Origin of the sequence: Pseudomonas sp. Irchel 3A7, assembly GCF_900187565.1 — a bacterium.
Taxonomy (GTDB): Bacteria; Pseudomonadota; Gammaproteobacteria; order Pseudomonadales; family Pseudomonadaceae; genus Aquipseudomonas.
Genome location: NZ_FYED01000004.1, coordinates 1 through 113,250, shown reverse-complemented (window position 1 = coordinate 113,250; position 113,250 = coordinate 1). Strand labels below are relative to the sequence as shown.

At 59.1% G+C, this 113,250-nt stretch carries 108 protein-coding genes, 9 tRNA genes and 4 pseudogenes (1 of these 121 only partly in view); 35 read left to right on the top strand and 86 right to left on the bottom strand.

Features of this window, described 5'->3' with window-relative positions:
- From CKW21_RS07725 to CKW21_RS07710, 4 genes are all read left to right on the top strand, one after another.
- A protein-coding gene (locus CKW21_RS07725; protein WP_095193385.1) for an ABC transporter permease crosses the window boundary here: on the top strand, positions 1-602 show its 3' portion. It extends 97 nt beyond the left edge of the window; the window shows 602 of its 699 coding nt (coding positions 98-699); its start codon lies off the left edge, out of view; its stop codon occupies positions 600-602.
- Between the two features lie 8 nt (positions 603-610).
- Entirely contained in the window at positions 611-1,723 is a 1,113-nt protein-coding gene (locus tag CKW21_RS07720; protein WP_095193384.1) for a succinylglutamate desuccinylase/aspartoacylase family protein, read from the top strand.
- Between the two features lie 18 nt (positions 1,724-1,741).
- Positions 1,742-2,506 (top strand): ABC transporter ATP-binding protein, encoded by a 765-nt coding sequence (locus CKW21_RS07715; RefSeq protein ID WP_095193383.1) that lies wholly within the window; start codon positions 1,742-1,744, stop codon positions 2,504-2,506.
- A 139-nt stretch (positions 2,507-2,645) separates the two neighbouring features.
- Complete coding sequence (locus CKW21_RS07710) at positions 2,646-3,554, top strand: MurR/RpiR family transcriptional regulator (RefSeq protein WP_095193382.1); 909 nt, start codon at positions 2,646-2,648, stop codon at positions 3,552-3,554.
- Between the two features lie 33 nt (positions 3,555-3,587).
- Here the strand turns inward: CKW21_RS07710 and CKW21_RS07705 are convergent, their stop codons facing one another.
- Positions 3,588-4,244 (bottom strand): trypsin-like peptidase domain-containing protein, encoded by a 657-nt coding sequence (locus CKW21_RS07705; RefSeq protein WP_095193381.1) that lies wholly within the window; start codon positions 4,242-4,244, stop codon positions 3,588-3,590.
- A gap of 438 nt (positions 4,245-4,682) precedes the next feature.
- Between CKW21_RS07705 and CKW21_RS07700 the strand changes: the two genes are divergently transcribed.
- Positions 4,683-5,429 carry a metallophosphoesterase gene (locus tag CKW21_RS07700; protein WP_095193380.1) on the top strand — a complete coding sequence of 249 codons (747 nt, stop codon included), beginning with the start codon at positions 4,683-4,685 and terminating at the stop codon, positions 5,427-5,429.
- A 98-nt stretch (positions 5,430-5,527) separates the two neighbouring features.
- Here CKW21_RS07700 and CKW21_RS07695 read toward each other — a convergent pair whose 3' ends face one another.
- The 11 genes from CKW21_RS07695 to iolC all read right to left on the bottom strand — a co-directional run bounded on the left by CKW21_RS07695 (position 5,528) and on the right by iolC (position 19,958).
- Positions 5,528-6,550 (bottom strand): ABC transporter permease, encoded by a 1,023-nt coding sequence (locus tag CKW21_RS07695; RefSeq protein WP_007956055.1) that lies wholly within the window; start codon positions 6,548-6,550, stop codon positions 5,528-5,530.
- Positions 6,551-6,721: 171 nt separating this feature from the next.
- On the bottom strand, positions 6,722-8,287 hold the full coding sequence (locus tag CKW21_RS07690; protein ID WP_095193692.1) for a sugar ABC transporter ATP-binding protein: 1,566 nt from the start codon (positions 8,285-8,287) through the stop codon (positions 6,722-6,724).
- A 69-nt stretch (positions 8,288-8,356) separates the two neighbouring features.
- A complete protein-coding gene (locus CKW21_RS07685) occupies positions 8,357-9,283 on the bottom strand; it encodes a sugar ABC transporter substrate-binding protein (RefSeq protein ID WP_095193379.1) in 927 nt (308 codons plus the stop codon).
- Between the two features lie 138 nt (positions 9,284-9,421).
- Complete coding sequence (locus CKW21_RS07680; RefSeq protein ID WP_095193378.1) at positions 9,422-10,492, bottom strand: Gfo/Idh/MocA family protein; 1,071 nt, start codon at positions 10,490-10,492, stop codon at positions 9,422-9,424.
- Positions 10,493-10,647: 155 nt separating this feature from the next.
- Positions 10,648-11,673, bottom strand: a complete 1,026-nt coding sequence (locus CKW21_RS07675) for a Gfo/Idh/MocA family protein (RefSeq protein WP_095193377.1) — start codon at positions 11,671-11,673, stop codon at positions 10,648-10,650.
- Between the two features lie 32 nt (positions 11,674-11,705).
- Entirely contained in the window at positions 11,706-13,637 is a 1,932-nt protein-coding gene (iolD, locus tag CKW21_RS07670) for a 3D-(3,5/4)-trihydroxycyclohexane-1,2-dione acylhydrolase (decyclizing) (RefSeq protein ID WP_095193376.1), read from the bottom strand.
- 131 nt (positions 13,638-13,768) lie between these two features.
- A complete protein-coding gene (locus CKW21_RS07665; RefSeq protein ID WP_095193375.1) occupies positions 13,769-14,590 on the bottom strand; it encodes a TIM barrel protein in 822 nt (273 codons plus the stop codon).
- A gap of 25 nt (positions 14,591-14,615) precedes the next feature.
- On the bottom strand, positions 14,616-16,118 hold the full coding sequence (locus CKW21_RS07660) for a CoA-acylating methylmalonate-semialdehyde dehydrogenase (RefSeq protein WP_095193374.1): 1,503 nt from the start codon (positions 16,116-16,118) through the stop codon (positions 14,616-14,618).
- A gap of 44 nt (positions 16,119-16,162) precedes the next feature.
- Positions 16,163-16,972, bottom strand: coding sequence for a 5-deoxy-glucuronate isomerase (iolB, locus tag CKW21_RS07655; RefSeq protein WP_095193373.1), 810 nt, complete (start codon positions 16,970-16,972; stop codon positions 16,163-16,165).
- A complete protein-coding gene (iolE, locus tag CKW21_RS07650) occupies positions 16,969-17,862 on the bottom strand; it encodes a myo-inosose-2 dehydratase (RefSeq protein ID WP_095193372.1) in 894 nt (297 codons plus the stop codon). The genes iolB and iolE overlap by 4 nt, the downstream gene beginning before the upstream one ends.
- Before the next feature lie 158 nt (positions 17,863-18,020).
- Positions 18,021-19,958, bottom strand: a complete 1,938-nt coding sequence (gene iolC / locus CKW21_RS07645; RefSeq protein ID WP_095193371.1) for a 5-dehydro-2-deoxygluconokinase — start codon at positions 19,956-19,958, stop codon at positions 18,021-18,023.
- Between the two features lie 310 nt (positions 19,959-20,268).
- On the opposite strand from iolC, the gene CKW21_RS07640 reads away from it, so the two are divergent.
- Positions 20,269-21,189, top strand: coding sequence for a MurR/RpiR family transcriptional regulator (locus tag CKW21_RS07640; RefSeq protein WP_095193370.1), 921 nt, complete (start codon positions 20,269-20,271; stop codon positions 21,187-21,189).
- A 150-nt stretch (positions 21,190-21,339) separates the two neighbouring features.
- A complete protein-coding gene (locus CKW21_RS07635; protein ID WP_095193369.1) occupies positions 21,340-22,455 on the top strand; it encodes a Gfo/Idh/MocA family protein in 1,116 nt (371 codons plus the stop codon).
- A 73-nt stretch (positions 22,456-22,528) separates the two neighbouring features.
- On the opposite strand, the gene CKW21_RS07630 is transcribed toward CKW21_RS07635, so the two are convergent.
- Complete coding sequence (locus CKW21_RS07630) at positions 22,529-22,726, bottom strand: hypothetical protein (protein ID WP_095193368.1); 198 nt, start codon at positions 22,724-22,726, stop codon at positions 22,529-22,531.
- A gap of 392 nt (positions 22,727-23,118) precedes the next feature.
- Here CKW21_RS07630 and CKW21_RS31470 point away from each other — a divergent pair, with 392 nt between their 5' ends.
- Both CKW21_RS31470 and CKW21_RS31465 read left to right on the top strand, forming a co-directional pair.
- A complete protein-coding gene (locus tag CKW21_RS31470) occupies positions 23,119-23,292 on the top strand; it encodes a hypothetical protein (protein WP_170948645.1) in 174 nt (57 codons plus the stop codon).
- 151 nt (positions 23,293-23,443) lie between these two features.
- The gene (locus tag CKW21_RS31465; protein WP_170948644.1) at positions 23,444-23,614 is read left to right on the top strand and encodes a hypothetical protein; all 171 of its coding nucleotides are present in this window, start codon (positions 23,444-23,446) and stop codon (positions 23,612-23,614) included.
- Here CKW21_RS31465 and CKW21_RS31460 read toward each other — a convergent pair.
- The 4 genes from CKW21_RS31460 to CKW21_RS07610 all read right to left on the bottom strand — a co-directional run bounded on the left by CKW21_RS31460 (position 23,580) and on the right by CKW21_RS07610 (position 25,304).
- The gene (locus CKW21_RS31460; RefSeq protein ID WP_170948641.1) at positions 23,580-23,729 is read right to left on the bottom strand and encodes a hypothetical protein; all 150 of its coding nucleotides are present in this window, start codon (positions 23,727-23,729) and stop codon (positions 23,580-23,582) included. The genes CKW21_RS31465 and CKW21_RS31460 overlap by 35 nt on opposite strands.
- Before the next feature lie 117 nt (positions 23,730-23,846).
- Positions 23,847-24,467 carry a hypothetical protein gene (locus CKW21_RS07625; RefSeq protein ID WP_095193367.1) on the bottom strand — a complete coding sequence of 207 codons (621 nt, stop codon included), beginning with the start codon at positions 24,465-24,467 and terminating at the stop codon, positions 23,847-23,849.
- Between the two features lie 307 nt (positions 24,468-24,774).
- Positions 24,775-24,969 carry a hypothetical protein gene (locus tag CKW21_RS07615; RefSeq protein ID WP_095193365.1) on the bottom strand — a complete coding sequence of 65 codons (195 nt, stop codon included), beginning with the start codon at positions 24,967-24,969 and terminating at the stop codon, positions 24,775-24,777.
- Between the two features lie 98 nt (positions 24,970-25,067).
- Positions 25,068-25,304: a hypothetical protein gene (locus CKW21_RS07610; RefSeq protein ID WP_095193364.1), complete on the bottom strand. Its 237-nt coding sequence runs from the start codon at positions 25,302-25,304 to the stop codon at positions 25,068-25,070.
- Between the two features lie 194 nt (positions 25,305-25,498).
- Here CKW21_RS07610 and CKW21_RS07605 point away from each other — a divergent pair, with 194 nt between their 5' ends.
- A complete protein-coding gene (locus CKW21_RS07605; protein WP_095193363.1) occupies positions 25,499-26,020 on the top strand; it encodes a DUF3016 domain-containing protein in 522 nt (173 codons plus the stop codon).
- Positions 26,021-26,524: 504 nt separating this feature from the next.
- Here CKW21_RS07605 and CKW21_RS30495 read toward each other — a convergent pair.
- A pseudogene (locus tag CKW21_RS30495) lies at positions 26,525-26,718 on the bottom strand (DUF2514 family protein); the annotation flags it as partial.
- Positions 26,719-27,189: 471 nt separating this feature from the next.
- Positions 27,190-27,345, bottom strand: coding sequence for a hypothetical protein (locus CKW21_RS31455; protein ID WP_170948643.1), 156 nt, complete (start codon positions 27,343-27,345; stop codon positions 27,190-27,192).
- 203 nt (positions 27,346-27,548) lie between these two features.
- Between CKW21_RS31455 and CKW21_RS07595 the strand changes: the two genes are divergently transcribed.
- A complete protein-coding gene (locus CKW21_RS07595; RefSeq protein ID WP_095193361.1) occupies positions 27,549-28,043 on the top strand; it encodes a hypothetical protein in 495 nt (164 codons plus the stop codon).
- A 2-nt stretch (positions 28,044-28,045) separates the two neighbouring features.
- On the opposite strand, the pseudogene CKW21_RS07590 reads toward CKW21_RS07595, so the two are convergent.
- The 10 genes and pseudogenes from CKW21_RS07590 to thrS all read right to left on the bottom strand — a co-directional run.
- Positions 28,046-28,637, bottom strand: a pseudogene (locus CKW21_RS07590) (phage head morphogenesis protein); the annotation flags it as partial.
- Between the two features lie 130 nt (positions 28,638-28,767).
- Positions 28,768-28,844 (bottom strand) — tRNA-Pro (locus CKW21_RS07585).
- Positions 28,845-28,933: 89 nt separating this feature from the next.
- Positions 28,934-29,290 carry a MerR family transcriptional regulator gene (locus CKW21_RS07580; RefSeq protein ID WP_003179985.1) on the bottom strand — a complete coding sequence of 119 codons (357 nt, stop codon included), beginning with the start codon at positions 29,288-29,290 and terminating at the stop codon, positions 28,934-28,936.
- Positions 29,271-29,573, bottom strand: coding sequence for an integration host factor subunit alpha (ihfA, locus tag CKW21_RS07575; RefSeq protein ID WP_002553164.1), 303 nt, complete (start codon positions 29,571-29,573; stop codon positions 29,271-29,273). The genes CKW21_RS07580 and ihfA overlap by 20 nt, the downstream gene beginning before the upstream one ends.
- A gap of 3 nt (positions 29,574-29,576) precedes the next feature.
- Positions 29,577-31,958: a phenylalanine--tRNA ligase subunit beta gene (gene pheT / locus CKW21_RS07570; RefSeq protein WP_095193360.1), complete on the bottom strand. Its 2,382-nt coding sequence runs from the start codon at positions 31,956-31,958 to the stop codon at positions 29,577-29,579.
- 26 nt (positions 31,959-31,984) lie between these two features.
- Positions 31,985-33,001: a phenylalanine--tRNA ligase subunit alpha gene (gene pheS, locus CKW21_RS07565; protein ID WP_007940232.1), complete on the bottom strand. Its 1,017-nt coding sequence runs from the start codon at positions 32,999-33,001 to the stop codon at positions 31,985-31,987.
- 109 nt (positions 33,002-33,110) lie between these two features.
- Positions 33,111-33,467: a 50S ribosomal protein L20 gene (gene rplT / locus CKW21_RS07560; protein WP_007905879.1), complete on the bottom strand. Its 357-nt coding sequence runs from the start codon at positions 33,465-33,467 to the stop codon at positions 33,111-33,113.
- A gap of 28 nt (positions 33,468-33,495) precedes the next feature.
- Positions 33,496-33,690: a 50S ribosomal protein L35 gene (rpmI, locus tag CKW21_RS07555; protein WP_002553160.1), complete on the bottom strand. Its 195-nt coding sequence runs from the start codon at positions 33,688-33,690 to the stop codon at positions 33,496-33,498.
- Positions 33,691-33,750: 60 nt separating this feature from the next.
- Positions 33,751-34,302 (bottom strand): translation initiation factor IF-3, encoded by a 552-nt coding sequence (infC, locus tag CKW21_RS07550; protein WP_169843736.1) that lies wholly within the window; start codon positions 34,300-34,302, stop codon positions 33,751-33,753.
- Positions 34,302-36,224 (bottom strand): threonine--tRNA ligase, encoded by a 1,923-nt coding sequence (gene thrS / locus CKW21_RS07545; protein WP_095193359.1) that lies wholly within the window; start codon positions 36,222-36,224, stop codon positions 34,302-34,304. The genes infC and thrS overlap by 1 nt, the downstream gene beginning before the upstream one ends.
- A 374-nt stretch (positions 36,225-36,598) precedes the next feature.
- Here thrS and CKW21_RS07540 point away from each other — a divergent pair, with 374 nt between their 5' ends.
- The gene (locus tag CKW21_RS07540; protein WP_095193358.1) at positions 36,599-36,901 is read left to right on the top strand and encodes a hypothetical protein; all 303 of its coding nucleotides are present in this window, start codon (positions 36,599-36,601) and stop codon (positions 36,899-36,901) included.
- Between the two features lie 292 nt (positions 36,902-37,193).
- The gene (locus CKW21_RS07535; RefSeq protein WP_003179963.1) at positions 37,194-37,406 is read left to right on the top strand and encodes a cold-shock protein; all 213 of its coding nucleotides are present in this window, start codon (positions 37,194-37,196) and stop codon (positions 37,404-37,406) included.
- A 71-nt stretch (positions 37,407-37,477) separates the two neighbouring features.
- Here CKW21_RS07535 and CKW21_RS07530 read toward each other — a convergent pair whose 3' ends face one another.
- Positions 37,478-37,798, bottom strand: coding sequence for an I78 family peptidase inhibitor (locus CKW21_RS07530; RefSeq protein ID WP_095193357.1), 321 nt, complete (start codon positions 37,796-37,798; stop codon positions 37,478-37,480).
- A 168-nt stretch (positions 37,799-37,966) separates the two neighbouring features.
- Positions 37,967-38,272, bottom strand: coding sequence for a hypothetical protein (locus tag CKW21_RS07525; RefSeq protein WP_095193356.1), 306 nt, complete (start codon positions 38,270-38,272; stop codon positions 37,967-37,969).
- A 132-nt stretch (positions 38,273-38,404) separates the two neighbouring features.
- Between CKW21_RS07525 and CKW21_RS07520 the strand changes: the two genes are divergently transcribed.
- Complete coding sequence (locus CKW21_RS07520; RefSeq protein WP_095193355.1) at positions 38,405-38,617, top strand: hypothetical protein; 213 nt, start codon at positions 38,405-38,407, stop codon at positions 38,615-38,617.
- A gap of 33 nt (positions 38,618-38,650) precedes the next feature.
- Here CKW21_RS07520 and CKW21_RS07515 read toward each other — a convergent pair whose 3' ends face one another.
- From CKW21_RS07515 to CKW21_RS07480, 8 genes are all read right to left on the bottom strand, one after another.
- Positions 38,651-39,679 carry a nucleoside hydrolase gene (locus CKW21_RS07515; RefSeq protein ID WP_095193354.1) on the bottom strand — a complete coding sequence of 343 codons (1,029 nt, stop codon included), beginning with the start codon at positions 39,677-39,679 and terminating at the stop codon, positions 38,651-38,653.
- 37 nt (positions 39,680-39,716) lie between these two features.
- On the bottom strand, positions 39,717-40,121 hold the full coding sequence (gene rbsD / locus CKW21_RS07510; protein WP_095193353.1) for a D-ribose pyranase: 405 nt from the start codon (positions 40,119-40,121) through the stop codon (positions 39,717-39,719).
- Entirely contained in the window at positions 40,118-41,035 is a 918-nt protein-coding gene (gene rbsK / locus CKW21_RS07505; protein WP_095193352.1) for a ribokinase, read from the bottom strand. Before rbsK ends, rbsD begins: the two co-directional genes overlap by 4 nt.
- Before the next feature lie 42 nt (positions 41,036-41,077).
- A complete protein-coding gene (locus tag CKW21_RS07500) occupies positions 41,078-42,097 on the bottom strand; it encodes a LacI family DNA-binding transcriptional regulator (protein WP_095193351.1) in 1,020 nt (339 codons plus the stop codon).
- 3 nt (positions 42,098-42,100) lie between these two features.
- Positions 42,101-43,078, bottom strand: a complete 978-nt coding sequence (locus CKW21_RS07495) for an ABC transporter permease (protein ID WP_095193350.1) — start codon at positions 43,076-43,078, stop codon at positions 42,101-42,103.
- A complete protein-coding gene (locus CKW21_RS07490; protein ID WP_095193349.1) occupies positions 43,075-44,628 on the bottom strand; it encodes a sugar ABC transporter ATP-binding protein in 1,554 nt (517 codons plus the stop codon). The genes CKW21_RS07495 and CKW21_RS07490 overlap by 4 nt, the downstream gene beginning before the upstream one ends.
- 55 nt (positions 44,629-44,683) lie before the next feature.
- On the bottom strand, positions 44,684-45,637 hold the full coding sequence (locus CKW21_RS07485) for a sugar ABC transporter substrate-binding protein (RefSeq protein WP_095193348.1): 954 nt from the start codon (positions 45,635-45,637) through the stop codon (positions 44,684-44,686).
- 198 nt (positions 45,638-45,835) lie between these two features.
- Positions 45,836-46,276: a hypothetical protein gene (locus tag CKW21_RS07480; protein ID WP_095193347.1), complete on the bottom strand. Its 441-nt coding sequence runs from the start codon at positions 46,274-46,276 to the stop codon at positions 45,836-45,838.
- Positions 46,277-46,594: 318 nt separating this feature from the next.
- On the opposite strand from CKW21_RS07480, the gene CKW21_RS07475 reads away from it, so the two are divergent.
- The 3 genes from CKW21_RS07475 (at position 46,595) to CKW21_RS07465 (ending at position 48,831) form a co-directional block, all read left to right on the top strand.
- Positions 46,595-47,683 carry an asparaginase gene (locus tag CKW21_RS07475; protein ID WP_095193346.1) on the top strand — a complete coding sequence of 363 codons (1,089 nt, stop codon included), beginning with the start codon at positions 46,595-46,597 and terminating at the stop codon, positions 47,681-47,683.
- 184 nt (positions 47,684-47,867) lie between these two features.
- On the top strand, positions 47,868-48,137 hold the full coding sequence (locus tag CKW21_RS07470) for a DUF1654 domain-containing protein (protein ID WP_170948642.1): 270 nt from the start codon (positions 47,868-47,870) through the stop codon (positions 48,135-48,137).
- Between the two features lie 4 nt (positions 48,138-48,141).
- Positions 48,142-48,831 carry an endonuclease gene (locus CKW21_RS07465; RefSeq protein WP_095193344.1) on the top strand — a complete coding sequence of 230 codons (690 nt, stop codon included), beginning with the start codon at positions 48,142-48,144 and terminating at the stop codon, positions 48,829-48,831.
- Between the two features lie 124 nt (positions 48,832-48,955).
- Here the strand turns inward: CKW21_RS07465 and CKW21_RS07460 are convergent, their stop codons facing one another.
- The gene (locus CKW21_RS07460) at positions 48,956-49,321 is read right to left on the bottom strand and encodes an SPOR domain-containing protein (protein WP_095193343.1); all 366 of its coding nucleotides are present in this window, start codon (positions 49,319-49,321) and stop codon (positions 48,956-48,958) included.
- A gap of 250 nt (positions 49,322-49,571) precedes the next feature.
- On the opposite strand from CKW21_RS07460, the gene csrA reads away from it, so the two are divergent.
- On the top strand, positions 49,572-49,766 hold the full coding sequence (csrA, locus tag CKW21_RS07455) for a carbon storage regulator CsrA (RefSeq protein ID WP_007938114.1): 195 nt from the start codon (positions 49,572-49,574) through the stop codon (positions 49,764-49,766).
- A gap of 85 nt (positions 49,767-49,851) precedes the next feature.
- On the opposite strand, the gene CKW21_RS07450 is transcribed toward csrA, so the two are convergent.
- Positions 49,852-50,307 (bottom strand): DUF2214 family protein, encoded by a 456-nt coding sequence (locus CKW21_RS07450; protein ID WP_095193342.1) that lies wholly within the window; start codon positions 50,305-50,307, stop codon positions 49,852-49,854.
- 197 nt (positions 50,308-50,504) lie between these two features.
- On the opposite strand from CKW21_RS07450, the gene CKW21_RS07445 reads away from it, so the two are divergent.
- Positions 50,505-51,257 carry a carbonic anhydrase gene (locus CKW21_RS07445; protein WP_095193341.1) on the top strand — a complete coding sequence of 251 codons (753 nt, stop codon included), beginning with the start codon at positions 50,505-50,507 and terminating at the stop codon, positions 51,255-51,257.
- Positions 51,258-51,319: 62 nt separating this feature from the next.
- Here the strand turns inward: CKW21_RS07445 and CKW21_RS07440 are convergent, their stop codons facing one another.
- Together CKW21_RS07440 and CKW21_RS30490 are read right to left on the bottom strand one after the other, a co-directional pair.
- On the bottom strand, positions 51,320-51,514 hold the full coding sequence (locus CKW21_RS07440; protein ID WP_095193340.1) for a hypothetical protein: 195 nt from the start codon (positions 51,512-51,514) through the stop codon (positions 51,320-51,322).
- A gap of 309 nt (positions 51,515-51,823) precedes the next feature.
- The gene (locus tag CKW21_RS30490; RefSeq protein WP_141232915.1) at positions 51,824-52,126 is read right to left on the bottom strand and encodes a hypothetical protein; all 303 of its coding nucleotides are present in this window, start codon (positions 52,124-52,126) and stop codon (positions 51,824-51,826) included.
- A 259-nt stretch (positions 52,127-52,385) separates the two neighbouring features.
- Here CKW21_RS30490 and CKW21_RS07430 point away from each other — a divergent pair, with 259 nt between their 5' ends.
- Entirely contained in the window at positions 52,386-52,718 is a 333-nt protein-coding gene (locus CKW21_RS07430; protein WP_095193338.1) for a hypothetical protein, read from the top strand.
- A 221-nt stretch (positions 52,719-52,939) separates the two neighbouring features.
- Here CKW21_RS07430 and CKW21_RS31725 read toward each other — a convergent pair whose 3' ends face one another.
- Positions 52,940-53,173: a cell wall hydrolase gene (locus tag CKW21_RS31725; protein WP_256590147.1), complete on the bottom strand. Its 234-nt coding sequence runs from the start codon at positions 53,171-53,173 to the stop codon at positions 52,940-52,942.
- A 180-nt stretch (positions 53,174-53,353) separates the two neighbouring features.
- Between CKW21_RS31725 and CKW21_RS07420 the strand changes: the two genes are divergently transcribed.
- A complete protein-coding gene (locus CKW21_RS07420) occupies positions 53,354-55,327 on the top strand; it encodes an acyltransferase family protein (protein ID WP_095193337.1) in 1,974 nt (657 codons plus the stop codon).
- Positions 55,328-55,966: 639 nt separating this feature from the next.
- Here the strand turns inward: CKW21_RS07420 and CKW21_RS07415 are convergent.
- Together CKW21_RS07415 and CKW21_RS07410 are read right to left on the bottom strand one after the other, a co-directional pair.
- A pseudogene (locus CKW21_RS07415) lies at positions 55,967-56,131 on the bottom strand (lysis protein); the annotation flags it as partial.
- Positions 56,132-56,193: 62 nt separating this feature from the next.
- Entirely contained in the window at positions 56,194-56,904 is a 711-nt protein-coding gene (locus CKW21_RS07410; protein ID WP_095193336.1) for a hypothetical protein, read from the bottom strand.
- Between the two features lie 410 nt (positions 56,905-57,314).
- Here CKW21_RS07410 and CKW21_RS07405 point away from each other — a divergent pair, with 410 nt between their 5' ends.
- Entirely contained in the window at positions 57,315-57,914 is a 600-nt protein-coding gene (locus tag CKW21_RS07405) for a hypothetical protein (protein WP_095193335.1), read from the top strand.
- Here CKW21_RS07405 and CKW21_RS07400 read toward each other — a convergent pair.
- A complete protein-coding gene (locus CKW21_RS07400) occupies positions 57,911-59,002 on the bottom strand; it encodes a minor capsid protein (RefSeq protein WP_095193334.1) in 1,092 nt (363 codons plus the stop codon). The genes CKW21_RS07405 and CKW21_RS07400 overlap by 4 nt on opposite strands.
- A gap of 92 nt (positions 59,003-59,094) precedes the next feature.
- On the opposite strand from CKW21_RS07400, the pseudogene CKW21_RS07395 reads away from it, so the two are divergent.
- Both CKW21_RS07395 and CKW21_RS07390 read left to right on the top strand, forming a co-directional pair.
- Positions 59,095-59,733: pseudogene (locus CKW21_RS07395) on the top strand (DNA cytosine methyltransferase); the annotation flags it as partial.
- 193 nt (positions 59,734-59,926) lie between these two features.
- Entirely contained in the window at positions 59,927-60,577 is a 651-nt protein-coding gene (locus tag CKW21_RS07390; RefSeq protein WP_095193333.1) for a DUF4406 domain-containing protein, read from the top strand.
- On the opposite strand, the gene CKW21_RS30485 is transcribed toward CKW21_RS07390, so the two are convergent.
- A complete protein-coding gene (locus tag CKW21_RS30485) occupies positions 60,566-61,330 on the bottom strand; it encodes a hypothetical protein (protein ID WP_141232913.1) in 765 nt (254 codons plus the stop codon). The genes CKW21_RS07390 and CKW21_RS30485 overlap by 12 nt on opposite strands.
- A gap of 232 nt (positions 61,331-61,562) precedes the next feature.
- Between CKW21_RS30485 and CKW21_RS07385 the strand changes: the two genes are divergently transcribed.
- From CKW21_RS07385 to CKW21_RS07375, 3 genes are read left to right on the top strand one after another with little or no spacing between them, the layout of a single operon-like run.
- Entirely contained in the window at positions 61,563-62,417 is an 855-nt protein-coding gene (locus CKW21_RS07385; protein WP_095193332.1) for a DNA adenine methylase, read from the top strand.
- A gap of 45 nt (positions 62,418-62,462) precedes the next feature.
- On the top strand, positions 62,463-62,696 hold the full coding sequence (locus CKW21_RS07380; protein WP_095193331.1) for a hypothetical protein: 234 nt from the start codon (positions 62,463-62,465) through the stop codon (positions 62,694-62,696).
- Complete coding sequence (locus CKW21_RS07375) at positions 62,696-63,835, top strand: tyrosine-type recombinase/integrase (protein WP_095193330.1); 1,140 nt, start codon at positions 62,696-62,698, stop codon at positions 63,833-63,835. Before CKW21_RS07380 ends, CKW21_RS07375 begins: the two co-directional genes overlap by 1 nt.
- A gap of 8 nt (positions 63,836-63,843) precedes the next feature.
- Here CKW21_RS07375 and CKW21_RS07370 read toward each other — a convergent pair whose 3' ends face one another.
- Together CKW21_RS07370 and CKW21_RS07365 are read right to left on the bottom strand one after the other, a co-directional pair.
- Positions 63,844-64,233: a Rap1a/Tai family immunity protein gene (locus CKW21_RS07370; protein ID WP_095193329.1), complete on the bottom strand. Its 390-nt coding sequence runs from the start codon at positions 64,231-64,233 to the stop codon at positions 63,844-63,846.
- A gap of 190 nt (positions 64,234-64,423) precedes the next feature.
- Positions 64,424-64,500: transfer RNA gene (locus CKW21_RS07365), tRNA-Val, on the bottom strand.
- Between the two features lie 183 nt (positions 64,501-64,683).
- On the opposite strand from CKW21_RS07365, the gene CKW21_RS07360 reads away from it, so the two are divergent.
- The gene (locus CKW21_RS07360; protein ID WP_095193328.1) at positions 64,684-65,967 is read left to right on the top strand and encodes an FAD-binding oxidoreductase; all 1,284 of its coding nucleotides are present in this window, start codon (positions 64,684-64,686) and stop codon (positions 65,965-65,967) included.
- A gap of 119 nt (positions 65,968-66,086) precedes the next feature.
- On the opposite strand, the gene CKW21_RS07355 is transcribed toward CKW21_RS07360, so the two are convergent.
- The 5 genes from CKW21_RS07355 to CKW21_RS07335 form a co-directional block, all read right to left on the bottom strand.
- Positions 66,087-67,058, bottom strand: coding sequence for an XdhC family protein (locus tag CKW21_RS07355; protein ID WP_095193327.1), 972 nt, complete (start codon positions 67,056-67,058; stop codon positions 66,087-66,089).
- Between the two features lies 1 nt (position 67,059).
- A complete protein-coding gene (locus tag CKW21_RS07350) occupies positions 67,060-68,295 on the bottom strand; it encodes a cytochrome c (protein WP_095193326.1) in 1,236 nt (411 codons plus the stop codon).
- A 2-nt stretch (positions 68,296-68,297) separates the two neighbouring features.
- Positions 68,298-68,837, bottom strand: coding sequence for a (2Fe-2S)-binding protein (locus CKW21_RS07345; protein ID WP_095193325.1), 540 nt, complete (start codon positions 68,835-68,837; stop codon positions 68,298-68,300).
- Positions 68,830-71,661, bottom strand: a complete 2,832-nt coding sequence (locus CKW21_RS07340) for a xanthine dehydrogenase family protein molybdopterin-binding subunit (RefSeq protein ID WP_095193324.1) — start codon at positions 71,659-71,661, stop codon at positions 68,830-68,832. The genes CKW21_RS07345 and CKW21_RS07340 overlap by 8 nt, the downstream gene beginning before the upstream one ends.
- Positions 71,662-71,845: 184 nt before the next feature.
- Complete coding sequence (locus CKW21_RS07335) at positions 71,846-72,787, bottom strand: LysR family transcriptional regulator (RefSeq protein ID WP_095193323.1); 942 nt, start codon at positions 72,785-72,787, stop codon at positions 71,846-71,848.
- Positions 72,788-72,911: 124 nt separating this feature from the next.
- On the opposite strand from CKW21_RS07335, the gene CKW21_RS07330 reads away from it, so the two are divergent.
- Genes CKW21_RS07330 through aldA form a run of 4 tightly spaced genes read left to right on the top strand, consistent with a single transcriptional unit; the run spans position 72,912 to position 77,677 of the window.
- Positions 72,912-74,207 carry an MFS transporter gene (locus CKW21_RS07330; RefSeq protein ID WP_095193322.1) on the top strand — a complete coding sequence of 432 codons (1,296 nt, stop codon included), beginning with the start codon at positions 72,912-72,914 and terminating at the stop codon, positions 74,205-74,207.
- A gap of 17 nt (positions 74,208-74,224) precedes the next feature.
- Positions 74,225-75,409, top strand: a complete 1,185-nt coding sequence (rhmD, locus tag CKW21_RS07325; protein ID WP_095193321.1) for an L-rhamnonate dehydratase — start codon at positions 74,225-74,227, stop codon at positions 75,407-75,409.
- A 14-nt stretch (positions 75,410-75,423) separates the two neighbouring features.
- Entirely contained in the window at positions 75,424-76,224 is an 801-nt protein-coding gene (locus CKW21_RS07320) for an aldolase/citrate lyase family protein (RefSeq protein ID WP_095193320.1), read from the top strand.
- Positions 76,225-76,243: 19 nt separating this feature from the next.
- On the top strand, positions 76,244-77,677 hold the full coding sequence (gene aldA / locus CKW21_RS07315; protein WP_095193319.1) for an aldehyde dehydrogenase: 1,434 nt from the start codon (positions 76,244-76,246) through the stop codon (positions 77,675-77,677).
- Positions 77,678-77,793: 116 nt separating this feature from the next.
- On the opposite strand, the gene CKW21_RS07310 is transcribed toward aldA, so the two are convergent.
- The 22 genes from CKW21_RS07310 to leuC form a co-directional block, all read right to left on the bottom strand.
- Positions 77,794-80,217, bottom strand: a complete 2,424-nt coding sequence (locus CKW21_RS07310; protein ID WP_095193318.1) for a TonB-dependent receptor — start codon at positions 80,215-80,217, stop codon at positions 77,794-77,796.
- Positions 80,218-80,283: 66 nt separating this feature from the next.
- Positions 80,284-81,228: a FecR domain-containing protein gene (locus tag CKW21_RS07305; protein WP_095193317.1), complete on the bottom strand. Its 945-nt coding sequence runs from the start codon at positions 81,226-81,228 to the stop codon at positions 80,284-80,286.
- On the bottom strand, positions 81,225-81,734 hold the full coding sequence (locus CKW21_RS07300) for a sigma-70 family RNA polymerase sigma factor (RefSeq protein ID WP_095193316.1): 510 nt from the start codon (positions 81,732-81,734) through the stop codon (positions 81,225-81,227). The genes CKW21_RS07305 and CKW21_RS07300 overlap by 4 nt, the downstream gene beginning before the upstream one ends.
- Before the next feature lie 249 nt (positions 81,735-81,983).
- Positions 81,984-82,060, bottom strand: a tRNA-Asp gene (locus CKW21_RS07295).
- Between the two features lie 108 nt (positions 82,061-82,168).
- Positions 82,169-82,245, bottom strand: a tRNA-Asp gene (locus CKW21_RS07290).
- A 53-nt stretch (positions 82,246-82,298) separates the two neighbouring features.
- Positions 82,299-82,374, bottom strand: a tRNA-Val gene (locus CKW21_RS07285).
- 210 nt (positions 82,375-82,584) lie between these two features.
- On the bottom strand, positions 82,585-83,358 hold the full coding sequence (locus tag CKW21_RS07280) for an SDR family oxidoreductase (RefSeq protein ID WP_095193315.1): 774 nt from the start codon (positions 83,356-83,358) through the stop codon (positions 82,585-82,587).
- Complete coding sequence (locus CKW21_RS07275) at positions 83,355-84,566, bottom strand: O-succinylhomoserine sulfhydrylase (RefSeq protein ID WP_095193314.1); 1,212 nt, start codon at positions 84,564-84,566, stop codon at positions 83,355-83,357. Before CKW21_RS07275 ends, CKW21_RS07280 begins: the two co-directional genes overlap by 4 nt.
- Before the next feature lie 73 nt (positions 84,567-84,639).
- Positions 84,640-86,145, bottom strand: a complete 1,506-nt coding sequence (gene purF / locus CKW21_RS07270) for an amidophosphoribosyltransferase (RefSeq protein ID WP_095193313.1) — start codon at positions 86,143-86,145, stop codon at positions 84,640-84,642.
- 41 nt (positions 86,146-86,186) lie between these two features.
- Positions 86,187-86,747, bottom strand: a complete 561-nt coding sequence (locus CKW21_RS07265; RefSeq protein ID WP_095193312.1) for a CvpA family protein — start codon at positions 86,745-86,747, stop codon at positions 86,187-86,189.
- Between the two features lie 98 nt (positions 86,748-86,845).
- Positions 86,846-87,535, bottom strand: a complete 690-nt coding sequence (locus tag CKW21_RS07260; RefSeq protein WP_095193311.1) for an SPOR domain-containing protein — start codon at positions 87,533-87,535, stop codon at positions 86,846-86,848.
- Positions 87,519-88,826, bottom strand: a complete 1,308-nt coding sequence (folC, locus tag CKW21_RS07255) for a bifunctional tetrahydrofolate synthase/dihydrofolate synthase (RefSeq protein ID WP_095193310.1) — start codon at positions 88,824-88,826, stop codon at positions 87,519-87,521. Before folC ends, CKW21_RS07260 begins: the two co-directional genes overlap by 17 nt.
- Entirely contained in the window at positions 88,823-89,743 is a 921-nt protein-coding gene (gene accD, locus CKW21_RS07250; RefSeq protein ID WP_095193309.1) for an acetyl-CoA carboxylase, carboxyltransferase subunit beta, read from the bottom strand. The genes folC and accD overlap by 4 nt, the downstream gene beginning before the upstream one ends.
- A 192-nt stretch (positions 89,744-89,935) precedes the next feature.
- Positions 89,936-90,553: a phosphoribosylanthranilate isomerase gene (locus tag CKW21_RS07245; protein WP_095193308.1), complete on the bottom strand. Its 618-nt coding sequence runs from the start codon at positions 90,551-90,553 to the stop codon at positions 89,936-89,938.
- A 63-nt stretch (positions 90,554-90,616) separates the two neighbouring features.
- On the bottom strand, positions 90,617-91,441 hold the full coding sequence (gene truA, locus CKW21_RS07240) for a tRNA pseudouridine(38-40) synthase TruA (RefSeq protein ID WP_095193691.1): 825 nt from the start codon (positions 91,439-91,441) through the stop codon (positions 90,617-90,619).
- Positions 91,442-91,749: 308 nt separating this feature from the next.
- Positions 91,750-94,653 carry a FimV/HubP family polar landmark protein gene (locus CKW21_RS07235; RefSeq protein WP_095193307.1) on the bottom strand — a complete coding sequence of 968 codons (2,904 nt, stop codon included), beginning with the start codon at positions 94,651-94,653 and terminating at the stop codon, positions 91,750-91,752.
- Between the two features lie 207 nt (positions 94,654-94,860).
- Positions 94,861-95,871, bottom strand: coding sequence for an aspartate-semialdehyde dehydrogenase (locus CKW21_RS07230; RefSeq protein WP_095193306.1), 1,011 nt, complete (start codon positions 95,869-95,871; stop codon positions 94,861-94,863).
- A gap of 259 nt (positions 95,872-96,130) precedes the next feature.
- Entirely contained in the window at positions 96,131-97,243 is a 1,113-nt protein-coding gene (gene asd, locus CKW21_RS07225; RefSeq protein ID WP_046026895.1) for an aspartate-semialdehyde dehydrogenase, read from the bottom strand.
- Positions 97,244-97,311: 68 nt separating this feature from the next.
- On the bottom strand, positions 97,312-98,394 hold the full coding sequence (leuB, locus tag CKW21_RS07220) for a 3-isopropylmalate dehydrogenase (RefSeq protein ID WP_095193305.1): 1,083 nt from the start codon (positions 98,392-98,394) through the stop codon (positions 97,312-97,314).
- Positions 98,395-98,446: 52 nt separating this feature from the next.
- Positions 98,447-99,214, bottom strand: coding sequence for a class I SAM-dependent methyltransferase (locus tag CKW21_RS07215; protein WP_095193304.1), 768 nt, complete (start codon positions 99,212-99,214; stop codon positions 98,447-98,449).
- Positions 99,215-99,352: 138 nt separating this feature from the next.
- Positions 99,353-99,997, bottom strand: a complete 645-nt coding sequence (gene leuD, locus CKW21_RS07210; protein WP_095193303.1) for a 3-isopropylmalate dehydratase small subunit — start codon at positions 99,995-99,997, stop codon at positions 99,353-99,355.
- Between the two features lie 11 nt (positions 99,998-100,008).
- Entirely contained in the window at positions 100,009-101,427 is a 1,419-nt protein-coding gene (gene leuC / locus CKW21_RS07205) for a 3-isopropylmalate dehydratase large subunit (RefSeq protein ID WP_095193302.1), read from the bottom strand.
- A 148-nt stretch (positions 101,428-101,575) separates the two neighbouring features.
- On the opposite strand from leuC, the gene CKW21_RS07200 reads away from it, so the two are divergent.
- The 3 genes from CKW21_RS07200 (at position 101,576) to CKW21_RS07190 (ending at position 108,546) form a co-directional block, all read left to right on the top strand.
- Positions 101,576-102,466 carry a LysR family transcriptional regulator gene (locus CKW21_RS07200; protein WP_095193301.1) on the top strand — a complete coding sequence of 297 codons (891 nt, stop codon included), beginning with the start codon at positions 101,576-101,578 and terminating at the stop codon, positions 102,464-102,466.
- 66 nt (positions 102,467-102,532) lie between these two features.
- The gene (locus CKW21_RS07195; protein WP_095193300.1) at positions 102,533-105,811 is read left to right on the top strand and encodes a PAS domain S-box protein; all 3,279 of its coding nucleotides are present in this window, start codon (positions 102,533-102,535) and stop codon (positions 105,809-105,811) included.
- Positions 105,812-106,269: 458 nt separating this feature from the next.
- On the top strand, positions 106,270-108,546 hold the full coding sequence (locus CKW21_RS07190) for a nitric-oxide reductase large subunit (RefSeq protein WP_095193299.1): 2,277 nt from the start codon (positions 106,270-106,272) through the stop codon (positions 108,544-108,546).
- 50 nt (positions 108,547-108,596) lie between these two features.
- On the opposite strand, the gene CKW21_RS07185 is transcribed toward CKW21_RS07190, so the two are convergent.
- The 9 genes from CKW21_RS07185 to CKW21_RS07145 all read right to left on the bottom strand — a co-directional run bounded on the left by CKW21_RS07185 (position 108,597) and on the right by CKW21_RS07145 (position 112,948).
- On the bottom strand, positions 108,597-109,043 hold the full coding sequence (locus CKW21_RS07185; RefSeq protein ID WP_095193298.1) for an Hsp20 family protein: 447 nt from the start codon (positions 109,041-109,043) through the stop codon (positions 108,597-108,599).
- Between the two features lie 131 nt (positions 109,044-109,174).
- Positions 109,175-110,134, bottom strand: a complete 960-nt coding sequence (locus CKW21_RS07180; protein WP_095193297.1) for a tRNA-dihydrouridine synthase — start codon at positions 110,132-110,134, stop codon at positions 109,175-109,177.
- Positions 110,135-110,349: 215 nt separating this feature from the next.
- On the bottom strand, positions 110,350-110,799 hold the full coding sequence (locus tag CKW21_RS07175) for a thioesterase family protein (protein ID WP_095193296.1): 450 nt from the start codon (positions 110,797-110,799) through the stop codon (positions 110,350-110,352).
- Positions 110,800-110,847: 48 nt separating this feature from the next.
- Entirely contained in the window at positions 110,848-111,681 is an 834-nt protein-coding gene (locus tag CKW21_RS07170) for an alpha/beta fold hydrolase (protein WP_095193295.1), read from the bottom strand.
- Between the two features lie 28 nt (positions 111,682-111,709).
- Positions 111,710-112,249 (bottom strand): TetR/AcrR family transcriptional regulator, encoded by a 540-nt coding sequence (locus CKW21_RS07165; protein ID WP_095193294.1) that lies wholly within the window; start codon positions 112,247-112,249, stop codon positions 111,710-111,712.
- 183 nt (positions 112,250-112,432) lie between these two features.
- A tRNA-Glu gene (locus CKW21_RS07160) sits at positions 112,433-112,508 on the bottom strand.
- A gap of 80 nt (positions 112,509-112,588) precedes the next feature.
- Positions 112,589-112,664 (bottom strand) — tRNA-Ala (locus tag CKW21_RS07155).
- Positions 112,665-112,717: 53 nt separating this feature from the next.
- Positions 112,718-112,793: transfer RNA gene (locus tag CKW21_RS07150), tRNA-Glu, on the bottom strand.
- Positions 112,794-112,872: 79 nt separating this feature from the next.
- Positions 112,873-112,948: transfer RNA gene (locus tag CKW21_RS07145), tRNA-Ala, on the bottom strand.
- Between the last annotated feature and the right edge of the window lie 302 nt (positions 112,949-113,250).

The window sequence follows — 113,250 nt, the reverse complement described above, 5'->3', positions numbered from 1 at the left end:
GCCTGGTGCTGGCGATTCCGCTGGCGCTGATGCGGGTATCGCGATCACCGTTGATCAACTTTCCGGCCTGGCTCTACACCTACGTGATTCGCGGCACGCCGATGCTGGTGCAACTGTTCCTGATCTATTACGGGTTGGCGCAGTTCGAAGCGGTACGCCAAAGCGCGCTCTGGCCTTACCTGTCCAGTGCCACCTTTTGTGCCTGCCTTGCCTTCGCGATCAATACCAGTGCCTATAGCGCGGAACTCCTGGCCGGCAGTTTGAAGTCCACGTCACACGGCGAGATCGAAGCCGCCAAAGCCATGGGCATGTCGCGCGTTACCTTGTACCGCCGCATTCTCCTGCCGTCCGCCTTGCGTCGGGCGCTGCCGCAGTACAGCAACGAAGTACTGATGATGCTGCAAACCACCAGCCTGGCGTCGATCGTCACGCTGGTGGATATCACCGGCGCCGCGCGAACGGTCAGTTCGCGGTTTTATCTGCCGTTCGAAGCGTTCATCACTGCCGGCCTCATCTACCTGGCCCTGACCTTCATCCTGGTTCGCCTGTTCAAGCTGGCCGAGCGCCGCTGGCTGGCCTATCTGGCACCGCGCAAGCACTAAGGAGTTTTATGGAACACATTCAATACCGCTTGCCGTGGAGTGCCTCGGGCACGGAGCGATCGCTCGCGCTGCTTCGTTTTGGCAGCGGCCCGCGCAAGGCCTACATCCAGGCCTCGCTGCACGCCGACGAGCTACCGGGGATGCGCGTCGCCGTCGAACTCAAGCGCCGCCTGCGAGCGCTGGAAGAACAAGGTCGCCTGACCGGCGTGATCGAGTTGGTGCCGATGGCCAATCCGATCGGCATCGCACAGATGTTCCAGGCCACCCATCAAGGGCGTTTTGAGTTTTCCAGCGGGAAGAATTTCAATCGCGACTTCCCGGAGCTCGCCGAAGCCGTGGTACCGATGCTGGAAGGTCGACTGGGAGACGATAGCAACAGCAACATCGCGCTGATCCGTCGCGCCATGAGCGATGCCCTCACCAACATGTCACCACCGACATCGGAACTCGATGGCCTGCGGCGCCTGTTGATGCAACATGCCTGTGATGCCGACGTGGTGCTGGACCTGCACTGCGACTTCGAGTCGATCATGCTGCTGTATGCGATGCCGCAAAACTGGCCACGCTTGCACTCATTGGCCGCCCGCCTGGGCGCTGGCGTTGCCCTGCTGGCCGAGGCGGCGGGAGGTAACGCCTTCGACGAAGCCTGCGCCATTCCCTGGCTGCAACTGGCCGAGCGATTTCCCGAAGCCAATATTCCGCTGGCGTGCGTCGCGACCACCCTCGAACTGCGCGGCATGGCCGACACCGAACGCGAGCAATGCGTCGAGAGCGCGCAGGCCATTCTCGGCTATCTCGCCGAGCAAGGCCTGATCAGTGGTGACTGGCCTGACGCCCCGCCGAGCCTTTGTGAAGCGACCCCCTTCGCCGGTGCGCAATACGCCTATGCGCCGCACCCGGGGGTGGTGAGCTATTTGCAACCGTTGGGCGCCCACGTCAGGGTCGGCGATCCGCTGTTCGAAGTCATCGACCCGCTGACTGACCTGCACAGCGTGGTGCGCGCCAGCACTGACGGCATCCTGTATGCCCGCGAACGACTGCGTTTTGCCCAGCCTGGTTTGTGGCTGGCCAAAGTGGCCGGCCGTACCCCCATCCGCCAAGGCCGCTTGCTCAGCGACTGATTCCAGAGAGTTGAACCCATGTACAAGCTTGAAATTCAGGACCTTCACAAAAGCTACGGCAGCCACGAAGTGCTCAGGGGCGTGTCCCTGGAGGCCAAAGCCGGCGACGTCATCAGCATCATCGGTTCCAGCGGTTCCGGCAAAAGCACCTTCCTGCGTTGCATCAACCTGCTGGAGCAACCCAACGCCGGCAACATCGTGCTCAATGGCGAACAGCTCAAACTGGTGACCAACAAACTCGGCGGGCTCAAGGCGGCCGAACCCAAGCAACTGCAACGCATGCGTTCGCGACTGTCGATGGTGTTTCAGCACTTCAACCTCTGGTCGCACATGAGTGCCCTTGAAAACGTCATGGAAGCGCCGGTGCATGTGCTGGGTGTGAACAAGAAACAAGCGCGGGAAAAAGCCGAGTACTACCTGAACAAAGTCGGCGTGGCGCACCGCATGGACGCCTGGCCGGCTCACATGTCCGGCGGTGAGCAACAGCGTGTGGCCATTGCCCGCGCGCTGGCCATGGAACCTGAAGTGATGTTATTCGACGAACCGACTTCGGCACTCGACCCCGAGCTGGTCGGCGAAGTGCTCAAAGTCATGCAGGACCTGGCACTCGAAGGCCGCACCATGGTGGTCGTGACCCACGAAATGGGTTTTGCACGGGAAGTATCGAATCAGTTGGTGTTCCTGCATAAAGGCCAGGTCGAGGAACGTGGCGATCCGCGCGAAGTGCTGGTCAAACCGCAATCCGAGCGCCTCCAGCAGTTTCTGTCCGGCAGCTTGAAATAATCAACCCGCCCCGCTCTCCGCAAGAGACGGCTTCGGATACACTCCAGCCTGCGCAGCACCCTGTGGGAGCGCCGCCCGCACGCTCCCACAGGTTATGCGCCAGCCCCAGCCCCAACCCTCAGGAAGTGTTGAACCGGATATGCCGACTCCTTCGAAAAACACCACGGTCTATGCCGCTCCAGTGATGCGCAAACTCGCGGAAATCGTTCCCGACTTACCGCCGTCACTGCGCAAGGTGGCGGATTTTATCCTGCGTCATCCGCTCAGGGCCGCGACGCTGACGATCGAAGAAATGGCTCATGAAACATCCACCTCGCCAGCAGCAGTCAATCGTTTGGCCAAGGCGCTGAACCTGGGTGGCTACACCGGCATGAAAGCCGAGCTGGTCGCGACGTTGCAGCAGATGGTGTCGCCGGTCGACAAACTGCGAAACGAACTGGCCCATCGTCCTGGCGGCGCCTTTGGCCTGCATGAGCAAATCCAGAGCGCCACCAGCAACCTCGCCACGGCCGCCACCAACAACCACGCAGACACCTTTGAAGCGTTCGTCACCCGTCTGATCAACGCTCGCAAGATTTACATCCTGGGCTTTGGCAACAGCGTCTACTTCGCCGGGCTTGCCGCCTCGACACTGATGCCGTTCTGTGCGGACGCCACCGCCATCAGCATGGAGGGCGGCAACGAAAACGCCGCTTACCGTCTGGCCGCCATCACCGATCAAGACGTGTTGCTGGCAATCTCCCTGCCGCGCTATTCCCTCGACACCCTGCAACTCGCGCGTTTTGCAAACGAGCGCGGCGCCTCGGTGCTGGCAATCACCGACTCACCCGCCTCGCCGCTGACCAGTATTGCCGAACACGTGTTGTTTGCCCCCGCCGATCATCCGGTAATGACCAGTTCCAACATCGCCGTGCTCGCCTTGATCGAAGGATTAGTGGCGGGTGTGATGGCTCGTAATAAAGAAGCCGTCAAGCTGGCGACCGAACTGACCGAAAGCGTGATGTCTTACTTGCATATCCCCTCCAGCGGTAAATCGCCGAAAAAGTGATGATTCCAAGGCCAATTGGGTGCCAACGGAAAATCACTTCGCAACATACTGCGTGCCGCGCTGATCGTTAAGCTTTGCCTGCAACATCCCCCACTCGCGTTGAATGATCGAGTAAGGGATAAAGATACTGATCCTCTCAGCGTCCTTTACCCCGGCGTTATTGCTCACATCATTCAATGTGGTTGAGTGGAAACCAATATTGATGCCGACAACACTGCCGTCATTGGCAATGACCGGCCCACCGGACATCCCCTTGACCAGCGGGGCGTCATGGATGCCGTAGAGATCACCGCTGTTCTCGTCGGCGTTGACGAACGGCGTTTGATACACCTTGCCTTTCCCGGTAGTGGTCACCAGGTAAGGACTCACCCCCACTGCCGTGATGCTCTCGCCCACACGCGGAGCGCGCCATGAGGGGTAGCGGCCGTTGGCTTTATGCTTGATGAAGACAAGGTCGCAGTTAGTGCTGCAACTGTACTTCACGTTGGCGATGAACGGCGTGTGACGGGTGGTGACGGCGTAGTCATCGTTCCATTGCACGGCCGAGGCCATGTACACATACGGCAGAGGAAAGCCTGAAAAGACTAAAAAGTATGAATCATTGGCAGGCCCCGAAAAGTCGGGCTTTACAATGCCATTGCATCCTGCAGTTACAGCTCCTATTAAAAAGAAGGCCATGATCTTGATCATGATGTATTACCGACTTAATAGGGAGAATGTGACTGTTTTTTGTTGTCAGTATTTTGTCTTTTGTCGGGTTGCAGTACTCCTCGCCTCTTGCTCTAGTTGGACGCTTTGATACTTATGGCTGAAGTTACAGCAATGCGTATGAATAAATCGCACTAAGACCAATCGCTTTTCGATCAACTTTTATAGTGTAAATATTTGGCGCCAGAAATATGTTGAAAGCGAGACTAATTACCAAGAATAACTATGATTGCCTGTATTAAAGAGGGCAACTGTAGTTTGTATATTTGCGCGAAAGAAGACCACAGCGGTCTCATCGGCCAGCAGCGGGCAAGGCCAAGCTATGCCAGAATTCAAGGGAACGCTTGGCCATGGGCCGCTGATGCCAAGGCCATCATTGCCAACGCGATAACCTGGCCGCCTGCTGCATCGGAGTGTCCAATGTCCGAAACTACCGAGGTGTCGCGCGTGAAGCACTTCGCCGCCAATACGGTGGGCCGGGATCTCGCGGTCGGCGACATTCACGGTCACTTCACCCGGCTGCAAGCGGCGCTGGAGGCGGCCGAATTCAATCCTGCCGTCGACCGCCTGTTCAGCGTCGGCGATCTGGTTGACCGCGGGCCTGAATCGCTGGATGTCGATGAATGGCTGCTGCGCAAGCCCTGGTTCCATGCGGTGCGTGGCAACCATGAGCAGATGGCTGTTGATTCACACGCCGCCGGCCCCATCAGCTATGAATGCAGCCTGCACTTGCTCAATGGTGGCGCGTGGTTCTACGGGCTGTCGAGCATCGAGCAAGGCAGCTACGCCAGCCTCTTTCAGGACTTGCCTCTGGTGATCGAAGTCGAGACCGCACAGGGCCTGATCGGCATCGTGCACGCCGACGTTCCGCGCGCAAGCTGGGGAGAAATGATTACAGGGCTTTCTGGATCAGTGAGAGAGGTCGACCACATTGCCGCCATCCTTCAGTGGTCGCGCAAGCGCTTGACTGACGAAAACCACGCCGGTGTTGACGGCGTGCGGGCCGTGATCGTGGGCCATACGCCACTCAGGCAGCCGGTCATACTCGGGAATGTCTACCACATAGATACGGCGGGCTGGAAGAATGGTTACTTCACGTTGCTGGATCTGGCCACACTGGAATGTTTTCCGCCAATCAACCCTGCGCTCGATTACGGGTGGGAGTGAACGTCTTCTAACCTGACGCACGTCCAGGGTGCACGCTTACACAAGGAAGCCAGGCTACGCAGTGCCTGGTCCCCTTGTGCAATATCTTGCAGTCAATGTCAGCGCTTGAGTTTGCGCTTGTTGCGGTACTGGTCGATGACCACCGCGACCACGATGATCAAGCCCTTGATAATGTCCTGGATGTAGGCATCGACCCCGACGAAAGTGAACCCGCTGGCCATCACCCCGAGGATCAGTGCACCGATGACCGTGCCGGTGATGCGCCCTACTCCGCCTGCCAGGCTGGTACCGCCGATGACCGCCGCGGCAATCGCATCCAGTTCATAGGACATGCCCATCCCGGCCTGCCCGGTGGCGGCACGGGCCGAAGCGACCACGCCCGCCAGTCCCGCCAGCAACCCGGCGATGCTGTAGACGATGACCAGATGGCGCTTGACGTTAATACCCGACGTACGCGCCGCCTGCATGTTGCCGCCGATGGCGTAGGTGTATTTACCGTACTTGGTGTAGCGCAGCGCGATATGGAAGATCACCGCCACCACCAGAAAAATGATCACCGGCATCGCGCCGTGACCGATGGCCGTGTAGGAATCCGACAGCATGCTCACCGGCTGGCCTTCGGTGTAGTAACGCGCCAGGCCACGGGCCGAGACCATCATGCCCAAGGTGGCAATGAAAGGTGGAATCCCGGTGATGGCAATGATGCTGCCGTTGATTGCCCCCGCCAGCAGCCCGACACCGAGCCCGGCAATCACTGGAATCCACACCGGCAAGTCGGTCAGCGACGGGAATACCGCCCGAGCGAAATCCGAGGTCTGCGCCAGGCTGGCAGCGATCATCGCCGATAAGGCCAGCACCGAGCCCGACGACAGGTCGATGCCGGTGGTGATGATCACCTGGGTCACGCCGATCGCCAGCAGGCCGATGATCGACACTTGCAGGATCATCAATACCAGCCGTTGGGAGTTCATCAAAAAACTCTGGTCGCGCACGATCCAGCCGAACAGTTCGAACACCAGGCCGATGCCAATCAGCACCAGGAAGATGCTCAGCTCGGTCGGAAAGCGCCGGCGACTCTTGACCGGTGCCGTTGCCGGTTTGTTTTCCAGTATCGCGTTCATAACCATTCACCCTTCATATGAATTTCGTGTGGCCAGGCCGCTTGCCTGTGGCGAGGGAGCTTGCTCCCGTTGGGCTGCGCAGCAGTCCCACTCTTCCAGGGCCGCTTCGCTGCCCAGCGGGAGCAAGCTCCCTCGCCACACAATCCCCTTTCACCTGTGCTCGCCCTTGACTTAATGAACCGCGGACATGCCCGAGGCCAATTGCATCACGCGCTCCTGAGTTGCCTCGAAGCGGTCGAGGGTGCCCATCAGGTCGCCCTCGTGCATGACCATCACCCGGTCGCTCATGCCGAGCACTTCCGGCAGCTCCGAGGAAATCATGATCACCGCCATGCCTTCGCTGGCGAGGCAGGCGATGAGCCGGTAAATCTCGGCCTTGGCGCCGACATCGATACCGCGGGTCGGCTCGTCGAGAATCAGGATTCGTGGGTTGGTCATCAACCAGCGCGCCAGCAAGGCTTTCTGCTGGTTACCACCGGAAAGCGTGTCGATGCATTGCTCCAGCGACGGTGTTTTCACCCGCAGCTTTTTGCACATGTCTTCACACAGTGCGCGCAGGGCTTTCTGTTGAATGAAGCCGTTACCGACGTAATGGGGCAGTACTGCCATTTCCATGTTTTCCAGCACTGACAGGCATGGGAACAGGCCACTGAGCTTGCGATCTTCAGTCAACAGCGCGAAGCCCTTCTCGATCGCCATGTGCGGATCACTGATGCGCACCACCTCGCCGTCGAGCCGGATCTCGCCACCGTCGCTTGGCGTGATGCCGAAAATCGCCTCGGCGACATTGGTCCGCCCCGACCCCATCAAACCGGCGATGCCCAGGATCTCTCCGGCATGCAGGTCGAAGGAGACGTCCTTGAAAATACCGTCCAGCTTGAGGTCACGCACCGACAGCAGCAGATCGCCGATCGGCTTCTCACGCACCGGGAACAACTGGCTCAGCTCGCGCCCCACCATCATCGAGATCAGGCTGTCGCCGTCCATGCTGTCGGCCCGTTGCAGACCGATGTAGGCGCCATCGCGGAACACTGCCACTTCGTCGGCGATGCTGAACACTTCGTTCATTTTGTGCGTGATGTAGATGATGCCTTTGCCCTGGCTTTTCAGGTCGGCAATGATCGAGAACAGATGGGCGACTTCCTTCTCGGTGATGGCCGAGGTCGGTTCGTCCATGATCAGGATGTCGGAGTCGTAGGACACCGCCTTGGCGATCTCGACCATCTGCCGTTCGGCGATGCTCAGGTTGCCTACCAGCTCCTCCGGGTCGAGATTGATCCGCAGGCGCTCCAGCAGTTTCGCTGTGCAGCGGTGCATTTCGCGGTGGTCGATCATGTGGAAACCGTTGAGCTGCTCACGGCCGATCCAGATGTTTTCGGCGATGCTCATGTGCGGCATCAGGTTGAGTTCCTGGTGGATCATCGCGATCCCGGCCTGGAGCGCCGCCAGGGGTGTTTCGAAGACCACCGGCTTACCCCGCAGGCGCAACTCGCCGGCATCCGGCTGGTAGATGCCGGCGATGATTTTCATCAAGGTGGATTTGCCTGCGCCGTTTTCACCCATCAGCGCCAGCACGGAACCGGGACGCACCCGCAGTTGTACGTCGGACAAGGCCACCACACCGGGAAAACCCTTGCTGACGTTGATGATCTCCAGCAGGTACGGCTCATCGACAGGCGTTGCAGTTGGCTGGACACCCACCAACGGGGTGCTCGAAGCAGTCGCTGAAGCGAACATGATCAGGTACTCCATCAGCAAGGTCGCGTCGCAACCTTGCGTGTTTATTGTTGTTATCGAACGGATGGACTATTTGAACTGGTCAACGTTTTGCGGCGTGATCAGGCGAAACGGCACCCAGACAGCCGATTCGACCGGCTCGTTTTTCGCCATTTTCACGGCGGTATCGATGGAGCCGTCGGCCTGACCCTTGGCGTCCTGGAACACGGAAGCGGCCAGCGAACCTTTCTTCACTGCATTCAAACCATCTGGCGTACCGTCGACACCCGCAATCAACACGCTGCCTTTTTCGACGCCCGCCTGTTGAAGCGCCATCGCGGCACCAATGGCCATCTCATCGTTGTTGGAGACGATCGCGTCGAACTTGCGGCCCTGGGTCAGCCAGTCGTTGACCAGGGTCATGCCTTTATCCCGCAGCCAGATACCGCTCTGCTCTTGCTCGATCTTGATGTTCGGGTATTTGGCCAGCACCTCTTTGACGCCCTTGGTGCGGTTGGTGGTGGAGTTGTTCGCCAGGTCACCCAGCAAAATCACGATATCGCCCTTGCCGCCCATCTTGTCGGCCAGGTACTGCATTTGCATTTCACCGGCCTCCAGGTCGTTGGAAGCGACAGTCACCACGCCTTTGGGCAGGTTCAGGTCATCGGGACGGCGATTGACGTAGACCAGCGGAATGCCGGCCTTCACCGCGGCTTCAGTGATTTTTTTGGTAGCGGCTGTATCCACCGGATTGACCACGATGGCATCGACTTTCTGGCTGATGAAGCTTTCGACCTGGCTCAGTTGCTTGACCACGTCGCTGCGGGCGTCTTCGAATTGCAGCTGGACGCCGTCGGGGTAAGACTTGGCTTTCTTGTCCATGGATTCACGCAGGTAGGTCAGCCAGGTGTCATCGAACTGGGACATGCTGACACCGATCTTCACATCGGCCAGCGCGGCGCCGCTGGCGAACATCAGGGACAAAGCGAGAGAGGCGAAACGGATCTTGGTCTTCATGAAAAGTCTTTCTCCACATTTTTGTTGGTTTTATGGATGAGGCGTGACGATTTCAGTAAGCGGACAAGCAGGAAAAGTGTTGAAACGTTGTGCGAAGCAGTTCGCTGGAAATGACTTTATTGGAAAATATTTTCTATATCAACCGATTTTAGAATTTTTTTCTGATTTCATTCCATGGCTCTCGAATGGGCCCAATGCCACTACTTGATGACGCTCAAAACTGAGCCGCGCAGCGTCTAGTACGTGGGTAGTCGCCAGTGCATCACGGGCCTCGACCGGCAGTGGGCCACCGCTCTGTAACGAGGTTTTCAGCTGTAAATAGAACTGGTTCCAGCAGCCCCGCTCGGACGGCACCCGCTCGCGTACCTCACCCTGCTCGAACCAGCCCCAGCGACGGTGCTCCTCGACGCCCCAGCGCTCGCCCTCGGATTTGGGGGTGAGCCCGGCGAGGGCCGACGCCTCCTGCCCGTCCAGACCATCGATGCTGTAGCAGCCCTGGGTGCCGGTCACGCGAAAACGCGGGCCGGGGGTGTTTTGCAGGCAACTGCCCCCCAAGTGTGAAATCACGCCGTTGGCATGGGTCAGGGACATGAAAAAGCCGTTGTCGAAGGTCTGGCCTTTTTCGGCGTAATCCAGTTCGGCATACACCCGGGTGACGGGGCCGAACAGGAGTAGGGCCTGATCCACCAGGTGGCTGCCCAGATCGCGCAGGAAACCGCCGCCGCTGCCGTTGTTCACTGACTGCGGCGAATAGCGCTCGATCCGCGATTCGAAACGGGTGACCTGACCCAACGCACCGGACTCAATGAGTTTGCGCACGGTGAGAAAATCCGAATCCCAGCGCCGGTTCTGGTAGACGCTCAATTGCACGCCCTGACGTTCGGCCATGGTGATCAGGGTTTGCGCCTGTTGCGTATCGGCGGCGAACGGCTTGTCGCTGACCACCGCCACGCCGTGTTCGATGGCGTCGAGCACCAGTGCCGGGCGACCTTTGAGCGGCGTGGACACCACCAGCACATCGACACCGGCTTCGACCAGTTGGCCAATGCTGTCGAAGGCCGGTACACCGGGATGCTCCGCGGCCAACAGTTGCCGGCGCTCGGCGGAGCGGGTAACCACGCCCACGAAGGTCGCCGCCGGCAAACTGCTGATCAGCGGAGCATGAAAAAACCGGCCACCATGGCCGTAACCGACAAGTCCGATACGCATGACTCAACTCCTTCTTTTTGTTATGTGAGCCGCCTACTGGATACACGCGGTCCTTGTGGGAGCGAGCCTGCTCGCGAAGGCGGCGCAACCGTCAATATTGATGTTGTCTGACACACCGCTTTCGCGAGCAGGCTCTCTCCCACAGGGAATCGGGGTCAGCCGTAGAAATGGGGGCGCTCTGGGAGTGCGACTTTGACGATCTGGCCGCTGTTCTGCGCTTCGATGCACGCATCTGCGGCGACGGCAGCGGCAAAACCGTCCCACGCCGATGGCCCGCCCACCTGACCGCCCCGTACGCCATCGATGAACGCCTGCAACTCGACGTCATAGGCCGCAATGAACCGGTCCTTCCAGTCCATCAGAATCGCATTGGAGAGCTTCGCTCCACTGCGCAACTGAACCTGCGACGGCTCCGGCAGTTTGGCGATGCCCGTCTCCCCCACCACTTCGCACTGGATGTCGTAGCCATACTGGCAGTTGACGAACACTTCCACATCGATGCGCGTGCCCTTGGCGGTTTCCAGCAGCACGATCTGTGGATCTTTCAAATGCGCGAGAGCCTTGCTGGTCTTGCGCGGGAATACCACTTGCACCGAAACGTAATCGTCATCGAGCAACCATCGCAGCACGTCCAGTTCGTGGATCAGCGTGTCGGTGATCGCCATGTCGGTCTTGTAGTTTTCACCCACGGTCGGGTTGCGATGGGCGCAATGCAGCATCAGCGGCTCGCCGATCTGGCCGCTGTCGATCACCGCTTTCAATGCCCGATAACCTTCATCGTACGGACGCATGAAACCGACCTGTACCAACCGCTTGCCGTGGGCCACTTCGGCCTTGACGATCTTGCGGCAGCCTTCGGCGGTGACCGCCAGCGGTTTCTCGCAGAACACCGGTTTGCCCGCCGCAATCGCCGCCAGTACAAACTCTTCGTGGCTCGGCCCCCAGGAAGTGACGAGGATCGCCTCGACTTCCGGCGCCTTGATCAGCGCGTGGCCGTCGGGATAGACCTCGGCGGTCAGTTTCAGATCGGCTACGACCTTGGCCGCTTGCTGCAAATTGATGTCGGTGACCGCGACGACCTGGCTGTTGAGCAAGGTCTGGCTGCAACGACGGATGTGGTCCTGGCCGATGGCCCCGGTGCCGATGACGCCTAAGCGCAACGAATGGGTAAGCGATGACATGAAAGGACTCCTTGTTGTTCGATTCAGGGCAATCAGTACTGACGGGCCTTGGCCAGTCGTTCGTTCAGGGTCTTGGCCACCGCATCGGTCCGCGCGCTGGTGGAGACTTGCGCCACGCCGACCCGCCACCAGGACAGGTATTTGTGAATCATGGTCTTGGGCAGGACCTTGATGTCGATCAGCGTCGACACTGTCTGCAAACGCGCATCGGCCAACGCGGCCCGCAGCGCTTCAACCGTGTTCACCTTGTAGGTCTTGCAGCCGTAAGCCGCCGCGCTCATGGCAAAATCCACCGGCACAAAGCCGCCATCGAGCTTGCCGGTTTCAGGATTGCGGAAGCGGAACTCGGTGCCGAAGCTGTCCATGCCATGTTCCATTTGCAGATTGTTGATGCAGCCGAAGGTCATGTTATCCAGCAGCACCACGTTGATCTTGCGACGTTCCTGGATCGAGGTTGCCAGTTCCGAGTGCAGCATCATGTAGGAGCCGTCGCCCACCAGCGCGTAGACCTCGCGCTCAGGTTCGGCGAGCTTCACGCCCAATGCGGCGTTCACCTCATACCCCATGCACGAATAACCGTACTCGACGTGATAGGTGTTCACGCCCTTGCTGCGCCAGCTGCGCTGCAGGTCGCCAGGCAAGCTGCCGGCAGCGGCGACGATCACGGCATCATCGGCCAGGGTCTCGTTAAGCACACCGAGCACCCGGCTCTGGGTCAGGCAGGAACCGGTCAGCTCGATGAATTCGCGCAGCACCGCCGGGTCCAGGTGGTCGTTGATTTCCGGGACGAAGTCCTGGGTCTGGTACTCGACCTGATAGATGCGGTCGACTTCCTCGTCCAATTGCGCCTTGGCTTCACCAGGTTGATCGCCCCAGCTGGAGCGGTAATCACCCAGTGCTTCGGCCAGCGCCAGCAAACCGGTTTTGGCATCTGCCAGCAGTTGCACGCCGTCGAGTTTCAGGGCGTCGCACGGACTGATATTGAGGTTGAGAAATTGCACGTCCGGGTGTTTGAACAAGGATTTCGACGCGGTGGTGAAATCGCTGTAGCGGGTGCCTACGCCAATGATCAAATCCGCGTCCCTGGCCAACAGGTTCGCCGCCAGGCAACCGGTTTCGCCGATCCCGCCGACGTTCAACGGATGGCCGGACACCACCGCGCTCTTGCCAGCCTGGGTTTCGGCGAAAGGAATATCGAAACGTTCGGCAAAGGCCTGCAACGCCGCGTTGGCACCCGAGTATTTGACTCCACCGCCACAGATGATCAGCGGTTTGCGCTTGCCTTTGAACAGTGCCACGGCATCGCCGAGCATCGCTTCAGAGGCCGGACGGCGCTCGAGGCGGTGCACGCGTTTTTGCAGGAAGTAATCAGGATAGTCATACGCCTCGGCCTGCACGTCTTGCGGCAAGGCCAGGGTGACGGCACCGGTTTCGGCGGGGTCGGTGAGCACGCGCATGGCGTGGATCGCCGCTGTCATCAACTGCTCGGGACGGTTGATGCGATCCCAGTATTTGCTCACCGCCTTGAACGCATCATTGGTGCTGATGCTCAGGTCATGGAACTGTTCGATCTGTTGCAACACCGGGTCTGGTTGACGGCAGGCGTAAACGTCACCGGGCAACAACAGCAAGGGAATACGGTTGGCGGTGGCCGTTGCGGCAGCGGTCAGCATGTTCGCCGCGCCTGGCCCCACGGATGAGGTACAGGCGTAGATCTTGCACCGCAGGTGTTGCTTGGCGAAACCGATGGCGGCGTGAGCCATGCCTTGTTCGTTGCGGCCCTGATGGACGATCAGGTCGCCGCTGTCCTGCTCCAGGGCTTGCCCCAGACCCAGCACATTACCGTGGCCGAAAATGGTAAAGATCCCGGCGACGAATTTGCTCTGGACGCCATCGACCTCGATGTACTGGTTATCGAGGAATTTCACCAGGGCCTGGGCCATGGTCAGTCTTGTTGTGGTCATAACCGATCCTTCAATACACGAAGAAACCTTGTGGGAGCGAGCCTGCTCGCGAAGACGGCGGTACATCCAGCATTGATGTCGCCTGACACACCGCTTCGCGAGCAGGCTCGCTCCCACAGGGGGGATTTCCCTTAACCTTGGGATTTCTGCAGGTGATCCATGCTGGCGCCGATTGCCGATTGGATATCCACCAGCCCATGGACGCTGTCGGCAAAGGGCTCGAACGACAGGTAGCCGCTGTAGCCGCTGCTGATCAAGGTGTCGATTTGCGCCGCGTTGCCGAGAATGTCGCCCTCGCCCACCAGCACCCGATGCCCGTCGCGGATGGTCGCCAGCGGCGCCTCGGCATCTTCGACACCGGAGATGTGCACCAGCCCGGTCAGCTCGGGAAAGAATTCATGTTCGCTGGCCAGGTGATGATGAAAGGTGTCATGCACCAGGCGGAAGACATCCAGCCCGCCGATCGCCTTGATCGCATCAACCGCCGTGCGTTTGCGCCGTAGCGAGCATTCCTCGAAGCCCAGCGGCTCGATGAAACCGAGGATGCCGTGATCGCGCAGGATCGGCGCCAGTTCACTCAGCGCCGTGCGCAGGCCTGACGCGCGCTCGGCCTCGCTGCGCGGGTCGGCACGGTCGTTCAGCGGGCACATCACCAAACCCCGGGCGCCACAGTCTCGGGCATAAGCGGCAAGCTTGCGGGCTTGTGTGCGGCGCTCGTCATTCCAGACATCGAACGGATACAACGCGTTGATCGACAATACGGTGATGCCCCGGGCCGCGCACAACTCACGGACGAGCCCAGGCGCGGTGCCATCCTCGATCTCGACGCCTTTGAGGTCGTTGCGGATCTCGATGGCGTCGGCCTTGAGGGTCACCGCCAATTCGATGAACGCAGACAGGGACAAACGTGGGGCGACCATACGGTTCAGGGCGAAACGCAGGGGTTTGCTCATTATTGTTGTTCTCCGCACAGGTGAATTATTTGGCCGTCGGCATGCTGAATTCAGGACCCTTGGCAATGCTGTCGGGCCAGCGCTGCATCACGCTTTTGTAGCGACTGTAGAAACGGATGCCTTCTTCGCCGTAGGCATGGTGGTCGCCGAACAGCGAGCGCTTCCAGCCGCCGAATGAATGCCAGGCCATGGGTACGGGAATGGGCACGTTGATGCCGACCATGCCGACCTTGATGCTGCGGGCAAACGAGCGTGCGATGCCGCCATCGCTGGTGAAGCAGGACACGCCGTTGCCGAATTCATGGGCGTTGATCAGCGCCACGGCGCTGGCGAAGTCCGGCACGCGCACGATGCCCAGCACCGGCCCGAAAATCTCTTGTTGGTAGATGCTCATGTCGGTCGTGACGTTGTCGAACAGCGTCGCGCCAACAAAGAAGCCGTTCTCGGCTCCCGGCACCTTGAAGTGACGTCCGTCAACGATCAGTTGCGCGCCCTGGGCCACACCCTGATCGATGAAGCCCTCAACCTTGGCCTTGTGTTCGGCAGTGACCAGTGGCCCCATGTCGGTGTCACCCTGCATGCCGTTGCCAACCTTCAGTTGATCGATGCGTGGCAGCAGTTTGGCAATCAGTTGATCGCCGACATCACCGACGGCCACGGCAATCGAAATCGCCATGCAGCGCTCACCGGCCGAACCATATGCAGCGCCGATCAGGGCATCCGCCGCTTGATCCAGATCCGCATCGGGCATGACGATCATGTGGTTCTTCGCCCCGCCCAGCGCCTGTACACGTTTGCCGCGCGAGGTCGCTTGTTGATGGATGTACTCGGCAATCGGCGTCGAGCCGACAAAGGAAATCGCCTCGATGTCCGGGTGTTGCAACAAAGCGTCGACCGCCACCTTGTCGCCCTGGACCACGTTGAACACACCGTCCGGCAACCCGGCTTCGGTGAGCAGGCGGGCCATCAGCAAACTGGCGGAGGGATCACGCTCGGAGGGTTTGAGGATGAAGCAGTTACCGGTCACCAGCGCCAGCGGGATCATCCACAGCGGTACCATCACCGGGAAATTGAACGGCGTGACCCCGGCGCAAACACCCAGTGGCTGACGCAGGTTCCAGTTGTCGATGCCACCGCCGATGTTGTCGCTGAACTCGGTCTTCAGCAAGTTCGGCGCACCGCAGGCGTACTCGACGATTTCGATGCCGCGGGTGACTTCGCCTTTGGCGTCCGAAAAGACCTTGCCGTGTTCGCGGCTGATGATTTGCGCCAGTTCGTCGTGATGGCGATCGAGCAATTCCTTAAACTTGAACATCACCCGCGAACGCCGCAGGGACGATTGTTCGGACCAGGCCGGGAAGGCCTTCAGGGCTGAGGCGACGGCGGCGTCCACGGTCTTCTGGCTGGCCAGCCCGACCCGCGCCTGAACGCTGCCGGTGGCCGGGTTGAAGACATGGCTGAACCGTTCGCTACCGCTGTCCTGCACCTGACCGTCGATGTAATGGCCTACAACCTGGGCATCGCTCATTGTGCGTATTCTCCGTGCAGAGCTTGAAATTCAGACGTTGGAATTCAGAGATCCAGCAGCCAGCTGTGCTGCGGATCGTTATGGAATTGCCAGACGCGCTTCGGGCCGGCCATTACGTTCAGGTAGTACGACTCGTAACCGTATGGCACGCTGACCGGGTGATAGCCCTTGGGCACGACCACCAGGTCGCTGTTTTCCACGGCCATGGCCTGATCGATACTGCGATCGTCGGTGTAGACCCGTTGGAACACGAAGCCCTGGGGCGGGCTGATCTGGTGGTAATAGGTTTCTTCGAGAAAGCTCTGGTGCGGCAGGTCGTCGGTGTCGTGTTTGTGCGGAGGGTAGCTCGATGAATGCCCCGAGGGCGTGCGCACTTCCACCACCAGCAACGAATGGGCGGGTTCGGTGTCCGGCAAAATGTCGCAGACGTAACGGGTGTTGGCGCCCTTGCCGCGCACGCTGCGTTTCATGGTTTCAGGTTTGATCAGGCGTGGGCCGTGGTTGGCGGTGGCCGAACCGGGTGCGGCACATAGAGCGATTTGCACATCGCTCAACGCATCGACTTGCGCCTGGCTCCCGGGTGGCAAGTACGCGGCGAACGGGGATTTGTCTTCGAACACCGATTGGCGATCGCCGATGTTGTCCCAGTCGAACGCACCCTGCCCCGGCGCTTCACCCTTGATGCTGACCCGGCCGCTGAGCAGCACCAGGCACAGTTCTTTGTCGCCCGATGCGACTGGCAAGGTTTCACCCAGGCTCAACCGATAGGCAGCGAAGCCAACGTATTGCAGCTCACCTTCGCCCAACTCGACCATGGTTCGGCCACGGGCATTGCTTTTGACCAGCAGGCTCATCGCGCAGTCCTCTCGTCGAGCAGCGCGCGCAAGGTGTCGAAGCCTTTTTTCGCGTAGACATAACTTGGCGCCACCGCCGGGTCCTGCTCGGCCTCGACCACCAGCCAGCCGTGGTAATCGGCCGCCAGCAGCACGTCCAACAGTTCGGCGAAATCGATGTCGCCGTCGCCCGGCACGGTGAAGGTGCCGTTGATGATGCAGTCCGGGAAACTCCAGAGGTTGTTGCGCGCCAGCTGCACTACCGGTTTGCGCACGTCCTTGAAATGCACATGGCAAATGCGCGAGATGTGTTTGCGCAGTACCTGCAAGGGTTCACCGCCCCCCATGTAGCAATGGCCTGAATCGAACAGCAGGCCGACCTCGCTGCCGGTCAACGTCATCAGGGTGTCGATGTCCGACGGGGATTCGACGTAGGCGCCCATATGGTGGTGATACGCCAGACGTACCCCCTGTGACAGGGTGAAGCGTGCCAGCTCGGTCAGTTTGTCAGCGTATGCCTGCCACGCCTGTTCGGTGTGAAAACGCGGGCGTTCGACCAGAGGAATGCGTTGGCCTTGAATCGAGTCTGCGACTTCACCGTAAACCAGTACCTTGGCGCCGTTCTTCGCCAGCAACTCGACATGACTGCCGATGGCGTCGATTTCCTCGGAAACGGAGCGGCGGGCCAGGCGACTGGAATACCAGCCGGACACCAGCGCCAGGTCATACGGACGCAGCACATCGCCAACGCCTTCGGCGTCCTTGGGAAACTTGCCGTTGAGTTCGAAGCCTTCGTAGCCGATGTCCTTGCCTTCGCTCAAGGCGGTGCTCAGCGGCGTCTCGCCACCGAGGGACGGCAGGTCGTCGTTGCTCCAGGAGATCGGGTTGATGCCAATTCGGATAGCGGGCATGGCTGCACCTTTTATTGTTTTACACACATCAGTAAGAACGACGTAGGACCCTGTGGGAGCGGGCTTGCCCGCGATAGCGATCTAGCAGTCACATTGATGCTGAATGTACCGCCGTCATCGCGGGCAAGCCCGCTCCCACAGGGTTTCGCGGTGTAACATCAGGCGCGGGCACTGCGCCAGGCATCGATCAGCTCGACAAAGGTGCCCTGTACCTGACGGATCAGCGCCTCATCGTCGATTTCACCGGCCATCCACGCGCGGCTCGGCTCCTGAAAAATCGTCCGGCCAACGGCAAAACCGCGGCAGGTCCGGCTCTGACTGGCTTGCTGAAACCCTTCGGCCAACGCCGTCGCCGGCGCGTTCAAGCCCAGCAACACCACGCCACGGCAGTACGGATCGCGCTCCTGGATCAGTTCGTCGAGTTGCTTCCACTCCTCGGCGCTTTGCGCTTCGATCTTCCACCACGCCGGGTAGATGCCCAGGTTGTAGAGGCGTTTGAGCGCGCGATACAACACGTCGGGGTGCGTCGAGGGGTGATCCTTGGGCGGGATGATTTCCAGCAGCAGTTCATGACCGCTAACTTGCGATGCCTGATACAAACCCTTGATCTGCGCTTCCTGTTCCAGGCGCAGCATGGGCTCGTCGTCCGGGTGGAATTGCACCAGGCATTTGATGATTTGCTCTTGCGGCCAGGCGATCAGGTTGCTGCCGATCGAACGCCCGTGTTCGAAAGCCAGCGGCCGGGAGCCTTGTACTTCGACCGGCCGCGCCACCCACCAGCCACGACCGGTGGCAGCGTTGAGCGAGTCCTGGCCGAAACGCTGGTCCGCCAGCAGCCCGACATCGGCCTCGATGCCCTGCTTGCGCAAATCGATTTCGACCCGCTCCACGGCCTTGATGAAGAGTTGTTTGAGTTCGCCGATAGCGTTGAGGTCGCGTCCGCCCTTCTGGGCCAATTCCACCAGTTGCCCGCGATGGTCGAAGGCAAAGATGAACAGTTGCTTCCACTCTTTGCGCGGCACGCTGACCTGATGCAGGCGCTGCAGCGAGGCATCCTGATCCGGCCGGGTAATCGGCACCGGACTGTTGAACAGGTAATCGAGTTCGGCGCGGGTCGGCATGGCCGGTGCGCAGGCATGGCGCGAGACCACCAGGCCGCCGCAGGCATTGGCCAACCGGCAGCAATGCTCGTCGCTGGCGTCCTCCAGCCAACCGCTGAGAAAGCCCGACATGAAGGCATCGCCCGCGCCCAGTACGTTGAGCACCTCCACGCGCACGCCGGGATAAATCGCGCCGTCTTCGAGGCGGGCCGGGATATCCCCGTGAATCACCGTGCAACCCTGCGGGCCGAGCTTGACCACCAGGGTTGCCGCGCTCAGCCGCCGGACATTGCGCAACGCCGTGAGCAAATCCACCGCGCCGCCGGCAATCAGAAACTCTTCTTCGGTGCCCACGATCAGGTCGAAACGCGGCAGGATTTTCTGCACGTGCTGACTGACGTTCTGGTCGGCGACGAAACGGGTTTCGCCGTCTGCCTTGCCGGCAAGCCCCCACAGAACCGGGCGGTAGTCGATGTCCAGAACCCGTTTGACGTTATGTTTTTCGGCGTAGTCCAGCGCCTGGATGCTCGCCTTGTAGACGCCGTCGGTGGAGAAATGCGTGCCGGTGATCAGCAAGGCCTTGCTGGAGGCGATAAAGGTTTCGCTGATGTCTTCGGCCCGTAGCGCCATGTCGGCGCAATTCTCACGGTAGAACACCAGTGGAAAGGTTTCGCGATCCTTGAGACCGAGCAACACCATCGCGGTCAGGCGCTCCGGATCAACCTTGATACCGCTGATGTCACAGCCTTCGCGGGCCAGGGATTCGACCAGGAAACGCCCCATATGGTCATCCCCTACCCGGCTCAGCATCGCTGACTTGAGCCCCAGTCGAGCGGTGCCGAATGCAATGTTGGCGGACGATCCACCGAGGTACTTGGCGAAGCTGCTCACATCCTCCAGCCGCGCCCCGACTTGCTGCGCATAAAGGTCGACGCCAAGGCGTCCCAGGCAGATGAGATCCAATTGACGCCCACTGGCAAAACGAGTCTGGCCCATGCTGGCTCCTGTTATTTTTATCAGCCTGTGTCCAGGACGATGACCGCGCCGAACACTCTTGGTGGGATGCAGACTAAAACGACCGGGACCGAACAATCAATAATTTTTCCAAATATTTTTACATGGAATATTTTTTCCAATAAACTTTGGTACAGGCGTTCCAGACGCGGTGCATCGTTTCAGCAAGCTTCATACCACAGCAAGCTCAAGATTTTGTCCGGGCCTACCCTGTAGACTGCGCACAGCCAACCTATTGTCAGGGGACGAGGTGAACAATCGTCCCTATAAGAACAAGCCAGAAGGATTCCCTATGTCCCGCACCGATCAGCCGGCCACGACCGAAAGCACGCCCGAGAGCGATCTTGTCAGCCCCCCGATCAACGCCGAGCGTTTGTTGCAGCTGATCACCCAGGAATACGAAAGTCTGCCGCGCCAGCTCAAACGCATTGCCAGCTACATGAGCCAGCAAAGCGACCGGATCATGGTCGACCGCATCAGCGACATCGCCCGCGAGTGCGAAGTGCACCCGTCGGCCATCGTGCGGTTTTCCCAGCGTTTCGGCTTCAGCGGCTTCAGCGAAATGCAGGCGCTGTTCCGCGAGGCGTATACCCACAAAACCACGCCGGTGCAGAACTACCAGCAGCGCATTCGCAGCATGATCGCCAACAAGTCGCAGAAAGCCAGTGGCGGCGACCTGGCGCGCGAGTGCATCAACGCGACCCTGTCAGGCATCGAGCGCCTGGGGCTGGAACTCGATGACCAGACCTTCGACAAGGCAGTGGACCTGGTGGTCAATGCCGACAACATCTACGTGGTCGGCGTGCGCCGTTCGTTCGCCGTGGCTGATTACCTGGTCTACAACCTGCAACACACCAATAAACGCATCCACCTGGTCTCGGGCCTTGGCGGCAGCTACCGCGAACAGATGCGCAGCGTGCGCGCCAATGACCTGGTGATCGCCATCAGCTTCACCCCCTACGGCAAGGAAACCCAGCACTGCCTGCGCATCGCCCAACACCATCAGGCGAAAACCCTGATCATCACCGACAGCAACCTCTCTCCCCTGGCCAAGCGCGCCAATGCTGTGCTGCTGGTCAATGAAGGCAGCTCGTTCGCCTTCCGCTCACTGAGCGCGACGCTGTGCCTGTGCCAGGCACTGTTTATCGCCGTGGCCTATCGACTGGAATTGAAGGTCGACGAGATTCACGAGCAGGTCGGGTTCGAAGACTGAGCGAGAACTGGCGCCATGGCTCCGCGCATTGCCAAGGATTTTTGAGTAGCGGTTCAACGCATATTGTAAATTTTTATTCTAGAAATTGATGGTAGAGAATTTTTATTCTATAAATTGGATCTCTGAAAACAAAAATTCAAGGATCCTGTCATGCGCGAACTCGGTATCGGACTTATCGGCACGGGCTTCATGGGGCGTGCCCACGCCCTGGCTTTTCGTAACGTCAGCGCGGCATTCGAACTGCCCTTCACGCTTCGCCTCGCCGCCCTGGCCGATGCCGATCCCGTTCGTGCGCAAGCCTGCGCCACTGCCTGGGGCTTCGAGCAAGCCCATGGCGACTGGCAACAATTGATCGACGACCCCAGGGTCAACCTGATCGCCATCACCACACCCAACCACCTGCACTACCCGATGGCCATGGCCGCTATCGCCGCGGGCAAACCGGTGTACTGCGAAAAACCACTGGCGGTGAACCTGGAACAGGCCAATGCCATGCACCTGGCGGCCAGGCACGCCGGTGTCGTCACTCGTGTCGGCTACAACTACCAGCACAACCCGATCATCGGCCTGGCGCGCGAACTGATTCTGAACGGCAGCCTCGGCGAGATCATCAGCTTTCAAGGTGAATTCAGCGAAGACTTCATGGCCGATCCAGCGTCCCCCTGGTCGTGGCGCTGCGAGACTGAACACGCCGGCGGTGCACTGGCGGATCTGGGCAGCCACTTGCTGGCCATGGCGCGCCATCTGCTAGGCAATGTCGAATCGGTGTGTGCCGACGCCCAGACCGTACACCGCCAACGCCCGGCCATGGCCGGTAGCCAGGATCAACGCAGCATTGCCGTCGACGATCAGACCCATGCCTTGCTGCGCTTCGCCAGCGGCGCGCGTGGCACCTTCAGCAGCAGCTGGCTCAAACACGGCTACAAGAATCACCTGAGCTTCGAAATCAGCGGCACCCGAGGCACCCTCACGTTCGATCAGGAGCGCTTGAATGAACTACGCCTGTGCCGCGTCGGCCAGGACGGTTTCCAGCGCTTACTCGCCGGCCCTAACCTGCCCGGTTACGCAGCATTCAGCCCGGCACCGGGGCATCAACTGGGCTACAACGAGTTGAAGACGCTGGAAGTGCATGAGTTGGTCATGGCCTTGGCGGGGCATGGACAGGCCGGTACCGATTTCGAAGAAGCCTTTGAAGTGGAGCGACTGGCGACGGCGATTCGATTGGCGGCGCGGGAGCGGCGGTGGGTTGATGTGAGTGAGGTTTGATCGCCAAGTCATAAATCAGCGCAGGAAGCGCGAGAAAAACGCGGCCAGGAAAGCCGCTCCGGGCATCGAAAAGTCAGCCATTTCTGTCGGGTTGAGCAGGCCAGCCGCTAAAAAAAATGATGACTCCGGGGATAGATAGCCCAAGCAGATATTGACCGGGACACACCACCACGCCGGCGACCCAGGCAGCGAGCAGTGCACCACCGACGATGCGTCGGCGCCGGGGTGTGAACCGTTCACGGAACACTTGTAGTTTTTCGAGCCAAGCCATTACCGTACTCCCTGTCTGGTAGGTGGCGAATCTATCACCCAACTTGAACGAATCACGCTAGCCGGCGACACCGACAATGGCTTGGCCCGCTGGTGGGCATGGCGGGTGGCACCATGATCCTACTCACAGTGCCAGCCCTTTTCTGGTTCACCTACGTGTACCGCTACAAGGGCCGCGATTAAAGAAAAAGCCCACCCTGACCAGTTGCGGCCACTCAGCACTTCTCTGAAACAGCTGGCAGGGCGAACCACTGAACATTATTCGAGTGAGTCTTTCTCGTATATCAGCTATTCCCTGATACCCACTGCCAGCGTCCCCACCGAATTCATCAGACTGCAAACCAAAACCTTACAACTCCCAGCATGCCGGTGAACGACGGGCAAGGGATCTTTATGTCCGAATTGATCGTTGCACCGCTGAAAGCCTTTCGCGCTGAAGGCGATGGCGGCATCGCCGACGTAGCGGCGCGGCTTGAGGTCGTTGACTTGTCGAAGAGTGGAGACATTGAAGTCGCCTTCACCGCGACAACGCTGATCGACAAGCCGCGAAATTGGTGCCCACCCTGACCAAATGCTGGCCATTCAGTAATCCATCTGAAACACACCTGGCCGGGCAAGCGGTGTCGACTTTACCCAGAGCAGCACCCAGTGTCCCGAACTCAAAGCTGAACAAAATTAACATTCAGCCTGCCGGTGAACGGCGGGAGAGGATTTCTACATGCCCGAAGACACCGAGATGCTGTATGTGCACGCTCAAGGCCCAGACGATCTCTATGCGGCAGCCAGCAAAGGCGAAGCTGAAGATCTGGCCTTCCGATTGAATGAGCAGGTGCCGATGGCGAAGTGCATCGTCGTCAGCAGCCCCTGGCTTCAGTGTTCAGGCGAGTGACCGTGGCAACGGTGCCAGCCGCATCGGATGCCACCTCTTTTCCGTCGTCATGCACATACACGGGCTTGGCGTCCTGCAATACAACGTGGCCTTGCTCGTCGAGTTTCAGTTTCATGCACGCCTCCACACATCCGCCCGTTGTTGAGCCATCCGGCCCGGCGCGGCGCTAACCCTCCGGAATCGCGCCCAATAAAAAGCCCCGGCGGATGCCAGGGCTTCGTATTCTGTGGACTCATTGCATAGTGTTCGCTTCTTTCCACTTTTGACGTTTCAGCTCACTTTCCAAATGATGTCGCATATACGACACATAAACTGAATCTAGTGGAAAAGAAAATCGCCCCAAGCTTGTAGTGACTATTAACAAAAGGTCATCAAATTTTTTACCGAATCTCTTTTCGGCTTCTTGGGCTATCTGCAGATCGAACTTATCCAGCACCAAAACGCTGATTAGTTCACCGAAATCGATTCGGCCTATAGGGAATTTTTCTTTAAGAAAATTACTTTTTGAAAGATGCAGCTTCTCTTCTGAGTTTTTGTGTCCGATGTACAGACCTGTAACGAGTGACGGCCTATTCCCGGAAGATATCACACTGATTAACAAGCCTTCCTCGCGGGAGACCTGCTCAACCTTGATCCTTTCTGTATTTTCTTTTCGCTGCTTGTCGTTAAGCCATAGTGTTACGAATACAGCAGAGAGTGCGCCTACTCCTGAGACCCAATCCCCCACACTGCCGAGATTGAGGAGGTACACATCTGCGGTTTGAGGATTGAGCCGTATAGCAAAAGCGAACCCGACAACCAACCCAACCAACGAAGACACTACGACAAGCAACCCAACCCATCCCTTCGTCATTTTCCACCTCGCTCAGATTGCGAGGCGTTATATCAGCCCATTGGAATCCTATCTAGTCGTCAAACTACTATCCAAGGACATCCCTCTCGCCACGCATGAAGCAGCCCACGCACAGCAGCTGCTTCGTCCCACCAGTTGGCTTGCTGCACTTCAACAGGACGCAGATTTTGGGCTCGATCACTTCCCTACCGCCGAAACGATGGCAATGGACCATCGTCGCCGGCTTCGGCTCCGGCATCGCACGCACACGCTTACGCACCTGCTCGTCCGGGGGATGCCGTCGATGACATGGAGGCGGGTTTGTCGGTCATCTGCGACACTGCATGGCCACAGTCTGAAAGAGCTCAACCAATTCAGGCAAGGCACGCTTATCCACCCTAATGGTTTTCTCTCCCCAGTTTTCGACGGCCACGGTGAGCAATACAAAATCGGAGTTGGTCCGATCCTCGCTGACGCCAACCCAGTGCTCCTTGCTCGTCTGAAATTTATAGGGCATGGGCATGATCAATCTCCTTCATCGAGAGTTGAGGTAGTGTCATGATCAGTGCCCTACGGGATTAAACGCCGGCACCGGCCTTTGCGGCACTCCTAAAATTGTTGTCAGTCTTCCGGCTCTTCCTCTTCATCCGGCTTGCACCTGGCGATCAGGTCAGCCATCAATCCAGCAATGGCATCAGTGTTGGATTCCAGCACCTGCAGGTGCTTGCTGACTCGGTCAGAAGTGTTCGTGGAACCACGCTGACCGATCCAGATACCGATCTCCTCGAGAGCAGACCCGAGAGCCATGATGTTCTGGTTCATGCGGTAAAGCAGTGCGGGAGTAGGATCGTCTGGCATGGCGTTTCCTCCAGTTTTCGGGGAAAGCGTAGCAAGAGGCGGGAAAAACAAAAGCCTGGCACTGAGCCGGGCTCCAGGGCGCTGAGGTTTATGCAGTCCGCGACAGATCATGTCAGAGCCCTGATATGCACCTTGGGCGTAAAATGAGTACGGTGCAGCATGCATTGAAAAGCGCTGCGCCTGGAGGTGATGCCATGCGCCTATTAACCGCTTGCCCCTCGATCGCACTGCTGGCCCTGTTTACAGTGCCGCTTGCCACCGCAGAGCCTTCGGTCGAAGTCGTCTTCACGAACCCCGAAAAATTCAGCGATGCCAGCCTGGATAGCCCAGGCTACGAACGTGGTGCCGACCCTTATGTCATGAAAGAGCTGCGCAGCTACATCCAGAAGCTTGGCGAGCGGTACCTGCCGCCCGGCCAGCAACTGCAAATTGAAATACGCAACATCGACCTGGCCGGTCACTACGAACCCTGGAGGCCAAATGCCTATGAGGTGCGCTTCATGCGCGATATCACCTGGCCGAGCATCGATCTACATTACGTGCTCAGACAAAAGGGTCAGATCGTGAGCCAGGCCGACGCCAGGGTCATCGATCAGTTCTACCTGCAACGCCCGGGGCGCGCCAACAGAAGTGACAGACTCTACTCCGAGAAGGCCATGCTTTCGGACTGGTTCCGCAGACAATTCACCGAGCAACATAAGATTGGGTTGAATTGACCTCCATACACTCCGCCCTCGGGGCCAGACACGAAAAAAGCCCGGCTCATTGGCCGGGCTCTCTGTGGTATGCGCGAGCCAAATCCCTTTGGCTGGGAGCATTGTGCTGGGTACGTATGACGTTGGCGTGACAGGGAGGATATGAAAAAACCCAGGCTCTGGCCGATCTGGAAAACCTTCGCCCCGTTCAGGGGGGGCATGATCATTCCTTCAATGGTATGTTTCATGACCGAGGCCCTTCGCGCCCTCCATCCTTGAATCCGCGGACAACCCAGGCCACTGCCCAGCCAAAGATATAGAGCGGCACACCAACGATCATCGTCCACAAGACCATACGGAGCAACAGCAGTCCTAAGCCAACGCCCCCTGCGGTGTCGCTAGCGACGAGCGCAAAAACCACCCCCAAAACCACACTGCACACCACCCAAGCCCTTTGCCAGCCATTGAGATGCCATCTCACAGTGACTCCCTCCCTTTCGCCCGCGTGTCGAAATGCATAGAACATTACCGAATGAGGGCATTATAGGACGCCTGACACACCAGACCCGCTATTTGGGCGCGGTCATAAACTTTCGCCAGCTCTCCCTGTCCAGCATCAGTCCGTGAGACAGTTTAGAGAGCACCATTGCGGCGCGGGTAGCTGCCTGACCTCGGGAAATAGCGGCGGTATCCGTGACGAGGCAACTGAGGGTGGCCGCTGCAACCAGGTCATCTGAGCCGGCTCATAGCACTGCGGGCCAAAGCCGCCGGCAGTTTTCACCGAGGTGTTCATCAGCTCTGAGATCCGTTGCGCTTACGGTGTTACTCGCGGCGTAACATCTACGCGGCGCTAGAGCGGCGGCCAGGTTCTGGAAGAACGACTCCTACAAGAATACTGGTTGAAAACCTGCATTTGGGCCAAAGACATGTGTTATTTCCCGACTTGAGAGGGAGATCTGGGAACTTGCTGGCAATCGCCTCGGTTCGTTCCGTTTTGGTGCCGCCAATTTTTCCTTTTGCGGCCCCGCCGCCATTCCCAGCACCGTTGGCCCGCCGCCCGATGCCTTACTCCCCGCGATCAATGGCGCGAACGCCACGTCGTTTGCGAACTCCACTGGTCGCCAAGGCTTGATTCAAAGCATGTAGCCCGTGCGAATGGACGGGCTTTTGGGGTGTTAAGTACTTCTGTGTCAGTCGTCCTGATCTATCTGATCAAGAAAATCAACGTCATCATCTTCGTCAACAACTGCCTGAGCGTCTTCTTCGACCCATGACTCGTCATTATGGAATTCATGATCGAGCAGATGATCGTGCTCGGGCTCTGGAATATCTCGTTCTTCGCTCATGACTTACCGAAAAAAAATGGAAAGAACGGACTGTATATGCAGATCCGCTCCCTCCGTCAACGATCACAGAACAGCTTGACGTTGTCTCCCAGTGACGTTGGTGCTGGTCCTGCCTGCTACGTTGAAATACGGGTAAAGTTCTCGGCCCGAATCAATAAAGAGATCGTGGAGTGCGCTTTCCGGTCCGCATGAAACGTAGAGATATGCCTGAGAAGAACAGAAACCGCGCACCAGCTTTGAACGCACTGCTAATAGCTGCCATCACCGCCTTCGCAACACTGGCTGCTGCAGGATTTGGGGCATACGCTCTAGTTTCATCTGCCAAACTCAGCCGAATCGAAAGCTGTATAAAGCGCGTGGACGAAAGAGAGATGATCACGCGAAGGAAGGCAGAGGAATTGCTGGGTAGCATGGGTAGCTTTCTAGGATCATTTGGCCCCCCCAACGAATTCCCTAGAGAGCCGGGAAAACTGGTTATTCAATCGGCCTTCGCACTCACCGCCTATGCCCCAGTTGAGCTCAACGTCGTAGCGTTAAAACTCGCAATGACTGTTTATCTTGGCCTCATAGCCCATACCAACGAGGAAATGGAGAGTGCTATAGCCGCCGCTCGGGTGTCATTTAAGGGATGGAATGACAACTACTTCAAACACATGCGATCGTTCGATGATGAGCGCGCAAAATGCTCTGGGCCATGAAACTATAGGCTCGCCCGTTGGAACGCCAAGGGCTCTAAAGCCTTCATCTGCACAAGGGTCAGCGGTTTGAAATTGCGATCGAGCTGCAGCTCGAAGAAACGCTCGATACTCAACCCGCCTTCACGGAACAGCTTCGCGCGGACCGGACCGATGGCCCTGTCCTGAAATGCGGCCGGCTGCTGCTTGAGCCAGTCGTGGCAGCTGAGGTCTGCCCTCACCTGCTGTGCGCCACCGTCACCGATGGATGCCCGGGTTGCGTCCTTGGCGAACAGGGCACTGAAGCGCGTCACCGCAACCACCGTCGAACGGAAGTTGATGTGAATCGGCGGCCGCGCCCCTTCGGTAAGTTTGAATCGGCGCTTATCGAGCGTCCGGCACTGGCTGGTCGTCTTCGAATCCAGAGTGCTGACCCACTCCACCGATTGCACGACATCGGAGTTCTCTTTCAGCGTCTCCATCCGCACCTGGGTGGCTACGTGCTGCACCGCCGTGCGAACGATCGCACCGGCGTTCCGGTTCGTCGTGGCCAGGATGCCGTCGTCGTACTTCCGCGCCTTGGTGCCGGCGAATGTTCTTGATGATCTGGAAGTTGGTCATTTGGTCCGAGGCAATTCCGGACCTGAATATCAGCGAAATCACCGGGTAGTTTTGCGCCAGTTTTGTGCAGGCACAAAAAAGCCGATCTGACTGATCGGCTTAAGTGTCTGATTTTACTCAGTAAATATGGTCGGGACGGAGTGATTCGAACACTCGACCCCTAGCACCCCATGCTAGTGCGCTACCGGACTGCGCTACGCCCCGACTAGGCGTGAATCTTGTTCCTCTTCTCGAGGAACGCTCAAGAATATATCGCAAGCTTTTGAAAACTGGAAGTATTTAAAAGCAGGAATTTATTTCTTGAGGACCACCAGTACATCTTCAAGCTCGGCGATCATCTGGCGAATCATTTGTTTGTATTGCGTGGTGTCGTCTTTGGCTTCGTCACCGGACAAGCGCAAACGCGCGCCGCCGATGGTGAACCCTTGATCGTAAAGTAGCGCGCGGATCTGCCGGATCATCAGCACGTCCTGGCGCTGATAATACCGGCGGTTTCCGCGGCGTTTGACGGGGTTGAGTTGAGGAAACTCCTGCTCCCAATAGCGCAGCACGTGCGGTTTTACCGCACACAGCTCGCTGACTTCACCAATGGTGAAGTAGCGTTTGCCTGGGATGACGGGTAGCTCGTCGTTATGACTTGGTTCCAGCATAAGCCTCAACTCGGGCCTTCAACTTCTGCCCTGGACGAAAGGTGACCACACGGCGAGCCGTGATCGGGATTTCTTCTCCCGTTTTCGGATTGCGGCCAGGCCGCTGGCGTTTGTCCCGCAGGTCAAAATTGCCGAAACCGGACAATTTGACCTGTTCGTTGTCTTCAAGAGCGTGCCTGATTTCCTCGAAAAACAGTTCGACCAATTCCTTGGCTTCCCGCTTGTTCAGGCCCAGCTCTTCATACAGACGTTCCGCCATCTCAGCTTTCGTCAAAGCCCCCATACGTCACTTCCTTAACGTGGCGTTCAACCTTTGTTCGAGCGAGGTGAGGATGTTTTGCGTCGTGGAATTCACCTCATCGTCATTAAGAGTGCGCGATGGATGCTGCCAGGTCAAGCCGACTGCGAGGCTTTTTCTATCAGGATCAATGCCTTTACCCTGATACACGTCAAATAGCCTGAGGTCTGTCAGCCATTCGCCTGCATTTTCACGGATTACGTCCAGTACCGCCGCGGCTGCGACGTCTTTGTGCGCAATCAGTGCCAGGTCACGACGAACTTCAGGAAAGCGCGACAACTCGTGGAATTTCGGCATTTTTCCGCTAGCCACTTCCGCCAGAACCAGCTCGAAAACAAACACCGGACGATCCAGACCCAGGGTTTTCGACAATTCAGGGTGGATGGCACCGACGAAACCGACCAGACGGCCTTCGCGCTCGATGCGCGCGGTTTGACCCGGGTGCAACGCAGGGTGCTTGCCTGGCACGAACGTGAAGGCATCCAGTGCACCGGCGAAGCCCAGCACCGCTTCCACATCAGCCTTGACGTCGAAGAAGTCGACGACATCGCGACCTTGCGCCCAGCCTTCCGGCAGACGGCTACCGCAAACCACGCCCGCCAGCATCGGCTCTTGCTTCAAGCCTTCGAGCTGACCGACGAAACGCAAACCGCTCTCGAACAAACGAACGCGATCCTGCTGACGGTTCAGGTTGTGCTGAAGCGCCTTGACCAGGCCTGGCCACAGCGACGAACGCATGGCAGCCATGTCGTTGGAAATCGGGTTGGCCAACAGCAGCGGCTCGACACCCGGATTGAACAGTTCGAACTGTTTCGGATCGATGAAGCTGTAGGTGATCGCTTCCTGATAACCACGGGCAACCAGCAGGCGGCGCAGCTCTGGCAGATCGCTGCGGGCTTCTGCCTTGGCTTGCGGCGCCAGACGCGCTTGCGGGTAACGAACCGGCAGGCGGTTGTAACCGTACAGACGGGCCAGTTCTTCGATCAGGTCGACTTCCAGGCTGATGTCGAAGCGATGGCTTGGCACTTCAACGCGCCACTGCCCTGCTCCCTCGGCAGAAATCTTCAGACCCAAAGCACTGAGCAGACGCTCGACTTCGGCCGAATCCATTTCCATGCCCAGCATCTGGGTGATGCGCTGGGCACGCAGGGTTACTGGCGCAATCGACGGCAGGTGCTGCTCGCTGACGGTTTCGATGATCGGGCCGGCTTCACCACCGGTGATCTCCAGCAGCAGGCCTGTGGCGCGCTCCATGGCTTCGCGGGCCAGTTGCCAGTCCACACCACGCTCGTAGCGGTGCGAAGCGTCGGTGTGCAGGCCATAGGAGCGGGCCTTGCCAGCGACGGCGATCTGATCGAAAAACGCGCTTTCCAGGAAGATGTCACGCGTGGTCGCGGTGTTGACGCCGCTGTGTTCGCCACCCATGACGCCGGCAATAGCCAGGGCGCGAGTGTGGTCAGCGATCACCAGCGTATCGCTACGCAGGCTGACTTCCTGACCGTCGAGCAGTACCAGCTTCTCGCCTTCTTCGGCCATGCGCACACGGATGCCGCCATTGATTTCGGCGAGATCGAAAGCGTGCAGCGGTTGACCCAGTTCCAGCATCACATAGTTGGTGATGTCGACGGCAGCATCGATGCTGCGTACATCGGCACGACGCAGACGCTCGACCATCCACAGCGGTGTAGGCCTGGACAGGTCGACATTACGGATTACACGACCCAGGTAACGTGGGCAAGCGGCAGGCGCCAGCACTTCAACCGGACGCACTTCATCGTGCACGGCTGGAACGACAGCAACCACTGGACGAGTGACCGGGGTGGCGTACAGTGCGCCGACTTCACGGGCCAGGCCCGCCAGGGACAGGCAGTCGCCGCGGTTCGGGGTCAGGTCGACCTCGATGCTGGCATCGTCAAGGTTCAGGTATTCACGAATGTCCTGACCCACCGGCGCATCGGCCGGCAACTCCATCAGGCCGTCGTTACCTTCACCGACCTGCAGCTCGGCTTGCGAGCACAGCATGCCGTTGGACTCGACGCCACGCAGCTTGGCTTTCTTGATCTTGAAGTCGCCCGGCAGCTCGGCACCGAGGGTGGCAAACGGGATCTTCAGGCCCGGGCGCACGTTTGGCGCACCGCAAACGACCTGGAAGGTTTCCGAGCCATTGCTGACCTGGCAAACACGCAGCTTGTCGGCGTCAGGGTGCTGTTCGGTGCTCAGCACCTCGCCCACGATCACGCCACTGAATACACCGGCGGCCGGCGTAACGCTATCGACCTCGAGACCGGCCATCGACAGACGAGCAACCAGCTCGTCGCGACTTACCTGCGGGCTGACCCAGCCACGCAGCCATTGTTCACTGAATTTCATCCTGCTCTCCTAAGAATTCGTTACGACTAGCGAAATTGCGCGAGGAACCGCAAGTCGTTGTCGAAGAACAGACGCAAGTCGTTCACGCCGTAACGCAGCATGGCCAGACGCTCAACGCCCATGCCGAAGGCAAAGCCCGAAAATTCTTCCGGGTCGATCCCGGACATGCGCAGCACGTTCGGGTGAACCATGCCGCAGCCCATGACTTCCAGCCAGCCGGTCTGCTTGCAGACGCGGCAACCTTTACCGCTGCACATCACGCATTCCATGTCGACTTCAGCGGATGGCTCGGTGAACGGGAAGTACGAAGGACGGAAGCGTACTGCCAGTTCTTTTTCGAAGAACACGCGCAAGAACTCTTCGATGGTCCCTTTCAGGTCGGCGAAGTTGATATCGCGATCGACCAGCAGGCCTTCGACCTGGTGGAACATCGGCGAGTGGGTGATATCGGAGTCGCTGCGATACACACGGCCTGGGCAGACAATGCGGATCGGCGGCTGTTTCGATTCCATGGTGCGGACCTGTACCGGCGAGGTATGGGTGCGCAGCAACATGTTGGCATTGAAATAGAAGGTGTCATGCATCGAACGGGCCGGGTGATGGCCTGGGATGTTGAGCGCCTCGAAGTTGTGGTAGTCGTCTTCGACCTCAGGGCCTTCGGCAATGCCGTAGCCAATGTGGGTGAAGAACTGCTCGATACGTTCCAGAGTCCGGGTAACCGGATGCAGACCGCCTGAGGTCTGGCCGCGGCCAGGCAGGGTCACGTCAATGGATTCGGCGGCGAGCTTGGCCGCAAGATCGGCCTCCTCGAACAACGCCTTGCGCGCATTGAGAACCTCTGTGACACGCTCCTTGGCAACGTTGATCAGCGCGCCGACTTGCGGACGCTCTTCTGCCGGCAAATTCCCCAGGGTCTTCATCACCTGAGTCAATTCGCCCTTTTTGCCAAGGTAGTGAACCCGGATTTGCTCCAGGGCATTGATATCTTCAGCGCTTTGCACAGCCTCTAGTGCTTGCGAGACGAGCGCGTCCAGGTTTTCCATGTACAGACTCCAGATACAAAATAGGGGAAGAGCTTGAAGGCTCTTCCCCTATTTATGACGTTTAACACCTGACCCCACAGAGGTGAGGCCGGGTGACTGTCGGGGGTACTTAAGCCAAGGTGGCTTTAGCTTTCTCGACAATCGCAGCAAACGCCGCTTTTTCGTTCACTGCCAGATCAGCCAGAACCTTACGGTCGATCTCGATGGACGCTTTTTTCAGGCCGGCGATGAAACGGCTGTAAGACAGACCGTTGATACGAGCACCAGCGTTGATACGAGCGATCCACAGAGCGCGGAACTGACGTTTTTTCTGACGACGGTCACGGTAGGCGTATTGGCCTGCCTTGATTACCGCTTGCTTGGCAACACGGAATACGCGCGAGCGAGCGCCGTAGTAGCCTTTAGCAAGTTTCAGAATTTTTTTGTGACGTTTACGGGCAATGACGCCACGCTTTACACGAGCCATGAGTTACTTCCTCTATTCTTGACTAAAATTAACGAAGGCGCAGCATGCGCTCGACTTTTGCCACGTCAGACGGATGCAGCAAGCTGCTACCGCGCAGTTGACGCTTACGCTTGGTCGACATTTTGGTCAGGATGTGGCTCTTGAAAGCGTGCTTGTGCTTGATACCGTTAGCAGTTTTCAGAAACCGCTTAGCAGCACCACTTTTGGTCTTCATTTTTGGCATGTTCGGATACTCCGCATTCAGTTGATAAACATAATCAGAAGGCCTGCCGTGCCCTGTTGATTACTTCTTCTTTTTCGGGGCGATGACCATGATCAGCTGGCGTCCTTCCATCTTAGGATGCTGTTCGACCGAACCGTACTCGAGCAAGTCACCTTCAACTCGCTTGAGGAGTTCCATCCCCAGCTCCTGGTGGGCCATCTCACGGCCGCGGAATCGCAAGGATACCTTGGCCCTGTCCCCGTCACTCAGGAAACGTACCAGGTTGCGCAGTTTTACCTGGTAATCCCCTTCCTCCGTCCCTGGACGAAACTTGATTTCTTTTACCTGAATCTGCTTCTGGTTCTTCTTCGCCGCAGCAATCTGCTTCTTCTTTTCGAAGATCGATTTGCCGTAGTCCATCACCCGGCAAACAGGCGGGACGGCGTCGGCGGAGATTTCTACCAGATCAAGCTTGGCTTCTTCAGCAATACGAAGCGCTTCATCAATCGAGACGATGCCAATCTGCTCGCCGTCAGCGCCAATTAACCGAACCTCGCGTGCCGAGATATTCTCGTTGATCGGGGCTTTCGGTGCAGCTCGTTTATCTTGTCTCATTTCACGCTTAATAATAATTACTCCGAATCTTGGCGACCACGCCGGGAAACCGCTTGCGCGAGGAACTCGGCGAACTGGGCGACGGGCATCGAGCCCAGGTCAGCACCTTCACGAGTACGCACAGCGACAGTCTGCATCTCGACTTCCTTATCTCCAATAACCAAGAGATAGGGAACCTTGAGCAAGGTATGCTCGCGGATTTTAAAGCCGATCTTTTCATTTCTCAAGTCAGACTTGGCACGAAACCCGCTTTCGTTGAGAGTTTTTTCCACTTCGGCAACAAAATCTGCCTGTTTATCAGTGATATTCATGATCACTGCCTGGGTCGGCGCCAGCCACGCAGGGAACGCACCCTCGTAGTGCTCGATCAGAATTCCGACGAAACGCTCGAAGGAACCCAGGATCGCCCGGTGCAACATCACCGGATGCTTGCGGCTGTTGTCCTCGGAGACGAATTCGGCGCCCAGACGGACAGGCAGGTTAAAATCGAGCTGCAAGGTACCACATTGCCAGACGCGGCCGAGGCAATCTTTCAGCGAGAATTCGATTTTCGGACCATAGAACGCACCCTCGCCCGGCTGCAGATCGTACGGCAGGCCCGCACTATCAAGGGCGGCGGCCAACGCAGCTTCGGCGCGGTCCCACAACTCATCGGAACCGACGCGTTTTTCCGGACGAGTGGACAGCTTCATTTCGATGTCTTTGAAGCCGAAGTCGGCGTAGACATCCATGGTCAGCTTTATGAAGGCAGCGGACTCGGCCTGCATCTGTTCTTCGGTGCAGAAGATGTGGGCGTCGTCCTGGGTGAACGCACGCACGCGCATGATGCCGTGCAGCGCACCCGATGGCTCGTTACGGTGGCAGGCACCGAATTCGGCCAGGCGCATCGGCAACTCGCGGTAGCTCTTCAGACCCTGATTGAACACCTGGACGTGGCAAGGGCAGTTCATCGGCTTGATGGCGTAGTCGCGGTTTTCCGACTGCGTGGTGAACATGTTGTCGGCGTAGTTGGCCCAGTGCCCGGATTTCTCCCACAGGCTGCGGTCAACGACTTGAGGTGTCTTGATCTCCAGGTAGCCGTTGTCGCGCTGCACTTTGCGCATGTACTGCTCGAGCACCTGGTACAGGGTCCAGCCGTTCGGGTGCCAGAACACCATGCCCGGCGACTCTTCCTGGGTGTGGAACAGGCCCAGGCGCTTGCCGATCTTGCGGTGATCGCGCTTCTCGGCTTCTTCAATGCGCTGGATATAGGCAGCCAGCTGCTTCTTGTCAGCCCACGCGGTGCCGTAGACGCGCTGCAATTGCTCGTTCTTGGCATCACCGCGCCAGTAGGCGCCGGACAGCTTGGTCAGCTTGAAGGATTTCAGGAAGCGGGTGTTCGGCACGTGCGGACCGCGGCACATGTCGACGTATTCTTCGTGATAGTACAGACCCATGGCCTGTTCGTTCGGCATGTCCTCGACCAGGCGCAATTTGTAGTCTTCGCCGCGGGACTGGAACACTTCGATCACTTCGGCGCGCGGAGTGACTTTCTTGATGACGTCGTAATCTTTCTCGATCAGCTGCTGCATGCGCTGTTCGATGGCCGCCAGGTCGTCCGGGGTGAAAGGACGCTCGTAGGCGATGTCGTAATAGAAGCCGTCGTCGATGACCGGACCGATGACCATTCTGGCGGTCGGGTACAACTGCTTGACCGCGTGGCCAACCAGGTGGGCGCAAGAGTGGCGAATGATCTCCAGCCCCTCTTCATCCTTTGGCGTGATGATTTGCAGCGTAGCGTCGCTGTCGATGATGTCGCTGGCGTCGGCCAGCTTGCCATTGACCTTGCCGGCTACAGTAGCCTTGGCCAGACCGGCACCAATGGATGCGGCGACTTCGGCGATGGAAACCGGGTGATCGAATGAACGTTGACTGCCGTCGGGAAGAGTAATAGTCGGCATGGCGCCTCCTCTCCTAGTGGTGACCCCTACCAAAGGTCACGTGGGTTGGGATGAGCCAGTACAAGATCCGATCCAGGCCATTCAATGACGAACGCCTGCCTTACAGCGGCAGGAGCCTTGCGGCCAACCGGAAAACCGAACCAGAGTGACTGGGATTCAAATCAGGATTATTCGGGCATCTGCCGCGGCCGGGACTGAAGGTCGACCGGAGCCTGCAAGCGCCCGAGCCCGGCATGCTAGCACAGATGAACGGTCAGGGCGGCGTAGAGGTTTCCCGCCAGGGTAAATCCGCTGTTTTTATGCCAGAGTGCTGAACTTGATCGCCGTTTTCCCCCTCAGATAACAAGACATTGACCCACAAGGAGCATCCCGGCATGCGTCTGAATCATTTGTTCGCTGTAGTCGCCCCCATCGTCCTGCTGCTGCCGCTGGCCGCCCACGCCGATTGGCCGAAGGGTGAGCGCGAGAAGTACATGGCGCAGTGCACCCAGGCTGCCACGCCTCAGATCGGCGCCGCGGCTGCAAAAGCTCACTGCGCCTGCGGCGCCGATGCCATCAAATCGTACCCCGCCAAGGACCTTCAGTCCCTGATGGATAACCAGGCCAGTGACGCCTTGAAACAACAGGCCCTGACCCAGATTTCCAAATGCAAGGCCACTAACCCGGCGAAAAAATAAGCCTCTCAAGACGCTGAAAAAGTGACTTGAGCCGATGAACGGCCTCTGAAAAGCGCTTTTTCCTACGATTTATGCAGGTTTTACAGGTTTTTTTATCGTCTTTACTTTCGGCTGAAAGCCTTTTAAAACGGGGCTTCCAGCCGTATCGGGCAACAAAGAATGTGCGACTGTAGGGCAAACGGCACCCGCGGGGGGCTCCCAAAGCGAACATTTCGACTATGATACCCCGGTGTGCCCAGTTGGCCTGAGCAGCACAGTACTACTGAAAATATATGTTTCTTGGAGATACACCATGTCTAATCGCCAAACCGGCACCGTTAAATGGTTCAACGATGAAAAAGGCTTCGGCTTCATCACTCCTCAAGGTGGCGGTGACGACCTGTTCGTACACTTCAAAGCTATCGAGAGCGACGGTTTCAAAAGCCTGAAAGAAGGCCAAACCGTTTCCTTCGTGGCTGAGAAAGGCCAAAAGGGTATGCAAGCTGCTCAAGTTCGCCCAGAGTAATTTCCAGGCGCGCTAAAAAAACCCCGTCCATGTGACGGGGTTTTTTGTGGGCAACGCAAAAGCCTGGGTGATCAGCCGCAGTTGACGCGGATGACGACCCGATTGGCATCGGTGTTGAGGTTCAGACGGTCGGAGCGATACTCCAGCGTCACCATGTCGGTAGGCAGGAGGAACCGTGCATTCTGTGCACCTGCACGGGTACGCGCTTGTTCCAGCAGTTGTGGCGAAGCCTGTTTTCCAATGGCGAATTCGGCCGCTTTGGCCTCGCAACGGCTGTGACCTGTGTCAGTCGTCGTTACAGGGTCTGTTGCCGACTCGGTGCTGGCAGTGCTGCAACCGGCCAGCATGGCAACGGCCAACAAGGTACCCAATGACGCGAGCTTCCAAGGCATGAAGCCTCCTTTTTTCGAGAGTTAAGCTGAGATCGTGCGACCGCCAATCCGGCGTTTGGTTTCACAAGGAGAGCCAGCGACCTGTCCTTGCGCCGCAGACAAACGGCAAGTTTGCCTGAGCATCGCCCTGCCCTTCATCCTTCAATCGTGACTGAATATGAACGATGCTCAATAGACATCAATGTAGTCGAAGGCCGGCTTCGGCCAGTTCTGCTTCAGCGCATTGAAGATCTGCATGACCCAGACCTCGTCGCTGGCCGCGACGCGCCCGACATAACCAGAGCCCTTGGCCCAGGTTTCCAGACGGAACAGCAGCCCGTCGATATCGGTGCCGCCCACGACTCCCGATGAAATATAGGCGATGCCGCCCTTGGTCACACGCAATTGCGTGTGCTCATCGTCGCTGGCTGACGCCAACAACTGACGCACGGCCTCCAGGGTCAAGCCGTCTGGGGTGTTCAAATCAATCTGCACAACGCAGTCCTTGAAAAGTCATCAAAAACCAAGTGTCGCATAGCCTTCGAGTCATGCCTAAGTCGGAGTGCCAAACGCGCCGCAAAATGGTTAACTCGTCGTTCAGACTTTTCCGACCGCACGAGCGCCATCATGACCACCGTAAGCATCGACGCCAACATCACAGTCAAGTGGCCACAAGGCCACAGCTCCTATAGCCCGGGCAGTCCGGAAGAGCTGGCAATCATTGGTATCGATCTATTGGTCAAAGGATTGGGTACCGAAGCAGCCCGGCAATTTATCACGCAAGTATTCGAAAAGTACCCGACCGATCACGCGGGTGCAGCCCACACAGACAAAGAATAAAAACCCGCAGGCCGCTACCTGCGGGCATGAGGGCTACTTCAGGCGAGCCAGACGCTCAGTCAGCAGATCGAAGAAGCCCTGGGCATCGCCGCTTTCAACCCAGAAGGCATTCTTCGGCGCCTTGAGGCCGTCGTGCCAGTCGACGATGGTCTGGCCGAAAGACGGACCTTCATCACTGTCCACCACGACGTTCACTTCGCGACCGCTGAACAGCTGTGGCTTGAGCAGATAGGCGATCACCGTTGCGTCGTGCACCGGGCCGCCCGGGATGCCGTAGTGCTCCATATCGGCTTTGATGTATTCGTTCAGAATACTGACCACCAGCTTGCTGGCATTGTTATTCAATGCCGCGATCTGTTGCAGGCGCGCGTCACTGGTGAGGATCTTGTGGGTCAAGTCCAGCGGCAGGTAGGTCAGTTTCACCCCACTCTTGAGTACCACCTCGGCGGCTTGCGGATCGGCAAACAGGTTGAACTCTGCCACGGGCGTAATGTTGCCACCGTTGAAGTGCGCACCGCCCATGATCACCACTTCTTTGATGCCTCGGACGATTTCCGGCTCCTGGATCAGCGCCAGGGCCAGGTTGGTCTGTGGTCCCAACATGGCAAGGGTGATGCTGTGGGGCTCGGCCGCCATCAGGGTGTCGATCAGGTACTCGATCGCATTGCCCTCGGCGAGGCCTTTTTTAGGCTCATGGACAGTGATGCCTGACAGCCCTTCCTTGCCATGGATATTCTCGGCATAGATGGGTTTGCGCATCATCGGCTTCTTCGCTCCGGCGTAGACCGGCACCTCCTCGCGCCCTGCCCATTCGCGGGCCAGCCGCGCGTTACGCGACGTCTTGTCCAGGCGCACGTTGCCGGCGACGGTGGTCAATGCGCGGATGTTCAACTCCTGCGGCGATGCCAGCGCAAACAGCAAGGCAACCACATCGTCGGCACCAGGGTCGGTGTCGATGATCAGGTCGATCTTCTGCGCCGCGTGGGCCCCAGTGGCGGTCATCAAGGACAAAAGCAGCAGACTCCGAAGCAGATGAGGCAGTTTGCGGGCAAAACGGTACATGGCGCACTCCTTGTGCAGGGTAGAAAACAAAAACGAGTCAGAACGTCACTCCGGCGATCAGCACGATGTTGCAGTACGGCTGGCATTCGCCAGTGCGCACGATCGCCCGCGCCTGTCGACTGAGGACCTTGAACTGCTCATGACTGAGCAGTTCACGCGGCCCCAGGGCACCCTCGTCATTCAGCGCTTGCAGTGCTGCCAGTGCCGACGGCTTTTTCTCCAGGATTTCCCGGGCCAGCACATGGCTTTCAACCTGCATTTCGCTGAGCACGACCTTCAAGGTGCTGATGAAATCCGGAATGCCGTGGGTCAAGGCCAGGTCGATCAACTCAACACCGGGTGGCACCGGCAACCCGGCATCGCCAATCACCACGGTGTCGCCATGGCCCAGGGAAGCGATCAGCCGTGACAGGGCAACGTTGAGCAAAGGTGTCTTTTTCATGGAGTCTTGAATGCCTGCACTTCGAATAAGGAGGGGATCGAGGGTTGCGCGCCGGCACGGGTGACCGATAACGCCGCGGCGACTTGGCCGAAACGGATCGCTTCAGCTTCGTTTTTACCGCCGGCCAGCGCAGCGGCAAAACCGCCGACAAATGTATCGCCCGCCGCCGTGGTGTCGACCGCCTTCACGGTCGGTGCAGGGAAATGCTCGAAGCGTTGGCCATCGGCAAACAGCGAACCCTGGGCACCCAGGGTGATGATCACTTTGCCGGCCCCCAGCTCGATCAGTCGGGTTGCAGCAGCTTGCGCAGACTGCCGAGAGTCCACCGGCAAGCCGCTCAGGGCCGATGCCTCGCTCTCGTTGGGAATCAGATAATCGATGTTCGCGTACCAGTGCGCCGGTAATGGACGGCTGGCAGGCGCCGGATTGAGGATCACGGTCTTGCCCAGTTCCCGACCGCGCTTGAGTGCGTGACCCACCGTGGCATCCGGCACTTCCAGCTGACAAATGATCACATCGGCGGCCTGCAGAACCGAATCGAAACAGCCGACCACCGCCGGCGTCAGCGCGCCGTTGGCACCGGCAACGATGACGATCGCGTTCTGGCTGTTGTCGTCCACCACAATCAACGCCACGCCACTGGAACCGTCCACGGTACTGACGGCCTGACAATCGATTTGTTCTGCCAACAGGGCGGTGCGCAGTTCTTCGCCATAGGCATCACTGCCCACGCAGCCGACCATCGACACCTGGGCCCCCAATCGCGCGGCGGCCACGGCCTGGTTCGCGCCCTTGCCCCCGGACACCGTGGCAAACGAATGACCGATCAACGTTTCACCCCCCTGCGGCAGCCGCGGCGCCCGGGTCACCAGGTCCATGTTCAGGCTGCCAATCACCACTACTTTTGCTGGCATACATTGCTACTCATTCGTTCGGTTTCATCAGGTGCTTTATATTTATCGGAACTGGGCAAAAACACCGGCCAGAGGCGCTGTCGATTCCCGCATGACGATGCTTGGCATCACAATCCGTTGTTCGGTGACCAGATCCGGCTTGGCGATCCGGCGCAGCAGCACTTCGGCTGCCATCTCGCCAAGCTGCAGGATCGACTGCCCCACGGTGGTCAGCGCCGGGTAGACATATCGGCTCATCTGGATATCGTCGAATCCGATCACCGACAACTCCGTCGGTACACGCACATTGCGCTCGGCGGCGGCTCGCAGCACACCGATGCCGATCATGTCGTTGGCAGCGAAGATGGCGCTGGGCGGGTTGCGCTCCAGCAGGATCGCGGCGGCGTTGTAACCGCCGGTGCTGGTGAAATCACTTTCAAGCATGCGCTCGGCAGGCACTTCGATGCCCGCGTCTTTCAAGGCCCGGCAGAAACCGGCCAGACGCATCTGCGCCACGCTGGTGGTCGCCGGACCGCTGATGGTGGCGATGTCCCGGTGCCCCAGCTCCAGCAAATGGCGGGTCGCCAGGTAGGCACCGTATTCGTGATCGATGCGCACCAGGTCCGCATCGACACCTTCCAGCCCGCGGTCGACAATCACCATCGGCGTGCGCACACCCGACAAGCCCTGCGCCAACCCGCTGTCACCGCCCGCTGATGCGACGATCAGACCGTCGATGCGTTTTTCCAGCAACACGCGCAAGTAGCTGCGCTGCTTGTCCGGGTTGTCGTCGGAGTTGCAGAGGATCACGCAATAGCCGTTGCGCTCACAGTAATCCTCGATCCCCCGGGCCAGTTCGGCGAAGTACGGGTTGAGGCTGTTGGGCACCAGCAGCCCGATGGTGGCCGTGGTTTTGGCCTTGAGGGATCGAGCCACGGCGCTGGGAACGTAATCGAGGGTTTTGATTGCCGCCTCGACCTTGATCCTCACTTCTTCGCTGACCGGCCGGGTTTTGTTCACCACGTGGGAAACCGTGGTGTAGGAAATGCCCGCGAGTGCTGCCACATCTTTGATCGTTGCCATGACTCAGGTCCGCCGGCTTGCGCGTTGACTACGGTAAGTATCGAGTACCACCGCGACCACGATTACCGCGCCGGTGATGATGCGCTTGGTGGGTTCGGTGGCGCCGATCTGCGCCAGGCCGGCTGCCAATACGGAAATGATTAATACGCCGAAGAACGTGCTGATGACCGAACCACGCCCGCCCATGAGGCTGGTGCCACCGATCACCACGGCGGCGATCACCTGCAGCTCCAAACCAGAGCCGGCGTTCGGGTCCGCTGCTTCCAGGCGCGAAATCTGAAACAACGCGGCGATCCCCGCCAGCAAGCCCATCAGGCTGAACACCATGATCTTGTAGGGCTTCGGATTGATCCCCGCCAACCGCACCGCTTCTTCGTTGGTGCCGATACCGATCAGGTAGCGACCGAATACGGTGCGGGTCAACACCGCCTGGGCGATAAAAATGATCAGCAAGGCAATGATAAACGACGGCGAAATGCCAAAGGCGATCGGGTTGGACAACCAGGCGAAGGCATCGCCGATGTACGCCGTGCGCGAGCCGGTCATCTGGTACGCCACGCCGCGGGCCATTTCCAGCACGCCGAGGGAGACGATGAACGATGGGATGCGCCAGGCCACGGTGATCGAACCGGTGATGGTCCCGGCCAGTGCAGCCGCCGCCATGCCGAGCAATGCCGCCGGCAGGACGCTCCAGCCCCAGCCGAGAATCGCCACACTGACGGTTGACGCAGCGAGCGCCAGCACCGAGCCCACCGACAGGTCGATGCCGCCGATGATCAACACGAACGTCATGCCGACCGCCAGGACCATCAGGTCCGGAATCTGGTTGGCCAAAGTACTGAAGGTGTCGTAAGACAGGAAATGACTGCTCAGGATCGAGAACAGTACAACCATCGCCAGCAATGCACCGGCCAGGCCCAGGTAAGTGCCGAGGCCGTAAAAGTTGCCGCTGCGTTTGCCGGCTAAAGATGCGGTTTTCATGGAAGATCCCTAGGCGCTGCTTCGTTGAGCAGCGCATCACGTTTTTGGTAGCCGGCAAATGCGGCGGCAAGCAAATCATCCTGGGTCCAGCTGTCGCGCTCGAAGGTATCGATCAGGCGGCCCGCCGACAGCACGCCGATGCGATCGCAGATCAGCATCAATTCGCGCAGGTCGCTGGACACCACCACCAGCGCTTTGCCCTGGCGGGTCAACTCACCGAGCAGCGCATAAATGTCGAACTTGGCCCCGACGTCGATACCCCGGGTCGGCTCGTCGAACAGCAGCACCGAACAATCGCGCTCCAGCCAACGACCGATTACCACTTTCTGCTGATTACCGCCGGACAGTTCGGACACCAATTGTGTCGGGCCGGAACTGCGGATGCGCATGGCATCGATCTGACGCTGGGCCAGGGAGGTCTCGTCGCCGTTGTTGACGAAACCGCCACTGGAAATGCCGGGCATGTTGCCCAGCGCGATGTTGGCGCTGATCGATTGCGTCAACAGCAGGCCTTCACCCTTGCGGTCCTCGGTGATCAGGGCGATGCCGTGAGCGACCGCGTCCACCGGAGATCGAATGCTGACGAGCTGCGCGGGGGAGCCCAGCGCCACCGTGCCGCTGTCAGCGCTGTCGGCACCGAAGATCAGGCGCAGCAATTCGGTGCGCCCTGCCCCGATCAATCCTGAAATGCCGAAAATCTCGCCAGCGCGCACTTCAAAAGACACATCCAGTACCTTGTCGGCGCGGGTCAGGCCCTTGACCGTCAGCGCCGGTGCGCCGATGTTGCGCGGCCCCATGTCGATGTGTTCGCCCAGCTCCCGGCCGACCATCAAGGTCACCAGTTGCTCGCTGTTGTAGTTGGCCATCGGCTCGACGCACACCAGATTGCCGTCGCGCAGTACCGCAATTCGCTGGGCGACCCGGGCCAGTTCTTCGAGGCGATGGGAGATATAGATGATCGACACGCCGCGCGCCTGCAGACGGGTGATCTGCTCGAACAGCATTTCGACCTCACGGGCCGTGAGCATTGCAGTGGGTTCGTCGAGGATCAGCACGTGGCAATCGCCGATCAGGTTGCGGGCGATCTCGACCATTTGCTGGTGACCGATGCCGAGTTCGCCGACCAGGGTGTCCGGATCAATCGCATCGAGCCCGACCTGGGCCATGGCTTCGATCGCCGCCTTGCGCAGTTGCTTGCGACTGATCCAGCCGCCGTTGCTGGGCAAGTTATCGAGAAACAGGTTTTCCGCCACCGACAGCGTCGGCAGCAGATTGAGCTCCTGCATGACCATGCGGATGCCCAGGTCTTCAGCCTGGGTGCGGCTGCCAGGGCGATAATCCTGCCCCTGAAACTGCATCTGGCCAGTGGTCGGCGCGACCAGTCCGCCGATGATCTTCGACAGTGTGCTTTTGCCCGCGCCGTTCTCGCCGGTCAACGCCAGCACTTCACCGCGCATCAGCGTCAGGTCGATGCCGGTCAGGACCGGTTGGGCGTAGGTCTTGCCGATACCGCTGACCGACAGGACAGTGTTCGGGGCGTGAACGGACATAAAAACTCTCCATGCGCTCGCCCGGACGGGCGAGCACCGTTGTGTCGCCAGAGGACTACTTGGTAACCAGCTCTACCGGGGTCTCGATCACGCCGTTGGCGCTGTCGACTTTCTCGCCCTTGATGATCTTCAACGCGGTTTCGATACCGAATACCGCTTGCTTGGCGGCAAACTGGTCGGCAGTGGCCAGCACGCGGCCGTCCTTGAGCATCGGTTTGATGGCGTTGATGTTGTCGTAGCCGACTACTTGCACCTTGCCGGCCTTGCCGGCGGCGCGCACGGCAGACACGACACCGACCGCCATGCTGTCGTTACCGGCTAGCAGGGCCTTGATTTGCGGGTATTCGCTGAGCATGGCGGAGGCAACCTGGTTGCCCTTGTTGATCTCCCAGTCACCGGACTGTACCGACACCACCTTGATCTGCGCGGCCTCCATCGCATCCTTGAAACCCGCGGTACGGGCCTGGGCGTTGGTGGTGGTGGACACACCTTCGATGATGCCGACTTCGTCACCGGCCTTGAGCTGCTTGGCCAGGTACTCGCCTACCAGGCGCGCGCCCTTGCGGTTATCGGGGCCTACGAAGGGAACGCTGATGTTTTTGCTCTTGACCACCGCCGGATCAAGCTGATTGTCGATGTTGATCACAGTGATACCGGCATCGACCGCCTTCTTGATCACCGGCACCATGGCCTTGGAGTCGGCCGGTGCGATGACCAGCGCATCGACTTTGGACACGATCATCTGCTCGACGATGCGGATCTGGTTGGCTGTGTCCGTTTCGTCCTTGATGCCGTTGGAAATCAGCTCGAATTCGCCGGAGTGGTCTTTCTGGTAGGCCTTGGCGCCATCTTCCATGGTCAGGAAGAATTCGTTGGCCAGGGATTTCATGACCAGCGCGACTTTAGGTTTTTCCGGGGATTCGGCGAATGCCGAAGAGACAGGCAGCGCGGCGGATGCGGCAGCCAGCATAGCGACAGCAAGAAGGCGTCCGGCGAATGGCAGCTTCATGGGTTCACTCCGATCTTATGATTATTGTGAGCAACGCTTGCGCTGGTGTAAGCGCGTGACGCTCATCGATGGTTTTATCCACCGTTAGCGCCGCGCAAACGTTTGCGTAGATCGAACTATGCGAACCTTGTCAAAATTTGTCAACGACCGGTAGCGCCCTTTGCTGGGTCGCCCGACAGAAAAAACTGACTGTTTTTATCATGCCGTCGTACTGATCACGCTTCCCGTGCTGGCAGCCTTGGTCAACTCCTTCGCCAGGGCCGCGGCCACTTGCGACAGCGCCGCCGAGGTGTTGGCAATCTGGCTCTGGATCGCCATCACCGCTGTTGCCTTGGCTTCCGGTGTGGGGAATTCCGCGGCTTGCGTGGCCGCCAATTGCTGTTGCTGTTCGCGCAGTTGTTGTTGCAGTTCCTGCATGCGCTTGAGCAGCATCTTCACCGCGATGCTTTGGCTGCCACCGCTTTCGGTTTCGGAACCGCGAACGTCACCGAGGCTGACTGCTTTTTTCTCGCCCTCCTCCAGTCCCAGCCGCTGCTCGGTGGTTTCGGTCGCTGCGTCATTCAACGCCTCGACGGTTGCCGGCGACTTACCGCCGATGTTGATCACGGATGCACTTGGAAAACCGACAGTCAACGACATGTGAACTCCCTGAATAAAAGATTCCTCAGGAGGGAGATCGACCTGCGCACGGGTTTCTTTAGACCTGAATCAGGATCCGGCTTTCGGTGAGCCGAACGCAAAAGTGGCCGATAGTCGGTAACCCGGACACCTCAAAGCCAGGCCACAGCGCGCAATTTGTTTAAATATCCAAACAAATCATCAAGTTAAACGTTTTTATCAACGCAAAACATGACTGGTACAGATCCTGCTCCTGTCCAGCACCCCAAGCGTTCAGATTCGCCTGGGGCGCATCTAGATGAACCTGCATCAGCACCGTCACTACTAGAGAGAAAAATAATGACATCTGCTTTGAAAACTTTTGTGCCGGGCGCCTTGGCCCTCCTGCTGCTCCTGCCCACCGCCCTTCAGGCAAAAGAAGTCAAAACCCAACAGAAACTGGCGAACGTGGTGATTCTGGCCACCGGCGGCACCATCGCCGGCGCCGGTGCCAGCGCGGCCAACAGTGCCACCTACCAGGCAGCGAAAGTCGGCGTCGACAAGTTGATCGCCGGCGTTCCCGAACTGAGCCAACTGGCCAACGTTCGCGGCGAACAGGTCATGCAGATCGCGTCCGAGAGCATCACCAACGACAACCTGCTGCAACTGGGTCGCCGCGTGGCCGAACTGGCCGATAGCGAAGACGTCGACGGCATCGTGATTACCCACGGCACCGACACCCTGGAAGAAACCGCCTACTTCTTGAACCTGGTGGAAAAAACCGACAAGCCGATCATCGTCGTCGGCTCCATGCGTCCGGGCACCGCGATGTCGGCCGATGGCATGCTGAACCTGTACAACGCCGTGGCCGTGGCCAGCAGCAAAGAGGCGCGAGGCAAAGGCGTACTGGTGACCATGAACGATGAAATCCAGTCGGGTCGCGATGTCAGCAAAATGATCAACATCAAGACCGAGGCGTTTAAAAGTGCCTGGGGCCCGCTCGGGATGGTGGTTGAAGGCAAGTCTTACTGGTTCCGCCTGCCGGCCAAGCGCCACACCATGGATTCTGAATTCGACATCAAGACCATCAAGAGCCTGCCGGACGTAGAAATCGCCTACTCCTACGGCAACGTCAGCGACACCGCCTACAAGGCGCTGGCTCAGTCGGGTGCCAAAGCCATCATCCACGCCGGCACCGGTAATGGCTCGGTGTCTTCGCGGGTCGTTCCAAGCCTGCAAGCCCTGCGCAAGGACGGCGTGCAGATCATTCGCTCTTCCCACGTCAACGCCGGTGGCTTCGTACTGCGCAACGCCGAACAGCCTGACGACAAATACGACTGGGTCGTGGCGCACGACCTGAATCCGCAAAAAGCACGCATCCTGGCCATGGTCGCCCTGACCAAGACCAACGACAGCAAAGAACTGCAACGGATGTTCTGGGAATACTGATTCACCTTCGCCCGAGCGATTCCGGTCGGGCACTGTTTTCACCACTCGCCAGCCTTGGCGAGTGGCTCCCAACCCCCGCCTGACAAAAATACTCCTTTCGTCCTACACCAAATTGAAAAAGCCGCTGTCAGAGGATTCTCTTGATTTTTAAGCAGTTGCGAAATTGCCTACAGTTAAATACTGTATGCACGTACAGCTTAATAAGGATAATCCCGTGGACACCACCTCCGCCTCACCTGACGCCTATGTCCGCATGGGCCTGCGCGTTCAGAAAATCATCAACTCCCCCACCGCTCAAAAAGCCAAGGCAGCCCTGATTTTTCGTCTTCCGGACGAGCCCGTGGATGAGTGGGAGCGCCTGCTGGAAGAGATCGACGAGAACGACAACGTCACCCTCGCCTATCGCGACGATGGTGGTGTGCAGATTTTCTGGGTTGTGCCGAAGGAAGACTGAGTTAATGAGTGTCCGTTGTTTTGCTTTGCTGTTTCTGTTGTTCGCCACGGGTGCCCAGGCCGACGCGCCACGCACCTTCAACGAAGCCAAGAAAGTGGCCTGGAAGCTGTACGCACCACAATCCACCGAGTTTTATTGCGGCTGCAAATACACCGGCAACCGGGTGAACCTCGCGGCTTGCGGCTATGTGCCGCGCAAGAATGCCAAGCGCGCGGCCCGCATCGAATGGGAGCACATTGTTCCGGCCTGGCAGATTGGCCATCAGCGCCAGTGTTGGCAGGAAGGCGGACGCAAGAACTGCACGCGCTACGATCCCGCCTACCAGAAAGCCGAGGCCGACCTGCATAACCTTGTACCCAGCATCGGTGAGGTGAATGGGGATCGCAGCAATTTCAGTTTTGGCTGGCTGCCGGAGCAATCGGGTCAATACGGTTCGTGCCTGACACAGGTCGACTTCAAGGCGAAGAAAGTCATGCCGCGCCCGTCCATTCGCGGCATGATCGCCAGGACTTACTTCTACATGAGCAAGCAGTACGGTTTGCGCCTGTCGAAACAGGATCGGCAACTGTATGAAGCCTGGGACAAAACCTATCCGGTCCAGGCCTGGGAGCGTCAACGCAACCAGAGCGTGGCTTGCGTCATGGGACGCGGCAACGAATTTGTCGGTCCGGTCGACATGAAAACCTGCGGTTGAATGCACGCTGAAAACACAAAAGGCCTCGGGTTCATTCCCCCGAGGCCTTTGTGTTTTCAGCCGCCGACCTTGTTGTAATGCCGGCCGGGCATGTCGCAGTGCCTGATCCGATATTGGCCTGGACTCACTGAGCGACCGGACGCTCCAGCACCAGCACCTCGATGTTCTGCTTCTTCGCCTTGGTGATGGCGGCACTCACCTGGGCCTGTTTGGCCTCGGCTTCGGCCTTCGAATTAAACGGCCCCATCAACACTCGCACCTTGCCGTTTTCCCGGACGACATTGGACATGAAATTGTGCTCGATCAACCAGCCGCTGAGGTCACTGACGGCCTGGGGTGTTGCACCCCGCACTTCCAGATCCCATTGCGGCACCGATGCCTGCGCCGGCACGACGGCCGTTGCCGGGGCAGGCTTGGGCGTATCAACACGTTTGCCTTCACCGCATCCCGCCAGCGCCAGTACCGCCATTACCAAGACCATTTTGCGCACAGCGTTTCCCTCTGAAGGCTTAAAGCGAGGATTTTAACACTCATGAATACTTCTCGAGTGCCGCAAAATGGGCACAAAACAACGAGAATGATGGTTGCGGCCTCTGTATAGTTACGCCTTGGGAATTAATGCTGTATCTGCGCGTCAGAAAGAGGCACCCAAACCGTGAGACTTCGCACTAATCTATACATACCACCGACCTCTGCACTGTCCGAATCAGGTGCCCCATAAAGCAATCAAGGAGAAGACCATGCTGATACTCACCCGCAAAGTCGGTGAAAGCATAAACATTGGTGATGACATTACGATCACCATCCTGGGCGTAAGCGGCCAGCAAGTCAGAATCGGCATCAATGCCCCGAAAGATGTTGCGGTGCATCGCGAAGAGATTTATCAGCGCATTCAGGCCGGCCTGACCGCCCCGGACAAGCCACAGACCCCCTGAATCCTGATGCAGTCAGTAGCCAGCCCGTTCGCCCCGGAACGACGGCTGGCTAAAGATTCAAGTGCCGCCCCGCCGCCCCCCGCTCTCAACCAAACGTCACGCCGCGCGCCATGCCAGTGGCCGCTATCACCATCAGCAGCACCAGCAACGCCTCAACATGACTGATCCGCGCAAACAGTGTCGCGCGCTCGGTATCGATTGCCGCGCCACGCGCCAGCGCCACCCGCCATTTGATCAACGTCACCATCGGCGCCACTTCCAGCAGCAGGATAAGCACGAACAGTGTCATCTTGAGGTGGAATAACGGTTGGTGCAGGTAGTAATCCGTGCCCTTTTCGTACCCACCGAAGGCTCGCATCCCACCGGTAATCAACAGAATGAGCGCAGATATCCCCCAAAGGTTGTCCGCGATCAACACACTGCGAGCCTCCCCCGCGCCGATTGCCAAACGCCGAAAATTCGTACCGCGAACCAGAACCGCCCAAAACCCCAGCGCAAGCGCCAAAAGATGTGCCGCCGCCAGAAACCAGTGAATCAGCATCGAGGAACTCCCGTCAGGACGAAGTTGAATCAACCTGTCAGTAGTAGTCCATGGATCGACGGATTGCACTCGTACTACTCGCTAAAAACATAGCGTTACAGCGGGCGACTAGACTCCAACTCTCCAGTGCCACATGTTCGTGCAAGCACTGCAGCACAGTATCTATTCCCAACGAATCGACCTGAGTACACAACATCATGTGTGAATCATGTGATACAAAATCCGCCTCAACAATCAATGAACGTCGTCGCTTTCTGCGGCTGGCGGGGCTAGGAACGGGCGCCTTGCTACTCGCCGGTGCACTGCCCGGCAGAATCATTCAAGCAGCCGAAAAAACCGCCGCACCGCCCAAACCAAAAAACGTGATCAATCCGGATGAGGCCCTGGAAAGGCTGATGAAGGGAAATGAACGGTATGTCAGCGGTAACTCAGAGACGCACGATTTCAAGGACGAACGCGAAGCCCTGGTCTCCGGCCAAAACCCGTTCGTGGCCGTACTGAGTTGCTCCGACTCGCGCATCGCACCCGAATACGCGTTCGATACCGCACGGGGTGATCTATTCGCCATCCGCGTGGCGGGCAACTTCGTCACGGATGAAGGCCTGGCAAGTCTTGAATATGGTGTTGCCGTGCTGGGCGCGCCATTGATTCTGGTCTTGGGGCATGAAAGCTGTGGCGCCATCGAGGCTGGCATAAAGGCCGTCAAGGATCACACGGTGTTCCCCGGGCAGATCCCGAAACTGACGGACGCACTCAAACCGTCCATCGAAACCGTGATCAACCAGCCCGGGGACCTGGTGGAAAACGCCACCGTGCAAAATGTCAAAAACTCGGTCGAGCGCCTCAAGAAAGCCACACCTCTACTGACCGACGCGCTCGGCAAGGGCACGTTGAAAATAGTCGGGGGCATTTATCGCCTGGCAACCGGAAAAGTCGAGCTGATTGCCTGATTCATCAAGACGCGGCGAGAAGTGGCAGATGCGAAGAGCCCAGCGCGATGGCTGGGCTCTGGTTATTTTCGGTTTTCCATCATTTTGTCGGCGAGGGTTTTGGCCCTCTCGATCAACAGATTCTGCCTGTCTTCATGAGTAGCGCCGCCTACAACGGGTGCCGTCAGATTGCTTTCGGCAATCAACGCAGCGCAGAAGTATTGATCCCAGACTGCCTTACTGTCGGATGCCTGTTTGTTCATTTGGTCGGAGATCATGTGCGACTCCTTTTGATGAGGTGGCATTGCCCATTCTACGCCTGAAAAGCCGCAAGACAGGGCTACGTCAGAGCATCCATCGTAGAAGCACATGAGATGCGATCCACGAAGATGCCTTGACTACCGTCCACTGAAGCAGGAGGCAAATGGACAGGTAAGCCGCAAAGAACTTGATCATCGTTCGCGTCCCCATCAATCGCTCTCCCACTCTAAAAACGACGAAACACTTGGTCACGTGTTCAGGTTGGATGCAATTCGGTGCTGACAGTTCAATATCAAATCGAACTGGTTTTCATTTGAGCCAAGTTGTTATCCAGGCACATCCGGTTTTGCAAAAATTTTGCAAATCCCAGACAACAAAAAAGGGTTCACCTTTCGGTGAGCCCTTCTAGACCGCCCAGCAGCGCAAATCGCGAAAACCACATATCCAGATTTCTGTATGGCCTGGCCGTAGACCCGTACGAAATCGAAGACATCAGCGATGGGCTCGGTTGCCCGACGCCGCTTGAAACCTGCCCGCACCAGCTCCGGATGCTTGAGAACGAAATTGAGGAACTGACCCCGCAGTTGCGCCAGGCCCGGCAGAACATCATCAAGCTGGTCGAGATGCACGCCGAAGCCGTCCAGCAGCGGGATGAAGCCATGGCGAATTTGCGCACAAAGAAGTCATACCCGCCCAGCTTGAGGGGGTTGCGGATAAATCCGGCCAGGCAATGCCTCGCGCCTCACCCCAGAGTGTGCGGGCCAATGGCGGGCTGAAAACAGCCGCACGTCAATTTCAAGGTTGAGTCAGAAAATAGTGACTACACTTCGGCTCTTGAAAAGGAAGAAGGACACAACCAAGACGGTTTTTAACCTTAGGAGGCCATTGATGGAACAAGAAATTGAAGGATTGAAAGACAAGACTTCGCCAGCAATTAAACGCCTCGTCGACAATCTATTTCCTGAAGACGAAAAGCCTGCGACAGACGCGTCAAAAGACGACAGGGCCTATCTAGACAGCCAAGTAGCTCTATTAAGTAAAAAAATTCAAGAGGTAAGTGAGAAGTTAAATGCAATCGATCAAAAGGCGCTTTCAACCCTTCTACAAATCACCACAGCAAAAGATGTTAACGATATTAAGTCATCTATTTTTTCAGGCCTAATCATCGCTGTAATAGCAGGCGGAGCGACATTCGGACTCATGCAATTAATTGCGCGATGATAGCGTTGTCAGCTATCCGCCTCCTTGGTTGTTTGCAAACACATGGAGGCGGGAATGCTGTTGAGCACACGCACGTGCTCCCCATGAACCACGCCGCCTGCTGCGCTCGCGGTACGTCCATGAAGGAAGATGTGGTGGCCGAGCTTTAGCGTCTGCTGCGCCCCACAGTCCAGACAGGCGCCTCAATGTACGTGTAGTAGAACGCCGCGCCACCGGTGGGATTAGCTATTTTCCGTCGATAACCTGGCCAGCAGCGATCCGAGCCTTTCCTGTTCGCAGTACGGGATCTGCGTGGCGCCACTCAGGTATTCGTAATTCGGCTCGTTCTTGTTCCAACAGCTAAACTGGCGCGGCTTCTGGTACACACCGGCGTACCCTCCCCTCACCACGGCCTGGCCTTTTCCGTTGTTCACGCGGTTGTGGATGCTCCAGGCTACGGCGATCTGGCCGGCCAAAGTTTCACCCCGCGCGCCCCCCCCAAAGCGTGCGGACGAGGATTCGCGTTCGTTATCAGTTGCAGTCCTTGCTTTTCTCCAGACAAAAAATAACCACATGAAGGCGGTATGGGTTGGCTGTGCTGGTAGGATACACAGCCCCGACAATGGGTTATTAATCAGACGGATTCGCTAACAACAATGACCTCGTTATCTGAATCGACGCTTCTAGCGAGCGACAAACAATTAAGCCACCCGAAGTACAGGCCAGACATAGATGGGCTCAGGGCAATAGCCGTCCTATCTGTGGTTGTATTTCATGCATTTCCATCATTGTTTCAGGGAGGTTTTGTCGGTGTTGATATTTTTTTCGTCATTTCAGGATTCCTAATATCCAGCATAATTTTCGGCAGCCTTGAGAATAATAGCTTCAGCTTCATGAAATTCTACACTCGGCGCATCAATCGAATTTTCCCTACGCTTTTACTTGTGCTTGCTGTAGTTTTGATTTTTGGCTGGCTGATCTTGCTTGCTGATGAATACATGCAACTTGGGAAACATGTTGTTGGCGGATCAACATTTATTTTAAACTTTATTTTGTTACGTGAATCTGGGTACTTTGATAGCAGTACCGAAACAAAAATCCTCTTACATCTGTGGTCGCTCGGAATCGAGGAGCAGTTCTATTTGATTTGGCCCTTGATGGTTTGGGCAGCTTGGAAATCAAAGATCAACGTTCTGATGTTGATTGTCGTGACTGGCGGACTATCGTTCGCTCTGAACATCATGAATGTGCAATCCGACGCGACTGGGACTTTCTACTCACCGCATACTCGATTTTGGGAGCTTTTAGTAGGCTCACTGCTCGCCTATGTCACCATTTTTAAATTGCCGCTCACCCAACACTGGAGTGGCCAACCCGCTCGAAATATCCTGTCCGCAATTGGATTTGCATTGCTGATAGCTGCATTTTCCTTGACCACGAAAAGTAATCACTTTCCAGGTTGGTGGGCTCTTCTACCGACAATTGGGGCTGCACTTATCATCACTGCAGGCCCATTCTCCTGGCTAAACAGAGTAGTCCTGTCCAATCGGATTTTCGTTTGGGTTGGGCTCATCAGTTTTCCTCTGTATCTTTGGCATTGGCCCCTTCTCGCCTTCGCTCGCATACTTGGCCGTGTAGAGCCGACTCATGAAATTAGAATCGCCCTGGTATTTGCAAGCATTGCATTGGCATGGCTTACCTATCTATTAATTGAAAAACCATTGCGCACCAGAGGCAGCCAGACAACGAAGGCTATAATTCTAAGCGCATCCTCTGTTGCAATATGCGCTCTTGGACTTGCAATTTATTCACTTAAAGGAATCGAAAGCAGATTTCCGGATGAAATCAGAAATATTGCAAACTTCAATTACGAGTACAAAACAGACGCTAGATACTCAAAGTGCTGGCTTAGCTACGTACAGCCATTCGATGATTATAGCCGCGAATGTTCGCCCACCCAAAAACGATCAGGCAAACACTCTATCTTTATCTGGGGGGACTCGCATGCAGGCAGGCTTTACCCAGGCCTAAAAATAGTACTTGGCAGCAGGTACGAATTCTATCAATTCACCAGAGATGCATGCCCTCCTGTACCAGACTACTCATATGAGCTTTGCGCAAAAAGCAACGCAAGTATTTTATCAAAGATAAAAAACACTCAACCAGAAACAGTCGTACTATTTGCAGTTTGGAATAAATACCAGAAGGATTGGGCATCTCCATCGGAAGCAAAAACAGGACTATTAAAAACCATAGGCCAATTAAGAGCTATAGGCATACAGAATATTGTGATTATTGGTCCTGCGCCTCATTGGCCTAGCGCCCTTCCTGCTATGGTATATAGCGACTGGAAAAGCAATCATTGGAAAAATGGCGGCGCAATCGCTGATCGCATAGTAAATGACTCAGACGCCTACGCCTCATCCAGCGACGAAGATATGTCTACCCTCCTTAGCACTCAACCAGTCCGCTATATTTCATTAATAAAATATTTGTGCTCGGAAAAAGGCTGCTTAACACACGTCCCCGGAAAGCCTGACGACCTATTGACATGGGATTATGGTCACCTGACAACTCAAGGGGCAATGCTGGTTAGCAAATATTTAAACGAGTCCGGTGTTTTTAAGTGACAAATCTAAATTTACAACAACTAATAGCCCTTTATGATTCATCGGGGTAATTAGGCATTAATGGCAGCACCCTGTTGACATCATCAGAGCGGGTACGTACAACCTCGCGCAAGGACTCAATATAATCTGACCAATCCCGCGGAAAAGGAATTCCCGCTTTAAAACAACGGATGCTAGGCCGTTTATTGCTATTAACGCACTCCTTGCTCGCATCTGAACCGACACCTACGCCTGAGGCACATAACGCGGACAGTTCGCTATTAACTCTTCTTCTGTCAGCAGATGTATTGATCCCAGACTGCCTTACTGTCGGATGCCTGTTTGTTCATTTGGTCGGAGATCATGCGCGACTCCTTTTGATAGGTGGCATTGCCCATTCTACGCCTGAAAAGCCGCAAGACAGGGCTGAGTCAGAGCATCCATCGTAGAAGTACATGAGATGCGATCCACGAAGATGCCCTGATTACCGTCCACTTCGCACCCACATCAATCGCCCACCCACTCTAAAAACAACGAAACACTTAGTCACGTGCTCAGGCTGAATACAATTCAGTGCAGACAGTTCAACATCAAATCGAACTGGTTTTCAGTTGAGCCAAGTTGTTATCCAGGCACATCCGGTTTTTGCAAAAGTCTTGCAAGGAGGACTGACAACCGCAGATCAGAAGTGGCAAGGCGATCGCGCAGGCGATCCTGGTCTTTTTGTGCATTGGTCAGTTTCTCGAAGTGGGTTTGCTCGCTGGCCGTCAGCCTCTGCTCAAGCAAGTGGCGCTTGTCCTGCTCAGCCTTCTGCGCGGTGGCGCCGACCATCGCCATGATGTAGTCGCTAAAAACCTGCATTTGAGACAGGGACATGAGTTATTTCCTTACGATTGAGGGAGGTCTGGGAACCGGCTTGCGATTGCAGCCGTGCGTTCCTCTTTGGTGCCGCCGATCTTGCCTTTTGCGGCCCCGCCGCCATTCCCAGCACCGTTGGCCCCGCCGCCCGATGCCTTACTACCCGCGATCAATGGCGCGAACGCCGTGTCGTTTGCGAATTCCGCTTTCAGCTCATCCAGCGTTGCCGCCGAGAGCTTCCCCTGAGGGTCGAGCACGACCACCACAGGCTTCCCATCGCGCTGCTCGACGCCCAAGCGGCGCTCAATGTGCGGCAACAGGGCTTTTGCGCTGCCTGGGATTGCCAGGGCAGATGCAATATCAGTAGCAGTACGGCCGACAGTCAGATCCCGGATCTGCCCATGCGCCATTGCGCGCTCCTGCTCCAGCGTGCCGCTCAGCTCAGCTTCGCGACGAGCGTATTTTTCGGACCAGGACTTTTCGAGTTCTTCGACGTTACCGGACTTGCGAGCGGCTTCTTCGCGATCGAGCCTGGCCTGATCCTCGGCATCCTTGCGCGCCTTATCGGCGGCTTTCTTCTCATCCAACAGTTCCTGGACCTTGGACTTCAATCCAGAGACATCCTCAGGCTGGGGCATACCTTCGATGCCGAGTACGAACTTGCCGCCCTTCTCGACGTAGAGCGTTTTGACGGAATCGTCGAGACCATCAAGAGTGTCCAGCTGATACTTCAAGCCCATTTGTTTGTCTCCCAGAGACGATTTGCAGGCCCTGCCCGCAGATATGAAAAAGCCCCGTCATTGACGAGGCCTGAGTGAATCGCGTGCATAAAAAAGCCCCGACGGCTGCCAGGGCTTGATTCGAAACATGTAGACCCTTCGGGTCATTCCTCCTGATCTATCTGATCAAGAAAATCAACGTCGTCATCTACTTCGTCAACAATTGCCTGAGCGTCTTCCTCAACCCATGACCCGTCATCATGGAATCCCCGTCAACGATCACGAAACAACGACGCGTTCACGGATCACCTTGCGGTTGACTCCCATAGACACTGGTGCAGGCCCTGCCTGCGGAATTGATCAAACAACAGTTGCGGTCACGTCGTTTATTTCATATATTTCATTTGGGATATGAAAAAAGAGGAAAAAACATGACCCAGGATTTCAACGTTCAATTCATCAATGACGAGAAAGGACGGCCCGCATTCGCTGTCCTTCCTTACCACCAATACGAGGTTCTCATGACCAACCACCCTATGGCAGAAAAACTGCCAACCCCCCTTTTGAAAGATGATCGCTACATCGAACTGCCTGAAGCTGATGGCGAACACATCGACTTGGTGCGCCTAGTCGACTACTGCTTGCGTCAAGCGACGGTGGCGTTCGGAGCCGACGACGACAGAGCGGAAAATTTTGAACTTTACCGTGACAGCTTGCCCGTCAACGCTCGTACCCAAGCCCTCGAGCGCTTCGACAGCCAGTTTTCCGGTGGACTGGATCCGTTGATCCGCCGGTTCTTCCTGTCCAAGGACTCGCCTTATCGCAACACGATGCAGGCTACGACGGCTGTGGTTGATGCCCTCGTGAAAACTGGTATTTTCACAAAAACCAAGCGGAAATTTGATTTCTACCGCCCCGTGAATGCCCTTGACTTCAATGTGGAAGCGGGCCGCGCTTACCTTGTTGGCAAGCCTGCGGTCCAGAATCCAATCCCCACATATTTTTGGCACAGCCAAGAGACCTACCGCTAAGGAGTTAGCCCCGCGCGTTCAAACGCAAGGGGCTCAATTGCCTTCATTTGAGCAAGAGTTAGCGGTGCGAAATTACGATCAAGCTGCAGCTCAGCGAAACGCTCGATACTCAGACCGCCTTCACGGAACAGCTTCGCCCGCACCGGGCCAATAGCCCTGTCCTGAAACGATGCCGGCTGCTGCTTGAGCCAGTTGTAGTAGCTGAGGTCTGCCCTCACCTGCTGTGCGCCGCCTTCGCCTATGGATGCCCGCGTTGCGTCCTTGGCGAACAGCGCACTGAAGCGAGTCACCGCCACCACCGTCGAGCGACAGTTGATGTGGATCGGCGGTCGCGGCCCCTCGGTCAGTTTGAACCGGCTCTTGTCGAGCGTCCGGCACTGACTGGTCGTCTTCGAATCTAGGGTGCTGACCCACTCCACTGACTGCACGACATCGGAGTTTTCTTTCAGCGTCTCCATGCGCGCCTGGGTGGCGACGTGCTGCACCGCCGTCCGAACAATCGCGCCGGCGTTCCGGTTGGTCGTGGCCAGGATGCCGTCGTTGTACTTCAGCGCCTTGGTACCGCGAATGTTCTTGATGATCTGGAAGTTCGTCTGGCCTTCGAAGAAGCCCTGCCGGATCGCACCCGTGAGTCGTTGCCGTTCGGTGGTGGTGAAGCCATCAATAAAAGACTTGAGCAGCTTCCCGCCGTCCGCACCGCGTACGCTGAGCGGGTTGGTGAGGATGGCTGCCCTGATTGCAGCAGCACCTGGTACCGCGGCATCAAACGACACGCTCACCGGGGCCGCCCGGGTCAGGCTCGTCGCTTCAAACTCGGCCTCGTAGTCGGCGATATCCACCAGGTCGAGGTTCAGCTTCTCGCTGTACCGGTCGAAGATACCCAACAGCAGGCTGTCAACTTCGCTCAGCAGGTGCTCCAGCCGAGCGACGGTGTAATCCGTCAGGTCGGCACGGGTCAGCCGCTCACGAATCGAGCGGTCGATCTCCTTGAGGAATGGCCCGAACTTGGCGACTTCACCCGACTTCAGTTGCTCGAGGAAAACGGCGTGCCGAATCGTGGCATCAAGGATCGCTTGGTTTGCGGCCATTCGGGATTACCTCGTCGTCATCCAAGTCGGGCCCAGGGTTTTCCGTTTCCAGTTCGTCGCGGATCTGGTCGTCGGTCTTTTCAGGATCGATGGACGCTGAATCGGGCCTGCTGGTAGTGCACGGCACGCAGGACCCAGGCGTCAGCGACTCAACCGCATTCGCCCTGGGCCGGAACAACGGGCAGGAAAACGCTGTGCTCGCCTTCAGTTGCAAGGATCACGGCGCAGACGCTGGGACAATCTCGCCAACGCTGCGTGCAATGAATCACTCCGGAAGCCACGCGAACGCCGGCGGCCAGGTCGCCGTGTGCATCACAGGCGACATCACCCACACGCTGAAGGCCGACGGCTTCGATGGTAGCGAGGACGGTACCGGACGCGGTCAGCCGATTGTCACTCACGCCATACAGGCTGGCGCCTTGCGCACGAATCCGCTTAGCGGCCCAGACGGCGTTGGCGTTCAAGAGGGACACGCATACACCCTAGAAGCGAGAGCCGAAGTGCAGGCCGTGCAGTCAGGGACGGCGGTTCGCCGCCTCATCCCACGCGAATGCGAACGCCTCCAGGGGATGCCTGATGACTACACGCTGATCCCCTGGCGCGACAAGCCTGCCGAAGAATGCCCGGACGGACCGCGTTACAAGGCCATCGGGAACAGCAAGGCAGTCACCGTCGTTCGATGGATCGGCCGGCGGATTCTCCAGCAGATCCAACCCAGCCAGCTCGACTGAGTGCGTCAACCAATCGAATCAAAGCAGCGAAAAGATAAATCAAGCCAGCAAGTCGTTTCATTAAGCAAAGCTCCGGTGTCTGTCCGTCCAATACCTAACCGAGGTTGGGCGTCAGGCTATAGAGCAGCGCGTTTTGCACGCGAACAGCCACAACTTATCCACCGCCCGGGCATGACCCGGCATAGGACGCCCCATGCCCACAGAAAACCGTATCGACTGCCCGGCGCTGCATAAGCGCAGCAACAGTTATCCGTTCGGCGACCGAGTGCCGCGCACGGTTCGGATGCTGAAGACCGTCACCGCCGATCCTATGCCCGGCATTGGGCTCGCGTACATCAAAGGCGACATCCCGGTGGTGAAGAAGGACAGCATCCATCGGGTATGGACGAACAGCCACGGCGCCGTCGCGGCGGTGATGCCCGACGGCAGACACCTCGGCCTGCGCAATGCTGAGTTCGAGGTCGATACTTGGCACGAGCTATCGCCGGAGTCGACATCACGCGTAACTCGCTGGATCGACCGCGCCCACCGCCTTTACCTTACCGGCCCCATGACTGGCTTCGAAGACTTCAACTTCCCCGCCTTCAACAAGATGGCTTCCAAGCTGCGCGCCATCGGATACATCGTCGAAAACCCAGCAGAGCACGGTGTCGTCCTTGACGCCGAATGGGGCGACTACATGGCCTACGAACTGACGCGCCTGAGCCTGTGTGGCTTGGTCGCCGTACTGCCCGGCTGGGAAAGCTCAAAGGGCGCCCGCCTCGAAGTGCACATCGCCCGCGAACTCGGCATGTCGGTTTTGAATGCCCATGAACTAATTCAAACAAAGTTTTTAACGATGTAAATTACTAGATTCAGGTTTTTCAAATGAAAATTTAGAACCTCCATCACGCCTAATTACTAATGTCTCGATAGGTTCTAGCCTAGCCTCAGGATAAGAATTTAACGTATATCGCAACAATAAAGAACGACCTTCCTTGTAGTCCAAAACCGCCCACCTATCATCACCAATCAATACATACGGTAATTTACCCCCCTTATAATACTGAACAATAAAACCTTTCGAAACACCTGACATATAGGGAACAAGGACAAATATGCAATACAAAGACATCACCAACACCAAAAAAACGCCCCACTTTCGATTCACCGCAACTCCAAATAGGTAAAGTAACATGCCAGCAGCACTCCCAATAACAATTGCCATAAACCCCAGTATTTTTACTGCGAGGCCAGCAACTTGTAGCGAGCCGCTGCCGAGCTTACTAAAATACAACCACTCTATGTAAAGACCACAACTCAGCACCACAACACAAACAGAAAAAAAACATATTTTTAAGTTTATTTTTTGACTCGCCACTTTAATAACAACATAACCAGATACAGTAGATGGAGCTAACACCAAAAACGACTCAACAGCTTTAATGGCGTGCTCAGTTGTACCTAGACTTGACGCATACCATCCTAAACCAAAAATATCTAAATAAGACTTATAACCAACATACCCGAAAACAAATGACAGTCCGACCAAGGCGGCAAGCATGCCACCTAAATCACCAAACAACCGACCTAAATCCAAGCCTTTCAATTCGCCCATAATTCTTGCCGCCATTAACACATCAACAAGGCACTCTCAATAACAACTCATCAAAAGCACGCTCCCATTTACTGCACCAACTCTTTTTCGTTCCAAACATAAAACGAAAATAGCAAAAAAAGGCTATTTTTAAACGTTAGCCTAACTACGCTACTTGTCTAATTTCCTCCTCTGATTCTAATACCCACCTACCGCCTGCCGTTAAACGGCAGCGTGCTATTGGAAATAACTCATGACCATCACCGCTCCGGTCATCCGCTACCACGGCGCCAAGTTCCGGCTCGCTCCGTGGGTGCTTCAACACTTCCCGCCCCATACCTGCTACGTCGAATCATTCGGCGGTGCCGCCGGGGTGCTGATGCAAAAGCCGCGGTCCTATGCCGAGGTGTACAACGACCTGGACGGCGACATCGTGAACCTATTCCGCATCCTTCAGGATCCGGTCTCGCGATCGGGACTCACCGAACGATTGGTTTTCACGCCCTACTCCCGAGAAGAATTCGAGCTTTCTTGGGAGCCGAGCGCCGAACCGATCGAACGAGCTCGGCGTACGATCATCCGCGCCCAAATGGGCTTTGGCTCCGCCGGCGCAACGAAGGGCGTTACCGGCTTCCGGATCGACACGAAGCGCCAATACGGCACGGCCCAGTCACTCTGGGCTACATACCCTGAACAACTCGCTGAAGTTGGCCAGCGGCTGAGCGGCGTGCTGATTGAAAACAGGCCGGCGATCGAGGTTATCAAGGCGCACGACGGCCCCCGGACACTGCACTATGTTGACCCGCCTTATGTGCACGACACTCGATACAAGGGTGCGTCGAGCGGCCGGTATTACAAGCATGAAATGGACGACTCGGCACACCGTGAACTGCTCAGTGCGTTGCTCGAGCTAGAAGGAATGGTCGTGCTGTCGGGATATCCCAGCGACCTGTATTCCGAGATGTTGCCCGGCTGGGCTTGCTACAGCACATCAGCCCGCATCAGCGCCGGACGCGGTACTGCGAGTCGTACCGAATGTATCTGGCTGAGTCCCTCATGCATCGACCAGGTCAGCCAGATTGGTCTGAACCCCGAGCAACGAGCCTAACCCCATCCCCACCTTCTGCCGCCACGCGCGGCATGGAGCATCATCATGGCAAAAGTCATTGCCCACATTACGGCCAGGCTGCCGCGCCTCATGGAGGCAGGCGAATACCGGAAGCTGCGCTACGCCGGCGGCAAGCCGAGTCTGCAACAGTTGAAAAAATGGATCGAGGAAGGCGAAGTGGTAGGAGAGGTAAAAGGCGGGATGTACTTCGTGGATCTGCAGGCGGCCGTGATGGGGTCGAATGATCCCCTGCTGGCCAAGATGATGGAGGTGGGTTGATGGCTCCCCCGCGCGCCAGGACCGTTAAAAATCGTGATCTACCGGCCAACCTGTACCCGAATGGGAAATACTGGCAGTACAAAAACCCGATCACTGGCAAGAAGACCAGCATCAACAAGCCGATGGCCGAGGCCATCAAGCTGGCCAACGCCGCCAATGCCAAGCTGCTGCCGCTGCTGGCTGACGACGGCTCGCTGCTGGCCATGATCACCGGTGATGCTGCGCCGAAGTTCAGCGGCTGCCTGGAGCGCTTCGAAAAGGAATGGTTGACCACCCGGAGTTACGCCGCGAGCACCCTGAAAGAAATCAAATTCAAGTTGGCCCGGTACCGGGAGGACCTGGGTGATTTGATGATGGGGCAACTGGATGTGCTGACTGTCGCGGAATACCTGGATGGTTTCGAGAACAATGCCTACACGAAACATCGTGGGTTGTTGGTCCAGGTGTTCGCGTTCGCGGTGGCCAAAGGCCTTTGCGAGCGTAACTCCGCTGAGCTGACCCTGGTCAAAAAGGAGGCCGAGAAGAAGCGCCAGCGCCATACCGTTGAGGGGCTGAACACGATTCTGGAATACGTGGGGACGCCGATCTGGCTGAAGCGAGCCATTCGGCTGGGGTTGCTGAGCCTTCAGCGGCGGGAGGATATCGTGGTGTGGCCGAAATCGGCTGTGGACCTCGAGCAGAACACCATCAAGGTATCGCCCGGGAAGACGCAGAACTACGGGAAGCCCGTTCACTTGGAGATCGTCATGGGCCAAGCGCTGCGGGAGGTGGTGCTGGAATGCATGAAGTCGCCGGTCGTCTGCCCCTACCTGATCCACTACTCGCCGAAGGCGCGCAAGCGGAGCCAGCTCGACGCCAAGCTACACTGGAATGCAGTGACAGCGGATTACCTGACCAAGTCATTCGCCCAGGCGCGAGACGATTCAAACGCTTACGACGATGTCCCGGCCGGCGAGCGACCCACCTTTCACGAGATACGAGCTCTCGGCGCCTGGCTGTACGAGCAGCAGGGTTTCGAGCAGGAATACATTCAGGGATTGATGGGTCATGCGGATGTGAAGATGACCGAGCACTACCAGGCAGGGCACGGCGATGATGCGGTGGTTTATATGAAGGTGAACGCGGATCTGAAGGTATAGCGTCGCGACTATTTACATGGATAGGCGGAGCGGAGCGCGAACATAGTTATGAACCCATCCTTAAACGTTAGCTTATCCGGGTTTTCGGCAATGTATTTAACGACTGCTCTAACCCCATCCTGCTCAACGTAATCGTCAGGCAGGCACAACCGCGGGTATCCCTCTTTTAATTCACGACTCAATACCTGCAACGAGGTACGGACGCCGTGCACCACTCCCACGCAGTAACCCATAGCTCCTGCATCGTATTTTGCCTCCGCTGGCTTTCCATCCCAGTAATTGAGCAGACCTTTGCAGGAGCTAAAAAATTTCGCTCCGTCTCCCTCATCAACGGCAGGAGCAGTTCCACTAGCCATTAACCCAACAAGTGCCGCGGCTGTTGCGATCCATGCTTTCATGATTTCTTCCTGGATGAGTGACCAGAGGATGTTATCGAGAGCGTGACCAGTTGTGCTAGATCCACTAAACACTCAGTGCACAGTGGTCGTTTGCCCAAAATATTCCCAAAGTTTGCCCAAAGGCTGAAAGCAAAAAGGGGTCACCGTTTCCGGTGACCCCTCTAGACCGCCCAGCAGAGCGGATTTTGTTTGGTAGGCGCGATTGGACTCGAACCAACGACCCCCACCATGTCAAGGTGGTGCTCTAACCAACTGAGCTACGTGCCTGCTGTGAGGCGGCATTCTACGGAATTCCGGAGGGGTGTCAACACCTTTTTTCGAGCTAACCCTATGAATATGCAAAATATTTAATTTTGCGGCTGCGAAGAAGATTTTCCGGTGGCTGGCGGTGGTTTTTTAACTCGGGTAGGATCGACGCACTCGTAAAATATATTAAACAGAGGCAGCAGGATGGCGAACACCCCCTACCCAGAGTCCTACTACGCCGCATCGGCCAATGCGGTTCCGCCGCGCCCGGCTTTGCAGGATGACATTGAGACTGATGTCTGTGTGATCGGCGCCGGTTACACCGGCCTGTCTTCGGCGCTGTTCCTGCTGGAGAACGGTTTTCGGGTGACGGTGCTGGAAGCGGCCAAGGTGGGTTTCGGTGCGTCGGGGCGTAACGGTGGCCAGATCGTCAACAGTTACAGCCGCGATATCGATGTGATCGAACGCAGTGTCGGTCCCAAGCAGGCTCAGTTGCTGGGGCAGATGGCGTTCGAGGGTGGGCGGATCATTCGTGAGCGGGTCGCCAAATACAACATTCAGTGCGACTTGAAGGACGGTGGCGTGTTTGCCGCCATCACGGCCAAGCAGATGGGCCATCTGGAATCGCAGAAGCGTTTGTGGGAGCGCTTCGGTCACACGCAGCTTGAGCTGCTGGATCAACGACGCATCCGCGATGTGGTGGCCTGCGATCAATACGTCGGCGGCATGCTGGACATGAGCGGCGGGCATATTCACCCGCTCAACCTCGCCTTGGGCGAAGCGGCGGCTGTGGAGTCGCTGGGCGGCACCATTTATGAGCAATCGCCGGCGGTGCGCATCGAGCGCGGCGCGAATCCGGTGGTGCACACGCCACAGGGCAAGGTCCGGGCTAAATTCATCATCGTGGCGGGCAATGCATACCTGGGTAACCTGGTGCCGGAACTGGCCGCCAAGTCGATGCCCTGCGGCACTCAGGTCATCACCACGGAACCCTTGGGCGATGCGTTGGCAAAAAGCCTGTTGCCTCAGGATTATTGTGTCGAGGACTGCAACTACCTGCTCGACTATTACCGCCTGAGCGGCGACAAGCGTCTGATTTTCGGCGGCGGCGTGGTGTATGGCGCGCGGGACCCGGCGAACATCGAGGCGATCATCCGGCCAAAAATGCTCAAGGCCTTCCCGCAGCTCAAGGACGTGAAAATCGACTACGCCTGGACCGGCAACTTCCTGCTGACTCTGTCGCGCCTACCGCAAGTCGGCCGTCTGGGCGACAACATCTACTATTCCCAGGGTTGCAGCGGCCACGGCGTGACCTACACGCACCTGGCGGGCAAGGTCCTGGCTGAAGCGTTGCGTGGCCAGGCCGAGCGTTTCGACGCGTTTGCCGAACTGCCGCACTACCCCTTCCCCGGCGGCCAATTGTTGCGCACTCCGTTCGCGGCATTGGGTGCCTGGTATTACGGACTGCGGGACAAGTTCGGGTATTAAGCAACACCGAAATACTTTGTGGGAGCGAGCCTGCTCGCGAAGGCGATTGATCATCCATCATTATTGTCGACTGATCCGACGCATTCGCGAGCAGGCTCGCTCCCACAAGGGAAACGCTGTTAGAGCCGCTCTCGCGCAATACCGCTGCGAATCCGCAGGATATCGGCGAGCACGGCCAGGGCAATTTCCGCCGGTGTCTTGCTGCCCAGGTTCAAACCGATCGGCGCATGAATCCGCGCCAGCTCCGCATCCCCCAAGCCCCCGATTCGACGCAGTCGCTCAAAACGCTTTTGCGAAGTCTGCAGGGAGCCCATCACGCCGATGTAGAACGCCTCGGTGCGCACCGCCTCCATCATCGCCAAATCGTCAATGCGCGGATCGTGGGTCAAGGCCACCACGGCGGTATCGCTGTGGCAACCATCGTCGGCGATAAACACCGACGGCAGCTGACGACGAATCTCCACGTTGTCCAGCACCACGCCTTGCAGCACGTCATCACGCGGATCACACAGAATCACCTCGAATCCCAGGCCCACGGCAAATTCCGCACAGGCCTGCGCCACGCTGGAGTACCCGGCCAGCAACAAACGTTGAGCCGCGCCGATGCGCAGTCGAACCCGGTCGATCTCGCGTTCGACCCGCGCGCCCTGTTCGCGATCATCGAACAGACTGCGTGCGCCGCTGGACAGGTCAACTTCACGAATCAACCGGCGTCGCCCCAACAACGCCGACTCCAGCTCGCGCAAATGCGCCTGCACCTCGCAATCGGAGTCGAGCTTCTCGACCAGCACGTCCAGTACACCACCACAGGGCAGGCTGACCCGCGAGCGTAGATCATCGCCTTCACCGTAGCGCACAACACTGACAGCTTGTTCAAAGGCACCTTCGGCAACACGTTCGAGGAAGTCTTCCTCGACGCAGCCGCCGGAGAGCGAACCGATCCACTGTCCTGCGGCGTTCACCGCCAGCAACGAGCCCGGTGCGCGCGGTGCCGAGCCGTAAGTGGCCAGCACGGTGCACAGCCAGACACGCTGTCCGGCCGTCAACCACTCCAGTGCCCGGCGCACCACTTGCAGATCCAGATGCTGCATGTCAGTGGGCCTTGTGCTCGAGCGGCGGCGCATCCGCGCGCAACGTCTGCACCTCGTTCACCGCCAGATCACCCGCTTGACCGCCCCACCCCTGACGCAGGTAATTGAGCAAATCCGTCAATTGCTCATGACTGAGCTTTTCGGCGAAACCCGGCATCGGTTGCATGTGTTCGAAACCGGCAAACTTCTGCTCGCCGATGCCATCGTCGATCACCCGCATCAGGTTGCGCGGATCTTCCAGGCGCAGCGTGGTGTTGCCACGCATGGCCACGGCGATGTGCGGCTTGCCTTCGCCACCGACAGCATGGCAACCGGCGCAGACGTTCAAATATTCCTGACGGCCGCGCTGGGCGCTCGCGCTGAGCGCATCAAACGGCACATCCGTCAGCACTTTCGCCGCCGGTGGTTGATCGCCGAGCAAGAAGGTCGCCATGGCCGCCAGGTCCGGGTCGCTCAGGCCCTGGGTGCTGTTGTGGAACACCGGGAACATCTCGTTGAACATCGTGCCCTGGGCGCTCATGCCGTGCTTGAGGAAGGCGCTCAGGTCCTGATGATTCCAGCCGCGAGCCGCCAGGTCAGTGGCCAGCAAGCTCGGCGCCAGATAGCCGTTGAGCAGGCCGCCAGTCATGCGCTTGTCCTGCTGCATCGCGCCCGGCAAGCCACGCGGGGTATGGCATTCACCGCAATGACCGAGAACATCGACCATGTACTGGCCGCGCTTCCAGGCTTCGCTTTTGCCTTCGGTCGGCGCCAGCTTCACATCTTTGCCATAAAACATGTTCCAGCCCATCAGGCCCAGGCGCACGTTGAACGGGAAGCTCAGGCGGGTGACCGGTGCGGCACGTTCGATCGGTTCGACGGTTTTCAGGTAGGCATGAATCGCGTCGGAGTCTTCCCGAGGCATCAGGTGATACGAGGTGTACGGCATCGCCGGATACAGGTTGGCACCGTCGCGACGCTTGCCTTCGGTCAACGCGGCGAAAAACTCCTCATCGTTGTACAGGCCGATACCATGCGCTTTGCTCGGGGTGATGTTGGTGCCGTAGATCGTACCGAACGGCGAAACGATCGGCAGACCGCCCGCGTACGGCGCGCCGCCCGGCGCGGTATGGCACGCCATGCAGTCAGCGGCGCGAGCCAGATAAGCCCCGCGAACCACCTGATCATCCGCCTGCGCCAGCAACACAGGCGCAGCCAGACCGACCGCCAATGCCAGGCGGGTCAATAGATGCTTCATGCTTAACCCTCCTTGACCAGGCCGAGATCGCTCAGCACGTTGCGCGTCGCGTTGTAATAACGCACGTAGCCAGTGCAGCGGCAAATGTGGTGACCGAGGCTGTCCTCGATGACTTTCTCCAGCTGGCTTTTGACGATCGGCTGACGCTGCAGCTTTTCCACCAGCACCGTCGCGGCGTTGACGAAACCCGGCGCGCAGTAGCTGCACTGGAAGGCGAACTCGTCGACGAAACGCTGCTGGATCGGATTCAGCTCGGTGACCTTGCCTTGCTCGTCGCGGGTCGCGTGGCCTTCGATGGTGCGTACTTTCTTGCCTTCGAAGTAGTGCGCGCCGGTGATGCAGGTGCGCACTTCTTCGCTGGTGCCGTCGGGGTTGTCGACGATCACCACGCAGGCGTGGCAGATGCCCTGGCCGCAGCCCAGGCGCGAGCCGGTGAGGTTTTTGTATTCGTGCAGGTAATCGATCATCGGCAGGTCATCAGGGATGTCCACCGGGCCGACGGTTTGACCGTTGAGGGTCAGTTGAAGCGGACGGTTAGCCATTGAGGGCCTCCTTGATGCGAGCAGAAGTGATAGGCAGGTCGCGGACACGTTTGCCGATAGCGTGGGCCACGGCGTTGCCGATGGCACCGACCACCGGGATCATCACCACTTCGGCGATGCCCTTGGACGGATCGCTCGGCGACAAGGGCGGCAGGATTTCCGCGGTCTGTTTCCACACCGCCACATGCCGCGCCATCGGCAAGCGGTAACGGTTGAAGTTCCAGTCACCCTCCCCCGGCCCGCCTTCGTACAGTGGCATTTCTTCCATCAACGCATGGCCGATGCCCATGGCCGTGCCGCCTTCGATCTGGCCCTTGACCAGCTCCGGCACCAGCACCCGCCCGCACTCGACCCACGAGTGATGGTTGAGCACCTGCACCTCGGCCGAGCCCTTGTTGACTTTCAATTCCACGAGGGTTGCCACAGGGCTGTAGTAGGTCACCGCCGCGTTGTTCAACTGAGTCGCCGGGTACGCGATGTTCTGCCTATCCAGCAGATGGAAACCGGCGCTGTTCATTTGCGCCTGCTTGGCCTTCGGCGCACCTTCGCCGTACTTCACCGCCAGGCCATCGAGCGGCAAACGCTCACGCACGCCGTCGATGCTGAACTCGGCCTCGGCCCAGCTCCAGCGGTTGAAACCGTGCACAGTCGCGCCGGTGACCAGACCGCGCTCGTGGGCACGCTTGGCCAGCATCGCGAAGGGCAATGGCTCCATGCCGTTGGCGGTGAGCTTGCCGTCGACCCAATGGGCGTCTTCACGGCGTACCACGTAAGGGTTGGCCTGGCCGCCGTAGGGGCCTTGTCGCCAGATTTCCAGCGCCGCCGGCCACAGGCCGTGGTTGAACAACACGCGCGCCGCTTCACGGGTGGCGTGGCTGAAGTAGTAGGCGGAGTTGGTCGCCGACGAGGCCGACGCGATCTTGCCAACCCAACGCGGATTGCGCAGGAAGCTGTCCTGCTCGGCCTGGCTCATGATGTAAGGGTTGCCGCCGCTGATCAGCTGCAACTCTTTCCATTCGGTTTCGCCGGTCTTCACTTCGTGCGCTGGCAGACCGAGGAAATCGGCCACGACCATGGCTTGCGACGTGGACATGCCGGTGCCGATCTCGATGCCGATATGACGCAGGCTGATCCGGCCGTCGGCGGTGAAGTCGACGCTGGCCATCGGCGCTTCGGAACCGGTGCCGAAGTCTTTCTGGCAGATGGCGAAACCGACGCCGTACCAGTGATCAGGATCCGCCGCTTCGCGCTGTTTCTTGATCGCGTCGCGGTTTTTCCAGACCTCGTTAACGGCGGCCTTGTCGAGAATTTCATGCAAGCGCAACGCGCCCGCCGGCACTGCGCCCTGGGTGTTCTTCATGCCCGAACGCAGGGCGTTTTTCTTGCGCAGGTCGATGGCATCGATACCGAGGCGATCGGCGATTTCGTCGACCATCATCTCGGTGGACGCCATGCTCTGCAGGGTTCCATAACCACGCATCGACCCGGCTTCGACGGCGCGGGAATGATAGGCGGTGACCTGCAGATCGTTCTGCGGCATGTAATAGATCGACTGCGCCGCCGTGGCGCCAACCGCCGCCACCGACGGGCTGTAGTTGATCCGTCCGCCGCCGTCGACGCTCATCTCGGCGCGGAAGATCTTGAAGCTGTGATCGGTCTTGTCCACCGCCAGCTGATAGCGGATATCGAACGGGTGGCGCTTGATGCCGCTCTGGAACTGCTCGTAGCGGTCGTTGGCCAGGCGCACCGGCACACCGGCGCCATACAACGCCGCCAGCGCCGCGTAGTACACAAAAATGTTGTGGTCCTTGGAGCCGTAGCCGACGGTGTAACCCGGGTGCATGTTCAGGTTCGCCAGGCCGAAACGCGACGGCGCGATCATCTTCGCGGTCTCGGTCGCGGTTTCCAGCGGGCATTGAGTGGCAACGACAAAATGCAGGGTCTTGGTCACCGGGTCGTACCAGCCGTTGCCGTTGTCCGGTTCCATGGCGGCCGGTTCGATCGACGGCGTCTTGTAGCGCTCGTCGAACACCAGCCAGTTGTCCGGTGGCGTGTCGATCTGCTGCTTCATGCGCTCGGCGTAGAACAGCCCGCGCTCGGTCAGGTTGCCGTGCAGGTTCGGCTGGGAATCCCACACCGGACGGCGGTTGCGCAGCATCGGGAACAGGATCGAATCCTTGAGGCTGGCGAATTCGTCCTCGTCCGCCGACGTCGCGCCGCCCACCCGCACATAGCGGAAGCTGCCGTAGGGATCACCTTCGTAGAACGGCACCTGGGCACCGTAACGAATCGCTGTGTCATTGAACTTGAGTTGCGCCTTGGCCTGACGGAAGCGCTCGAAATCGTTCCAGATCAGGATCGCCACCGGGTGGCCGATGAACATCGGCACCTTGCCGGCCGGCAACAGCGGATCGGGGGCGTGCTCTTCCGGAAAGACGATGCCGTCCTTGACCAGATCTTCGGCGGTGACGATTCGGTCAGGCTGCAATTCGGCACCGAGCCACGACAGGTCATAACCGTCATAGATGCGATCGGCCTTGATGGTTTTCAGCAACATCGCATGGCCCTGTTGCTGCGGCCAGCCCGGCATGTCCTTGGCGCGGATGTCACGGGCAAAGACCTTGCTGCCGCAGACCTTGGACAAGGCATCGTTACGGGCGCGCGCCTTGCCGTTGTTGCCGAGCCATTGCTCGGACGGCACGGTCACACTGTTTTCCATCAAGGCCGCCAGCGCCTGACTGCTCAGCGGTGTAAGCGTCACGCTCACACCCGCCACCAGCCCGCCCTGAAGGAACGAGCGCCGGGATATATCACGGTTGGACATGGATCATCCTCTGGGCGGTTATGGGTCCGCCCTTCTGGTTATGTACGGGGAATCTCGAGTCTTGCAGAAGCCCTTTCTGACGTTGCAAAGGGCTGTGATGACAGTGCAAAGCTGACCGAAAGGTTAACTTTATAGGGTTATGCGTCGTTAGAAAACAACCGGTTACAAAAAACTGACCAAAGAATCAAAAAACTGCCGCTTTGCGACGCAGCAGATCGATGAACAACCCCAGTTCCCGGCTGATGTGTTCGCCCTTGCGCAACAACAGCCCGAACGGCGCCAGTTGCACGTCGAGTTCCACCGGCAACGCCACCACCAGGCCCATTTTCAGGTAGTCGCGCAAGGCGGTTTCCGACAGCACCATGATCGCGTCGGTCAGTTGAATCAGTTGCTGCATGGAGTACACCGAACTGCATTCGATGATGTCCGCCGGCAGCGGCAACGCCAGGCGCTGCAACGCCTGATCCAGGCCGATGCGAGCCGGGCTGGTTTCCGGTTGCAGAATCCACGGCCAGGCGCTAACCAGCTCCGCCAGTTCCAGTTTCTTGCGTTTGGCCAGCGGGTGACCGGCGTGCACCACCACCAGCAATCGTTCGTTACCCAGTTGCTCGAATTCGTAATGCTCGCTGTCGGTGGCGGCGTTGCGCCGGGCGATGGCGAGGTCGATGCGGCCCTGCTCCAGCAACTGGATCACCTGGTCGCTGGTGTCGCCCATGATGCGAATCCGCAGCTGCGGGTTGAGCGCTTTGATCTCGGCAATCGAATCCATGACCAGATCCGGCGCAGCGCCCATGATGGTGCCAATGGAGAGATAACCGTAACCACCCTGTTGCCGCGCCATCAGGTCCTCGGCACAACGGTCGAGGCCACTGAGGGCCGACTCGGCAAAACGGATCAGCTCCTGGCCCAGCGCCGTCGGTCGCATACCGCGAGGCAGCCGTTCGAACAGGTCGCAGCCAAACATGTCTTCAATTTCATGGAGCATGCGGGTGGCGGCCGGTTGCGACATGTTCAGGGTTTGCGAAGCGCGGTGCAGGTTCTGGCTGGTGCTGAGCGCCACCAGCATGTGCAAGTGCTTGTAGCGCAGGCGATTGAACAGGCTGCGGGAGAGGATCGGCGTGGTCATGGCGGGCCTTTTTATCGATACCCTTAAGGTATCAGTTGTGAGCTAGATTCGATTTGTAACGCATCGATCAGCCGCCGTACAGTCTTCCCCATAAGAACAAATGCCCTACCAAAGGAAAACTGCGATGAAGACTCTACCCGCGCCTCTGCTCGCCAAAATTTCCTGGCGGCTGCTCCCGTTTCTCCTGCTGATGTACATCATGGCCTTCCTCGATCGCGCCAACGTCGGGTTCGCCAAGCAAGCCTTTCAAGCCGATACCGGCATCAGTGACGCCGCCTTCGCCTTCGGCGCCGGGGTGTTTTTCGTCGGTTACGCACTGCTCGAAGTGCCCAGCAACCTGATCCTGCACCGCGTCGGCGCCCGTTTGTGGATGTGCCGGATCATGGTCACCTGGGGCCTGGTCTCCGCGGCCATGGTCTTTGCCCATAACGAAACCACGTTCTACGTCCTGCGCTTTCTGCTCGGCGTGGCAGAAGCCGGATTTTTCCCCGGGGTGATTCTTTACCTCACCTACTGGTTTCCCAACGCGGTACGCGGCAAAGCCATGGGCTTCTTCTATTTCGGTGCGCCACTGGCGTTCATCTTCGGCAGCCCGTTGTCCGGCCTGCTGCTGGAAATGGATGGGTGGGCCGGTTTTCACGGCTGGCAGTGGCTGTTCGCCGTGGAAGGCTTGATGGCCACCGCCGTGGGCATCTGGGCCTACTGGTACCTGGACAATCGCCCCGCCGATGCCAAGTGGCTGACCACCGAGGAACGTCAGCAAATCCAGAGCCTGCTCGATCAGGAAGACAGCCACAAACAGAATCACGGCCGCAGCCTGCTCAACGTGTTGTGCCAACCCTCGGTGCTGTACCTGTGCCTGATCTACCTGCTGATTCAGGCCAGTGTCTACGGCGTGGTGTTCTACCTGCCGACTCAGGTCGGTGGACTGTTGGGCACCAAGGTCGGGCTGATGGTCGGCCTGGTCACCGCGATCCCGTGGATCTGCGCCATCGTCGCTGCGTACCTGATCCCCGGCTACAGCGACCGCACCGGCGAACGTCGGCGCACAGCCTGCCTGACGTTGCTGATGTCCGCGGCCGGGATCGCCTGCTCGGTCACCTTCAGCAGCCCGATCCTGGGCATCGTCGCACTGTGCTTTGCCGCTTCCGGCTTCATCGCCGTGCAACCGGTGTTCTGGACTTTCCCTTCCAGCTATCTCGCCGGCAGCGCGGCGGCGGCCGGCATCGCCCTGATCAACTCCTTCGGTGCCCTCGGCGGCTTCATCGCCCCGGTACTGAAGAACTGGGCCGAAGGCGCCTTCCATTCACCGGCCGCCGGTCTGTACCTGCTGGCCTCTACCACTGTCATTGCCGCGTTGCTGGTGCTGGGCGTGCGTTCGCCCGGCCATAAAGCCTCGAACAAACCGGCCACCGTTTAAACCTGAGGAGTCACACCATGGGCATTCCAACCATCAAACACGTCCGTGCTTTCACCCTGCGTGGCGGCGGCGCGGATTATCACGATCAAGCGGACGGCCACTGGATCGACGATCACATCGCCACGCCGATGAGCAAATACCCGGAGTACCGCCAGAGCCGCCGCACCTTCGGCATTAACGTACTCGGCACCCTGGTGGTGGAGATCGAAGCCAGCGATGGCACCGTCGGCTTTGCCGTGACCACCGGCGGCGAACCTGCTGCGTACATCGTCGAGAAACATCTGGCGCGCTTCCTCGAAGGCGCACGGGTGACCGACATCGAAAAAATCTGGGATCAGATGTACCAGTCGACCTTGTATTACGGGCGCAAAGGCATCGTGATCAACACGATCTCCGGAGTCGACCTGGCGCTGTGGGACTTGCTCGGCAAGATCCGCCAGGAGCCGGTGCACCAGTTGCTGGGCGGCGCGGTGCGCGATGAATTGCAGTTCTACGCCACCGGTGCCCGCCCGGACCTGGCGCAGAAAATGGGTTTCATCGGCGGCAAGATGCCGTTGCACCACGGCCCCGCCGAAGGCGAGGAAGGCTTGCGCAAGAACCTCGAAGAACTGGCCACCATGCGTGAACGGGTCGGCCCGGACTTCTGGTTGATGCTCGACTGCTGGATGAGCCTGGACCTCAACTACGCCACCAAACTGGCGGTCGGCGCCCACGAATACGGCTTGAAGTGGATCGAAGAAGCCCTGCCACCGGACGATTACTGGGGCTACGCAGCACTGCGCAACAACGTGCCCAAAGGCATGCTGGTGACCACCGGCGAGCACGAAGCCACCCGCTGGGGCTTCCGCATGCTGTTGGAGATGGGCTGCTGCGACATCATTCAGCCGGACGTCGGCTGGTGCGGCGGCCTCACCGAACTGGTGAAAATCTCGGCCCTGGCCGACGCGCACAACGCACTGGTCATTCCCCACGGCTCGTCGGTGTACAGCTATCACTTCGTCGCCACCCGGCATAACAGCCCGTTCGCCGAGTTCCTGATGATGGCGCCGAAGGCTGACGAAGTGGTGCCGATGTTCCATCCGCAACTGCTCGGCGAACCAGTGCCCGTGAACGGACGCATGCGCTTGTCGGAACTGGATCAACCTGGTTTCGGCGTGACGCTCAACCCCGAATGCCAACTGCATCGGCCCTACAGCCGCTGAGAAAGGAGCCCTTGATGAACATGCCGCACAACGCCTTCAAGATCGCGCTGAAACACTCGACGACCCAATATGGCATCTGGGCCGGGTTTGCCACCGGCTACGCCGCCGAGATCGTCGCCACCACCGGTTACGACTGGATGCTGATCGACGGCGAACACGCGCCGAACACCGTGCCCGGCGTACTCGCCCAGTTGCAGGCCGTCGCGCCCTATTCCACGTCGCCGGTGGTTCGCGCGGTCAATGGCGACGCCAATCTGATCAAGCAACTGCTGGACATCGGTGCACAGACGCTGATGATCCCGATGGTCGAAACCGCCGAACAGGCGAAGGCCCTGGTGCGCGCCATGCGCTATCCGCCCCACGGCATTCGTGGCGTCGGCGGCGGCCTGACCCGCGCCACGCGTTGGGACGGTGTGCCGGATTACCTGAACACCGCCCATGAACAGCTGTGCCTGATCGTGCAGGTCGAATCGCGGCTGGGCGTGGATAACGTAGAAGCGATTGCTGCCGTCGAAGGCGTCGATGCGGTGTTCATCGGCCCGGCGGATTTGTCCATCGGCCTGGGCCATGCCGGCAACCCAGGTCACCCGCAAGTCCAGGAACGCATTCAACACGCAGTCAACGCCACGCTCGCAGCCGGCAAGGCCTGCGGCATTCTCGCGCCCAATGAAGAAGATGCGCGCCGTTACCAGAGCTGGGGCTGCCAGTTCATCGCGGTGGCCATCGACATCAGCCTGCTGCGCCAGAGCGCCATGGCCACCCTCGCCCGCTACCGCACACCGGCCACCGAACAAGCGCCGTCGCGTACCTACTGATCAGCCAAGGAGTCGTCCCATGTCGTCCGTGCCTGTCTATGAAAATTTCATCAATGGCCAGTTCGTGGCCAGCGCTGCCCATCTGGATGTGATCAATCCGGCCACAGGCGCGGTGTTGTCGAAAGTCCCGGCCTCGACGGCCGAAGACGTCGACCGCGCCCTCGCCGCCGCCCGCGCCGCGCAAAAGGACTGGTCGCGCAAACCGGCGAATGACCGCGCCGGCTACTTGCGCAGGATTGCCACCAAGCTGCGGGAAAACGTTGCGCACCTGGCGCGTACCATCACCTTGGAACAAGGCAAGATCAGCGGCCTGGCGGAAGTCGAAGTGAATTTCACCGCTGACTACCTCGACTACATGGCCGAGTGGGCGCGGCGCATCGAAGGCGAAATCATCACCAGCGACCGCCAGAACGAAAACATCTTCCTGTTCCGTAAACCGCTGGGCGTGGTGGCCGGGATCCTGCCGTGGAATTTCCCGTTCTTCCTGATCGCCCGCAAGATGGCCCCGGCCTTGCTGACCGGCAACACTATCGTTATCAAGCCCAGCGAAGAAACCCCGAACAACTGCTTTGAGTTCGCCCGACTGGTCGCCGAAACCGATCTACCACCCGGCGTGTTCAACGTGGTGTGCGGTGACGGCCAGGTCGGTGCGGCACTCAGTGCGCACAAGGGCGTGGACATGATCAGCTTCACCGGCAGCGTCGACACCGGCTCGCGGATCATGGCCGCCGCCGCGCCGAACATCACCAAGCTCAACCTGGAACTGGGCGGCAAGGCACCGGCGATTGTGCTGGCGGATGCCGACCTGGACCTGGCGGTGAAGGCCATCCGTGATTCGCGCATCATCAATAGCGGACAGGTATGCAACTGTGCCGAGCGAGTGTATGTCGAGCGCAAGGTGGCGGATCAGTTCATCGAGCGCATCGCGGCGGCGATGAGCGCCACACGCTACGGCGACCCGATTGCCCAACCCGATGTGGAAATGGGTCCCCTGATCAACCGTCAGGGCCTGGACAGCGTCAACCGCAAAGTCCGCACGGCATTGAGCCAGGGCGCGAGCCTGATCAGTGGCGGGCAGATTGCCGATCTGCCGAATGGCTTTCACTTCCAACCCACGGTATTGGCCGGTTGCCGTGCCGACATGGACATCATGCGCCAGGAGATTTTCGGCCCGGTGCTGCCGATCCAGATCATCGATGACCTCGACGAAGCCATCGCCCTGGCCAACGACTGCGAATACGGCCTGACCTCATCGATCTACACCCGCGACCTGAGTAAAACCCTGCACGCCATGCGCGAACTGGATTTTGGTGAAACCTACGTCAACCGCGAAAACTTCGAGGCCATGCAAGGCTTCCATGCTGGCGTGCGCAAATCCGGCATCGGTGGCGCGGATGGCAAGCATGGGTTGTATGAGTACACCCATACCCATGCGGTGTATCTGCAAGGCTGAAGCTGTAGCGCAAACCCCTGTGGGAGCGAGCCTGCTCGCGAAAGCTGAGTGTCAGACGATACAAATGGCGACTGACACACCCTCTTCGCGAGCAGGCTCGCTCCCACAGAATTGATTCAGAAGTCGACTGTCGCGGACAGCAGGTAGGTTCGCGGCGTCGCCAGCGTCAATCCTGGCTCGCTGTCATCCGAGGCCCCGGCCGAACTCCAGTAGCGCTTGTCCGCCACGTTCTCGACATTGGCACGCACAGTAACGTTCGTTTCATCGACCTTGAACGCATAGCGTGCACCCACGTCAAACCGCTCCCATGCATCGATTTCCTTGTTGTTGGACTGGTCCAGATACTGCGAGCTGGAGTAGATACCGCGACTGGTCAGGGTCAGCCCCTGTACGTTCGGCACGTCCCACTCGGCGCCCAGGTTGACGTTGTATTTCGGCGTGGCAGGCGCCCGGTTGCCGTCGAAGGTGCCATTGGTGGTGTCGTTCAACTCACTGTCGATGTACATGACACCGCCGAGCAGACGGAAACCCTTGAGCGGTTCACCGAACACGCTCAGTTCCACACCATCGTTCTGCCGCTTACCGTTCGGGCCGAACACCCGGGTGGTGGCGTTGGTTTCATAGGCCGGCTGCTTGATCCGGAATACCGCGGCGGTGACGGCGAACGCACCGGCGTCATACTTGGCACCGACCTCGACCTGGCGACTGATGAACGGCGGGAAGATCTCGTCCTCGTTCACCGAGGTCGACGGCGCGATCTTGCCCTGGCTCAGGCCTTCCAGGTAGTTGGCATACAGCGATAATTTGTCCGTAGCCTTGAACAGGATGCCGCCCGATGGTGAAACCTTTTCCTCGTCGTAGGCCGTGTCGCCTTTGACGTTATCGGTCCAGTCGTCGACCTTCACCCGCTGCCAGCGGGCACCGAGGGTCAGCAGCAGCCGGTCATCGAAGAAACCCAGGGTGTCGGACAACGCCACACTGCTGAAGCGGTTCTCGGTGTAGACCTCCGCGTCCTGGCGCGTAGGCCTGACAGGCGTTGGTGTTTCCACAGGGTGATAGAGGTTGCTGGGCGCAGCGGCGTATCGGGCGCCGCCGTTTTCGAAGTCCATGTAAAAGTAGCTGCCAGCCAGGTTCACTTCATGGCTCACCGGGCCTGTATGGAACCAGTTGCGCACGCCCGCCGTGGCCGTACGGACATTTTCGTCACGGGTGAAGTCACGGGGCATGACGCTGAAATCGCCGGCATCGTTGGTGACCGCCACGGCATGCCGGAGAAAATCATGGTTGCTTTTGCGCGCGCCCACACCGCCGTAGAGCATGACCGAATCGTTGACATCGAATTCGCCGTTCACCGTGCCGAAGGTGTCCGTGGTACGTGCCTGACTCCAGGGTTGCGCATAGTTGTGGCGGACATCGCTGGCATGCGGCACCTGTGCGTTGGCGCCGACCTGGACGCGCTCCTGCGGCGCGTCGGTGTCACGTTCGGTGTGCCCGATGTCCGTCGAGAGCCGCAGCCGCTCGCCGCGGAAATCCAGACCCAGCACCGCCATCTCGCGATCGACACTCTGATGATCCCAGTCCGTGTCGCCGGACTGCTTCACGCCGTTGAAACGCAGACCGAACTGGTTGTCTTCACCAAAGCGCCGGCCGACATCCACGGCGCCGCCGACCTGGTTATCGGACGCGTAGTCAGCGGTGAACGACGTGATGGGCTGGTCGGTCGCGCGCTTGGGCACCACGTTGATCCCGCCCCCCACACTGCCACGCGGCGAAATGCCGTTGATGAGCTGGCTCGGGCCTTTGAGGATGTCGACGCGGTCGGCCATCGCCATGTCGATCGTGTAGGTCGGCAGGACGCCGTAAAGACCGTTATAGGAAACATCACTGTTGAACAGGCTGAGCCCGCGAATGGTGAACTGTTCATAACGCCCGCCGGCCGGGTTGGTCGCTCGAACCGAGGGATCGCTGGCGATCAGGTCGCCCAGGGTACGCGCCTGCTGGTTCTCGATCACCTCGCTGGTGTAGGTGGTCATGCTGAACGGCGTTTCCATGAAGTCTTTCGAGCCGAGCAAGCCTTGCGAACCGCGGCGCGCGACCTGGCCGCCGGCATACGGATCGCCGTCCACCGGGTCGATGGCACCAAGAATCGAGGTGGCGCCCAGTTGCAGGCTGCTGCCTGATGGCGCCGGCATCAGGATGTACGCCTGCTCGCCCACCGGCTGCAGTTGCAGGCCGGAGTTTTGCAGCAACCGGGCAAACCCCTCTTCCACGCCATACTCACCCGACAGGCCTGCACTGCTGCGACCGCTGACCAGCGCCGGATCGACCGACAAGTTGACCCCGGCCAGACCGGCGAACCGCGTCAGCGCATCGCTCAGGCTGCCGGCGGGCACCTGATAACTGCGGCGGTCGGCGTCTTCAGCCCAGCTGTTGGTGATGAAAAAGGGGCTGGCGCTCAGGCTCAACATCAGGCTCAGGCGCAACAGAGGGCGCAGACCGGACGACGCCGGACGCGGACAGCAGGGCTTTACTGCGGGCATTGAAGAAGCTCTCTTGTTCGTTCAGTTGCCTTGAATGACAAGCGAGTCGAAAAAAGGGGACAGGCTTCAGACAATTTTTTTACGCGCCACCAACGTCACCCAGTAACGGGTACGCGTTTGCACCTCCAGCGGCAGGCTGGCCGCGAGCAGCGCGAGGATGCGATCAGTGTCGTCCAGGCGAAAACTGCCGGTGATCCGCAGTGCTTCAAGCTCCTGCTCCCAACGCAACACACCTGGCCGATAAGTGTCGAGTTCACGCAGGAAATCCCCCAGCGCCTGGTTCTTCGCCATCAACACGCCTTCGCGCCAACCGGGTTGCAGCACATCGAACGGCTCGACCGTTGAGGCGCCAGTTGCTTGCAGGTTGATCTGCTGTCCCGCTCGCAATGTCAGCGAGGTGCCCTGCAACGGCTGCAACTGCACGACCCCGTTGAACACCGACACCCGGCAACTGCTCGCGTTCTGGCGGACGCAGACTTCACTTTGACTGACGATCACTTGTCCGAACCGGGTCTGAATCGTCAGCGGCAAGGTGCCCGACACCTTCAGCGACATCTCACCCTCCACCAACTTCACCCGACGGCTCGGCAAATCCACATCGACGGCGCTGGCGGTATTGAGTTGAAGGGAACTGCCATCGGCCAGTTGCACCTGTTTGCGTTCACCCGTGGCGGTGTGCAGGTCGGCACGCCAGACCTCCAGCGGCAATTGCCGACTGATCAGCCAGGCCGTCGGCACCAGCGCCACCGCGCCCAATGCGCGCTTGAGCACCACGCGTCGCGCTGGATCGGGACGATCGAGACTGTTCAGGGCCAAGGCTGAAGGCAGGTCGGCAAAGCGTTGGCGCAAGGCTTGCGCCTTCTGCCAGGCCAGCTCATGGCTGCGGCAGCTGTCGCGCCATCGCTGCAGGTTCGCCCGGTCCTGTTCGGTAGCACCACCGGATTCCAGCAGCGCCAGCCACTGCGCGGCGGCACGCACAGCCTGACGGACATCGGGCGCCGGGCTACTCACAGCTCCACCAACAGGCAATGCTCGTAGGCTTGCGCCATATAACGTTTGATCGTGCGCTCCGAAACTTTCAAGCGCTCAGCGATTTGCTGGTAGTTCAAGCCTTCGAGCTGGCTCCAGAGGAACGCCCGTCTAACCGCTCTGGGTAATCCGTCGAGCAGTTCATCCAGGGCTTGCAGGGTTTCCAGCAGCAACCAGCGCTGCTCGGGGGACGGCACACAATCCTCGGGCAGCGATGCCAGGGCACTCAGGTAGGCCTGCTCCAGACTGCGGCGTTTGTAGAAGTTGCTCAGCAAGCGTTTGCCCACTGTCAGCAGATAGGCACGGGGCTCATGCAGATCCGCGATCCGCTGGGAGCTGGCGAGCAAACGCAGGAACGTATCCTGGCTGAGATCCGCTGCATCGCACGCGTTGCCCATGCGACGTCTCAACCAGCTTTCAAGCCAGCCACGGTGATCGCGGTACAGATCGTGGAGGGTTTGCTCCTTCGGCATCGCCACATCACTCATCTCAAGAAGCCCTGTGCCAGGAGTTATCGTAAATGAGAGTGATTCTAATTAATATCGCAGCGACGAACCAAGTGCTTTATGCACCGAACGCGCAGAAAGATCAGGCGGTAAGAGCGAAGGGAGAGAAACGCCGAATTTCAGACACAAAAAACCCCGGTCTTTCGACCAGGGTCTTTGCTATCGACTCGAAGTAGCCAATCTCGGCTTTCTCCGTAGCATCAAGGCGTTCAGTGGGCCTTGAGGCAGATATGGCGCAGCGGACGGGACTCGAACCCGCGACCCCCGGCGTGACAGGCCGGTATTCTAACCGACTGAACTACCGCTGCGTATCGCTGTGGACTTGCGTCCTTGTAACTCGTTTGGCTGAAAGCTTCGGTGCTTTTTAGCCACTAAATCAGTCAACCGCGAACCGAATGAATCCGATTCGTGAAATATGGCGCAGCGGACGGGACTCGAACCCGCGACCCCCGGCGTGACAGGCCGGTATTCTAACCGACTGAACTACCGCTGCGCGTCGGTGGAGGCTTTTCAGCTTCCATCTTGCTTTCGCAAGACTCTCGGGAGTGGTGGGTGATGACGGGATCGAACCGCCGACATTCTGCTTGTAAGGCAGACGCTCTCCCAGCTGAGCTAATCACCCGTTTGCATCTCCGAGGCCGCGAAATTTACGCAGGTAGCGAACCTAAGTCAATAGCAGGATTGAAGTTTTTCTGAAAAAGACAAAATTCTTTCAATCGGTACTGCGTCGACCGCTTTCGCGAGCAGGCTCGCTCCCACAATGGATCGCATTTCTAATGTGGGAGCGAGCCTGCTCGCGAAGACGGCGGCACATTCAACATCAATGCCTGAGTTACTCGCTGTAAATCATCTTCTTGGTCATGCCACCGTCCACCACGAACTCCTGCCCCGTGACGAAACCGGCGTTCTTCGACAGCAACCAGGCCACCATCGCCGCCACGTCCTCGACCGTCCCTACCCTGCCCGCCGGATGCTGGGCATGATCGGCATCGGTCAGCGGCTCGGCACGGCGCACCGAAGGGTCCCGCGCATCGATCCAGCCCGGGCTGACCGCATTGACGCGAATCTCCGGCCCCAGACTGATGGCCAACGCGTGAGTCAGGGCCAACAGGCCGCCCTTGCTCGCCGCATACGCCTCGGTATCGGGTTCCGACTGCCCGGCACGGGTCGAGGCCAGATTGACGATCGCCCCGCTATGGGCTCGCAGATACGGCGCACAATGTTTGGCCAACAACATCGGCCCACTGAGATTGACCGCCAATACCCGATTCCAGTAAGCCAGATCGAGACTTTCCAGGGTGATGTTGTGCGGGTCGGCAACAGCGGCGTTGCACACCAGCGCATCCAGACGCCCGAACTGCCCCAATACCTCGGCAACACCCAATGCAACCTGCGCCTCATTAGAGACGTCCATGGCGATGAACCAGGCGTTCTCACCTAGCACCTTCGCCACTTTCGATCCGCGCACCCGGTCCAGATCCGTCAGCACCACTTGCCAGCCTTCGCTGATCAACCAGGCAGCAATGCCCAGACCGATGCCCCGCGCAGCGCCGGTGACCAGCGCTACACGGCCATTGGAGCCCGTTGGCGTGGACAACTCGATCACAGGGCAGCCAAACCGCGCGCCAGGTCGGCTTGCAGGTCCGCCACGTCTTCCAGGCCGACCGCGATGCGGATCAGGCTGTCACGAATGCCTGCGGCTTCACGCTCTTGCGGCGCGAGACGACCGTGGGAGGTGGTGCTCGGGTGCGTGATGGTGGTTTTGCTATCACCCAGGTTGGCGGTGATCGAAATCAGTCGGGTTGCATCGATAAAGCGCCAGGCGCCCTCTTTGCCGCCCTTGACTTCGAAACTCACCACCGCGCCAAAACCTTTTTGCTGACGCTGAGCCAATTCGCGCTGCGGATGGCTCTTGAGGCCGGCGTAATGGACTTTCTCGATACCGTCCTGCTGCTCCAGCCACTCGGCCAACTCCTGGGCGTTGGCGCAATGCGCCTTCATCCGCAGATTCAGGGTTTCCAGGCCCTTGAGGAAGATCCAGGCGTTGAACGGGCTCAGGGTCGGCCCGGCGGTACGCAGGAAACCCACCACTTCTTTCATTTGCTCGCTGCGACCGGCCACGACACCGCCCATGCAACGGCCCTGGCCGTCGATGAACTTGGTCGCCGAGTGCACAACGATGTCCGCGCCCAGTTTCAGCGGCTGCTGCAAGGCCGGGGTGCAGAAGCAGTTATCGACTACCAGCATCGCGCCCTTGGCGTGAGCGATTTTCGCCAGCTCGGCGATGTCCACCAGCTCGGCCAGCGGATTGGACGGCGATTCGACGAACAGCAATTTGGTGCTGGACTTGATCGCCGCGTCCCAGCCGGATAAATCCGCCAACGGCACGTAATCGACTTCGACGCCGAAACGCTTGAAGTATTTCTCGAACAGGCTGATGGTTGAGCCGAACACGCTGCGCGATACCAGGACGTGGTCGCCGGCGCTGCACAGGCTCATCACCACCGCCATGATCGCGGCCATGCCAGTGGCAGTGGCAACGGCTTGCTCGGCGCTTTCCAGGGCGGCAATGCGCTCTTCGAAGGCGCGCACGGTCGGGTTGGTATAGCGCGAGTAGACGTTGCCCGGCACTTCCCCGGCAAAGCGTGCGGCCGCGTCGGCGGCGGTGCGGAACACATAGCTGGAAGTGAAGAACATCGGATCACCGTGCTCGCCTTCCGGCGTACGGTGCTGACCGGCACGTACGGCCAGGGTATCGAACGCTACGCCTTCGAGGTCGCTGTCCAACCGACCGGCATCCCAATCCTGACTCATGCTGTCACTCCTTTCCCTATTCTCGAAAATTAAAAGCCAGATACAAAACCGGCCCCTCAGGGCCGGTAGTTACTCAGTTGTTGTACAGATCGATGATCGCGCTGACTGCCTGCGTCTTGACCTTGGAGGCATCGTTACGTGCCTGCTCGATCTTGTTCAGGTAAGCCTCGTCGACGTCGCCGGTCACGTACTGGCCGTCGAACACCGCACAATCGAACTTCTCGATCTTGATCTTGCCGCCACCGACCGCTTCGATCAAGTCAGGCAGGTCCTGATAGATCAGCCAGTCGGCACCGATCAGGTCCGCCACATCCTGGGTCGAACGGTTGTGGGCGATCAGTTCGTGGGCGCTCGGCATGTCGATACCGTAGACGTTCGGGAAGCGCACGGCCGGTGCGGCAGAGCAGAAATAAACGTTCTTGGCGCCCGCCTCGCGTGCCATCTGGATGATCTGCTTGCAGGTGGTGCCGCGCACGATGGAATCGTCCACCAGCATTACGTTCTTGCCGCGGAATTCCAGCTCGATCGCGTTGAGCTTCTGGCGTACGGATTTTTTCCGTGCCGCCTGGCCCGGCATGATGAAGGTCCGGCCGATGTAGCGGTTCTTCACGAAGCCTTCGCGGAATTTCACGCCCAGGTGGTTCGCCAGCTCCAGGGCCGCGGTGCGGCTGGTGTCCGGGATCGGGATGACCACGTCGATATCGTGATCAGGACGCTCGCGCAGGATCTTCTCGGCGAGTTTCTCACCCATGCGCAGACGGGCCTTGTACACCGACACGCCGTCGATGATCGAATCCGGACGCGCCAGGTAGACGTGTTCGAAGATGCACGGGGTCAGGGACGGGTTGGTTGCGCACTGACGGGTGTGCAGCTTGCCGTCTTCAGTGATGTAGACCGCTTCGCCCGGTGCCAGGTCGCGAATCAGGGTGAAACCGAGCACGTCCAGGGACACACTTTCGGAGGCGATCATGTATTCGACGCCTTCGTCGGTGTGACGCTGGCCGAACACGATCGGACGGATGCCGTGCGGATCGCGGAAACCGACGATGCCGTAGCCGGTCACCATCGCCACGACCGCATAACCGCCCACGCAACGGTTGTGCACGTCGGTGACGGCGGCGAAGACGTCCTCTTCGGTCGGCTGCAACTTGCCGCGCTGGGCCAGTTCGTGTGCGAACACGTTAAGCAGCACTTCCGAATCGGAGCTGGTGTTGACATGGCGCAGGTCGGATTCGTAAATCTCCTTGGCCAGTTGTTCAACGTTGGTCAGGTTGCCGTTGTGCGCCAGGGTGATGCCGTAAGGCGAGTTGACGTAAAACGGCTGAGCTTCGGCCGACGTCGAGCTGCCCGCGGTCGGGTAGCGCACATGGCCGATGCCCATATGGCCGACCAGGCGCTGCATGTGACGCTGCTGGAACACGTCACGCACCAGGCCATTGTCCTTGCGCAGGAATAACCGGCCATCATGGCTGGTCACGATACCGGCAGCGTCCTGGCCGCGGTGCTGGAGGACGGTTAGCGCGTCATACAGCGCCTGATTGACGTTCGACTTACCGACGATACCGACGATGCCACACATGCGACGCAACCCCTACTTAATGGATCTGAACTGAACACAACTCACTGAGGCGTTTTGGCCGTCGGCAAGAGGTGCTCCTTGAACGGTATATCAGCGGGTACGCTGATTCCGCTGGCAAGCCACTGACTGCTCCACCCGAGAATCAGGTTTTTGGACCAGTCTGCGACCAATAGAAATTTTGGCACGAGCTGCGACTGTTGCCACCACTCGTCCTGCTGTACCGGCCCCAGGCTCAACAGCCCGACCGCCACGACCACCAGCAGCCCGCCACGCGCGGCGCCGAAGGCCATGCCGAGGAATCGATCGGTCCCGGACAGCCCGGTGACGCGTACCAATTCGCCGATAAGATAATTGATCATTGCGCCTACGATTAACGTGGCGACAAACATTATTGCGCAACCCGTGATCACACGGGCTGATGGCGTTTGGATGTATCCGGCGAGGTACTCGGACAATGAGCCACCAAACATCCAGGCAACGACTCCTGCGATGATCCAGGTCACCAGCGACAGTGCTTCTTTGACGAAGCCGCGGCTCAGACTGATCAATGCGGAGATGGCGACGATTGCAACGATCGCCCAGTCAACCCAGGTAAATGGCACAGTGCAGCCTACAGACGGATAAGGCGGCGCATTTTAGCAGAGCCCATGCTTATCGGTAAGCTGCGATTGTCAGTGCATTTCAAATCGGGTCGATAGATTTAGCCGCGCTCTGGCTGAAAGCGCACCACAAATCCCTTGAGGTTCTGCTGGCGGTTCAACAAGTCACGCAGACGATCGGCCTCGGCGCGCTCGATCAGCGGCCCGACAAACACCCGGTTCTTGCCGTCGGCAGAACGGATATAAGCGTTGTAACCCTGGCTGCGCAGGGTTTTCTGCAGCTTTTCCGCACTTTCACGGTTGGACAGGCTGGCCAGTTGCACCGACCAGCTGACCGACAACCCATTGGCATCGACGCGACTCTGCGTGGTGTCCGGCTTGCCCGGAGCCGCCGTAATGGGTTGGGCAGGAGCCGTCGCGGGCTTGGCAGCCAGCGCCGGGATCGGTGCCGGAGCAGGCGGTGTGACCGGCTTGGCAGCTGGAGCCGGTGCCGGTGCCGGTGCCGGTACAGCGGACACAGCCGGTGCGACCGGCGCTGCAGGCACGTCCTGAGCGATATCGTCGTCGCTCGGCACCGGTTCCTGTGGCAAGGCTTGGGGTTCTGGCACCACTACCGGTTCAACCTGCACTTGCGGCATCGCTGGCGCTTGCGGAGCAGCCGGGGCCTCGACCGTTACCTGGCGCTGCTCATCCTGACGGGAGAACAGCATCGGCAGGAAAATCACGGCCAATGCCACCAGGACCAGGGCGCCAACCATGCGCTGTTTGTAGGCTTTATCCAGCAATGCCATTTGCCGCTTCCTCCGTGGAGCGCCGGGCCAGCCAATCCAGGGCCTCGGCGACACAATAAAATGATCCGAACAACAGAATTTCGTCGTCGCTCGTCGCCAGCGCACACTGCCCTTCCAGGGCGGCGGCCACGCTGCCATATGACGTTACCGAAGCACCGCGCTTGTGCAGCGCCCCGTGCAACTCGACTACCGGCCGTGCCCGCGGCGAATCCAGCGGTGCGACGGCCCAGTGCTCGACACTATCACTCAACTCGTCAATTACACCATCCAGATCCTTGTCCGCCAGCAAACCGAACACCGCCAGGCGCTTGCCGACAGGTGGACGACTGGCCAGACGCCGGGCCAGATATTCAGCCGCATGTGGGTTATGCCCCACATCCAGCAGCAGATTCAGACGCTTGCCCTGCCAGTTGAACTGCCGGCGATCGAGACGACCGACCACGCGAGTGGCTTGCAGCGCGTCGATGATTTGCGCATCCAACCAAGGCAATCCGAGCAGCAGATAGGCCTGCAACGCCAGCGCGGCGTTTTCCATCGGCAGATCAAGCAAGGGCAAATCATGTAACTCGACCACACGGCCCTGAGCGTCGAGGCCGCGCCATTGCCAGTTATGGTCGGTGATCCCGAGATCGAAATCGCGCCCACGCAGGAAAAACGGGCAGTTGAGCTCGCGCGCTTTATCCAGCAGGGGTTGCGGAGGATTCAGGTCGCCACAGAGCGCAGGCGCGCCCTGACGGAAGATGCCGGCCTTTTCGAAGGCCACGGACTCACGGGTATCACCCAGATAATCCGCATGGTCGACGCCAATGCTGGTGACCAGCGCCATATCGGCGTCTACCACGTTGACCGTGTCCAGACGACCGCCCAGACCGACTTCCAGCACCACGGCATCGAGCCCGGACTGTTGAAACAGCCAGAACGCCGCCAGGGTGCCCATTTCGAAATAAGTCAGGGAAGTATCGCCGCGCCCCGCCTCCACCGCAGCGAAGGCCTGGCACAGCTCGGCGTCAGTAGCCTCGACGCCGTTGACCTGCACCCGCTCGTTATAACGCAGCAGGTGCGGCGAATTGTAGACACCGACGTTCAGGCCCTGGGCTCGCAGCAAAGACGCTACGAAGGCACAGGTCGAACCCTTGCCGTTGGTGCCGGTGACCGTAATCACCCGAGGCGCCGGCTTGCCCAGTCCCATGCGGGACGCTACCTGTTGCGAGCGCTCAAGGCCCATGTCGATGGCCGAAGGGTGCAACTGCTCAAGGTAGGCGAGCCACTCGCCAAGGGTACGTTCGGTCATATGTTGGCAGGCACCGGTGGAACGACGATCGGTTCAATTGGCGCGGCGACGAACTTCGGCGTCGGCAGGCCCATCATTTGCGCCAGCAGGTTACCCAGGCGCGGACGCAGTTCCTGACGGTGAATGATCATGTCGATCGCACCGTGCTCCAGCAGGAATTCACTGCGCTGGAAGCCTTCCGGCAGTTTTTCGCGCACGGTCTGCTCGATGACGCGCGGACCGGCAAAGCCGATCAGGGCTTTCGGCTCGCCGACGATCACGTCGCCCAGCATCGCCAGACTGGCGGAAACACCGCCGTAGACCGGATCGGTCAGCACGGAGATGAACGGAATGCCTTCTTCACGCAGACGCGCCAGTACCGCGGAGGTCTTGGCCATTTGCATCAGGGAGATCAGCGCTTCCTGCATCCGCGCACCGCCGGAGGCGGAGAAGCAGATCATTGGGCAGCGTTTTTCCAAGGCGTAGTTGGCGGCGCGCACGAAGCGCTCGCCGACGATGGCGCCCATCGAACCGCCCATGAAGTTGAATTCGAACGCCGAAACCACTACCGGCATGCCCAACAGCGTGCCGCTCATGGAAATCAGGGCGTCTTTTTCGCCGGTCTGCTTTTGCGCTGCGGTCAGGCGATCCTTGTACTTCTTGCCGTCACGGAACTTCAGACGGTCGACCGGCTCCAGGTCCGCACCCAGTTCGACACGACCTTCGGCGTCGAGGAAAATGTCGATACGGGCGCGCGCGCCGATACGCATGTGGTGATTGCACTTGGGGCAAACGTCCAGGGTCTTTTCCAGCTCCGGACGATACAACACAGCCTCGCAAGACGGGCATTTGTGCCAAAGACCTTCAGGCACCGAGCTCTTCTTGACCTCGGAACGCATGATCGAAGGGATCAGTTTGTCTACCAACCAGTTGCTCATGCTTTCTTTCTCCAGTACCGGCGGCCCGAACGCTCTGGTTCGCAGCCCCGCGTATGCCCTTGAGCTAAATTCATGTGTGCGGCGATGTTTGATGGATGGCCGGGTCAGTGAAGCGTGACCTGCGTACGACTCATCAATCCTCAGCCGTTTTTGTACAGTGCAGTGGACGGCGGCAGTGTGCCAGCCGTCACATCATCCCCGTACCGCTTTGATGAACGCCTTGATCTTTGCGTGATCCTTGATGCCCTTGCTCGCCTCTACCCCGCCACTGACATCCACGGCATAAGGCCGAACCCGCGCCACCGCTTCGGCGACGTTATCAGGGGTCAGGCCGCCCGCCAGGATGATCGGCTTGCTCAAGCCCTGCGGTATCAGTGACCAGTCGAACGCTTCGCCGGTTCCACCGGGAATGCCTTCTACATAAGCATCGAGCAGAATGCCGCTGGCGCCTGGATATGCAGCACAGGCTGCCGCGATGTCGTCACCGGCCTTGACCCGCAATGCCTTGATGTACGGACGATGCCAGCCTTCGCAGTCTTCAGCGCTTTCATCACCATGGAACTGCAAAAGGTCCAGCGGCACGGCGTCGAGGATTTCCCCCAACTCGCAACGGCTGGCATTGACGAACAAACCCACGGTGGTGACGAACGGTGGCAACGCCTTGATGATCGCGCGCGCCTGCTGGAACGTCACCGCCCGCGGGCTCTTGGCATAAAACACGAATCCGATGGCATCGGCTCCGGCTTCGACCGCTGCCAACGCATCTTCTATGCGGGTAATCCCGCAAATCTTGCTGCGAACGGCTGACATGTCGAGAAAACCCCACGGCAAATCCGAGAAAGTCCCGGATGGTAACAAAAGCGTTCGAGGGCGTCAGCCGTCAAGTTCGGAGAAACCGGTCAGGAAGTGCGGCCCGATGTATCGCTCGGGCAATTCGAACTCGTCACGGTACTCGACCTGCACCAGATACAACCCGAACGGATGCGCCGTCACCCCACCGGTACGGCGGATCCGGCTCTCCAGCACTTCCTTCATCCATTCCACCGGACGCTCGCCAGCGCCGATGGTCATCAGTACACCGGCAATGTTGCGCACCATGTGGTGCAGGAAGGCATTGGCGCGGATATCCAGCACGATCATCTTGCCGTGGCGCGTGACGCGCAGGTGATGCAATTGCTTGATCGGCGACTTGGCCTGGCACTGACCGGCGCGAAAGGCGCTGAAGTCATGGGTTCCCACCAGGTATTGAGCCGCCTCGGCCATACGCTCGACGTCCAGCGGACGGTGGTTCCAGGTGATTTCTTCATTGAGGTGCGCCGGGCGGATCTGATCGTTGTAGATCACATAGCGGTAGCGCCGGGCGATGGCCTTGAACCGTGCATGAAAATGCGCCGGCATGACCTTGGCCCAACTGACACTGACGTCGTGCGGCAAGTTGATGTTGGCGCCCATGACCCAGGCTTTCATCGACCGTTCGACCTGGGTATCGAAATGCACCACCTGACCACAGGCATGCACGCCGGCATCCGTACGCCCGGCGCAGAGCAGCGACACGGGAGAGTCGGCGACTTTGGACAAGGCGTTTTCGAGGGTTTCCTGCACAGTGAGCACACCGGAGGCCTGGCGCTGCCAGCCGCGATATCGCGAGCCCTTGTATTCAACGCCCAACGCGATCCGGAAAAAGCCGTCGGCCGCCATTTCGGCGGCCGGGTTATCTATGTTTGCCAAGGGGAACAGCCTGCTGATGTACGCAATGGCGGGCATTATAAGGCTGTGGGACGGGGATGCCAGTACAACAGTCGGTGCAGTGTTGAATGTGACGCCCTCTTCGCGAGCAGGCTCGCTCCCACAGTGGATCGGGGGTGCCCATCATTTGTGTCTCACGCCAATCCTTGTGGGAGCGAGCCTGCTCGCGAAAGCGGCCCGGCAGGCACCCTCACACTATCGACACAAACAAAAACGGCAGCCCCACCGGGCTGCCGCTTTGCTTATAACGAGTCGATCACTCAAGCCAGGCGCGCCAGCATCTCCTTGGCTTCGCTCTTCTGGCCATCGTCGCCTTCGGTCACCACCTCATTGAGGATGTCCCGGGCGCCGTCGTTGTCACCCATGTCGATGTAGGCCTGAGCCAGATCGAGCTTGGTGGCGACTTCGTCGGTGCCGGACAGGAAATCGAATTCCGGCTCGTCGTCCACGGTCGCCAGGGCGTCGTCCACGGTGAAAGTTGGCTCGCTGAGGCTCTGGGACAAGCGATCAAGCTCCGCATTGACGTCATCCAGCTCAGCGGCGAATGCATCCGGCGCGTCAGGAGCATCCATCTCGTCAGCCAGGGACAGATCGAAATCGGCCGGCAGCTCCAGATCGTCCAGCGTTACATGCGCAGCCGTCGGCGCTTCGGCGACAGGCAGGTCCTTGACGTCGTCGTCCAGGCTCAGCAGGAACTCGTCTTCGGCCAGGGTCGCCGGCGAAGGCTCGCCACCGAGATCCATGTCCAGATCGAAGGCCGACAGGTCGTCGAGGTTTTCCTTGATTTCAGTCTGCTGCTGCAGCACCGACTCAAAGCTCAGGTCGTCGTCCTGCGGGAAGTCTTCCAGCTCGTCCAGGGTTGCAGCAACTTCCGGTTCAGGCAAAGGCTGCGGGGCCGGTGCAACGGCTACCGGCGTAATGTTGTCCAGATCGTCGAGACTCAGATCGAAAGCACTGTCGAAATCGTCATCGGTCGGAATTGAGGCCAGGGCTTGCGGTTCGGGCTCAGGTTCCGGTTGCGCTGCTGGCGCAACGGCTACCGGCGTAATGCTGTCCAGATCGTCGAGACTCAGATCGAAAGCACTGTCGAAATCGTCATCGGTCGGAATTGAGGCCGGGGCTTGCGGCTCGGGCTCAGGTTCCGGTTGCGCTGCTGGCGCAACGGCTGCTGGCGTAACGCTGTCCAGATCATCCAGGCTCAGATCGAAAGCACTGTCTAAATCGTCTTCGGCCCGCACCTCTGCGGGAGCTTGCGGCTCGTCCAGCAGCAGGTCCTTGACGTATTGCGCGTCCAGTTCGGCAGCGGCGGCGGCAGCAGCAATTCCACCGGCGGCCACCAGCGCCATGGCCGGGAAACGGCTTTTCAGTTTTTCGACCTGGGCGAAATTGTCGCCATTGGCCACCAGTTGACGCTCCTGAACCACGAATGCGTCGCGGTCGCCCTGCAAGCCGTAGACCTCCATCAGCTTCAGGCGCAAATCACTGCGCTGCGGCGCTTGCTTGACGCCCTCTTCCAGCAACGCGGCAGCCTGATTCAGACGTCCGGCGGCAATGTGCGACTGAGCCTGGCCCAACACATCGTCGGAACGCTCGGCGGCCGGCGCCACCAGTGGTGCGGCGATCGGCGGCGTCACCACGACCGGAGCAATCACCGACGCCGGAGCTGGCGCAGGTGGCGGCACGGTAGCGCGCTTCACGCTTGGCGGTGGTACTTCCAGCCCGTCGAAGCTGCTTTCCGGCAGATCGAGATCGGCGGAAAACGGCTGATCTTCGGCCAAGGCGCGGGCCATGCGCAGATGTTTCTCGGCTTCCTGCTGGGCTTTGCGGCGACGTGCCAGCAACAGCAGCAACAGCAACACCACCACTGCCCCGCCACCGGCCAGACCCAACAGCCATGGATTGGTCAGCAATTCGTTGAATTTCTGCTCGTCGGAGGCTGGCGATGCAGCCTCGGCTGGTGGCTCGGCCGGAGCCACTGCAGTCTCAGGCGCGGCCGGAGTCGGTGTCGCAGGCACAGGTTCGGCAGGCGCTGCCCCAGGGCTGGCCGCCAGCTCAGCGGTGATCGCCGGAGCGGCCGCGGCAGGAGTGGCATCCGGCCCACCTGCGGCGCCTTCGGCCTGCAGCTTGGCCAGTTGATTGTTCTTCAATTCGATCAGGCGTTGCAGCTTGTCCATCTGACTTTGAAGATCGGAGATGCGGCTTTTCAGTTCCTCGTTATCACGACGGGTCGTATCGAGGCTTTCCTGGGTGACCGCCAGCTTGTTGCTCAAGGCCTTGGCATCACCGGCTGGACCTTTGCCGCGGGCTTTTCCGGACTCGGCAGAAACCAGGCTCAGATTATCCCGCCCGGCTTGCGTCGACACGGCTTCACCGCGGCCGCGATTGGTGGCATCGAGTTGTTGCTGCCCGGTTCCAGGCTTGGGCACATAACGACGCCCCTGACGCCAGGCAGTGTTTTGAGCAGCCACTTCAGCGATGGCCTTGGACTGCGGCAGGCTGGCAGTTTGCGCCTGATCCGGCAGGCGCAGCACCTGCCCGGTTTTCAGGCGGTTGATGTTGCCGTCGATAAAGGCATCCGGGTTCAGCGCCTGGATGGCCAGCATGGTTTGTTGAATCGACCCGCCGTTACGGGCCTTCGCGGCGATTTCCCACAGGGTATCGCGCGCCGAAGTGGTGTATTGGGATGGCTGGGTCGCACCGGTGACCGGCGTTGTGCCTTGAGTCGGTACAGGCTGCGCAGCCGCTTCAGCGGTTTGCGGCGAGAATTTGGACGGATCGAGCAGCACGCTGTAATCGCGCAACAGACGACCGTTGGGCCACATCACTTGAACCAGGAATTTCACCATCGGTTCGGAAAGAGGCTGGCTGGAGGTCACACGCAGGATGCTTTTGCCGCTGGCGTTCAACACCGGGGTGAAGGTCAGGTCGTTGAGAAACGCCTGGCGATCGACACCGGCCTTGGCGAAATCTTCAGGTGACGCCAGGCTCGGCACCACTTCGGCAGCGGTGAGTTCCTTGACGTCGAGCAACTCGATTTCCGCCACCAGCGGCTGGTTCAGCGTCGACTTCAGGGTCAATTCCCCGAGCCCGAGGGCATGCGCCATACCGGAGGACAGCGCCGAGGCGGCCGCTATTGCTAACACCAGTTTGCGAACTTGAACCATAGCTCATCCTTAGTTTGAACATTCCTCGGCCAGCGAGAAGGTATTGATTGCCGCTGCCGTAAGGCATGGCGCGCGGCGGCGAAGGGTCGTCGCGCGCGATTGTTTCGTGCATGCCCCGGAAAGCCCCACTGGGTGACTCGCCTTCAGCATTCCGGCCAAGCATGGCGCTCGCCCGAAACCATTCGAAAATTTGTCGCCAAGTATCTTTTACAGCAGGTCTTTTATCAACAATTCGGCCAGCTGCACAGCATTAAGCGCCGCGCCTTTGCGTACGTTATCTGACGTCAGCCACACATTTAGTTCCGACAGGTCGTCGATACCGTGGCGAACCCGACCAACGTAGACCACATCCTGCCCTACCGCGTCGCCGACCGGTGTCGGGTAGTCGCCGGCTTCGACCAGCTCGATACCGGGGGCGTCCTCCAGCGCGGCGTTGACTTTGGCCAGGTCGATCTCACTCGCCGACTGCAAGGTCACGCTAAAGCTATCGCCAAAAAACACCGGGGCTTGAATGCAAGTGACAGAAATCTTTAATGCAGGCAGCGCCATGACCTGGCGCAGCTCGCGCACCAGGCGCTTTTCCAGCAGCGTATGGCCTTGTTCATCCGGCTTGCCGACCTGAGCCAACAGGTTGAAGGCCATCTGCCGGTCGAAGAATGTCGGCTCAAGAGGACGCACATTGAGCAGTTCGGCAGTCTGCCGCGCCAGCTCGGTGACGGCTTCACGCCCCTGGGCAGACACTGCAAGGCTCGCCGTCAGGCTGACGCGCTGCAAATCGAGCAAGCCCAACAGCGGTGCGAGTACCACCGCCAGGGTGGTGGCCGAGGGGCTCGGGCTGCTGATCTGGAACGGTTTTTTCAGGCTGGCCAACACGTGTGCATTGGCTTCCGGTACCACTTGCGGCGCCTGATCGGCGGGCAATGCGCCGGACAGGTCGATCACCGAACAACCGGCGGCCGTGGCACGCGATGCGAAACTCAGGGTGACCGCCGGGCCAGCGGCGAAAAACACCAGTTGGACCTTGCTGAAGTCGAACTCATCGACTTCCCGCACCCGTACGTTCTTGCCGCGAAACGGCACTGAACTGCCGGCGGATTCGCTGCTGGCCAGCAGGTGCAGGTTGCCGACCGGGAAGTCGCGTTCTTCAAGAATCTGCACGAGCGTTTCGCCGACAGTACCGGTGGCGCCGATCACGGCAATATCAAAGGACTGGCTCATGGTTTTACCTCTGGCGAAACGGGGGGAGCGGCACTTTACCGGGTGGTGGGCATGCAGGCAATTCTGCCAAGGGTTTGCGGTGACTGTGATGGCCTCATCGCTGGCAAGCCAGCTCCCACAGGTTGTACGCCAGTTTTGAAAACGCGCACGACCTTGTGGGAGCTGGCTTGCCAGCGATGGCGGTTTGACTGATGACCCAACGCCCATAAAAAAACCCGCACCTCTTTCAAGGCGCGGGTTCTTTCATTGCTTCAGTCGATCAACGCTCAAGCAGGATCCGCAGCATGCGACGCAGCGGTTCGGCCGCGCCCCACAGCAGCTGGTCGCCAACGGTGAACGCGCCGACGAATTGCGAACCCATGTTCAGCTTGCGCAGACGGCCGACCGGTACGTTCAGGGTGCCGGTGACTTTCGTCGGGCTCAGCTCCTGCATGCTGATATCGCGGTTGTTCGGCACCAGCTTGACCCATGGGTTGTGCTGGCTGATCAGACCTTCGATGTCGGCGATCGGTACGTCTTTGTTCAGCTTGATGGTCAAGGCCTGGCTGTGGCAGCGCATGGCGCCGATGCGCACGCAAATGCCATCCACCGGGATCGGGCTCTTGAAACGACCGAGGATCTTGTTGGTCTCGGCCTGGGCCTTCCACTCTTCGCGGCTCTGACCGTTCGGCAGTTCCTTGTCGATCCACGGGATCAGGCTGCCGGCCAGCGGTACACCGAAGTTTTCGGTCGGGTACGCGTCGCTGCGCATGGCTTCGGCGACACGGCGGTCGATGTCGAGGATCGCGCTGGCCGGGTCGGCCAGTTGATCAGCGACAGCAGCGTGGGTTGCGCCCATTTGCTTGATCAGTTCACGCATGTTCTGCGCGCCGGCACCGGAGGCCGCCTGATAGGTCATGGCGCTCATCCACTCCACCAGGCCGGCTTCGAACAGGCCGCCCAGGCCCATCAGCATCAGGCTGACGGTGCAGTTGCCGCCGATGTAGTTCTTGGTGCCCGCGTCCAGCTGCTGGTCGATGACCTTGCGGTTGACCGGGTCCAGCACGATGACCGCGTCATCCTGCATGCGCAGGCTGGAAGCGGCGTCGATCCAGTATCCCTGCCAGCCGGCTTCGCGCAGCTTGGGGAAGACTTCGCTGGTGTAGTCGCCACCCTGGCAGGTCAGAATCACGTCAAGGGTTTTCAGCTCTTCAATGCTGTAAGCGTCCTTGAGCGGGGCAATGTCCTTGCCCACGGACGGGCCTTGGCCACCGACATTGGAAGTGGTGAAAAACACCGGCTCGATAAGATCGAAATCCTGCTCTTCCAGCATCCGCTGCATGAGCACGGAACCGACCATACCGCGCCAACCGATCAGACCTACACGTTTCATCGCAACTACACCTTCTTGAAATGTGGGCCGCTGCTTTCGGGGGTGAAATGGGCAGCGGGCCCGAGAGATTACAGATTCCGCAGCGCGGCGACTACTGCGTCACCCATTTGCTGCGTACCGACTTTAGTGCAACCGGTCGACCAGATGTCACCCGTGCGCAAGCCCTGATCCAGCACCAGGCTGACGGCTTTCTCGATGGCATCGGCCGCGGCCTGCTGATTGAAGCTGTAACGCAGCATCATGGAGACCGACAGAATGGTCGCCAACGGGTTGGCGATGCCCTGGCCGGCGATGTCCGGCGCCGAACCGTGGCAAGGCTCGTACATGCCCTTGTTGTTGGTGTCCAGGGACGCCGACGGCAGCATGCCGATGGAACCGGTGAGCATCGACGCCTGGTCGGACAGGATGTCGCCGAACATGTTGTCGGTGACGATCACGTCGAACTGCTTCGGTGCGCGCACCAGCTGCATGGCAGCGTTGTCGACGTACATGTGGCTCAGTTCGACTTCAGGGTAATCCTTGGCGACTTGCTCGACCACTTCACGCCACAACTGACTGGATGCCAGTACGTTGGCCTTGTCCACCGAACACAGCTTCTTGTTGCGCACCATGGCCATGTCGAAACCGACACGCGCGATGCGACGGATTTCGCTTTCGCTGTACGGCAGGGTGTCGTAGGACTGACGTTCGCCGTTTTCCAGGGTACGGGTGCCGCGTGGCGCGCCGAAGTAGATGCCGCCGGTCAGTTCGCGAACGATCAGGATGTCCAGGCCGGACACGATTTCCGGCTTCAGGCTCGAAGCCTCGGCCAATTGCGGATACAGGATCGCCGGACGCAGGTTGCCGAACAGGCCCAGTTGCGCACGGATTTTCAGCAGACCCCGCTCAGGGCGGATGTCACGCTCGATAGTGTCCCATTTCGGACCGCCCACGGCGCCCAGCAGCACCGCATCGGCCGCACGGGCACGCTCGAGGGTTTCGTCGGCCAGCGGCACACCGTGCTTGTCGATGGCCGCGCCACCGATCACGTCGTGGCTCAACTCGAAGCCCAGGGCGAACTTGTCGTTGGCCAGTTCCAGGACCTTGACCGCTTCGGCCATGATTTCCGGGCCAATACCGTCACCTGGGAGAATCAGAATCTGCTTGCTCATGCTTTCCTCATGTCATCAGTCGGTGCGCCCAGGGGCGCGCCCGGAAAAATTCTTATCGTTCGGCCATCAGGACCAGCACATCGGTACTGAACGAACCATCGGCCTCAATCTCAAAATATTCGCGTACTTCGTTGCCCATCGACTGCTGCAATTCGCGGATCGCCGCGCGCATCACCTGCGGCGTACGCATGCGTTCGACCCAGGAGTTGTACTCCAGGCGCAGCCGCTGACGCGTGGTGCTGCGGGTGTGCAACCCTGCCTCACTGACCTGGCGCAACCACTCACCGGCGGAATAATCGCGCACATGACTGGTGTCACGCAGCACTTCGACGCTTTGCAGGTAAGTGTCGAACAACGGGCTGCCCGGTGACAACACATCGATGAACGCCGCTACGCCACCCGGTTTCAGCACCCGGCGAACTTCCCGCAGGGCCAGGCCGAGATCGCTCCAATGGTGTGCCGAATACCGGCTGAAGACGAAATCAAACTCGCCATCGGCGAATGGCAGGCGCTCGGCGGCGCCAAGGGCCGTGGACACGTTGCTCAGCCCACGATCGACCGCGGCAGCGGTAACCACGTCGAGCATCTGCTGCGACAGGTCGTAGGCCACGACTCCTTTCACCAACGCAGCCACGTGAAAACTGACATGACCGGCGCCGCAGCCCAGGTCCAGCACACGGGCATCGCCCTGCCCCGCCAGTTCGGCCTGTAGCAGTGCGAATTCGGTGCCTTGAGCGTGGACAGCGCTGCTCAGGTAGGCCGCGGCCTGTTCACCGAATTGCTTCTGGACTACCTGACTGTGCTGGGCGGTGCTGGTCATGGGGGACTTCCTTTTTCAGGGTTTAGTCTTGTGGTGCTGATTCGGGCCTCTTCGCGAGCAGGCTCGCTCCCACAGTGGAATGCATTCGAATGTGGGAGCGAGCCTGCTCGCGAAGGCGTCATCACGCCTTACGCATACTTACGCGTCGCGAAACAACCAAGGCTGGCTCGCCCGGTGCCTGGCTTCGAACGCCGCAATCGCATCGCCGTCCTGCAAGGTCAGGCCGATATCGTCCAGGCCATTGAGCAGGCAGTGCTTGCGGAATGCATCGATTTCGAAGTTCAGCACCTTGCCGTCCGGACGGGTCACGGTCTGGGCTTGCAGATTGATCTGCAACTGGTAGCCCGGATTGGCCTCGACCTGCTTGAACAGCTCATCGACTTCAGCGTCGCTCAAGATGATCGGCAGCAAGCCGTTCTTGAAGCTGTTGTTGAAGAAGATGTCGGCGTAGCTCGGCGCGATGATGCTGCGGAAACCGTATTCTTCCAGCGCCCAGGGCGCGTGCTCGCGGCTGGAGCCGCAACCGAAGTTCTCGCGGGCCAGCAACACGCTGGCACCTTGATAGCGTTCGGCGTTGAGGACGAAGTCCTTGTTCAGCGGCCGCTTGGAGTTGTCCTGATACGGCTGGCCCACGTCCAGGTAGCGCCACTCATCGAACAGGTTCGGGCCGAACCCGGTGCGCTTGATCGACTTCAGAAATTGCTTCGGGATGATCTGGTCGGTGTCGACGTTGGCACGATCCAGAGGCGCGACAAGTCCAGTGTGCTGGGTGAAAGCTTTCATGCTGCGCTCCTTTAGATCAATTCACGGACGTCGACGAAACGACCGTTTACCGCGGCGGCTGCGGCCATGGCCGGGCTGACGAGGTGGGTACGGCCACCGGCGCCCTGACGCCCTTCGAAGTTTCGGTTGGAGGTCGAAGCGCAATGTTCGCCCGACTCCAAGCGGTCAGGGTTCATCGCCAGGCACATCGAGCAACCCGGCTCGCGCCATTCGAAACCGGCTTCGAGGAAAATCTTGTCCAGGCCTTCCGATTCGGCCTGCGCCTTCACCAGACCCGAGCCCGGCACCACGATGGCCTGCTTGATGGTCGAAGCCACTTTGCGGCCCTTGGCAATGACCGCAGCAGCGCGCAAATCTTCGATCCGCGAATTGGTGCAAGAGCCGATGAACACGCGGTCCAGCTGAATGTCGGTGATCGCCTGATTGGCGGTCAAACCCATGTATTTCAAGGCACGCTCGATGGAACCGCGCTTGACCAGGTCCATTTCCTTCGCAGGATCCGGCACGTTCTGATCGACCGCCAACACCATCTCGGGCGAAGTACCCCAGCTGACTTGCGGCTTGATCTGAGTGGCGTCGAGCTCGACGACGGTATCGAACACCGCATCGGCGTCGGACACCAGGTCTTTCCAGGCTTCGACCGCCAGGTCCCACTCAGCGCCTTTCGGAGCGAACGGACGGCCCTTGACGTAGGCCACGGTTTTTTCGTCTGCAGCCACCAGACCGACGCGCGCACCGGCTTCGATGGACATGTTGCAGATGGTCATGCGGCCTTCGACGGACAGGTCGCGAATCGCGCTGCCGGCGAATTCGATGGCGTGGCCGTTACCGCCGGCGGTGCCGATCTTGCCGATCACGGCGAGAACGATGTCCTTGGCGGTCACGCCGAATGGCAATTGGCCTTCGACGCGCACCAGCATGTTCTTCATTTTCTTGGCGACCAGGCACTGGGTGGCGAGCACGTGCTCGACCTCGGAAGTGCCAATACCGTGGGCCAGGGCACCGAACGCGCCGTGGGTCGAGGTATGGGAGTCGCCGCAGACCACGGTCATGCCCGGCAAGGTGGCGCCCTGCTCCGGGCCGATGACGTGGACGATGCCTTGGCGGACGTCATTCATCTTGAACTCGACGATGCCGTATTCGTCGCAGTTATCGTCGAGGGTCTGGACCTGCAAACGCGAGACCTGGTCGGCAATGGCTTCGATACCGCCCTTGCGCTCCGGAGTCGTCGGAACGTTGTGGTCCGGGGTCGCGATGTTGGCATCGATGCGCCACGGCTTGCGCCCGGCCAGACGCAGGCCTTCAAAGGCTTGCGGCGAGGTCACTTCATGGATGATGTGACGGTCGATGTAGATCAGCGCAGAGCCATCGTCGCGCTGCTTGACCAAATGCGAATCCCAGAGCTTGTCGTAGAGCGTTTTGCCGGCCATCAGACGGTTTCCTCATCAGCTTGTTTCTATGCCCCGGGCTTTGACAGTTTCAATAACCCTTTGGCTTGTGAGGCTGATCCTATGGGGTTACATTAAATAACTCAAATTCATATTTTTTATGCTTTGGATAACCAACTGGAATGCATCCATGGACCTGGCCAATCTCAATGCCTTTATCGCCATCGCCGAGACTGGAAGCTTCTCCGGGGCCGGTGAACGGCTGCATCTGACTCAACCGGCGATCAGTAAACGCATCGCCGGGCTGGAACAGCAATTAAAGGTGCGACTGTTCGATCGGCTGGGCCGTGAAGTCGGCCTGACCGAGGCAGGTCGCGCCCTGCTGCCCCGTGCCTATCAGATCCTGAACGTTCTCGATGATACGCGCCGCGCCCTGACCAACCTCACCGGCGAGGTGACCGGTCGTCTGACCCTGGCCACCAGTCACCACATCGGCCTGCACCGTTTGCCGCCCTTATTAAGGGAGTTCACCCGACGCTACCCGGACGTCGCGCTGGATATTCAGTTTCTCGATTCGGAAGTGGCCTACGAAGAGATCCTGCATGGCCGCGCCGAACTGGCGGTCATCACCCTGGCACCGGAGCCCCACGCGCTGGTCAAGGCCACGCCTGTGTGGGACGACCCGCTGGATTTCGTCGTCGCCCCGGAGCATTCGCTGCTGCACAACGGCAAAGTCAGCCTGGCGGACATCGCCCGCCATCCGGCGGTATTCCCCGGCGGCAACACCTTTACGCACCATATCGTCCAGCGTCTATTCGAAGCCCAGGGCCTGACGCCGAACATCGCCATGAGCACCAATTACCTGGAAACCATCAAGATGATGGTATCGATCGGCCTGGCCTGGAGCGTCCTGCCGCGCACCATGCTTGATGATCAAGTTGCGCGAATACCTTTGCCGGGCATACAACTGTCTCGCCAGCTAGGCTATATCCTGCACACAGAACGGACGCTGTCGAATGCAGCACGGGCTTTCATGGCCTTGCTGGATGCTCAAATCGATTTGCCAGGGACTCAAGGCTGACTTGTGCTACGCCTATAGAGCCGCGAATTCCTGTGCCTAATGCCCACTTCAGCCTAAGGCTTGCCAATGCCGAAATCTGTTGACCGTATTCCGCCGATGCCGCGTATCCAGGCACTTGACCCCAAACGCTCCGAGCAGAGCTGGGAAAGTGCCCCCCAATTGCTGGCCGCCCTGAACGGTGCGCGTCTGGGTGCGTGGTATTGGGATATCGAGCGCGGCCAGATCAGCTGGTCTCGGGGTACACAGGCATTGTTCGGCTTTGATCCACGGCAACCTTTGCCGGCCGATCTGGAATACCTCGACTTGCTGCCCCCCGAAGACCGGGCGAAAGCCGTTCGCGCCTTCCATGCGGTGATCGCCGGAGCACCGCTGGAACAAGCGATGCACCACCGCATTCGCTGGCCTGACGGCAGCCTGCATTGGCTGGAGATCAACGGCAGCCTGCTGCCGGACAAGCATGGTCGCCCACGGATGATCGGCGTGATCCGCGAAATCACTCACCAGCGCCAGCGCGAACAGGCGTTGAGCAGTTCGGAAAAGCGCTTCGCCACGTTGTTTCACCTGTGCCCGAACATGGTGCTGCTGACCCGTCAGGAAGACGGCCTGATCACCGAAGCCAACCAGTATTTCGAAAGCCTGTTCGGCTGGCCGGTGCAGGACGCCATCGGCCGTACCACCCTGGAGCTGGGCCTGTGGGTGCACCCCGAGCAACGGTCGGAACTGGTCAAGGCCACCAAGGCCAAGGGCGAACTGACCAGCATGGAGGTGCAGTTCCGCGCCAGCAACGGCCAGATCCACGACGGCATCCTCAGCGCGCAAAAGGTCGAACTCGAGGGTCAGCCCTATCTGCTGAGCACCTTCCTCGACACCACCGAGCGCAAAGCTGCCGAGCATGCGCTCAAAGACAGCCAGGAACGCCTCGACCTGGCCCTGGATTCGGCGCAACTGGGCACCTGGGACTGGCACATCCCCAGCGGCATGCTCTATGGCTCGGCACGCGCCGCGCAGTTGCACGGCATGGAGCCCAAACCCTTCCATGAGTCTTTCGAAGAGTTTTTCGAAGGCGTGCCCGGCGAAGAACGCAGCTCCATGCGCGACGCCTACCGCAGCTTGCGCGAAGGCCCGGCCGGCAACTATCAACTGACCTATCGCGTGCAACTGCCGGACGGCAGCTCGCGCTACCTGGAAAGCCGTGCCCGACTCTACCGCGATGACAACGGCGTGCCGCTGCGCATGGCCGGCACCTTGCTCGACATCACCGACCAGGTTGAACGCGAACAACGGCTGGTGGCGTCCGAGGAAAAGTTCGCCACGCTGTTCCAGGTCAGCCCGGACCCGATCTGCGTGACCCGCCAGGACACCGGGCAGTTCATCGAGATCAACTCCAGCTTCACCCAGACGTTCGGCTGGAGCGCCGCCGACGTGATCGGCCGCAGCGCCGACGAAATCGGCCTGTGGGATGCTTCGGCGAAAAGCCTGCAGCGGATCGAACAGGTGATCCGCGAACAAGCGCTCAACAATGTGGCGATCATCGTCCAGCACAAGGACGGGCAATCCTTGACCTGCGTGATTTCCAGCCGCCAGATCAGCGTCGGCGACCAGCCGTGCATCGTCACCACCCTGCGCGACATTACCCAGCAACAACGCTCGGAAGCGGCGCTCAAAGCCAGTGAAGAGAAGTTCGCCAAGGCGTTCCACTCCAGCCCCGACGCCATCACCATCACCGAACGCGACACCGGGCGCTACCTGGAGGTCAACGACGGCTTCTGCCGCCTGACCGGCTACCGCGCCGACGAAGTGATCGGTCGCACGGTGTATCAGGTCGGCATCTGGGCCGAAGAGAAGCAACGTTCGGCGTTGCTGGCCGAACTGCAGATCAAGGGCCGGGTCCATCACCAGGAAATGCTCGGGCGCAACAAGCGCGGCGAGTTGTTGACTGTCGAAGTCTCGGTGGAGCCGATCACCCTCAATGAAACCGCCTGCCTGTTGCTGACCGCGCGGGACGTCAGCCTGCTGAAAAACGCCGAGGCACAGATCCGCCACCTCGCCTACCACGACCCGCTGACCAACCTGCCCAACCGCGCGCTGCTGATGGATCGCCTGAGCCAGCAGATTGCCCTGCTCAAGCGCCACAACCTGCGCGGCGCGCTGATGTTCCTCGACCTCGACCACTTCAAGCACATCAACGACTCGCTCGGCCATCCGGTGGGCGATACGGTGCTGAAAATCATCACCGCGCGCCTGGAAGCCAGCGTGCGCATGGAAGACACCGTCGCGCGCCTGGGCGGTGACGAATTCGTGGTGCTGCTCAGCGGCCTCGAAGGTTCGCGCAACGAGGTCAGCAACCAGGTGCGGGGACTGGCCGACACCTTGCGCGAATTATTGTCCGAGCCGATGTTCCTCGACGGCCAGCGCCTGCAGGTGACACCGAGTATCGGCATTGCGCTGATTCCCGATCACGGCTCGACGCCGACCGACCTGCTCAAACGCGCCGATATCGCCCTGTATCGCGCCAAGGATTCGGGGCGCAATACCGCGCAGATGTATCACAACACCATGCAGAAGGCCGCGAGCGAGCGCCTGCGCATGGAGACAGATCTACGCCTGGCGCTGTCCCGGGGTGAGTTCCGCGTGCACTACCAACCCCAACTCGACGCCCGGGATAATCGCATCGTCGGTGCCGAAGCGCTGGTGCGCTGGACCCATCCGGAACTCGGCGCGCAATCGCCCGCCGAGTTCATCAAGGTACTGGAGGACAGCGGCCTGATCCTGGAAGTGGGTACCTGGATCATCGACGAGGCCTGCCAGGCCTTCAGGCATCTGATCGTCAACGGACTGGTGGACCCGCAGGATTTCAGCCTGTGCGTGAACATCAGCCCACGGCAATTCCGCCAGAATGACTTCGTCGAGCGCATCGAAGAGAGCCTTGCCCACTACGGCCTGCCCTGCTCCCTGCTGAAACTGGAAATCACCGAAGGCATCGTCATCCAGAACCTGGAAGACACCATCAGCAAAATGCTGCGCCTGAAAAAACTCGGTGTGAGCTTTGCCATGGACGATTTCGGCACCGGCTATTCCTCATTGACCTACCTCAAGCGCCTGCCGGTCGACACCCTGAAAATCGACCAGTCGTTCATTCGCGACGCCACCACCGACCCCAACGACGCCGAAATCATCCGCGCCATCGTCGCCATGGCCCGCAGCCTGGAACTGAAAGTGATTGCCGAAGGCGTGGAGACACAAGACCAGCTCGATTTCCTGCAGGGGCTGGGTTGTCACTTTTACCAGGGGTATCTGCACAGCTTGCCGTTGCCGGTGGAAGAGTTTCAGACACTGCTGGGGTAAAACCGATCAAATGTGGGAGCGAGCCTACTGTGGGAGCGAGCCTACTGTGGGAGCGAGCCTGCTCGCGAAGGCGGTGTGTCAGTCAATATTGATGTCGACTGACACTCTGTCTTCGCGAGCAGGCTCGCTCCCACATTGGCTTCTGGTGCTTACAAAGAAAGTTCGCAGGCGAGCCGTAATCCTCGGACAAGCCCGCTTTCATACCTGTGTATGAATCGCTTAAACCCACACATGACCCCACTGACCCTGTGTACGAGTGACGTCGTACCGGGTGCGACTTACATTGAGACCACGCATTCGGTCGGCAGACAAACGTCTCGCCCCGCCGATGAATGATCGCGGCAGCCGATCATTCTCCCGTGCAATACCCCGGCCACTCTTCCCGATCACAGGGCCGGGTTTTCTGCGCCCGCATACCCGTTATGCGGGCGTTTTTTTTGGAACATTGAGGTGATTCCATGGGTGAATACCGCAAATTATGGTGGTCGCTGATTGGCGTCCTCGGCGTAAGCTTCTGCCTGCTCGGATGGTTCGGCCGCGAGATCTATCGGCAGGCACCGCCCATTCCCGAGCAGGTGCAAAACGTCGAAGGCAAGACCCTGTTCCGAGCCTCCGACATCCTCGACGGCCAGACCGCCTGGCAGGGCATTGGCGGCATGCAGCTGGGCTCGATCTGGGGTCATGGCGCCTATCAGGCGCCGGACTGGACCGCCGACTGGCTGCACCGCGAGTTGCTCGCCTGGCTGGACCTGGCGGCGCAGCAGACTTACGGCAAGGCTTACCAGGCCATCGACGACGATCAGCAGGCTCTGTTGCGTCATCAACTCAAACGCGAGTACCGCGGCAACCGGCTGGTGAACGGCACCCTGGTGCTCAGCGAGCGCCGCGTGCAAGCCATCGCGCAAACCGCTGCGTATTACCATGCGCTGTTCGGCAACGACGCTTCGCTGCACGGCAGCCGCGAAAGTTTCGCCATGAAAGAAAACACCTTGCCCGACGCCGCGCGACGCCAGCAGTTGACGTACTTTTTCTTCTGGACCGCCTGGGCCGCCGCTACCGAACGCGACGGCCAGGACGCGACCTTTACCAACAACTGGCCCCACGAACCCTTGATCGATAACCACCCGACCGCCGAAAACATCGTCTGGTCGATTGTCAGCATCGTCGTGTTGCTGGCGGGTATCGGTTTCCTGGTCTGGGGCTGGGCATTCTTGCGCAACCACGAAGAAGGCGAGCCCAAGGTCCCGGCCAAGGATCCATTGAGCCTGATCAAACTCACACCTTCGCAAAAGGCCCTGGGCAAGTACTTGTTGCTGGTCGGTGGGCTATTCGGCTTCCAGGTATTGATGGGCGGGGTGACGGCGCATTACACGGTCGAGGGCCAGGATTTCTACGGGCTGCCGCTGTCGAAGTGGTTCCCCTACTCGCTGACCCGGACCTGGCATTTGCAGAGCGCCATGTTCTGGATCGCCACCGGCTTCCTCGCGGCCGGCCTGTTTCTGGCGCCGTTCATCAACGGCGGCAAAGACCCGAAATGGCAGAAGCTCGGCGTCGATGTGCTGTTCTGGGCGCTGGTACTGGTGGTTGTGGGGTCATATGCAGGCAACTTCCTCGCCATCGCGCAATTGATGCCACAGGACTGGAGCTTCTGGCTGGGGCATCAGGGTTACGAATACGTAGACCTGGGCCGTCTGTGGCAAATCGCCAAGTTTGCCGGGATCGTGTTCTGGCTGGTGCTGATGTTGCGCGCCATGGTTCCTGCCCTGCGTCAGCCCGGTGATAAAAACCTGCTGGCGCTGCTCGCGGCGTCGGTGGTGGCCATCGGCCTGTTCTATGGCGCGGGGTTGTTCTACGGCGAGCGCACCAACCTGTCGGTCATGGAATACTGGCGCTGGTGGGTCGTGCATCTGTGGGTCGAAGGTTTCTTTGAAGTCTTTGCCACCACCGCCCTGGCCTTCATCTTTACCAGCATGGGCCTGGTATCCAAGCGCCTGGCCACCACCGCCACCCTCGGCTCGGCCTCGCTGTTCATGCTCGGCGGCGTTCCCGGCACGTTTCACCACATCTACTTCGCCGGCACTACCACGCCGGTGATGGCCGTGGGCGCAACCTTCAGCGCGCTGGAAGTGGTCCCGCTGATTTTGCTGGGGCACGAAGCCTGGGAAAACTGGCGCCTGAAAGAACGCGCAACCTGGATGGCGCAGATTCGTTGGCCGCTGCAATTCTTCATCGCCACGGCGTTCTGGAACATGCTGGGTGCCGGCGTGTTCGGCTTCCTGATCAACCCGCCGATTGCGCTGTTTTACATCCAGGGCCTGAATACCACGCCCATGCATGCACACGCGGCCTTGTTCGGGGTTTACGGCTCGCTGGCGCTGGGCTTCAGCCTGCTGATCCTGCGTTACCTGCGACCGAACCTGCAGTTCAACGATCGACTGATGAACACCGGGTTCTGGTGGCTCAACGGCGGCCTGATGCTGATGATCGTCACCAGCCTCCTGCCCATCGGCATCCTGCAGTTCTACGCGAGCGCCAGCCAGGGCTTGTGGTACGCCCGCAGCGAAGCGTTCATGCAGCAGGACCTGCTGCAAACCCTGCGCTGGGTCCGCACCTTCGGCGACATCGTGTTTCTGGTGGGTGCCTTTGCCGTGATCTGGCAAATCGCCGGTGGCTTACTGTTTTCGTCCCGGCATCCGCGTGTCGTGGAAGCGGCGACAGTCAGCCGGCAGCGTTAAAACGCAGGTACAAAAAAGGGCGCCAACGGCGCCCTTTTCATTACTTCGGCTTAGTGTTGCAGAGCCGGCTTTTGCGTCCCGTTGATCGGGATGCGTTTGGCTTTCGCCTCTTCCGGAACAACCCGCAGCAGATCGATGCTCAACAGCCCGTTGCTGAGGCCGGCGGCCTTGATTTCGATGTGATCCGCCAGGCGGAAGGACAGTTTGAAGGCACGCTGAGCGATGCCTTGATGCAGGAAGGTCACGCCTTCGTTGGCATCACGTTTGCCGCCACTGATGGTCAGCACACCCTTTTCCACTTGCAGCTCCAGGTCGTCTTCCTGGAAACCGGCTGCCGCCACGACGATGCGGTATTGGTCGTCACCGTGCTTTTCGACGTTATAGGGTGGATAGGTGCTGCCTGGCTCGTTGCGCAGGGCGGTTTCGAACAGGTCGTTGAAACGGTCGAAGCCTACCGAGGAACGGAACAGAGGCGCCAGGGAAAATGCAGTACTCATGATTCAAATCTCCTGAAAACAATCAGCAAGGTTTTTTGTCTCCGCGACCCGAATTCGGCATCGCGTAACCCTTAGATAGGGACCGCTGATTGCATTTCAAGAGTTTTTTTCGGTTTTTTTTAACAATGGGTTCAGGCTGCTTCAGCCATCGGCAGCCCCAGCAAACGCGAAACCTGATCCAGCTCGGTCTCGCGCCGCAAGACAGTGAACAGCTCAACCGCTTCGGGGTAATTGCGCGTCAGCATCGCCAGCCACTGCTTCAATCGTCCCGGCGATTGACGTGGCGTCATCTGTGCCTTGGCTTGCAGCCAGAAGTCCTGAAGCAGCGGCAGCAGTTCGGCCCAGGTCATCTCGACAACCTCCTCGCCGGCACGCGCCGCGGCGATTTGCCGGGCCAGATCCGGACGCGAAACCAGACCGCGGCCCAGCATGATGTCTTCCACGCCGCTGATCTCGCGGCAACGGCGCCAGTCTTCAACGCTCCAGATATCGCCGTTGGCAAACACCGGCACCTTGACCACGTCCTGTACCCGCGGAATCCATTCCCAGTGCGCCGGAGGCTTGTAGCCGTCGGTCTTGGTCCGCGCGTGAACCACAATGTGCTCCGCGCCCCCTTCGGCCAGGGCGGTGGCACACACCAGCGAACCGTCCGGGCTGTCGAAGCCCAGACGCATCTTGGCCGTCACCGGAATGTGCGCCGGAACGGCGCGCCGGACATGTTCGACGATCCGGTTCAGCAGCTCAGGCTCCTTGAGCAGCACCGCGCCACCACGGGATTTGTTCACGGTCTTGGCCGGGCAGCCGAAGTTCAGGTCGATCACTTTCGAGCCCAGCTCACAGGCCAGCGCGGCGTTTTCCGCCAGGCAAACCGGGTCTGAACCCAACAATTGCACGCGCAGCGGCACGCCGGACGCGGTTCGGGCTCCGGTCAGCAGTTCAGGGCCGAATTTGTGGAAATAGGCCGGCGTCAGCAGTTGATCGTTGATCCGGATAAATTCGGTCACGCACCAATCGATACCGCCCACACGGGTCAGTACGTCGCGCAGGATGTTGTCGACCAACCCCTCCATGGGCGCCAAAGCAATTTGCATGAAAAACACACTCAACGAAAAACGTGCGGCAGTTTACTGGTTTCGGAGGGAATCTGCAGAACATCGCAGATCACCCCGTGGGAGCAGTGCCGAGCACAAAAAGTCCCGATCACCCCAATCAACTGTGGGAGCGAGCCTGCTCGCGAAAGCGGCGTATCAGTCGGCATCAATATTGAATGTGCCGTCGTCTTCGCGAGCAAGCCCGCTCCCACATTTCAGATTTTGGCGGTGTACATTATCTGCAACGCCGGACCATAGCCCTCAATGAACTCCGCCGGCATGCGCTTGGGCTTGCCCGTGGACAGTTCGATGCAGACGAAGGTGGTTTGCGCGCGCAGCAACGTCGAATTGTCGCTGGGGCGCTTCAACTGGAAATGGCGGGTCATTTTCAGGCGCTGGTCCCAATCGACGATCCACGTCGCCAATTGCAGTTCGTCGCCTTCATAGGCGGCCGCCAGGTAATCGATCTCATGCCGCACCACCGCCATCGCCCGGTCCAGTCGACGGTATTCGACCAGATCCAGGCCAAGGCGTTGGGAGTGGCGCCAGGCACAGCGTTCGAGCCAGGTCACATACACCGCGTTGTTGGCGTGCCCCAGGCCGTCGATATCCTCGGCGCCCACCTGCAGATCAATAATAAATGGCGTTGCCCGATCCCAGCCCATGCCCCACTCCCGGTCAGATGATTTCGACCGGGGCAGTGTAACGGATGCTCAGGCCGATTGGCGCGATTGCAGGCTACGACCGGCCAGCAGTGATAACACACCATCAATGACCCGCGGATCAGCAAGGACCCGCTGATGACCACCCTCCTCCAGGCGCAACAGGCGGCTGTCGAACCAGGCTTCGTGGATCAATTGCGATTCCTTGACCGGGACGAAATTGTCGTCCTCGGCATGGACAATCAGACCAGGCATGTCCAGTTGATAGTGCGCGACATCCAGCGTGGCAGCACGCATGCCAACGTCCTTCTCGACTTGGCGAATGAATGCCGAACGGGCTTTCGGTGGCAATCGCACATAGCGGGCAAAACCACGGAGTACACCGAGGATCCGCGCCGGCGCGGCGATGCTGACCAGCGTTTCAGTCCGCAAGCCCAGTTGCACGGCAAGCATGGCACTGGCGCCGCCCATGGAATGACCGATGACAGCCTGCAGTGGCGGTAATTCGGCGGCGGCTTCGAGCATGGCACGGGCAAACAACACGACATTCGCCTCGGTGCCCGGAGAACGACCGTGTGCCGGACCATCGAGGGCAACCACGGTGTAACCGGCATCGACGAGCGCGGTGATAAGGCTGGCAAACTGCGTCGGCCGACCTTCCCAGCCGTGCATCAGCAACACCGCCGGCCCCTGCCCCCAACGCAACGCCGAGAGACCGAAACGCAAAGTGATCCGCTCGGACTTTGCCAGCAACGGCAATTCCCAATCACGCGGTGGAAAATCTCGCGGCGTCATGAACGCCAATCGCATTTTGCTTGCGACCAGTTTTGGAGCAAACCAACCCAAGGTGCCATTAACGCCACGAACCCACTTCAACGTGCTCATCGCTGTCTCCCAAGGCTTTGCCTTCAGGTCAACGCACCGCAGACTTGGCGGCGCGAAGCAATCGATCGGATAAATCACCAGGACCCAGCGCCCGTGCAAGCGCCAGACCGCCCACCATCAAGGCCATGTCGGCCAAAGCTTTGTCGATATCTTCAGGACTGGCCGCCAACTGCGCGACCATCAACTCCAAATGCTCATTCAGCGCGATCCGGAACGTCTCAGGCAGACGTCCGAGCTCGCCGATCGAGGCCGGGATCGGGCACGCAGACTCGCTGGAATCACGGTGTTTGCGTGACAGATAGAACGCAGCGACCAAGGCGCGACGCTCTTCACCGGTCAACTCGGCATCCATGTCGGCAATCAAGTCACGACGGCGACCCAGCAACTGCTTGAACGCCTCCAGCATCATCGCGTCCTTGCTTTCGAAGTGCGCATAGAAGCCGCCGACAGTCAGGCCGGCCGCGCCCATCACTTCGCCCACGCTCGGTTCGGCCGGGCCACGCTGAATCAGCGCTGCGCTGGCGGCCTTGAGAATGCGTTCGCGGGTTTGAGCTTTTTTATCGTTCATCGTTGCCTCCGAATATTACGACTAGAATATTATTCTCATAATAATTTTCTGCAAGTCGTGGATGTGACCGCTGGTCTGAAGAACAGTTTGAAAGAAATGGGGGATTTGGCCAAACGCCAGACAAACAAAAGGGCCATTCAATAATTGAATGACCCTTATAAAATCCCGCAGAGCGGGTAATCGTGGCGTCCCCTAGGGGACTCGAACCCCTGTTACCGCCGTGAAAGGGCGGTGTCCTAGGCCACTAGACGAAGGGGACACAAACCCTTCTATACAACTGATCAGTGCTGAGTGCTGATCGATTCAAGGCCGGTGTGGCCAGACCTTGAACTGTAAAATTGGTGGAGCTAAGCGGGATCGAACCGCTGACCTCCTGCATGCCATGCAGGCGCTCTCCCAGCTGAGCTATAGCCCCGGATTTTTCGCCTCGCGGCGGAGCAACATCTTGCAACATCGCTTCTGTAAAACTGGCGTCCCCTAGGGGACTCGAACCCCTGTTACCGCCGTGAAAGGGCGGTGTCCTAGGCCACTAGACGAAGGGGACGCAAACCCTTCTATACAACTGATCAACGCTGAGTGTTGATCGCTTCAAGGCCGGTGTGGCCAGGCCTTGAAGTGTAAATTGGTGGAGCTAGACGGGATCGAACCGTCGACCTCTTGCATGCCATGCAAGCGCTCTCCCAGCTGAGCTATAGCCCCTCATCGTTGATGTCATCGCTGAGGACGGGGCGAATCTTAAGGGCGTATCGAAAGGCTGTCAAACTTATTTTTCAAAAAATTTAAAGTTTTTTGCCGACATAACAATCACTTACCGCCCTCCCCCCGAAAATCCGGGGGAAAGCGCCGAAGAGCAGGATCAAAAGATCGCAGCCTTCGGCAGCTCCTTGTATCTCGACTATCGCTCCATCAGGAGCGATAGTTCTCGACTGATCATCGAGGGAGGGACTTGGAAGCCGTGCAGCTCCTTAGGCTTTTTGCCTGTGATGTAGATCGTGCTCCAG

Excerpts from the sequence above, each read along its gene's own strand:
- CKW21_RS07720 (WP_095193384.1), top strand. The coding sequence starts at position 611 with ATGGAACACATTCAATACCGCTTGCCGTGGAGTGCCTCGGGCACGGAG.
- CKW21_RS07715 (WP_095193383.1), top strand. The coding sequence starts at position 1,742 with ATGTACAAGCTTGAAATTCAGGACCTTCACAAAAGCTACGGCAGCCAC.
- CKW21_RS07710 (WP_095193382.1), top strand. The coding sequence starts at position 2,646 with ATGCCGACTCCTTCGAAAAACACCACGGTCTATGCCGCTCCAGTGATG.
- CKW21_RS07705 (WP_095193381.1), bottom strand. The coding sequence starts at position 4,244 with ATGATCAAGATCATGGCCTTCTTTTTAATAGGAGCTGTAACTGCAGGA.
- CKW21_RS07700 (WP_095193380.1), top strand. The coding sequence starts at position 4,683 with ATGTCCGAAACTACCGAGGTGTCGCGCGTGAAGCACTTCGCCGCCAAT.
- CKW21_RS07695 (WP_007956055.1), bottom strand. The coding sequence starts at position 6,550 with ATGAACGCGATACTGGAAAACAAACCGGCAACGGCACCGGTCAAGAGT.
- CKW21_RS07690 (WP_095193692.1), bottom strand. The coding sequence starts at position 8,287 with ATGTTCGCTTCAGCGACTGCTTCGAGCACCCCGTTGGTGGGTGTCCAG.
- CKW21_RS07685 (WP_095193379.1), bottom strand. The coding sequence starts at position 9,283 with ATGAAGACCAAGATCCGTTTCGCCTCTCTCGCTTTGTCCCTGATGTTC.
- CKW21_RS07680 (WP_095193378.1), bottom strand. The coding sequence starts at position 10,492 with ATGCGTATCGGACTTGTCGGTTACGGCCATGGTGGCCGGTTTTTTCAT.
- CKW21_RS07675 (WP_095193377.1), bottom strand. The coding sequence starts at position 11,673 with ATGTCATCGCTTACCCATTCGTTGCGCTTAGGCGTCATCGGCACCGGG.
- iolD (WP_095193376.1), bottom strand. The coding sequence starts at position 13,637 with ATGACCACAACAAGACTGACCATGGCCCAGGCCCTGGTGAAATTCCTC.
- CKW21_RS07665 (WP_095193375.1), bottom strand. The coding sequence starts at position 14,590 with ATGAGCAAACCCCTGCGTTTCGCCCTGAACCGTATGGTCGCCCCACGT.
- CKW21_RS07660 (WP_095193374.1), bottom strand. The coding sequence starts at position 16,118 with ATGAGCGATGCCCAGGTTGTAGGCCATTACATCGACGGTCAGGTGCAG.
- iolB (WP_095193373.1), bottom strand. The coding sequence starts at position 16,972 with ATGAGCCTGCTGGTCAAAAGCAATGCCCGTGGCCGAACCATGGTCGAG.
- iolE (WP_095193372.1), bottom strand. The coding sequence starts at position 17,862 with ATGCCCGCTATCCGAATTGGCATCAACCCGATCTCCTGGAGCAACGAC.
- iolC (WP_095193371.1), bottom strand. The coding sequence starts at position 19,958 with ATGGGCCAGACTCGTTTTGCCAGTGGGCGTCAATTGGATCTCATCTGC.
- CKW21_RS07640 (WP_095193370.1), top strand. The coding sequence starts at position 20,269 with ATGTCCCGCACCGATCAGCCGGCCACGACCGAAAGCACGCCCGAGAGC.
- CKW21_RS07635 (WP_095193369.1), top strand. The coding sequence starts at position 21,340 with ATGCGCGAACTCGGTATCGGACTTATCGGCACGGGCTTCATGGGGCGT.
- CKW21_RS07630 (WP_095193368.1), bottom strand. The coding sequence starts at position 22,726 with ATGGCTTGGCTCGAAAAACTACAAGTGTTCCGTGAACGGTTCACACCC.
- CKW21_RS31470 (WP_170948645.1), top strand. The coding sequence starts at position 23,119 with ATGTCCGAATTGATCGTTGCACCGCTGAAAGCCTTTCGCGCTGAAGGC.
- CKW21_RS31465 (WP_170948644.1), top strand. The coding sequence starts at position 23,444 with ATGCCCGAAGACACCGAGATGCTGTATGTGCACGCTCAAGGCCCAGAC.
- CKW21_RS31460 (WP_170948641.1), bottom strand. The coding sequence starts at position 23,729 with ATGAAACTGAAACTCGACGAGCAAGGCCACGTTGTATTGCAGGACGCC.
- CKW21_RS07625 (WP_095193367.1), bottom strand. The coding sequence starts at position 24,467 with ATGACGAAGGGATGGGTTGGGTTGCTTGTCGTAGTGTCTTCGTTGGTT.
- CKW21_RS07615 (WP_095193365.1), bottom strand. The coding sequence starts at position 24,969 with ATGCCCATGCCCTATAAATTTCAGACGAGCAAGGAGCACTGGGTTGGC.
- CKW21_RS07610 (WP_095193364.1), bottom strand. The coding sequence starts at position 25,304 with ATGCCAGACGATCCTACTCCCGCACTGCTTTACCGCATGAACCAGAAC.
- CKW21_RS07605 (WP_095193363.1), top strand. The coding sequence starts at position 25,499 with ATGCGCCTATTAACCGCTTGCCCCTCGATCGCACTGCTGGCCCTGTTT.
- CKW21_RS31455 (WP_170948643.1), bottom strand. The coding sequence starts at position 27,345 with ATGAGCGAAGAACGAGATATTCCAGAGCCCGAGCACGATCATCTGCTC.
- CKW21_RS07595 (WP_095193361.1), top strand. The coding sequence starts at position 27,549 with ATGCCTGAGAAGAACAGAAACCGCGCACCAGCTTTGAACGCACTGCTA.
- CKW21_RS07580 (WP_003179985.1), bottom strand. The coding sequence starts at position 29,290 with ATGCTGGAACCAAGTCATAACGACGAGCTACCCGTCATCCCAGGCAAA.
- ihfA (WP_002553164.1), bottom strand. The coding sequence starts at position 29,573 with ATGGGGGCTTTGACGAAAGCTGAGATGGCGGAACGTCTGTATGAAGAG.
- pheT (WP_095193360.1), bottom strand. The coding sequence starts at position 31,958 with ATGAAATTCAGTGAACAATGGCTGCGTGGCTGGGTCAGCCCGCAGGTA.
- pheS (WP_007940232.1), bottom strand. The coding sequence starts at position 33,001 with ATGGAAAACCTGGACGCGCTCGTCTCGCAAGCACTAGAGGCTGTGCAA.
- rplT (WP_007905879.1), bottom strand. The coding sequence starts at position 33,467 with ATGGCTCGTGTAAAGCGTGGCGTCATTGCCCGTAAACGTCACAAAAAA.
- rpmI (WP_002553160.1), bottom strand. The coding sequence starts at position 33,690 with ATGCCAAAAATGAAGACCAAAAGTGGTGCTGCTAAGCGGTTTCTGAAA.
- thrS (WP_095193359.1), bottom strand. The coding sequence starts at position 36,224 with ATGCCGACTATTACTCTTCCCGACGGCAGTCAACGTTCATTCGATCAC.
- CKW21_RS07540 (WP_095193358.1), top strand. The coding sequence starts at position 36,599 with ATGCGTCTGAATCATTTGTTCGCTGTAGTCGCCCCCATCGTCCTGCTG.
- CKW21_RS07535 (WP_003179963.1), top strand. The coding sequence starts at position 37,194 with ATGTCTAATCGCCAAACCGGCACCGTTAAATGGTTCAACGATGAAAAA.
- CKW21_RS07530 (WP_095193357.1), bottom strand. The coding sequence starts at position 37,798 with ATGCCTTGGAAGCTCGCGTCATTGGGTACCTTGTTGGCCGTTGCCATG.
- CKW21_RS07520 (WP_095193355.1), top strand. The coding sequence starts at position 38,405 with ATGACCACCGTAAGCATCGACGCCAACATCACAGTCAAGTGGCCACAA.
- CKW21_RS07515 (WP_095193354.1), bottom strand. The coding sequence starts at position 39,679 with ATGTACCGTTTTGCCCGCAAACTGCCTCATCTGCTTCGGAGTCTGCTG.
- rbsD (WP_095193353.1), bottom strand. The coding sequence starts at position 40,121 with ATGAAAAAGACACCTTTGCTCAACGTTGCCCTGTCACGGCTGATCGCT.
- rbsK (WP_095193352.1), bottom strand. The coding sequence starts at position 41,035 with ATGCCAGCAAAAGTAGTGGTGATTGGCAGCCTGAACATGGACCTGGTG.
- CKW21_RS07500 (WP_095193351.1), bottom strand. The coding sequence starts at position 42,097 with ATGGCAACGATCAAAGATGTGGCAGCACTCGCGGGCATTTCCTACACC.
- CKW21_RS07495 (WP_095193350.1), bottom strand. The coding sequence starts at position 43,078 with ATGAAAACCGCATCTTTAGCCGGCAAACGCAGCGGCAACTTTTACGGC.
- CKW21_RS07490 (WP_095193349.1), bottom strand. The coding sequence starts at position 44,628 with ATGTCCGTTCACGCCCCGAACACTGTCCTGTCGGTCAGCGGTATCGGC.
- CKW21_RS07485 (WP_095193348.1), bottom strand. The coding sequence starts at position 45,637 with ATGAAGCTGCCATTCGCCGGACGCCTTCTTGCTGTCGCTATGCTGGCT.
- CKW21_RS07480 (WP_095193347.1), bottom strand. The coding sequence starts at position 46,276 with ATGTCGTTGACTGTCGGTTTTCCAAGTGCATCCGTGATCAACATCGGC.
- CKW21_RS07475 (WP_095193346.1), top strand. The coding sequence starts at position 46,595 with ATGACATCTGCTTTGAAAACTTTTGTGCCGGGCGCCTTGGCCCTCCTG.
- CKW21_RS07470 (WP_170948642.1), top strand. The coding sequence starts at position 47,868 with ATGCACGTACAGCTTAATAAGGATAATCCCGTGGACACCACCTCCGCC.
- CKW21_RS07465 (WP_095193344.1), top strand. The coding sequence starts at position 48,142 with ATGAGTGTCCGTTGTTTTGCTTTGCTGTTTCTGTTGTTCGCCACGGGT.
- csrA (WP_007938114.1), top strand. The coding sequence starts at position 49,572 with ATGCTGATACTCACCCGCAAAGTCGGTGAAAGCATAAACATTGGTGAT.
- CKW21_RS07450 (WP_095193342.1), bottom strand. The coding sequence starts at position 50,307 with ATGCTGATTCACTGGTTTCTGGCGGCGGCACATCTTTTGGCGCTTGCG.
- CKW21_RS07445 (WP_095193341.1), top strand. The coding sequence starts at position 50,505 with ATGTGTGAATCATGTGATACAAAATCCGCCTCAACAATCAATGAACGT.
- CKW21_RS07440 (WP_095193340.1), bottom strand. The coding sequence starts at position 51,514 with ATGATCTCCGACCAAATGAACAAACAGGCATCCGACAGTAAGGCAGTC.
- CKW21_RS07430 (WP_095193338.1), top strand. The coding sequence starts at position 52,386 with ATGGAACAAGAAATTGAAGGATTGAAAGACAAGACTTCGCCAGCAATT.
- CKW21_RS07420 (WP_095193337.1), top strand. The coding sequence starts at position 53,354 with ATGACCTCGTTATCTGAATCGACGCTTCTAGCGAGCGACAAACAATTA.
- CKW21_RS07410 (WP_095193336.1), bottom strand. The coding sequence starts at position 56,904 with ATGGGCTTGAAGTATCAGCTGGACACTCTTGATGGTCTCGACGATTCC.
- CKW21_RS07405 (WP_095193335.1), top strand. The coding sequence starts at position 57,315 with ATGACCCAGGATTTCAACGTTCAATTCATCAATGACGAGAAAGGACGG.
- CKW21_RS07400 (WP_095193334.1), bottom strand. The coding sequence starts at position 59,002 with ATGGCCGCAAACCAAGCGATCCTTGATGCCACGATTCGGCACGCCGTT.
- CKW21_RS07390 (WP_095193333.1), top strand. The coding sequence starts at position 59,927 with ATGCCCACAGAAAACCGTATCGACTGCCCGGCGCTGCATAAGCGCAGC.
- CKW21_RS30485 (WP_141232913.1), bottom strand. The coding sequence starts at position 61,330 with ATGGGCGAATTGAAAGGCTTGGATTTAGGTCGGTTGTTTGGTGATTTA.
- CKW21_RS07385 (WP_095193332.1), top strand. The coding sequence starts at position 61,563 with ATGACCATCACCGCTCCGGTCATCCGCTACCACGGCGCCAAGTTCCGG.
- CKW21_RS07380 (WP_095193331.1), top strand. The coding sequence starts at position 62,463 with ATGGCAAAAGTCATTGCCCACATTACGGCCAGGCTGCCGCGCCTCATG.
- CKW21_RS07375 (WP_095193330.1), top strand. The coding sequence starts at position 62,696 with ATGGCTCCCCCGCGCGCCAGGACCGTTAAAAATCGTGATCTACCGGCC.
- CKW21_RS07370 (WP_095193329.1), bottom strand. The coding sequence starts at position 64,233 with ATGAAAGCATGGATCGCAACAGCCGCGGCACTTGTTGGGTTAATGGCT.
- CKW21_RS07360 (WP_095193328.1), top strand. The coding sequence starts at position 64,684 with ATGGCGAACACCCCCTACCCAGAGTCCTACTACGCCGCATCGGCCAAT.
- CKW21_RS07355 (WP_095193327.1), bottom strand. The coding sequence starts at position 67,058 with ATGCAGCATCTGGATCTGCAAGTGGTGCGCCGGGCACTGGAGTGGTTG.
- CKW21_RS07350 (WP_095193326.1), bottom strand. The coding sequence starts at position 68,295 with ATGAAGCATCTATTGACCCGCCTGGCATTGGCGGTCGGTCTGGCTGCG.
- CKW21_RS07345 (WP_095193325.1), bottom strand. The coding sequence starts at position 68,837 with ATGGCTAACCGTCCGCTTCAACTGACCCTCAACGGTCAAACCGTCGGC.
- CKW21_RS07340 (WP_095193324.1), bottom strand. The coding sequence starts at position 71,661 with ATGTCCAACCGTGATATATCCCGGCGCTCGTTCCTTCAGGGCGGGCTG.
- CKW21_RS07335 (WP_095193323.1), bottom strand. The coding sequence starts at position 72,787 with ATGACCACGCCGATCCTCTCCCGCAGCCTGTTCAATCGCCTGCGCTAC.
- CKW21_RS07330 (WP_095193322.1), top strand. The coding sequence starts at position 72,912 with ATGAAGACTCTACCCGCGCCTCTGCTCGCCAAAATTTCCTGGCGGCTG.
- rhmD (WP_095193321.1), top strand. The coding sequence starts at position 74,225 with ATGGGCATTCCAACCATCAAACACGTCCGTGCTTTCACCCTGCGTGGC.
- CKW21_RS07320 (WP_095193320.1), top strand. The coding sequence starts at position 75,424 with ATGAACATGCCGCACAACGCCTTCAAGATCGCGCTGAAACACTCGACG.
- aldA (WP_095193319.1), top strand. The coding sequence starts at position 76,244 with ATGTCGTCCGTGCCTGTCTATGAAAATTTCATCAATGGCCAGTTCGTG.
- CKW21_RS07310 (WP_095193318.1), bottom strand. The coding sequence starts at position 80,217 with ATGCCCGCAGTAAAGCCCTGCTGTCCGCGTCCGGCGTCGTCCGGTCTG.
- CKW21_RS07300 (WP_095193316.1), bottom strand. The coding sequence starts at position 81,734 with ATGAGTGATGTGGCGATGCCGAAGGAGCAAACCCTCCACGATCTGTAC.
- CKW21_RS07275 (WP_095193314.1), bottom strand. The coding sequence starts at position 84,566 with ATGAGTCAGGATTGGGATGCCGGTCGGTTGGACAGCGACCTCGAAGGC.
- purF (WP_095193313.1), bottom strand. The coding sequence starts at position 86,145 with ATGTGTGGCATCGTCGGTATCGTCGGTAAGTCGAACGTCAATCAGGCG.
- CKW21_RS07260 (WP_095193311.1), bottom strand. The coding sequence starts at position 87,535 with ATGGCATTGCTGGATAAAGCCTACAAACAGCGCATGGTTGGCGCCCTG.
- folC (WP_095193310.1), bottom strand. The coding sequence starts at position 88,826 with ATGACCGAACGTACCCTTGGCGAGTGGCTCGCCTACCTTGAGCAGTTG.
- accD (WP_095193309.1), bottom strand. The coding sequence starts at position 89,743 with ATGAGCAACTGGTTGGTAGACAAACTGATCCCTTCGATCATGCGTTCC.
- CKW21_RS07245 (WP_095193308.1), bottom strand. The coding sequence starts at position 90,553 with ATGTCAGCCGTTCGCAGCAAGATTTGCGGGATTACCCGCATAGAAGAT.
- truA (WP_095193691.1), bottom strand. The coding sequence starts at position 91,441 with ATGGCGGCCGACGGCTTTTTCCGGATCGCGTTGGGCGTTGAATACAAG.
- CKW21_RS07235 (WP_095193307.1), bottom strand. The coding sequence starts at position 94,653 with ATGGTTCAAGTTCGCAAACTGGTGTTAGCAATAGCGGCCGCCTCGGCG.
- CKW21_RS07230 (WP_095193306.1), bottom strand. The coding sequence starts at position 95,871 with ATGAGCCAGTCCTTTGATATTGCCGTGATCGGCGCCACCGGTACTGTC.
- asd (WP_046026895.1), bottom strand. The coding sequence starts at position 97,243 with ATGAAACGTGTAGGTCTGATCGGTTGGCGCGGTATGGTCGGTTCCGTG.
- leuB (WP_095193305.1), bottom strand. The coding sequence starts at position 98,394 with ATGAGCAAGCAGATTCTGATTCTCCCAGGTGACGGTATTGGCCCGGAA.
- CKW21_RS07215 (WP_095193304.1), bottom strand. The coding sequence starts at position 99,214 with ATGACCAGCACCGCCCAGCACAGTCAGGTAGTCCAGAAGCAATTCGGT.
- leuD (WP_095193303.1), bottom strand. The coding sequence starts at position 99,997 with ATGAAAGCTTTCACCCAGCACACTGGACTTGTCGCGCCTCTGGATCGT.
- leuC (WP_095193302.1), bottom strand. The coding sequence starts at position 101,427 with ATGGCCGGCAAAACGCTCTACGACAAGCTCTGGGATTCGCATTTGGTC.
- CKW21_RS07200 (WP_095193301.1), top strand. The coding sequence starts at position 101,576 with ATGGACCTGGCCAATCTCAATGCCTTTATCGCCATCGCCGAGACTGGA.
- CKW21_RS07195 (WP_095193300.1), top strand. The coding sequence starts at position 102,533 with ATGCCGAAATCTGTTGACCGTATTCCGCCGATGCCGCGTATCCAGGCA.
- CKW21_RS07190 (WP_095193299.1), top strand. The coding sequence starts at position 106,270 with ATGGGTGAATACCGCAAATTATGGTGGTCGCTGATTGGCGTCCTCGGC.
- CKW21_RS07185 (WP_095193298.1), bottom strand. The coding sequence starts at position 109,043 with ATGAGTACTGCATTTTCCCTGGCGCCTCTGTTCCGTTCCTCGGTAGGC.
- CKW21_RS07180 (WP_095193297.1), bottom strand. The coding sequence starts at position 110,134 with ATGCAAATTGCTTTGGCGCCCATGGAGGGGTTGGTCGACAACATCCTG.
- CKW21_RS07175 (WP_095193296.1), bottom strand. The coding sequence starts at position 110,799 with ATGGGCTGGGATCGGGCAACGCCATTTATTATTGATCTGCAGGTGGGC.
- CKW21_RS07170 (WP_095193295.1), bottom strand. The coding sequence starts at position 111,681 with ATGAGCACGTTGAAGTGGGTTCGTGGCGTTAATGGCACCTTGGGTTGG.
- CKW21_RS07165 (WP_095193294.1), bottom strand. The coding sequence starts at position 112,249 with ATGAACGATAAAAAAGCTCAAACCCGCGAACGCATTCTCAAGGCCGCC.